Origin of the sequence: Aquabacterium sp. NJ1 (assembly GCF_000768065.1) — a bacterium.
Taxonomy (GTDB): domain Bacteria; phylum Pseudomonadota; class Gammaproteobacteria; order Burkholderiales; family Burkholderiaceae_C; genus Aquabacterium.
In genome coordinates, this window is record NZ_JRKM01000001.1 from 169,973 (window position 1) to 285,315 (window position 115,343).

The following is a 115,343-nucleotide window of genomic DNA, read 5'->3' on the forward strand; positions in this document are numbered from 1 at the left end:
CTTGCCTTCAGCCAGGTTGAACTTGGCGATCAGTTGCTTGCCCAGGTGGCCACGCGCGCCTTCAGCGAAGATGGTGTACTTGCCCAGCAGCTCCATGCCCAGCTGGAAGTCAGCCGTGGGCTCGCCGGTCTTGTCGATGCCCATGTTGCCGGTGGCCACACCCTTGACGGCGCCGTTGTCGTCGTACAGCACTTCAGCTGCAGCGAAGCCAGGGAAAATTTCCACGCCCAGGCCTTCAGCCTGTTGGGCCAGCCAACGGGTCACGTCGCTCAGGCTGATGACGTAGTTACCCTCGTTGTGCATGCAGTTGGGCACCAGGGCGTCGGGCGTCTTGATCTGACCGCTTTCGGTCAGCACATAGACTTCGTCGCCGGTCACGGGCTGGTTCAGCGGGGCGCCCAGTTCCTTCCAGTTGGGGAACAGCTCGTTGATGGAGCGTGGGTCCATCACGGCGCCCGACAGGATGTGCGCGCCGGGCTCGGAACCCTTTTCCAGCACGACAACGCTGATTTCCTTGCCAGCCTTTTCGGCCAGTTGCTTCAGGCGGATGGCAGTGGACAGGCCTGCGGGACCGGCGCCGACGATCACGACGTCGTATTCCATCGACTCGCGGGGGCCAAACTGCTCAAGGATTTCCTGGGGCGTCATCGTGATTCCTTCTGTTCGGACAAAACAGGGTTCAGTTGTTTTTAATGAAGTGCGCGATTCTATGTCGGGGCCGACCCCATATTCTGACAAAAAATAGCACGATCGTTCGAAAATTCCCCCGTCAATGCGGGGGATGGAGATTGGCTGTGGTCTGCCATGCAACAAAGAGGATCCGGATGAGGCCGTCGTGCTAAGGTCACAGCCGTTTCTGACAGCGAAAAATGCCATCGCACTGTTCAGGCGTAGAAACCAGCCGCCATACGCGCATAGGAGCACATTGCATGAGTTACAACATCGACCTGTCCGGCCGCGTGGCCTTGATCACCGGCGCCTCCAGCGGCCTGGGCACCCAGTTTGCGCATACCCTGGCCAAGGCCGGTGCGGCGGTGGTGCTGGCCGGCCGCCGCGTCGAGCGACTCAAGACCCTGCGCTCGGAGATCGAGGCCTACGGCGGTGACGCGCACGCGGTGGGGCTGGACGTGACCGATGTGGCTTCCATCAAGTCTGCCGTGGCCCACGCCGAAACCGAGGTCGGGGCCATCGACATCCTGATCAACAACTCCGGGGTCAGCACCACCGAGCGCCTGATCGATGTCAGCGAAGACAGCTACGACTTCATCTTCAACACCAACACCCGCGGCGCCTTCTTCGTGGCGCAGGAAGTGGCCAAGCGCATGCTGGCACGCGCTAACGGCGCTGCCCCGGGCACCTTCACGGGCGGCCGCATTGTGAACATCGCGTCGGCCGCTGGCTTGCGCACCATGCCGCAGATCGGTGTGTACTGCATGAGCAAGGCCGCCGTGGTGCACATGACCAAGGTGATGGCCGCCGAATGGGGCCGTTTCGGCATCACGACAAACGCCATCTGCCCCGGCTATATCGACACCGAGATCAACCACCACCACTGGAACACGGAAGCCGGCAAGAAGCTCATCAGCATGCTGCCGCGCAAACGTGTTGGCCAGCCGAAGGACCTTGACGCGATGCTGGTGAGCCTGTGCGCGGCTCAGAGCGACTTCATCAACGGCGCCATCATCTCGGCCGACGACGGGATGCTGGCCGCCTGACACGGGCTTGAATTCACGCACCCAGCCCGCATCTGGCGACACAGACCTTTTGTGTGGCCCTTGCGGGCTTTTTATTGCCTTTGACAACCATGCGTCTAGACATCCCCGAACACAAGATCCTCGTCCATGAGCTGTCCCTGCCCATCATGTGGGGCGACATGGATGCCCTTGGCCACGTCAACAACACCGTCTACTTCAAGTACATGGAGCAGGCGCGGGTGTCCTGGATCGAAGCCATCAATGGCTCAGTCGGGGATGGCAAGGACGGCCCCGTGATCGCCAATGCCTTCTTCAACTTCTACCGCCCGCTGGTCTTCCCAGGCAACCTGATCGCCAAGCTGTATGTGGCCGACCCTGGCCGCACCAGCATTGACACCTTCGTGACCATCGAACGCGAAGACGAGCCGGGCTCGCCGTATGCGGCCGGTGGTGCGACCCTGGTGTGGGTGAGCAGCACGGATGGTCGCCCTGTGCCTTTGCCTGAGCCCATCCGCGCCTTGAAAGGTACGCCAGCGCTGCCGGGCTCAGATGCCCCACGCGCCTTGCCGGGCAAGTAAGCGGCTCTGTCATCCCCTCCCTGGTGCATCAGGCTGCCCATGGTGGCAGGCCAGGTCATCAACGAAACCACACGCTGCGCCATCCAGGCGTCACCAAGACACGTCAAGCACCTGCTGACGTGTCTTTTTCATTGAAATCACTGGATTTTTGGCGATGACCCGGTGTACGCTTTCCATGTTGCAGTGCAGCGAAAGCGGCGCTGGTGAACCCCTGTAGCCAAGGAGTGATTGGATGAACAAGGTCTATCCCGACGCCGCCAGCGCGCTGGCAGGGATTGTGAAAGACGGGCAACTGCTCGCGGTCGGGGGCTTTGGCCTCTGTGGCATCCCTGAAGCGCTGATCGATGCCTTGCAGGCAACGGGCGTGAAGAACCTGACGGTGATCTCGAACAACGCCGGGGTCGATGGTTTCGGCCTGGGCAAGTTGCTCAACACGCGCCAGATCAAGAAGATGATCTCCAGCTATGTGGGCGAGAACAAGGAGTTCGAGCGCCAGTACCTGGCAGGCGAACTGGAGCTGGAATTCACGCCGCAAGGCACGCTGGCCGAGAAGCTGCGTGCCGGTGGCGCCGGCATCCCGGCCTTCTTCACCAAGACGGGCGTGGGCACAATCGTGGCCGAAGGCAAGGAGACCCGCGAGTTCGACGGCGAGGTCTATGTGATGGAGCGGGCCCTGCTGCCCGAGGTGGCACTGGTCAAGGCCTACAAGGCAGACAAGTCCGGCAACCTGATCTTCCGCCGCACGGCGCGCAACTTCAACCCGGCAGCGGCCATGGCCGGCAAGATCACGGTGGTTGAAGTGGAAGAGATCGTCGAGACCGGAACATTCGATCCTGACTCGGTTCACCTGCCTGGCATCTATGTGCACCGCATCGTGCTCAATGCGACGCCGGAAAAGCGCATCGAGAAGCGCACCATCACTGAAAAGGCAGGAGCCTAAATGATGACCCCCACTATCACTTCGTTTCTGCCCCCCGAGGGGGCGCAAGCCTCCCTTGAGGCGGCTCGGCGGGAGGCTTGAACATGCCCTGGACACATGACGAAATGGCGGCCCGTGCCGCGCGCGAGTTGCAGGACGGTTTCTACGTGAACCTGGGCATTGGCCTGCCCACATTGGTGGCCAACTTCGTGAGCCCCGACATTGATGTGTGGCTGCAGTCCGAGAACGGCATGCTGGGCATCGGCCCCTTCCCGACGGAAGACCAGGTGGACGCTGACCTGATCAACGCCGGCAAGCAGACCGTGACCGTGCTGCCGGGCTCCTCGATCTTTGGCTCGCACGAGAGCTTTGCCATGATCCGCGGCGGCAAGATCAACCTGTCCATCCTGGGCGCCATGCAGGTGTCCGAGAAAGGTGACCTGGCCAACTGGATGATCCCCGGCAAGATGGTCAAGGGCATGGGCGGTGCCATGGATCTGGTGGCCGGCGTGGGCCGCGTTGTGGTGCTGATGGAGCACGCCGCCAAGAACGGCGAGCACAAGCTGCTTCAGAAATGCACCCTGCCGCTGACTGGCCTGGGCGTGGTGGACCGCATCATCACCGAGCTGTGCGTGATCGACGTGACGCCCGATGGCTTCAAGTGCGTCGAGCTGGCGCCCGGCGTGACGCTTGACGAGGTCCGCTTGAAGACCGGCGCGCACGTGCACCTGTCGCACCTCGAAGCCTGAGTGCGTTGCACCTGAACAGCAAGGCCACCCATGCGGTGGCTTTGTGCTTTTTAAGGGCCTGCTGCGCTCTGAGACAATGCCGCCCATGAACTGGATCACACCGCTGCTGCTCGTCGTCAATCTTCTGCTGCTCGTCTGGCTGCTGCTGCGGCCCGCCAGGCAGAACGACGAGGCCGTGAACCAGCTCGGCGCCAGCTTGGGGCAGGCCATTCGCGAGCGCAGCGACCAGCTCGAACGCAATCTGCGCGATGAAGTGGCCCGCAGTGCCACCGGCACGAGGCAGGAGCTGGGTGCCACCCTGGGCACCTTCCAGCAGACCTTGACGGCCTTGCAGGGTGATGCGACCCGCACCCAGAACGAGCAACTGGACAGCTTTCGCACGCAGCTGGCCAGCATGCAGCAAGGGCTGGCGGACAGCCTGCGCGACACCACCCATCAACAGAGCCTTCAGGCCGCAGGCTTGCGTGAGGCCCAGGCTCAGGCACTCGCCCGATTCAACGAGGCCCAGGAAGCCGCGCTACGTCGCCTGGGCGAGGGCGTGGCCGAGCAACTGCGCGTGCTGTCCGAGGCCAATGAGCGCCGCCTGAACGACGTGCGCACCACGGTCGAGACCCGCTTGCAAGCCCTGCAGGCCGACAACGAGAAGAAGCTGGAGCAGATGCGCCAGACCGTGGATGAAAAGCTCCACGCCACGCTGGAAGCCCGCCTGGGTGAAAGCTTCAAGCAAGTGGCCGAGCGGCTGGAGCTGGTTCACCGCGGCCTGGGCGAGATGCAACGGCTGGCCAGCGATGTGGGCTCGCTCAACCGCGTGCTCAACAACGTCAAGACACGCGGCATTTTTGGCGAGGTGCAACTGGCTGGCCTGCTGGAGCAGGTGTTCACGCCCGAGCAGTACGCCGTCAACGTCGAAACGGTGCCCGGCAGCGGCGCCCGCGTGGAGTTCGCGATCAAGTTGCCAGGGCAGGGCGGCAACGATGGGGCGCCGCTGTGGCTGCCTGTGGACGCCAAGTTCCCCCGCGAAGATTACGAGCGCCTACTCGAAGCCCAGGACCGGGCCGATGCCCCTGCCGTGGAAGCCGCAGCCAAGGCCGTGGAGCAACGCCTGCGCCTGGAAGCCCGCAGCATCCGGGACAAATACCTGGCGCCGCCGCACACCTCGGATTTCGCCATCCTGTTCGTGCCGACCGAAGGCCTGTATGCCGAGGCCTTGCGCCGCCCTGGCCTGGTCGAATCCCTGCAACGCGAATGCCGCGTGATGCTGGCCGGCCCCACGACCTTGCTGGCCACGCTCAACAGCCTGCAGATGGGCTTCCGCACGCTGGCGCTGGAAAAGCGCTCCAGCGAGGTCTGGCAAGTGCTGGGTGCCGTCAAGACCGAGTTCGGCAAGTTCGGTGACGTGCTGGCCAAGACCCGCAAGAAGCTGGAAGAAGCCAGCAACACGATTTCGTCTGTCGAAACGCGCACCCGCGTCATGGGCCGCGCACTCAAGCAGGTCGAGGCCATGCCCGATGCGCAGGCCCAGGCCTTGTTGCCGGGCGAGGCGGGTTTGGAGCCGGGTTTGCCCTTGGAAGACGAGGCCTGACTCAAGTCAGCCGCACCAGCAACCGATAGACAGAGGCCGAGTGTCCTGTTTGCCGTGTTGGGGCCATGAGCGCTCCTGGTTGCTGAGTGAAATCACTGCTGAACCTCTTTCTGCTGCTGATCCAATTGCTGCTCCTGGCGCCGGCCTGGGCAGGCGAGCCCTATGACGTCGCGCACGCCAAAGGAGAGGGCGAATGGTTGAGCATGGAGACCGTGGTTTCCGACCAGCCGCCGTCAGCGTTGGGGCCTTCACATCCCCCCGCTGACAAGGCCGCCTGGCAAGTCCGCCGTCCCGGCGTGCGCACGATCGGGTTCGAGTACAAGGGCGTGTGGGCACGCACCACACTCCAAAACAGCTCGGATGCCCCCGTCCAGGGCTGGGTATTGGTGACCGAACCCTACACCGACTATGTGGACTGCTTTGTCGACTCCGACGGCAGCGAGGTCAACATCTACCGCATGGGGGACAAGCGCCCCTTCGAGGCCCGCCCGATCAAGTACCCGGCCATGGCCGTGCCGGTGAACCTGTACCCCGGCAGCACCGTGACGCTGCAATGCCTGTTGCGCAACGATGGCTCGACGGCGGCCACCTTCCAGTATTGGGAGCCTGAAAACTACGCCATCCAGGAGCGCGAGACGGCCTTCTCGCGTGCGCTTTGTTATGGCGCCCTGGTCTTCACACTGCTGGTGTCCATCGTGCTGGCGCTCATCAACGGCAACCCGCTTTCCTTCCTGATGGTGGCCGAGATCCTGCCCGTTCTGGCGGCCACGGCCAGCCGTGAGGGTGACGCGTTCCAGCTGCTCTGGCCCAAGCATCCGCAATTCAACGTGCCGCCTTACATGTGGATCCTGATCGGCATCGCCGCGGCCACTCTGGTGTTTCGCTGGATCATTCAACCCAGCCGGCGCGAGGATCAGGTCATCAAGACCCTGACCTTGTCTGCCGTGCTGATCCTGGCGTTCGCCGTGATCTTCCCGCAGCAGGCCCCCAAAATCAGCGCACTGGTTCAAGGCATCTCGGTGGCCTACCCGATCGCATTGATCTGGATCTGCGCGCGGCACTGGCATGAAGGCGCCGTGGCACGCCTGCTGTGCATCGGCATGTTCGTGCAGATGCTCGCGCTGGTGATCAACGCCGTTGGCGTACTGGGCATCTACCACGGCCAGTTTGGCGTGGCCAGCATGTATGCCTGCGTCATCAAGGCCCTGACGCTTGCTGCGGCCCTGTTCTACCGCATGAAGGAGGACAGACGCGAGCGGGCCAGGGCGCAGGCCGAACACACGATGGAACTGGAGCGCCGCCTGGCCTATGAGGCGCAACTGCGGGATGTGGTCTCGCATCACCCGCGCTACGGCATGCCCAACCAGGCCATGCTGGAAGAGGCAGTGCGCAGCCGGCTGGAGCAGGCCAACGAAGCCCTGTCGATCTGGATCGTCAAGCTCAACCGATTCGGCTTTCTGGAGTCCATCCTGCCGCCGGACACTTTGACCCAGGTGGTCAAGATCTACGCGGAAGAACTGCGCCACTGGTTCACGACACGCGCGCAGACGCCGTTGATGAGCATTGAAGGTGATCACCTGTTGGCGGCGCTGGATGACAGCACCTTGGCCTTCGTGACCATCGGCGAACCGCCTGAATCGCTGATGAGCGACCTGGAAAGCTTCCTGGTGCGCCGCTTCGAATGGCAAGGCCTGTTTGTCGCCTGGGACCCACATGTCGGCGTCTCACCGGTTGGACGCGCGCACCTGACGCAGCCGGTGGGCGTGAGCGACGAGGCCCGCATCGCCTTGCAATGGTGCAGCGCGCACCGACGCGTGGTGCCGTTCGACGCCGAACGCATGAAGCGCGAGCAACTGGCCTATGGCCTGACGCTGGATCTGGAAGGCGCGATCGACCGCGGCGAGCTGTTGCTGCACTACCAACCCAAGGTCACGCTGGAGACGCGCCGCACCGAGTCGCTGGAGGCCCTGGTGCGCTGGCGCCACCCCGAGCGCGGCATGATCCCGCCGGGTGCCTTCATCGCCGAGGCCGAGGCCACAGGGGCCATCAACCGATTGACCATGTGGGCCATCGCAGAGGCCGCTCGTTTCCTGTTGACGCTGCCTGATTCGCAGGTGCGGGTGTCGGTCAACATCACCGCCTTCGATCTGGCCACGCCACGTTTTGTCGACAAGGTGCTGGAAACCTTGCGCCATGTTGGCTGCCCACCCTGCCGCCTGATCCTGGAAGTGACCGAGTCGGCTGCCTTGAGCGACCGCGAACGTGCTACGCAGATCCTGTCGCGGTTGCGCGGCGAGGGCGTCAAGATCGCGCTGGATGACTTTGGCACGGGCTACTCGTCGCTGGGCATCCTGCAGGAGATGCCGCTGGACGAGATGAAGGTGGACCGCAGCTTCGTCACCGACATCGAGGACTTCGGGCGCAAACAAGCCGTGTTGCAAGCCATGATCGAGGTGGGCCATCGCCTGGGCTTGACCGTGACCATCGAAGGCGTCGAGCATGGCACCAGCGTGGACTGGTTGGCCGACCATGGCTGCGACGTGGTGCAAGGCTACTTCTTCAGCCGACCGCTGGAGGCCGAAGCCGCACGCAACTGGCTGGCGCGGCCGGTCGAGTCGGAGTCAGTGGCGGCAGCCTGCGGCTGAGGCTCGCGCACGTTGCTGTTCAAGCGTATCGGCGCGAGCTTGCTCCGAGGTCCTGGTGGGCCAGCCTTGCAGATGCTGCAGCGTCAACTCGCTCAAGGCGCGAATCCAGCGCCTGTCGTCGTTGAGGCAAGGGATGTAGTTGAATTCCTTGCCACCACTTTCCAGAAACGCCTGCCGCCCCTCCATGGCGATTTCTTCCAGGGTTTCGATGCAGTCTGCGACAAAGCCTGGGCAGACCACGTCCACACGCTGCTCGCCTTTTTGAGCCAGGGCGCGCAAGGTGGGCTCGGTATACGGTTCCAGCCATTTGGCCTTGCCAAAGCGGCTCTGGAAGGTCACGACGTACTCGTCAGAACCCAGGCCCAATCGCTCGGCCAGCAGGCGGCCCGTTTTCAGGCACTGGCAGTGATAAGGGTCGCCCAGCAACAGGGTGCGATGGGGCATGCCGTGAAAGCTCATGACCAGCTTGCCACCGCGGCCATGGCGTTGCCAGTGGGCCTTCACGGATTCCGCCAGGGCAGTCAGGTAGCCAGGGTCATCATGAAACTGGTTGATGTGGCGCAGCTCGGGCAGCCAGCGGGTCTGCCGCCCCCAGGCAAAGACCTCGTCCATCACGCTGGCCGTGGTCGCCCCCGAGTACTGCGGGTAGAGCGGCACCACGAGCACACGCTGCACGCCCTGGGCCTTGAGCGCATCCAGCTGGCCCGCGATGCTGGGCTGCCCATACCGCATGGCGTGTTCGACCACCACCTGGTGGCCTTGTTCGCCCAGAAAGCCTTGCAGCAGCGTGGTCTGCTTCTGCGTCCAGACGCGCAGGGGCGAGCCTTCCTTGGTCCAGATGCTGGCGTATTTGGCAGCTGATTTGGCCGGGCGCACGCGCAGGATGATGCCGTGCAGGATGGGCAGCCACAGCAGGCGCGGGATCTCGACCACACGAGGGTCGGCAAGGAACTGCCCCAGGTATCGGCGCAGGGCGCCAGCGGTGGGGGCGTCAGGGGTACCCAGGTTGACCAGCAGGACGCCGGTTCGGGGGGCTTGGCCGTGTTGGTATGGGGGTTCTTTGGCTACGCTCATGGCGCAGCATTGTCGCCTCTGGCGGCCAACCTGCACAGCTCTGTGGTCACTGCCACGATGTCGATGGGCTTGGTCCAGTAACCCGTGAAACCGGCAGCCTGGGCGCGGGCCACGTCATCGGGCATGGCGTCCGCCGAGCACATGAAGGCCGGGGCATTGACCAGATCGGGCAGGGTGCGCAGGGCCTCCAGCACCTCGAAGCCCGACATGCCCGGCAAGTGGGCGTCCAGCACCAGCACATCGGGGGCACGCTCGCGGGCCATGGACAAGGCCATCTGGCCGTCTTCGGCAATGGCCAGGTCGATTTGCGAATAAGGGCGCAGGGCCTCTTCGAACAGCATCGCGTTGATGCGGTTGTCTTCTACGTACAGCACATGCAAAGGGCGCAGGCCCTTCGCACCGTCTGAATTCAAGTCAGTCGGGGACATGGTCGGTTCGAGCGGGCTGCCCGGGTCCGACAAAGGCGGATAGGCAGAATCTGGTGCGGGATCAATGAGAGAAGGCGTGCGAGCCGCCAGCGGGAGGATGATGTTGACCCGGGTTCCAGCACCGGGCTGGCTGCGAATATCCATGCGACCTCCCATGGCTTCGAGCAATGAGCGCGTGATGATAAGGCCTAGACCGGTCCCCTCGATACTGGATGTCTCACGCCCAAGACGCTCGAATGGTTGAAACAGCTTCGTCAGCTGCTGGGGACTCATGCCGGGACCAGCGTCCTCGATTGTGAGCATAAGTTCAGCTTCAGGCAAGACTTCTGCGTACAAACGCACGGTGCCACCGGTCTGGTTGTACTTGATGGCGTTCGAGCCGATGTTCATGATCACCTGCCGCAAGCGCTGGCGGTCGGCGACGATGGGCCAGGCCTCGTCCAGCATGTTGAGCAGGGTGATGCCACGCTTGTCCGCCAGAGGCGCCAACATGGCCAGGCATTGTTTGACCTCATTGGCCAGCGCCAGGCGCTCCGGCTTGAAGCTCAGCACACCGGCCTCGACCTGCTGGAGGTCCAGCACATCGTTGACCAGGCCCATCAGGTGCCGGCTGGCGTGCAGGATCTGCTCCACGTAATTCAGCGGCCCGCTCTCAGCGCCCAACTGGGTCAATTGCAGTTGCAGCAGCTGCGCAAAACCGTTGACGGCGTTGAGCGGTGTGCGAATCTCATGGCTCATGCGCGACAGGAACTCGGATTTGGCCGCGCTGGCGGCTTCGGCGGTCTGCTTCTCCCGCAAGGCTCGTTCGGCCTGCTTGACGGGGGTGATGTCCGAATGCGTGCCCACCACGCGCAAGGGCTTGCCATCGCGCTGGCGACTGACCACCTTGCCGCGCGACAGGATGGACAGGTAGTGCCCATTCTTGTGCTGCAGGCGGAACTCGGTCTGGTTGACGCCTTCGCCATCCCGGAAGTAGCGGTTCAGGCTGCGCGCCATCAGGTCACGGTCGGCCGGGTGGATGCGGTTGAGGAACTCCTCGGCCGTGTTGAGCACCTCGTCGTCTGCATAACCCAGCATGGTCTTCCAACGCTGGGAGTAGAAAACGCGGCCGGTCTGGATGTCCCAGTCCCACACGCCATCACCGGCGCCTTCCAGGGCAAACTTCCAGCGCTCTTCGCTGAGTTGCAGCTCCTGCTGCGCATGGCGCTCCTGGGTGATGTCACGCAAGGTGGCCATCACGGCAAACGGGGGCGCGTCGGGCGCCACACGCAGCAGATGGCAGGACACCTGCACCCACAGCAGCTCACCATCGGCTCGCCGCAAGGGGTGCACACGGTTGTCCACGCGCTGGCTGGTGGCCAGTACCTGGTTGATGGGCCATTGCTCAAACGGCAAGGGCGTGACGAGGTCATCCTCCAGCAGGGTCAAGCCGGGCAGGGCGGGCGAGTTCAGGTTGATCAACTGCTCGGGCGTGACGCCCAGGATGCGACTGGCGGCCGGGTTGAGCGCCACGATGCGGCCACTGAGCTCGACGATGACCAGGCCATCGCTGATGGTGGCGGCCACCGACCTGTACAGCTCCTCACTGACCCGCAGCTTCTCGGCAGCCAGTTGCCGCTCGGTGATGTCGCGCGTCAGAAACAGCGTTTGCCCCTCCGGCATGGGGGTCATGCGGGCCTCGAAGTGCCGCGTGGCACTGCCGGGCATCGTCAGTTCGTATTCAAAGCGCTGCGGCTGGCCGGTTTCCTGAAGCCGGTGCAAGGCCTGCCGCTGCTGATGCGCTGTTTCTGCTGGCAAATGGCTGCCCAAGGGGGTCTTCCTGAGTTCGACCATGGGCCGCAGCAACAAGGGGTGATCGGCATGGCCATCGATGTAGCGCCCCTTGTTGTCGATCACGAACCACAGGTCCGGCAGGGCGTGCAGCACGGCACGCAGGCGGGCCTTGGTTTCGGTCAGCGCCTTCTGCTTCTCCTTGAGCCTCTCGGCATCACGCTTGCTCTGCGTGATGTCCATGGCGAAGTGCACCACGCTGTGGTCAGGCAACTGGTGGTCCTTGACCAGGATCCAGCGGTTGCGGAACTGCACCTCGATGGGCTCGGTATGCGTGTGCAGGTTCAGCCGCCAGGCCACATACTCGTCTTCACGCCCAGCCGCTTGCGGGTAGTCACCCTGGCGGATCATGCGCCGCAAGGTGTCTGCCCAGTAGGGGTTGGCTTCGTCATACGCCTCACCCGCATGCATCCGCCAATGCTGGTTGGACAGCACCACACGGCCCTCTGAGTCCGAGATCATCACGCTGATGTGGAAGGACTCGATGGCTTGCCGCAGCAGCTGGTCTGCACGCCGGGCTTCGTGTTCTGCGTCGATCTGCCGGGTCACGTTGCGGCTGGCGCCCCGGTAGCCCATGAACTGGCCACGGCTGTCAAACACCGGGGTGCCGCTGATGCTGACGGTGATGGGGCCACGCGGTGTCATCCGCACACCGATGGCGTCACTGAAGGGTTCGCGGCGGGCGCGGGCCTGAACAAACCGGTCCCAGCTTTCGCGGGTATCGCCTTCGCGTGGCACGTACAGATCGGCCCCTTTCAACCCGATTTCGGTTGAGGGGTCCAGCCCAGTGTGCTGCTTCAGGCCCGCGGACACCCATTGCAGGATGCCGTTCTTGTCGGTTTCCCATAACCAGTCGCTGCCTGCCAGGCTGGCTGTGCGCACCCGCGCCTCCATCTTGCGCAGGCGTTGTGTGTCCAGCCGGGATTGAACCAGTGCGGCCACGGCGATGGCCATATCCTGCAACGCGGCGGCTTCTGCCGAGGTCCAGGCACGGGCTTGCCGATCCATGGCGCAGACGGTGCCCAGGGCGTGCCCTTCAACGAGCACCGGCATGCCAAGGTAGGCGCGTACCTGAGCAGGCCCCGCCACCATGGACAGGTCCTTGAAACGCGGGTCGAGGCTTGCATCCGTCACCTGAAGGCCGGCCTTGCGCTGAACCACGGTGTGGCAGAAAGAATCCGCCAGCGAGGTCTGCCGCACATCCAGGCCTTGCCTGGCCATGCTCCAGACACGGTGCGCATCGACGAGGTTGATGGCCGCAACAGGGCAGTGCAGGCTGCTGCTGATCAGGCGTTGGATGGCTTCAAATGCAGGCAAGACCTCTGCATCAAGCAGTTTGCTCGCGTGCAGCAAGGCAATGCGCTCGTTGTCATCTTGCGGAACAGCGTTCAGGGTCATGCCTGCGTCATCTGAAGACGGTCATGACCAGACTCTAGCCTATATGGGCGCCGGCACGCCTACACGTCAATACTGAGGGAGAGTGTCTGAAAAGCTCAACACTTCGAAGTGGATCTGGGTGCTGGTGGCATCGGCGGGCGGTGCGCCCAGGCTGATGACCCCGCTGCCGTGCAGCGTGCAAGTACCTCGGCGCAATGTCAGCACCTGGTCGTCATGGTCGAACTTGACGTGGGTGCCGTTGTAGCTGAGGTCGGTCAGGTAGAAATGTCCGCTATGTGACTCGATGCGGGCATGCGAACGCGACACGCGCGAATCGCTGACGCAGAACGAGGCCTGCGGGCTGCGCCCCAGCACCAGCGGCATGCTGGCCGGAGAGAAGACGCGCTCGGTGCCCAGCCAGGTCAGCCGCACGCCATCGGGCATGTCGCTCGGGGCTGGCTCGTCCATGATCATGGTGGACATGGTGTCGCCGAAACGGCGCGCGTCCATGCGCAGCACGGCCACCGGCTCCTTGCGGCCACGCAGGTGCAGTTTGTCGATGCTGCGAAAGCGTTCGTGCTGGTCCGTGGGCAATTCGCGCAGCAGTTGGGCCGTGGTCAGCGTTTCGTTGTCGCCAGCCAGATCCAGCAGGCGCGCAGCCACGTTGACTGCATCACCAAAACAATCGCCATCCACCTCGACCATTTCGCCCCAGGCGATGGCCACTTTCAGCTTGATGGCCGCAGCCTTGACCGGCATGCCTTCGCCAACGGGGGCGATGCGCTCCAGGGAGTCGTGCAGGCTCACGGCGGACTCGACAGCGCGCTCGGCGTCATCAAACACCGCCATGAGGCCGTCGCCCAGCGTCTTGATGACGCGGCCGCCCGCCCGGGCGATGATCTGCCCGAGCATGGCCAGGCTGTGCGTGACGACGGTGGCCGCCTGCGTGTTGCCCAGCTTGAGGTAAAGCGCCGTGCTGCCGCGGAGGTCCGCAAACAGGATGGCGCGTTCTTTGGTCGTGCCCATATCTCAGTATGTTCGCGCGCTTTGCAAAATGCCAGCGTGACGAAATGCACGGTTTTTGGGCGCGATTTTTCAGGTGGGAGCTGCGCTCTGAGCTGACACCAAGAAAAAACCCGGCGCATGGCCGGGTTTCGCACACGAGGCTGGCCGCTTGGGCCCAACGCATCAAAGATTGTCCAGATACGTGCGCAGCTTGTCCGAACGGCTCGGGTGCTTGAGCTTGCGGATGGCCTTGGCCTCGATCTGGCGGATGCGCTCGCGGGTGACGTCGAACTGCTTGCCGACTTCTTCCAGCGTGTGGTCCGTCGACATCTCGATACCGAAGCGCATGCGCAGCACCTTGGCTTCCCGGGGCGTGAGCGAATCGAGGATGTCCTTGACCACATCGCGCAGACCGGCCTGCATGGCAGCCTCGATCGGGGCGGTGTTGTTGGTGTCCTCGATGAAGTCGCCCAGGTGGCTATCGTCATCGTCACCGATCGGCGTTTCCATGGAGATCGGCTCTTTGGCGATCTTCATGATCTTGCGGACCTTGTCTTCCGGCATTTCCATCTTGGCGGCCAGCGTGGGGGCATCGGGCTCGAAGCCGAATTCCTGCAGGTGCTGACGCGAGATGCGGTTCATCTTGTTGATCGTTTCGATCATGTGAACCGGGATGCGGATGGTGCGGGCCTGGTCGGCGATCGAACGCGTGATGGCCTGGCGGATCCACCACGTGGCGTAGGTCGAGAACTTGTAGCCGCGGCGGTATTCGAACTTGTCCACCGCCTTCATCAGGCCGATGTTGCCTTCCTGGATCAGATCCAGGAACTGCAGACCGCGGTTGGTGTACTTCTTCGCGATCGAGATCACCAGACGCAGGTTGGCCTCGATCATTTCCTTCTTGGCGTCGCGCGAGGCCTTTTCGCCCTCGTTCATGCGCTTGTTGATCGACTTCAGGTCTTCAATGGGCACGACGGCCTTGGCCTGCAGGTCGATCAGCTTTTGCTGCAGTTCCTGGATCGCAGGCAGGCTGCGGCCCATGACGGCGCTGTAGTTCTTGCCGGCATTCGATTCCTTGACGGCCCAGTCCAGGTTCAGGATGTTGGGCGGGAAGGACTTGATGAACTGCTCTTGGGCCATGCCGCACTTGTCGACCACGATCTTGCGCAGTTCGCGCTCGTAGCGACGCACGTCGTCCACCTGCGAGCGCAGCACATCGCACAGGCGCTCGATGGTCTTGACGGTGAAGCGGATGGTCATCAGCTCCTGGCTGATGGCTTCCTGGGCCTTGTTGTACGGGTTGGACTTGTAGCCATCCTTCTCGAAGGACTTGGCCATCTTGTCGAAGTTGGCGCGCAGGGCGTCGAACTTCGTCATGGCCTGGTTTTTCATCTCTTCGAGCTTCTTGGTCAGCGCCTTGGAGCCGCCGTTGCCATCGTCGTCCTCGTCTTCGTCGAACTCGTCGAAGTCTTCTTCGGCCACGTAGTCATCGGCCTCGTCAGCGGCCACAAAGCCGTCCACGACATCGGAGATGGGCAGCTCACCAGCACGGATCTTGTCGGACAGCGACAGGATTTCGGCGATGGTGGTGGGCGAGGCCGAGATGGCCAGCATCATGGCCTGCAGGCCGCCTTCGATGCGCTTGGCGATTTCGATTTCGCCTTCGCGCGTCAGCAGCTCGACCGTGCCCATTTCGCGCATGTACATGCGCACGGGGTCGGTCGTGCGGCCGAATTCCGAGTCCACGGTGGACAGGGCGGCTTCAGCGGCTTCTTCGGCTTCTTCTTCCGTGGCGGTGGACTGCGCGCTGTTGGAGATCAGCAGCGTGGCCGCATCAGGCGCCTGTTCGTAGACCGCCACACCCATGTCGTTCAACATGGAAATGATGGCCTCGAGGATTTCGTTTTCGACCAGCTTTTCGGGCAGGTGGTCGTTGATTTCCTGGTGGGTCAGGAAGCCGCGGGTCTTGCCCAGCTTGATCAGGGTCTTCAAGTCCTGACGGCGCTTGTTGACTTCGTCTTCCGTCAGCGTGGTGTCGTCGATGCCGAACTCACGCATCAGGGCGCGCTCCTTGGCGCGCGACACCTTCATGCGCAGGGGCTTGGCCTTGGGCTTGTCTTCGCCAGCCTCGGCCTCACCAGCCTCGGCTTCACCCAGCTCCAGATCGGCTTCGACATCCGCCTCGATGTCACCCACATCGTCTTCGTCGAAGCTGCCCTTCTTGGTGGCCTCTTTCTTGGCAGCAGGTGCCGCTTCAGCGGCGGCCTTGGGCTTGCGACCGCGCTTCTTGGGCTCGGCAGGTGCAGCGACTTCAGCCGTATCAGCGCCCTTGGCCTTGGCGGCACGGGTCTTGACCTTCTTGTCGGTCTCGTCGGCTTGCGTCGCCGCTGTATCAGCTTTTTTCGCGGTTTTTTTCGCGGTCATGCGCTTCCTCGAAAGAGAATTCTGGGTGCTTATCGAACCTTCCATTATCGCGCAATGGAAGGGGGTCGTCAAAAATCTTGTCCAAATGGGCTGTTTAAATCCTCAGCCCCGCACAAAACCTCATCCGGAGATGGGTCGGTTCTGGCTGATTTCAAGTTTCATGGCCAGGGTCAGCCTGACCAGCTCCATCTTTCGAGCCTCGGCCGCCTCGGAGAGTTCACCGGACTGCGTGAGCAGGTCGAGCTCCTCGCGCAGGGCCACCAGCTCGATGGGGCGGATCAGGTTCATCAGCTGGGCGACCGTGTCCTTGTTGTCGGGCACATCCACAAACTGGGTGATGCGCTGGGCCAAGGGCTTGAAGTGGCCGGCTTCCTCCGGGTGCTCGGGGTCCGGCGCGTCGCCGCGCATGAGCGGGAGCAGGGTCTCGGCAGGCAGCAGGCCCTGCGCCAGCAGCATGCGGTCCAGCCAGCGGAAGAACTCGCCGTATGGGGCAGGCTGATCGCACAGCAGGTCGTGCGTGGCGCTGGGCAATTGCTCCCAGAACTCGCTGTGGCACACGAGCACCCAGACGATGCGATCCAGCGGCGTGGCAGCCTGGGGCAGGGGGCGTTGCTCGACCGGGCTGCCCCGGCTTTGCCAGCGTGAACCACCGCCGCCTTTCCAGGGCTTCCAGGGTTTGCCGTCGCGGCGCTGGCCGCCTTGTTTGTAGCCGCCTTGGCCTTGCCAACCGCCCTGGTTGGGCGAGGCCGAGTGCGCCTGTTCGCCGTATGACGTGTCACCGGCACCGCCATGCCCCCAATCGTCGCTACCACCGCCATCAGGCTCGAAAGCCGGAATGTCACCGAAATCGCCATCCCAGCCTGAACCCGCGTCAGCAGAGCGGGAGGCTGAGCCGCCCGAGGCGCCGCCCCCAGGCGCTCGTCGATCGCGCCCCGCGCTTTGCTGCCGGGCCTTTTGCTGATGCTCGGCCAGCCTGCGGCGCACTTCATCAGGCGAGGTGCGGGCCATCTGGGCCAGGTCGTCGGCCACCAGACCTTGCAGGGCGCCTTCAGGGAACTGCGCAATCAAGGGGATGGCCTGGACAAGCAGGCGCGCACGGCCTTCGGCACTTTCCATGTCGCAATCGGCCGCAGCGTGCTCCAGCACCTGGCGTGACAGCGGCACGGCCTGTTTGACGCACTGTTCGAAGGCCTCTGCACCGAACTCGCGGATGTAGCTGTCCGGATCGTGCTCCTTGGGCAGAAACAGGAAGCTGATGCGGCGCGTGTCCGTGGCGTAGGGCAGGGCAGCCTCCAGCGCGCGGCCAGCGGCGCGGCGCCCGGCTGCGTCACCGTCGAAGCTGAACACCACCTGGTCCGTGAAGCGAAACAGCTTCTGGGCGTGATCGGCCGTACACGCGGTGCCAAGGGTCGCCACCGCGTTGCCAAAGCCCCATTGGGCCAGCGCCACCACGTCCATGTACCCTTCGGTGACGATGGCGTAGCCCTTGTTGCGCAAGGCGGCACGCCCTTCATACAGCCCGTAAAGCTCGCGGCCCTTGATGAACACGGGCGTTTCAGGCGAGTTCAGGTACTTGGGCTCGCCCTTATCGAGCACGCGCCCACCAAAACCGATGACCTCGCCCTGCGGGTTGCGGATCGGGAACATGATCCTGTCTCGGAAGCGGTCGTAGCGCTTGCCTTCGGTCTCGCCCGGTTCGGGGTCATGCGCGATGACCAGGCCGGACTCCACCAGCAGCGGGTCGTCGTACTTGGGGAAGGCGCTGGCCAGCCCACGCCAGCTGTCAGGCGCATAACCCAGCGCAAAGCGGGCCGCAACTTCACCCGTGAGCCCACGGCCCTTGAGGTAGTTGACGGCGCGCGGCGTCTTCTTGAGTTGCTGCTTCCAGTGCTGTGCGGCCTTGGCCATCACATCGGTCAGCGAGACCTGCTTTTCCTTGATCTGCTTCTGGCGCTCGCGCTCTTCAGGCCGGATGTTGTCATCGGGCACCTGCATGCCCTGCATCTGGGCCAGGTCCTTGACGGCGTCAACAAAACCCATGCCGCCGTACTCCATCAGGAAGCCGACAGCATTGCCGTGCACGCCACACCCGAAGCAGTGGTAGGTCTGGCGCGAGGGCGAGACGATGAAGCTGGGGGATTTCTCGCCGTGGAAGGGGCACAGGCCCTTGAAGTTGATCCCGGCTTTCTTCAGGGTGACATAGCGCCCGACCAGGTCGGCGATGTCAGTGCGGGCCAGCAGGTCCTGAATGAATGACGGAGGGATCACGGCAGCAACACGAACAGATGGGGCGCTTCAAGTGCAACGGCCCCGACGCGGCTTGGCGACGGGGCCGTTGTCGTCAGCCTGGGGCCGACAGATGGCTTACTTGGACAGGGCTTCCAGCGCGCGGCCGGTGATGTCGTCCACCGAGCCCACGCCGCTGATCTTGCGGTACTGGGGCGCCACGGTGTCGCCAGTGGCGGCCCATTGGCCATAGTAATCCACCAGCGGACGGGTCTGCTGGTGATACACGTCCAGGCGCTTGCGCACGGTTTCTTCCTTGTCGTCTTCGCGCTGGATCAGGTCCTCACCAGTCACGTCGTCCTTGCCGGCCACCTTGGGCGGATTGAACACGACGTGGTAAGTGCGGCCCGAGGCCACGTGCACACGGCGGCCGCTCATGCGCTCGATGATCGACGAGTCGGGCACGTCGATTTCCAGGACGAAATCGATCTTCACGCCAGCCTGCTTCATGGCCTCAGCCTGAGGAATGGTGCGGGGGAAGCCGTCGAACAGGAAGCCGTTGGCGCAATCTGCCTGGGTGATGCGGTCCTTGACCAGGCCGATGATGATGTCATCGCTGACCAGGCCGCCTGCGTCCATGATCTTCTTGGCAGCCAGGCCCAGTTCAGTGCCGGCCTTGACGGCAGCGCGCAGCATGTCGCCGGTCGAGATCTGGGGGATGCCAAACTTCTGGCACAGGAACGCCGCTTGCGTGCCCTTACCGGCGCCGGGTGCGCCCAACAGGATGAGTCTCATGTATCTCCTCGGTATCCAGTCTCACTGACGGCCATGGGCCGATCAGTCCTTCAAGGGCGGGAGGATAGCATGGGTACCCCCTCCTTGGGCGGGGGGATTCACCGCATGCAGGCACCTGCCGCCAGCAATTCGCATACCTGCACGCCAGCGGGCGTCAGGCAAACAGGGCACGAACCCTTTCCAGGTCTTCGGGGGTGTCCACGCCCGCGCCAGGCGCCTGCTGCGTCACGTGCACGGCGATACGCTCACCGTGCCACAACACCCGCAACTGCTCCAGCGACTCGGCCGCTTCCAGCGGGCTGGGCGGCAGCTGGGGGAAGCGCCGCAGAAAACCTGCACGGTAGCCGTAGATGCCAATGTGCCGCAAGGGCCTGGCATCCCCGCTGGCGGGCTGGCCAGCTTGCGGTGCGTCACGCCACCACGGAATCGGTGCACGCGAAAAATACAGCGCCCGACCTTGGGCATCCAGCACCACTTTGACCACATTGGGGTTGCCAAAGTGAGCGTCATCCTCGATCGGATGCGCCGCCGTGCTGACCACGCAGTCAGGGCGCTGATCCAGTTGCGCGGCGCAGGCGTTGATCAGGGCAGGGTCGATCAAGGGCTCATCACCCTGCACATTGACCACGGCGTCCAGCCCATCGAGGCCCAGGATGGTGCACGCCTCGGCCAGGCGATCGCTGCCGGTAGGGTGATCAGCCCGGGTCATGACACAGCGCACGCCGTGCTGCTCACATGCCTGCTGGATGCGCGGGTCATCCGTGGCCACAACCACCTGGCTGGCCGCACTCTGGGCCGCACGCTGGGCCACGCGCACCACCATGGGCAGGCCAGCGATGTCGGCCAGGGGCTTGTCCGGCAGGCGGGTGGATGCCAGCCGCGCAGGGATCAGAACGGTGAACCCCATGCTCAAGACCCCATGGGGGCGGAGGGCACGGGCGCGACAGGCATGTCGTTGTCGTCCAGAGGTACCGCCTCGTTTTCCAGCATCACAGGGATACCGTCGCGAATGGGAAAGCCCAGGCGATCAGCGTGGCAGATCAGGTGCTGGCCCTGGAGCCGGCGCTGCAGCGGCCCTTTGCAGACAGGGCAGACCAGCAGTTCAATGAGTCGAGTATCCATAGCGGTTCTTCAGCCAGGTTGGTGGCGATTCGGGAGCTTTTCCAGCGCCGAGTCAAGCTCGCGCCAGAAAGAGGCCTGAGGGTGGAAGTCTAGTGCCGCAACCCACACGCGACAGCCCGGGCGCTCGCGGGCCAGTCGATCAGGGTCAAGTTTGACGGCATCTTTTTCGGTCACGATGACCTCCCGGGCGTGTTCAGGCCAGGGGATGTCGGCCATTTCGGCATGATCAGGCAAAGCCACCGGCGTGATCCGCAAGCCCTGGCTGCGCAGCGCATCAAAAAAGCGTTGCGGATGCGCGATGCCGGCCACCGCCCAGACACCATCTGCGCTGTTGGCAAGAGAGGCCGTCGCACTGTTGGCCAAGCCACCGACCCACCAGTCGTCCAGCAAGCGCAGCGGCGCCATGGCACTGAGGGCAAGGTGGCCGGGCAGGGTGGTGCTGGCTTGCGGTGCGTTGTAGAGCACCAGGGGCGGCGCACACAGCCCAGGTGTTGGCGGCGTGTGGATGGGTTCGCGCAAAGGGCCCGCGGGCAACAGCCAGCCATTGCCTGCGCCCCGACCATCGAACACGATGACCTCGACATCGCGCTGCAGGCGCAGGTGCTGCAAGCCATCGTCACAGACCAGGATGTTGATGTCGGGATGAGCCTGCAGCAGCGCCAGGCCACCCGATGCGCGGTCACGGTTGACCATGATCGGCACGCCCGTGCGTCGCCAGATCAGAAGTGGTTCGTCCCCGCACTGCCGGGCGGTCAATCGTGAAGCCGAATTCACATCGATCAGCAGCCCCTGCTGGCCTTGCGGCAACTGGGCCTTGTAGCCGCGCGTCAGGACACCGGGGCGCCAGCCGCACGCCTTGAGGTGCGCCAGCAAGGCGATCGTGGTGGGCGTCTTGCCTGCCCCGCCGACGATCCGGTTGCCCACCACCACCACGGGCACCGGCATCTTGCGGGATGCCAGCCAGCCCATGCGGTAGCCCTGGCGCCTGCACGCCACCACCGCCCCCATCAGCCAGGCGAGAGGCAGCAATGCCATGGCCAGAGGCCCCTTGCGGAGCCAGGCCTGGTTGAGTCGGGCTTCGATGAGGCTCATGCGGCTTGTGTATCCAGGCGTGGCCAGGCCATCAGGCCAAGGGCCAGCGCTTGGGCGTCAAGGTTGGGGGCCTGCAGCAGCACCAGGCTCGGTCTGGCCTTGGGTGGCAAAGGTGAGCTGGCTGAGCCCGGCGCGGCGGGCCGCATCCATCACATTGATCACGCTCTGGTGCGTGGCCGACGCATCGGCCGTGACCACCACCACCGTGTCCTTGACACCGCCTGTGGCGGCGGCCAGGCCAGCAGCCAGCACATCCACGCTGCGGCCTTCAATCAGGCGCTGGTTGATGGTGTAGCGCCCATCAGCCGTGACCACCACCACCAGCTCGTGCGGGCGAGGCTTGGACGCTTGCGCATTGGCCGTGGGCAGGTTGATCTTGAGTTCCGTGAGCTTGGAATAAGTGGTCGTCAGCATCAGGAAAATCAGGACCACCAGCAGCACGTCGATGAAGGGGATGAGGTTGATCTCAGGCTCTTCTTCGCGCAGGTGGTGCTTGCGAAAGTTCATCGACATGGGTGTGCCCCTTGTCGCTCAGCGGCGGCTGGAAGTCAGGCGCAGCAGGTGCGGCACCATGCGCTCGGCGGCCTGCTCCATGGCCACGGTGTAGGCGTCGATGCGGGCCCGGAAATGGCGGTAGAACATCAACGAGGGAATGGCCACGATCAGGCCAAATGCGGTGTTGTACAGCGCCACAGAAATACCGTGCGCCAGTTCCATGGGGTTGGCGCCGGCCGAACCGGTGGCGGCGCCCGAGGCGCCAAAGATCTCGATCATGCCGATCACCGTGCCGAGCAGGCCCATGAGCGGCGCTGCGCTGGCAATGGTGCCCAAGGCATTGAGGTTGCGCTCCATCTGGTGGACCGCATCACGCCCGGCGGACTCGAAAGCCGCACGGAGGTTGGCATCGCTGATGCGGGGCTCGGCCAGCGCGGCGCGCAGCCCCTGTGCGAGCAACAGCCCGAGGACGGAGTTTTCGGCCAGCTTGTTGACCGTGTCGGCCGAAGGCAGGCCGGAGCGTGTGACCGAGATCACCTCGTCAACCAGGCGGCTGGGGGCGACACGCGCCTCACGCAGGCTGAGAAAGCGCTCGATGACCAGGGCCAGGGCCACAATGGAGCACAGCACGAGGGGAATGATGGGCCAACCGGCGGCTTGAAGGATCGACAGCAACAGAGGACTCCCGAGGGGCAGGGCACCATGAACGCCTGTGATGTGGCGCGCTCTGACAAGGTGCGAAACAAGCCCTTGATTATGGGGCTGAATTCGCGCGCTTCCGCATGGTGGCGCGTTGTCAGGCTGGCTCAGGACTTACCCCCAATCAGCCTGAAACGCTCGTTTCAGGCACGCCTGTTGCGGTGCGGCAAAATCATCCACCGAAGCTGTGGATAACTTTGTGGGTAAATGCCCCGGACCGCGCCCAAACCCGCGCAAATCCACGCCATTCGACAGAATGCCTCATTTTTAAGCAGCAAAAACATCATATAAATCATATGCTTAGGACATTATTAAGGCGCCGTGACAGGCATTCACGCCTGGTGGCACACGCTACGGCAAGGTGTGGACTTGTCCTCCAATGCCAGGGGTGTGGCGACACCTGTCAAGAACGGCCTGGCGCCCTTTTGCGCTGCGCCAGCACGGGGGCAACAGCATGAGCGGCTGGATGCCCGAGCGCGCCTCAGGGCAAGTGCGGGTGTGGGGCGTGGCCGCGCTGGTCCAGGCCGTGGGCGACACCTTGGCGGCCAGGTTTTCGTCATGCGTCGTCAAGGGCGAAATCAGTGGTTTCACCCGCGCAGCCAGCGGGCACGGCTACTTCACGCTCAAGGACGAGCATGGCAATGCCTCCCTGCGCTGCGCGATCTTCCGGCGCGCCTTGTCACAGGTGGATTTCACGCCGGCCGAAGGGATGCTCGTGGAGGCGCGGGGCAACCTGGCCGTCTACGAGGCCCGCGGCGAATTGCAGCTGGTGGTGGAGGGCTTGCAACGCGCCGGCGCAGGCGCCCTGTACGAGCAGTTCCTGCGCCTGAAAGCGCGACTGGAGGCCGAAGGGCTGTTTGACGCAAGCCGCAAGCGCGCCATCCCGCGCTTCCCGTCCCGCGTGGCGGTGGTCACGTCGACTGCCGCCGCTGCCTTGCGTGATGTGCTGACCGCCATGCGCCGGCGCAGCCCGCACGTTGAAGTCGTGCTCTCGCCTTGTGCCGTGCAAGGTTCGGAGGCCCCCGCCCAGATCGTGCAGGCCCTCGCCAACGTGGTCCTGGCGCACCGCGCCGGCACGCAGATCGATGCGGTCATCGTTTGCCGAGGCGGCGGCTCGCTGGAGGACTTGTGGTCTTTCAACGACGAACGCGTGGTGCGCGCCATCGCTGCCTGCCCGATCCCGGTGATTTGCGGCGTGGGCCACGAAACGGACTTCACCCTGGCCGAATTCGCCGCAGACCTGCGTGCCCCCACCCCGACGGCTGCCGCAGAACTGGTCGCACAGGACCAGGACACGTCCTGGGTGCAACTGGATGCCCTGGCCCGACACATGGCCCACCGCGTTCATCAACGCCTTGACGGCCTGGCGCAGCGACTGGACCAAGCCGCCGTGCGCATGGCGCGCCCCGCCCAGTTGCTGAGCAGGCAAGGGCAGACCTTGAGCCTGCTGGAGCACCGCATGCTGTCGGCGTGTCAGGCTCGCACCCGGCGCGCCCGCCAGCAACTGCCGCATGTGCAGGATCGCATGATGCGCGCGGTGTCTGTTCAGCAAAGCAGGCAAGCACAAGCCCTGCAAGCCTGGGACGCCCGTTTGTCTGCACTCAACCCCCACAGGGTGCTGGAGCGTGGCTTCGCCTGGTTGACAGACGAGGCCGGCCACCCCGTCACCCGCGCCAGCCAGGCACATGCTGGCGGCAAGGTCACGGGCGTCCTGGCTGACGGGCTGTTGCGCATGAACATCACCGAGATCACGCTGGATACGGCGCCAACGCCCGATCTCGGCCCTTTATCCGACGCCAGCGATCGCTAAAACCCCCAGGCTCGCAAGCGCAAGCCTGGCATGCCTACAATCGCGCGTCGATTTTCTTCACATCCATCAGGAACAAGCACCATGGCACACACGCTTCCTCCTCTGCCTTACGCGCAAGACGCACTGGCTCCCCACCTGTCGAAGGAAACCTTCGAATACCACTACGGCAAGCACCATCAGGCTTACGTCACCAACCTGAACAACCTGATCCCGGGCACCGAGTTCGAAAGCCTGTCGCTGGAAGACATCGTGAAGAAGTCCAGCGGTGGCATCTATAACAACGCCGCCCAGATCTGGAACCACACCTTCTTCTGGAGCTGCATGAAGCCCCAAGGCGGCGGCGCCCCCACTGGCAAGCTGGCTGACGCCATCAACGCCAAGTTCGGCAGCTACGACGCCTTCAAGGAAGCCTTCACCAAGTCGGCCGTGGGCAACTTCGGTTCGGGCTGGACCTTCCTGGTCAAGAAGGCCGATGGTTCGGTCGACATCGTCAACATGGGCCCGGCCGGCACCCCGCTGACCACCGGCGACACCGCGCTGCTGACCATCGACGTGTGGGAACACGCCTACTACATCGACTACCGCAATGCCCGTCCCAAGTTCGTTGAGACCTTCCTCAACAGCCTAGTGAACTGGGACTTCGCTGCCAAGAACTTTGGCTGATCCTTCGGCTGACACATTCAGCCTTTGCCTTTTCAGGCAACACCAAAAGCCGGGCCATGTGCCCGGTTTTTTGTTGGATCGCCGTTTTGCTGCGCCGCATCCAATATCCGAGGTCTTTTTGTGTTTTCCGCGATACACCGTGGTGGCGAGTCACTTCGGTGGTACATTTGATCTCGGTTTTTTACGGCCCTTCCCGTCGCCCTTGCTGGATTTTGTTTTCCAAGCAGTCAGCAAGGCGGGTCGCAATCCGCCAACCGGTCAAGCCGTGTCGCGGAAGGTTTTTCAACCAGCCAATGTCCAGGCAAACCCTGGAGCGAGGTGAGCGAAATGATGCAGCAGTTCAGGTCGAACTCGTACCTGTTCGGGGGCAACGCCCCATATGTCGAAGAGTTGTACGAGGCTTACCTCGACAATCCCGGGTCCGTGCCAGATAACTGGCGTTCCTACTTCGACGCCCTCCAGAACGTCCCAGCCTCTGATGGCACCGATCACCGCGATGTGGCCCATGCGCCCGTGGTTGAATCGTTTGCCCAGCGTGCCAAGGCCAATGCCTTCATGGTCAAGACCAGCTCCGCTGATCTGGCTGTCGCACGCAAGCAGGTTCACGTTCAATCGTTGATTGCTGCCTATCGCTTCCTCGGTTCCCGCTGGGCGGATCTTGATCCCCTCAAGCGCCAGGAACGCCTCAAGATCCCCGAACTCGAACCGTCCTTCTACGACTTCACCGAGTCGGACATGGACATCACGTTCAGCGCCACCAACACGTATTTCACCAAGGCCGAGCACATGACCTTGCGCGAAATCGTGCAGGCCCTGCGTGAAACCTACTGCGGCAGCATCGGCGCCGAGTACATGCACATCACCGACCCCGGTGAAAAGCGCTGGTGGCAGGAAAAGCTGGAGTCCATTCGCTCCAAGCCCACCTTCACCGCCGAGAAGAAGAAGCACATCCTGGAGCGCCTGACGGCTGCCGAAGGCCTGGAGCGCTTCCTGCACACCAAGTACGTCGGCCAGAAGCGTTTCTCACTGGAAGGCGGCGAAAGCTTCATCGCCTCGATGGACGAATTGATCCAGCGCGCCGGTGAAAAGGGCGTGCAGGAAATCGTCATCGGCATGGCCCACCGCGGCCGCTTGAACGTGCTGGTCAACACGCTGGGCAAACAACCTGGCGAGCTGTTCTCCGAGTTCGAACACACCGCGCCCGAGAACCTGCCGTCCGGCGACGTGAAGTACCACCAGGGCTTCTCCAGCGACGTGACCACGCCTGGCGGCCCCGTCCACCTGTCCTTGTCCTTCAACCCGTCGCACCTGGAAATCGTCAACCCGGTGATCGAAGGTTCGGTCAAGGCCCGTATGGACCGCCGCGGCGACGTCAAGGGCTCGCAAGTGCTGCCCGTGCAGGTGCACGGCGACGCGGCCTTTGCCGGCCAGGGTGTGGTGATGGAAACGCTGGCACTGGCGCAGACCCGTGGTTACTACACGGGCGGCACGGTGCACATCGTGATCAACAACCAGATCGGTTTCACCACCTCCGACCCGCGTGACAGCCGCTCGACGCTGTACTGCTCGGACGTGGTCAAGATGATCGAAGCGCCCGTGCTGCACGTGAATGGCGACGACCCTGAAGCGGTCGTGCTGGCCACGCAGCTGGCGCTGGACTATCGCCAGGAATTCAGCAAGGACGTGGTGGTGGACATCGTCTGCTTCCGCAAACTGGGCCACAACGAGCAGGACACGCCTGCCATGACCCAGCCGCTGATGTACAAGAAGATCGGCCAGCACCCCGGCACCCGCAAGGTGTACGGCGACAAGCTGGTGGGTGGCGGCACCTTGCCCGCCACCGGCCCGGACGACATGGTCAAGGAATACCGTGGCGCCATGGAAGCCGGCAAGCACACGGTTGACCCGGTGCTGACCAACTTCAAGAGCAAGTATGCCGTCGACTGGACGCCTTACCTGGGCAAGAAGTGGACGGACAGCGCCGACACGGCCTTGCCTTTGGCCGAGTTTCGCCGCCTGGCCGAGCGCATCACGACCGTCCCCAAGGACTTCAAGCCTCACCCGCTGGTGCAGAAGGTCATCGATGACCGTGCTGCCATGGGCCGTGGCGAGGTCAATGTGGACTGGGGCATGGGCGAGCACATGGCCTTCGCTTCGCTGGTGGCTTCCGGTTACCCGGTGCGCCTGTCTGGCGAAGACTGCGGCCGCGGCACCTTCACCCACCGCCACGCCGTGCTGCACGACCAGAACCGCGAAAAGTGGGACATCGGCACCTATGTGCCGCTGCAACACGTGGCCGAGAATCAGGCCCCGTTCGTTGTCATCGACTCCATCCTGTCTGAAGAAGCGGTGCTGGGCTTCGAGTATGGCTACGCCGGCTCCGACCCCAACAGCCTGGTCATCTGGGAAGCCCAGTTTGGCGACTTCGCCAACGGCGCCCAGGTGGTGATCGACCAGTTCATCGCATCCGGTGAAGTGAAGTGGGGCCGCGCCAACGGCCTGACGATGATGCTGCCGCACGGTTATGAAGGTCAGGGCCCCGAGCACAGCTCGGCCCGCCTGGAGCGCTTCATGCAGCTGGCTGCCGACAACAACATGCAGATCGTGCAGCCGACCTCGGCCTCGCAGATCTTCCATGTGCTGCGTCGCCAGATGGTGCGCATGTTCCGCAAGCCGCTGGTCATCATGACGCCCAAGTCGCTGCTGCGTAACAAGGACGCGACCTCGCCCCTGACCGAGTTCACACGCGGCGAATTCCGCACCGTGATCGGCGAGGTGGACGAGACCATCGACAACAGCAAGGTCAAGCGCATGATCTGCTGCTCTGGCAAGGTCTATTACGACCTGGTCAAGAAGCGTGCAGAGAAGAAGGCCACCGACACGGTCATCGTCCGCGTCGAGCAGCTGTATCCCTTCCCGCACAAAGCCTTCGCCGCCGAGGTCAAGAAGTATCCCAACCTCACGGATCTGGTGTGGTGCCAGGACGAGCCGCAGAACCAGGGGGCCTGGTTCTTCGTTCAGCACTACATCCACGAGAACATGGCAGACGGCCAGAAGCTGGGATATGCAGGTCGCCCTGCATCGGCTTCGCCCGCAGTGGGTTACGCCCACCTGCACCAGGAACAGCAAAAAGCTTTGCTGGACCAGGCCTTCGCCAAGCTCAAGGGCTTCGTTCTCACCAAGTAAAGGTTCAGGCGCCGTTGCGTGGCGCTCGATCCTGGCTGCCTGCAAACGCATCGAGCGAACAGGCCAGCCGGTGAGCGCGAACGCAGGGCCCACAGGAGATACACATCATGGCAATCATTGAAGTCAAGGTTCCCCAGTTGTCCGAGTCGGTGGCCGAAGCCACCCTGCTGCAGTGGAAGAAGAAGCCCGGCGAAGCGGTCGCCGCCGACGAAATCCTGATCGAGATCGAGACGGACAAGGTCGTGCTTGAAGTGCCGGCCCCCGCTGCAGGCGTGCTGTCGGCCCTGGTGGTGGGTGATGGCGGCACCGTGGTGTCCGACCAGGTCATCGCACAGATCGACACTGAAGCCTCTGCGGGCGCTGTGGCAGCACCCGCAGCTGCGCCTGCCGCTGCGGCACCTGCACCCGTGGCAGCTGCGCCTGCCGCCGCCACCGGTGGCAGCAAGGCCGATGTGGCCATGCCTGCAGCGGCCAAGCTGCTGGCTGACAACGGCTTGAGCACCGGCCAGGTGGCTGGCTCCGGCAAGGATGGCCGCGTGACCAAGGGCGACGTGCTGCAAGCCGTGGCCAGTGGCGCCACCAGGCCCGCCGCTGCTGCGCCTGCCGCACCGGCGATCCCTACCGGTGTACCAACCAACGCCTTGCCCGCCGTCCAGGCCCCCAACGTGCCTAACTCGCTGGGCGAGCGCCCCGAGCAGCGCGTGCCGATGAGCCGCCTGCGTGCCCGCGTGGCCGAGCGCCTGCTGCAATCGCAAGCCACCAACGCCATCCTGACCACGTTCAACGAAGTGAACATGGCCCCAGTGATGGAGATCCGCAAGAAGTTCCAGGAGAAGTTCGAGAAGGAACACGGCGTCAAGCTGGGCTTCATGAGCTTCTTCGTCAAGGCCGCCGTGCACGCCTTGAAGAAGTACCCAGTGATCAACGCGTCGGTGGACGGCAATGACATCGTCTACCACGGCTACTTTGACATCGGCGTGGCGGTGGGTTCGCCCCGCGGCCTGGTGGTGCCGGTGCTGCGCAACGCCGACCAGATGACCTTCGCCGAGATCGAAAAGAAGATTGCCGAATTCGGTGCCAAGGCCCGTGACGGCAAGCTGGGCCTGGACGACCTCACCGGCGGCACCTTCTCGATCTCCAACGGTGGCACTTTCGGCTCGATGTTGTCGACCCCCATCATCAACCCGCCGCAATCGGCCATCCTGGGCGTGCACGCCACCAAGGACCGCCCGGTTGTGGAGAACGGCCAGATCGTGATCCGCCCGATCAACTACCTGGCCATGTCGTACGACCACCGCATCATCGACGGCCGCGAAGCCGTGCTGGGCCTGGTCGCCATGAAGGAAGCGCTGGAAGAACCCGCGCGCCTGCTGTTCGACATCTGAACGACCTTTGATTTTGCGGCCGGGCGGGCCTCAAAAGGGCCCGCTCCGGACTTGCAAGCCCCCTGACAGGATCCACACACATGTCTCTGGCTGATGAACTCGAACGCATCGCGGCGCTGCATGAACGCGGCGTGCTCAGCGATGAGGAGTTCCAGCAGATCAAGACCCGGCTTATCCAAAAATTGCCCCAGTCGGGCGACGGCTTACCGGCCGACGTTCCCGGCAGCCTGGAGGTCAGCCAACTGCGCCGTTCACGAGACGACCGTTGGCTGGGTGGCGTTTGCGGTGGCATCGCGCGCTTGACGAACATGGAGTCGTGGATCTGGCGGCTGATCTTCGCTGCCATGTTCCTGCTCTGGGGTACAGGTCTCTTGCTTTACATCCTGCTGTGGATCTTCGTTCCTGACGAGTGAAACCCACGACTGATCACACGGCGCAACAAGCGGATCACATCATGTCCAATCAATTCGACGTCATCGTCATCGGCGGGGGCCCTGGTGGCTACATCGCGGCCATCCGTGCTGCGCAACTGGGCTTCAAGGTCGCGTGTGTCGACGAATGGAAGAACAGCAAGGGCGGCCCCGCACCTGGTGGCACCTGCACCAACGTGGGCTGCATCCCGTCGAAGGCCTTGCTGCAATCGTCCGAGCACTATGAACAGGCGGCGCACCACTTCGTGGACCACGGCATCACCGTGGAAGGCCTGAAGATGGATGTGGCCAAGATGATCGGCCGCAAGGACACGGTCGTCAAACAGAACAACGACGGCATCCTCTACCTGTTCAAGAAGAACAAGGTATCGTTCTTCCACGGACGTGGCTCGTTCGTGAAGGCTGCTGACGGTGGTTATGAAATCGCGGTGGCGGGTGACAAGCCCGATACGCTGACCGGCAAGCACGTCATCGTGGCCACGGGCTCGAATGCCCGCCAGCTGCCAGGTGCCGAGTTCGATGAAAAGCTGATCCTGTCCAACGACGGCGCGCTGGCCATCGGCGAAGTGCCCAAGAAGCTGGGTGTGATCGGCTCCGGCGTGATCGGCCTGGAGATGGGCTCGGTGTGGCGCCGCCTGGGTGCGGAAGTCACCGTGCTGGAAGCGCTGCCGACCTTCCTGGCTGCCGTGGACGAGCAAGTCGCCAAGGAAGCGCAGAAGATCTTTGTCAAGCAAGGCATCAAGCTGGAGCTGGGCGTGAAGATCAGCGAAGTGAAGGCCGGCAAGAAAGGCGTGAGCGTGAGCTACGCCAACGCCAAGGGCGAAGAACAGAAGCTGGACGTGGACAAGCTGATCGTGTCCATCGGCCGCGTGCCCAATACCAATGGCCTGAACACCGAGGCCGTAGGCCTCAAGCTCGACGAGCGTGGCGCCATCATCGTGGACGACGACTGCAAGACCAACCTGCCCAATGTCTGGGCGGTGGGTGACGTGGTGCGCGGCCCCATGCTGGCGCACAAAGCTGAAGAAGAAGGTGTGGCAGTGGCCGAGCGCATTGCCGGTCAACATGGCCACGTCGATTTCAACCTCATTCCCTGGGTGATCTACACCAGCCCGGAGATCGCCTGGGTCGGCAAAACCGAACAGGCGCTGAAAGCGGAGGGCCGGCCCTACAAGGCCGGTTCCTTCCCCTTCATTGCCAATGGTCGCGCCCGTGCCTTGGGTGACACGACCGGTTTCGTCAAGTTTCTGGCCGACGCCGCGACCGACGAAATCCTGGGTGTGCACATCATCGGGCCGTTTGCCAGCGAGTTGATCTCGGAAGCGGTTGTGGCCATGGCTTTCAAGGCCAGCGCCGAAGACATCGCGCGCATCTGCCACGCTCACCCCAGTTTGAGTGAGGCGACCAAGGAAGCAGCGCTCGCAGTGGACAAGCGCACCTTAAACTTCTGAGTTCAGCGCAAGCTACTCGCATCAGGGGCGGCTGGGCTGCCCCTTTTTCTTGGTCTTTCCACATTGTCAAATGCCAGCGTCCGCGATCTCCGTTACCAAGCTGTATGAGCAGAGCCTGGCCGAGCGAGGCTACAAAGCCGACCCGGCACAGCTCAAGGGCATCGCGGCACTGCAACGCTGCCAGGACGAGTGGGCTGGCTACAAGCGCCAGCGCTCCAATGCGCTGACCAAGATGCTGCGTTACCCGGACCTGCCCAAGGGCGTCTACATGTACGGCGGGGTGGGGCGGGGCAAGAGCTTCATCATGGACTGCTTCTACAACGCGGTCCCGCTGCAGCGCAAGACACGCCTGCACTTTCACGAGTTCATGCGAGAGGTGCACCGGCAGTTGCACGAGCTCAAGGGCGTGCAGGACCCGCTGGAGGTGCTGGCCAAGCGCATGTCGCGCAAGCACCGCCTGATCTGCTTTGACGAGTTCCACGTGGCCGATGTGACTGACGCCATGATCCTCTACCGTTTGCTGGACGCCATGTTCCGCAACCGGATGAGCATCATCACCACGTCGAACTTCCACCCGGACGGCCTGTATCCCAATGGCCTGCACCGCGACCGCATCCTGCCGGCCATCGAGCTGCTCAAGAGCCAGTTGGAGGTGATCAATGTGGACAGCGGCAACGACTACCGCCGCCGCACCCTGGAGCTGGCCAATCTCTACCTGACGCCGCTGAACGACGAGACGGCCAAGGAGATGAGCGAGATCTTCGGCAAGCTGGCGGAAACCGCTGACGAAGACCCGGAGCTGCACATCGAGCACCGCGTGCTCAAGGCCAAACGCCGTGCGGGCGGTGTCGTGTGGTTCGACTTCCAGACCCTGTGCGGTGGCCCGCGCTCGCAGAATGACTACCTGGAGCTGGCCTCACGTTTTCACGCGGTGATGCTGTCTGACGTGCCGCACATGCCGGTGCGCATGGCCTCGGAGGCCCGGCGCTTCACCTGGCTGATCGACGTGCTGTATGACCGCAAGTGCAAGCTGGTGATCTCGGCCGAGGTGCCGCCCGAGCAGCTCTACACCGAGGGGCCGATGTCGCACGAGTTCCCGCGCACGGTGTCCCGCCTCACCGAGATGCAGTCCAAGGAATACCTGAGCGAAGAGCGGCGCGTGGTGGACACCTCGCTGACCTGAGCGACCAGCAGTCTGGCGTCAGGCTCAGGCGAAGTGGCGCTTCAGGCGCAGAAAGTGCACTTCGTACAGGTGGTAGGTGAGCCAGGCGGCGGCATAGCTGATCAAGGTAACCGCCAGCACATGCAGGCAGGCGTTGAGGATGTGCCCCTCGGTCTGCACCCCCATTCTGGCCAGCACATCGGCGCTGAACAGATCATGCAAGGGTTTGTGGATCACGTACATCCCGTAGCTGTACTTGCCCACGCTTTGCAGAACAGGGTTACGGAGCGCGCGGTGCCATGCAGGCGTCCGCACGCCTCCGGTGGCCGCCAGCGCATCGTGGTTTGCCGCCAGATAGAGCCAGGCCGCGAACCCGATGGCCAGCACCGTATAGCCCTCAGTCATGCTCCTGAATGTTGCGCGAGGGAAAGCATGCGTCCACAGGAAGGAGCTTGTCAGCAAGAGCAGCAAGGCCCAAGCCAGTTGACGACGATGCGCCGCAATCCAGTTCCGCCATGTCTCCACACGCCAGCAAGTCGCAGCCAGCCCCCCCAGTGCCAGTGCGTCCATCCGGCAGATGGTCCACTCGTACACAATCCGATGGTTGGCGTCAGCGTTGTACAAGGCCATGCGGCACAGCAGCGAAATGATGCTGACCAGGGCGCACATGACGGCCACGCGCTGGGGTGTGCGCAAGGAGAAGACCAGCAAGGGCCACAGCAGGTAGAACTGCTCCTCGACGGCCAGCGACCAGAAATGCGGCAAGCTCCCGGGGCCGATGCCCATCGCATCCGTCCAGTTGGAGAGGTAGACCCATAGCCAGATCTGATAAGGCGCCTGGGCCTTGTACATCTCGGGTTGCGCGCCCAGCAGCGGCAGCAGCACGAAGATCAGCACCAGCGCGCCGTAGTACAGCGGAAAGATCCGCAAGGCGCGCCGGGCGATGAAGTTGCGCAGGCCATGGGGCTGCCCGACCGAGTCCAGCAAGATGCCGGTGATCAGGAAGCCGCTGAGCACAAAGAACAGCTGAACACCGATCCAGCCGATGTTGAGGGCAAGCTGGGCCAGGGCGACTGCCCCGTGCATCTCGGGCACGTCCAGCAGTTGGACGTTGTGTGCAATGACCATCAGGATGGCCAGGCCACGGATGCCATCCAGTGATGGCAGGTGGGAGGGGCGCGTCAACGGCAGCTCCAGCAATCGATCAGTTAGGGGCTTCGACGCGTACCAGGGCCAGGGAAAGGTTGTCGCCGCCAGCGCGGGCGCGGTGGCGCGCCTTGCCGATCAGCATCTCGGCGGCCTCGCGTGGGGGCAGCGTGTGCACGATGGCGCCCAGCTCCTTGGGCGTGAAGTAGTGCCACAGGCCATCAGAACACACCAGCAGGCTGTCGCCGATCTCCAGTTGATGGATGCGGTGCGTGGCAACGGGCGGGTCCTGCTGCGTGCCCAGGCAACCCGTCAGCAGGTTGGCCTGCGGGTGCACATTGGCCTCGTCTTCCGTGATCTGGCCTTCGTCGACCAGGCGCTGCACGAAGGAGTGGTCCAGGGTGCGGTGCGCCAGTTCCGGCCCCCGGAAGTGGTAGACGCGGGTGTCGCCGGCATGCACGATGTCGGCAGATAGATCCGGGTTGACGATGAAGGCGCCGATGGTGGAGTGCGGCTCCTCCTCGAAGGCGAGCGCCGTCAGCTTGATCATGAGGTGGGCCTCATTGACCAGTTGCGCCAGCGTCTGGGCGGATTCGTCCTTGCTGGGCACGTAACGGTCAAATACCTGCCGGGCAGTCATGATGACCTGGTCGGCCGCCTTGCGACCGCCGCTCTTGCCCCCCATGCCATCGGCGACCACGGCAAGCAGGCACCCCTGCACCCGGGGGTGAGGGATGACTTCCACTTGGTCTTGCTGATACGGCCGGTCTCCCCGATGGATACCTGTGGCGGCCACCAGTCGAAAACTGGACGGTGCATTCATCATGGGAAAACTATAATCGCTAATCAGTAGGATCCGGGGGGTGGCGATGCCCCGGGGCATCCCTTGTTCAAGCGCCTAATCATGGAGCTTTGTGGCGTCCAAGATGCAAGAAAACCTGCACTCTCCCCATCGCCAGCTCATCGAGTTGAGGATGGAGCATGCTGATCTGGACAATTTGATTGACCGTGCAGCCGAGCAGACGCCGGTGGACGAGCTGTCGTTGCGCCGCCTCAAGAAGCGTCGTTTGCTGCTGCGCGACCTGATCGCGCGGCTGGAATTGATGCTTGACCCGAAAGAGCCGGCCTGAATTTCCGGCTTGGCCATCCCAGCCCGGGAGCGCTCAGGCGGCCAGCGCTTCAAGCAGTTCGGTTTCCAGCGTCAGCTGCAGCTTGTCCTGGCGCAAGGCGTCGCCGGTGACCAGGAAGGTGTCTTCCACCCGCTCGCCCAAGGTGCTGACTTTTGCCAGTTGGACGTTGACGTGATGGCGGGCCAAGGTGCGTGCGATCACGTAAAGCAGGCCTGAACGGTCGCTGGCCGACACGCTCAGCAGCCAACGCTGGGCGCGCTCGTCCGGGCGCAGGCTCACGCGCGGCTTGACCGGGAAAGACTTCACACGGCGCGACAGGCGGCCCCGGCTGGGCTCATGCAGGGGCTTGTCAGACGCCACGGCCTCGGCCAACTGGTTTTCAACCAGGGCGATGAGATCACGGTAGTGCACCCCTTCGAAGGCCATGTTGTCGGCCGCCAGGATCTGGAAGGTGTCCAGCGCGTAGCCGGATTTGGAGGTGTGGATGCGCGCATCCTGGATGCTGAAGCCGGCCTTGTCGAAGTAACCGCATATGCGGGCGAACAGATCGGGCCGATCAGGCGAGTAGACCAGCACCTGCAGGCCTTCGCCCACGGATGAGAGGCGGGCGGCCACAACCGGTTTTTCTGTCTGGACATGGCGCCACAGCATGCGGGTGTGCCAGGCAATATCCGCCGAGTCGTGCCGCGCGAAGTAGCTCATGTCCAGCGTCTTCCACAATGGCTCTTCGATGCCGGTGGGCATGTAGTAAAGCGCCAGGGTGTGGCGGGTCTGCTGCTTGCGCGCTTCGATCTCGGCGTCCATGTGGGGCCGTGCACCGCCCAGCGCACGCAAGGTGAGCTTGTAGAGGTCTTCCAGCAGCTTGCCCTTCCAGGCGTTCCAGACCTTGGGGCTGGTGCCGCGGATGTCGGCCACGGTCAGCAAATACAGGCCGGTGAGGGCACGCTCGTTGCCCACGCGCTTGGCAAAGGCCTGGATCACATCCGGGTCGGACAAGTCCTCCTTCTGGGCCACGCGGGACATGGTCAGGTGCTCGGCCACCAGGAACTCGATGAGTTTGGCGTCATCACCGGTGATGTTGTGGTCGCGGCAGAAGCGCCGAACCTCGGTGCCGCCCAGCACGGAGTGGTCGCCACCACGGCCCTTGGCCACGTCGTGGAAAAGGGCGGCCACGTACAGCAGCCAGGGCTTGTCCCACTCAGCGGCCAGTTGCGTGCAGAAGGGGTACTCGTGCGCGTGCTCGGGAATGAAGTAGCGGCGCACATTGCGCACCACCATCAGGATGTGCTGGTCCACCGTGTAGACGTGGAACAGGTCATGCTGCATCTGCCCGACGATGCGGCGGAACACCCACAGGTAGCGGCCCAGCACCGAGGTCTGGTTGAGCAGGCGCATGACGCGGGTCTGCCCCTGGGGCTGGCGCAGGATCGCCATGAAGGCTTCGCGGTTGACCGGGTCCTTGCGGAAGGCACCGTCCATCACGTTGCGGGCGTTGTACAGCGCGCGCAGGGTGCGGGCGGACAGGCCTTTGAGCGTGTTGTCCTGCTGCAGGGTCAGGAAGGTGGCCAGGATGGCATGCGGGTCACGCTGATACAGGTCGTCGCTGGTCACTTCCAGGAAACCGCCGCGGTCCATGAAGCGCTCGTTGATCGGGCGCATGGGGGCGTCCTGAGAGCCATGCACGCGCTCTTCGATGTTGAGGATCAGGATCTGGTTGAGCTGTGTGACCGCCTTGGCTGCCCAGTAGTAACGGCGCATCAGCGCTTCGCTGGCACGCAGTTCCGGCGTGTTGGTGTAGCCGAAGGACTCGGCCACGGCGGTCTGCAGGTCGAACACCAGGCGGTCTTCGCGGCGGCCCGCGATCTGGTGCAGGCGGGTGCGGATCAGCTTGAGCGTGCCTTCGTTGCGCTGCAGCTGGCGGGCCTCGAACGCGGTCAGCAGGCCGTTCTTGGCCAGCTCGTGCCAGTTCTTGCCCAGGCGCGCGGCGCGGGCCAGCCACAGCACCACCTGCAGGTCGCGCAGGCCACCAGGGCTTTCCTTGCAGTTGGGCTCCAGCGAGTAGGGCGTGTCTTCGTACTTGGTGTGCCGCTGGCGCATCTCCAGCATCTTGGCGGTCACGAAGGCGGCCACGTCCAGGTGATCGAAGGTGGAGTGCTGCAGCTCGTCAAAGCGCGCCTTGGAGCCGCAGATGAAGCGAGCTTCCAGCAAGGCCGTCTGCACGGTGACGTCGCGCTGGGCCTCTTCGCCACATTCTTCAACGCTGCGCACGCTGGAGCCGATCTCCAGGCCGATGTCCCAGCAGGCGCTGATGAAGCTCTCGACGCTGGGCGCCAGGCTCTCGTCACCGCCGATGGAGGGCGACACCGGCAGCAGCATCAGCACGTCCACATCCGAGTGGGGAAACAGCTCGCCGCGCCCGTAGCCGCCCACGGCCACCAGGGCAGCCCCCTTGGGCAACGCATGCGCCTCCCAGATCTGGATCAGGGTGCGGTCCACCAGCTTGGCCAGCTGGGTGAGCAGCCGGCTGGCCGTGACGGTCGATGCCCGGCTTTGCTGGAACTGGGTGAGCAGCTCGGTCTTGGCGGTTTTGAACTGCGTGCGCAGCGCGGCGACGTCCAGGGGCATGTTGTGTGAGGCGGTACTGCAATGACAAAGGCCCTGTCCAGTTTGCGGCAGGGCCTTGCGCTGTTTGCGGGTCAGGTCTTGGTCGACGTGATGAAGTCGGGCAGGGGCGGGCTGCCAGCCGACAGGGTCAACACCTCGTAGCCGGTTTCGGTCACCAGCACGGTGTGCTCCCACTGGGCGGACAAGGAGCGGTCCTTGGTGACGATGGTCCAGCCATCACCCAGCGACTTGATGTCCTTCTTGCCCGCGTTGATCATGGGCTCGATGGTGAAGATCATGCCGGGCTTGAGTTCTTCCAGCGTGCCGGGGCGGCCGTAGTGCAGCACTTGCGGCTCTTCGTGGAACTTCTCGCCGATGCCGTGGCCGCAGAATTCGCGCACCACCGAGAAGCCCTGGTTTTCGGCGAAGGTCTGGATGGCGTGGCCGATGTCGCCCAGGCGGATGCCAGGCTTGACCTTGGCGATGCCGCGCCACATGGCTTCGTAGGTGATGGCGCACAGGCGCTTGGCCGCGATGGAGCCATTGCCCACGATGAACATGCGGCTGGTGTCACCGTGCCAGCCGTTCTTGATGACGGTGATGTCCAGGTTGACGATGTCGCCATCTTTCAGCTGCTTGTCACTGGGGATACCGTGGCAGACCTGCTGGTTGATCGAGGTGCAGATGGACTTGGGGTAGGGCTTGTGGCCGCCCGGGGCATAGTTCAGCGGGGCGGGCACGCAACCCTGCTCGTTGACCATGTAGTCATGGCAGAGCTTGTCCAGCTCTTCGGTGGTGACACCGGGTTTGACGAAGGGGGTGATGTAGTCCAGCACCTCGGACGCCAATCGACCGGCCAGACGCATGGCGTCGATGTCGGCGCCTGTTTTGATGGTGATGCTCATGGACGCGAATTATCCGTATTTCGCGCGTGCTATGACGCAGGCAGGGGCATGAGAAAGGCATTGAATTTCAGGCGCGGGAGGCCCGAGCCCGGTAAAATGCGCGTTTTTCCTCACGACAAGCCCACCCGCGCACCTCGCGGGTGTAGCAAAAAGGCCCACCCCGCCGTGACCGAACGCACCCCCCAAGCGATGTCCAACCTGATGCACTTCGAGGGCGGCAACGCCCTGGCTCCCCACCAAGTCCAGGCTCTGCTGCCCAAGCTGCAGGCCATCAACCCTCGCATCAGTGGCGTGCATGCCCGCTTTGTGCACTGGGTGGCCCTGGACCAGGCCCTGCCGCAAGGTGAGCTGGACAAGCTGTCGGCGCTGCTGACGTATGGCGATGCCTACGAAGGCCCGTCTGACGGCGACCTGATCGTGGTGGCGCCTCGCCTGGGCACCGTGTCGCCCTGGGCCTCCAAGGCCACGGACATCGCGCACAACTGCGGCCTGGGCATCCGCCGCGTCGAGCGCGTGACCGAATTCCGCATCACGGTCAAGGCCGGCGTGATCGGCGCCTTGATGGGCGGCGCCAAGGGCCTGGCCGTGCAGGACCTGAAAGCCTGCGCCGCGCTGCTGCACGACCGCATGACCGAGAGCGTGCTGCTGGCCCGTGACGAAGCCCGCCACCTGTTCGACGAGCAACAAGGCGCACCCATGGCCCACGTGGACGTGCTGGGCGAGGGCCGCAAGGCGCTGGAAGCCGCCAACGTGACCTTCGGCCTGGCCTTGTCGGATGATGAAATCGACTACCTGGTCAGCGCCTTCAAGGGGCTGAAGCGCAACCCGACGGACGTCGAGCTGATGATGTTCGCGCAGGCCAACAGCGAGCACTGCCGGCACAAAATTTTCAACGCGCAGTTCACCATTGATGGCCAGGCACAGGACCTGTCCATGTTCGGCATGATCCGCAACACGGAAAAGCTGAACCCGCAACACACCGTGGTGGCCTACAGCGACAACGCCTCGGTGATGGAAGGCCACCAGATCGAGCGCTGGATGCCAGCCGGCTACACCAACGCCCCGCAGTACCAGGCCCGCGAAGAGCTGGCCCATGTGCTGATGAAGGTGGAGACCCACAACCACCCGACCGCGATTTCGCCTTACCCTGGCGCGTCGACGGGTGCGGGTGGCGAGATCCGTGACGAAGGCGCCACGGGCCGTGGTTCGCGCCCCAAGTCGGGCCTGACCGGCTTCTCGGTATCCAACCTGAACCTGCCTGGCACCAACGAGCCCTGGGAAGCCGTGAAGTTCGGCAAGCCCGAGCACATCGCCAGCCCGCTGCAGATCATGATCGAAGGCCCGCTGGGTGGCGCCGCGTTCAACAACGAATTCGGCCGCGCCAACCTGGGCGGCTACTTCCGCGTGTTCGAGCAGTCAGTGGGCGAGGGCGCTGCAGCGATTCGCCGCGGTTACCACAAGCCCATCATGATCGCGGGTGGCATCGGCACCATCAGCAGCGAACAGACGAAGAAGATCCAGTTCGCCGCTGGCACGCTGTTGATCCAGCTGGGCGGCCCCGGCATGCGCATCGGCATGGCGGGTGCGGCGGCGTCGTCTATGGCGGCAGGTACCAACTCCGCGGCACTGGATTTCGATTCCGTGCAGCGCGGCAACCCCGAGATCGAGCGCCGTGCGCAGGAAGTCATCAACCACTGCTGGGGGCTGGGCGCCAACAACCCCATCCTGGCCATCCATGACGTGGGCGCGGGCGGCATCTCCAACGCCTTCCCGGAACTGGTGGACGGCGCCGGCAAGGGCGCCCGCTTCGATCTGAGCAAAGTGCCACTGGAAGAAACCGGCATGGCCCCCAAGGAAATCTGGTGCAACGAAAGCCAGGAGCGTTACGTGCTGGCCATTGCGCCGGAGTCGCTGCCCATCTTCACCGAGATGGCCAACCGCGAGCGTTGCCCGTTTGGCGTGATCGGCGTGGCCACCGAGGCCTGTGAGCTGATCCTCGAAGACAGCACCAAGCCTGGCTCTGACAAGCCGGTCGACATGCCCATGGAAGTGCTGCTGGGCAAGCCGCCCAAGATGCACCGCGACGTCAAGCGCGTGGTGTGGGATGGCGGCCAGCTGGACCTGACCGGCGTGGCGCTGGACAAGGTCGCCTTCGACGTGCTGCGTCACCCCACTGTGGCCAGCAAGCGCTTTTTGATCACCATCGGTGACCGCACCGTGGGTGGCCTGAACTCGCGCGACCAGATGGTCGGCCCCTGGCAGGTGCCCGTGGCCGACGTGGCCGTGACCCTGGCGGACTTCAAGGGTTTTGCTGGTGAAGCCATGGCCATGGGCGAGCGCACGCCGCTGGCCTCGGTGAACGCGCCCGCATCCGGCCGCATGGCCGTGGCCGAGTCCATCACCAACTTGCTGGCCGCGCCGATCGAGCTGAGCAAGGTGAAGCTGTCTGCCAACTGGATGGCTGCTTGCGGTGAAGCCGGTGAAGACGCCGCCTTGTACGACACGGTCAAGGCCGTGGGCATGGACCTGTGCCCGGCGCTGGGCGTGTCCATCCCAGTGGGCAAGGACTCGCTGTCCATGCGTACAAAATGGGCCGACAAGGGCGAGAGCAAGTCGGTGACCGCGCCTGTGTCCCTGATCGTGACGGCCTTCGCGTCGATCGACGACGTTCGCCCCACGCTGACCCCGCAACTGATCACCGCCGAGAACGGCCAGCCGCTGGACACCAGCCTGATCCTGATCGACCTGGGCGAGGGCAAGAAGCGCATGGCCGGCTCGATGCTGGCGCAGGTGCTGGGCCAGTTCGGCAACAAGGTACCTGACTGCGACAACCCCGAGATGCTCAAGGCCACCGTGGCCGCCGTGAACGCACTGCGCGCCCAAGGCAAGCTGCTGGCTTATCACGACCGTGGTGACGGCGGCCTGTGGGCCACCGTGTGTGAGATGGCCTTTGCCGGCCACACCGGTGTGAGCCTCAATGTGGACATGCTGGTCACCGAAGGCGACGGCATCACCGACAGCCGCGCTGACACCGGCGACTCCAAGAACTGGGCTGGCCAGGTGGGCGAGCGTCGCAACGAACTGACGCTCAAGGCCTTGTTCAACGAAGAGCTGGGCGTGGTGCTGCAAGTGCGCACGGCTGACCGCGATGCCGTGATTCAGACCTTGCGCGAGCACGGCCTGAGCAAGCACAGCCACGTGATCGGCAAGCCCATCCTGACGGGCGCTGCCAAGGACGAGGTGCAGGTCTGGCGCGATGCCAAGCCCGTGTTCAGCGCCCCGCTGGAACAGCTGCACAAGACCTGGGATGACGTGAGCTGGCGCATTGCCCAGCTGCGCGACAACCCCGTCTGCGCCAACAGCGAGCACGCTGCCATCGGCCTGCCCACCGACCCCGGCATGCACGTGCACCTGAGCTTCGACCCGCTGGACAACGTCGCCGCGCCCTTCATCAACAAGGCCCGCCCCAAGGTCGCGATCCTGCGTGAGCAGGGTGTGAACTCGCATGTGGAGATGTCGTACGCCGTGGCGCAAGGCGGCTTCGACACGTTTGACGTGCACATGAGCGACCTGCAGAACGGCCGTGCTCGCCTGGACCAGTTCCAGGGCTTCATCGCCTGCGGCGGTTTCAGCTACGGCGACACGCTGGGCGCCGGCGAAGGCTGGGCCCGCTCGATCATGTTCAACCCCAAGCTGGCCGAGCAGTTCGCCGCCTTCTTCGGCCGCAACGACACCTTCGCACTGGGCGTGTGCAATGGCTGCCAGATGCTGGCCGCGCTGAGCCCCATCATCCCGGGCGCGCAGGACTGGCCCAAGTTCACGCACAACCAGAGCACCCGCTTTGAAGCCCGCCTGAGCCTGGTCGAAGTACTGGAAAGCCCCTCGATCTTCTTCGAAGGCATGGCCGGCAGCCGCATGCCGATCGCCGTGTCGCACGGTGAAGGCTTTGCCAACTTCTCGCAGCGCGGCAACGCGGCCAAGGTGCACAAGGCCATGCGCTTTGTGGACAACACCGGCGCGGCCACCGAGGTCTACCCGTTCAACCCGAACGGCTCGCCCGGCGGCCTGACCAGCGTGACCACGGCAGACGGCCGCTTCACGGCCATGATGCCGCACCCCGAGCGCGTGTTCCGCAACATCCAGATGAGCTGGACCAGCGGTGACAAGAGCGATGCGAGCCCCTGGCTTCGCATGTTCCGCAACGCGCGCAAGTGGGTGGGTTGATCACCTGTGCCAGCAAGGTGCTGGGTGAATGTGCAAGGGGCCTTTCGGGGCCCCTTTTTCATGACGCTCTCCCAGCGGGAAGGCCGGCGGCGTTGTCAGGTGCCAGGAAAAGCCTCTTGCTCAAATGCCATCTCACGGACAAGCACCGCATGCTGCGGGAACTTGCCCAGCAGCACGGCGCGGTCATCCAGCGAGAAGTCCTCAAAGTCGAACCCGGGTGCCACAGTGCAGCCGATCAGGCTGAAGCTCCCTGCCATCTCACAGCGCAAGACGAACCAACTGTCGCCCGGGATCACCAGAGAGAACAGCTCAACACTGTCCAGATCGCGCCCTATTGATGCGGCCTCATAAAGCCTGAACCCAATGCGAGATTTGGTGTCGAAGAGCCAAAGACAAAGAAGACGCCCGCTATCAAAAATTGGAGCAACTGCACGAGAGGCGCAAGCAAGTCGTGCGGTTGCATAAGAAGGCCCAAGGGATCATGACGATCGTCGAGATGGCGGGACTGAGTTACCTGGCGTGATCGGTCATTGTCGGCTTTGCAACATCATGGCATTGGCCTCGGGCTGCTTCATATAGCGCTTGATCAGGCGCAAGATGGTGCCGTCGCGACGCATGTTGTCGAGCAGCGCCTGCCATTTTCGAGCCTCGGCTTCGGTGAAGCTTTGTTTGCTAAGCCCAAGACCGCGGGGGCTGGCGGCGCTGGGACCACCCCAGTCAAGAATCGTTACCTGATCGACCATGCCGTTCCTTGTTAGCGCGGAAAGATAGTTCAATGGGGTGGCGATCATTGCGGAAATGCGCCCGGCTTTCAACATGCGGAAGAGTTGATCGGATCTCACCACCTCGTCCACACGCCCGTTTGCAGCGAGCTTCTTCAGCATGGCGTCGTACTCCAGTCCGTACTTGTAGCCACGCACCACCCCAATTCGCAAGGCGTTGCCAGGCTTGTCAAAGTCCTGAAGTGCAGCGAGTCTGTTGGCATCGGACTTACGCACCAACAGGTAGTTTCGCAGTTGCAGGTAGTCAAGCACCCACAGCGTCTTCTCGCGTTCAGGTGTACGCAAGACGGTCGTCGTCATGTCGAGATGACCGGCTTCGAATTCATTCCAGATTCGCACCCTGGGCATGACTATCGTTTCAAATCGGCAGCCGCTACGGGCCCGAATTTCATCGAAAAGGTCTTTCTCCAGCCCCTTGCCGGCCTCGAACAGCACAGGTGATTCAAAAAACGCATAGCGAATTGGGCGATCCGGGCAGCGGATGGCATCATCGGCCGCTTTCGCTGCACTCACCGGCCCGACCAGCGTCAGACTGAGCGTAACGAGCAGCACCAACATCACCCGACAAAACCAGGGCACCGCTTCGCCACGAGAGGTCGGGCGATTCGCTTCGCCCATTCTCGTGACCACTTGCGCTTCGGTGACTCGATGTTTCTTCATGGTGACTAGGGAGATGGGGAAAGAAAGTTAACTGCCGTGCTCAGATATGCCGCTGTCGACGAGCCCATGGATCCGAGCGGTGCATGCGCTCCAAATGTGCCGATGCGCCTCTCCGGCCGTTGTGGCCAATCGTGCCGACTAGGCTGCACTGTTCGTCTTCGAGCATCAGCACGTTCAACTCGTCGCCTGGGCTGAAGCCGCACTTCGCACAACGTTCGGAGGCAAGGCCGGATCAACAGCTTGTGAACATGCATGGCGCAGCAGGAAGTAAATGCCGGGCTGGCGATCTCTTTTGATGTCCGAGTGTCGCAGGGAATGTCCTTGTCGTACCAGGCCTCAAACCATGGGTGTTCAGGCAGCGCAGCAGACCTGCTTTGAAAAGCCCGCAAATGGGTGGGTGAAAAGTTGCGTTTGGCCAGGTTCATGCGCCCCAGCGGGGGAATACACCACAGCTGATCGCATGGCGCGCAACGGACAATATCCAGGCTTTCCGTGCGTGCTCGCGTTCGCACCCGTTTTGCGTCAGTCAGTCAACAAGATGTCCCATATCCGTTACGAGGTGACTTTCACCGGCGATGCCGAGACCTACCGGCCCATCTGGCGCAGGAACATGCTGCTGATGTTGCTGACGGCCGGGATCGCCTTGCCCTGGGCCCTGGTGGGCCGGCTGCGCTATTTCTACCAGCACACCTATGTGGCGGGCGCCAACCTCGACTACCACGTCAACCCCTGGAAGATGTTCGCCGGCAACATGGTGGCCACGGTGATCCTCAACGCAATCTATTACGGCATCTCCTTGACCGGGCCATATCGCCTGATGGGCGTGGCGGCCATGCAGTTGCTCACCGCCTCGATGCTGCCCATTGGCCTGCACGGCTACCTGGAGTTCCAGCTTCAGCACACGAGCTGGCGCGGGCAGCGCCTGAGGCTGGCCGCCACGCCGGTGGACGCCATCAAGGCCATGGGCTTGCCCACGCTGCTGTACATCACAGGCGGCGTGACCGCCGTGTGGGCCGTGATCGCCGGCATGGATGGGCAGCGTAGCTTGTCTTATGGCCTGGGCGCCGTGGCTGCCGTGGCCCTGTGTATCGCCTTGCCTTGGGTGTATGTGCAATTCAAGCGCTACCAGCATCGCCATGCCGTGCTGGGCAACTGGGGCAATGAGCGAAGCTCGGGCATGCCCCGCGGGCAAGCCTGGGGGATCACACTGGTCACGGGCACGCTGGCGCTGCTGGCCCTGCTGGCGGTGGTGTTGCCTTTGACTTGGGGCTTGTCCGAACTGGTCGGGTTGGACTGGGCCACCGTGGCCCGCATGAAGCAGACCGAGCACACCGCCGAAAGCATCCGGCTGGCCCTGGTGTGGGTGCCTGGCGTGCTGCTGCTGATTGTGGCGATGATGGCCTTGCCTTATCCCTATCTCAGCGCGCAACTGCAAAACCGCCTGTGGTCTGACACCGCGCACGAACTCATCCGGTTCGAGAGCGCGGTGCCCTTGGCGGAACTGCTCAAGCTGACCAGCCGCAACTGGGCCTTGATCGCCTGCACCCTGGGCTGGTACTACCCGAAGGCGGCCATCACCGAGGCCCGGCTGCGCATGCAGTCGGTCTCGGTGTGGATCAGGCCAGAAGCACTGGCCGAGCCTCCGCAAGAGCCGTTGCCCGTCACGACGACATCACCCGATCAGCAAGGCACCCAGCTGCAGGCGCGCCATGTGGGGCTGGTGATGTCAGGACCGACGGAGCCCACGCCCCAGAGGTGATCGTTGCCGGTCGACCCACTGGCGTTGCCGATGTAGTAGGCCCCCACCCAGATGCCCGATCCCTGGATTTCCTGCCCCGTTCTGAACCAGGACTGGATGATGCTGGAGCCGCTCTTGGCGTACTGCGCCAGGCGCTTGCCTTCTTCCTCGGTGTCGTAAGTGACCTGGGCGTAGCCCATCAGGATGTGCATGCCGTCGAAGGCATCGCGCCAGCGTTCCAGCACATCGCCACCGCTCTCCACCACCTCGTCCTGCAAGGGGCCGCAAGCGGCAATGACCGCCCATTCCAGGTTGTTGGCGCCCCAGAGATCGCGGGCACCAGCCGTTTCGGTGAAGTGCAGGAAGGTGTCGTCCGGCGTGGCCAGCACCCAACCATCGCTGTTGGCATGGCCCGTGTAGAACACGAAGTCCACGGCATCCACCCAGCTGTCGTCGTTCCTGCGCCAGTCGGATTCCCAGGCAGCGGCATCCCCCCAGTTGAAGCGGATGTTCCAGCCAATGGCAGATAACTCGTCCACAAAGCCCTTGGCGTTGTTCTGACTGCCGCTGAGCCCGCCTGACAAGCCGATCCACGAGGTACCGGCCGAGTAGTAGCCCAGCAGGTTGGCCAGCTCCTTGATCTGCACCTGCGTCAGGTTGGGGTTGACGATCAAGGGCGTGTTAGCAGGCCCCGGCACGAAGTAGTCCGTGAACTGGAGCTTGCGGCTGAGCATCGTCCGCTTGTTGAGCGCGATGCCGGGTGGCAGGGCCTTGCCCGGCACAGGCATGAAGTCGGCCGGCAAGGGGCGAACGTGAGGCTCACTCTTGCTGCTTCGCGGTGGGGCCATGGCGGCAGCTTGCGCGGCTGGCCCGACATCCGTGGCAGGGATCATGACCTTGCGCAGGGGTACCCGGTTGCCCTTGAAGTCGGCCACGGCGCTGTAGACATAGACGGGGTAGAGCATGTCCTGCTCTGCAAACGCCGGCGCGGCGTAATAGGCCAGCTCGGACGTGAATTCGCTGACAGGGGTGTTGCCCATCCGCGCCTTGAATTGCTCGTCTGCCTTCTTCTGCGGGATCACGTCATGCAGGACGGGCTTGCCGATGCTGGGCCGCCAGACGCCACCCGCAGCAAGCAGGCTACCGCCATCGCCGTGCACCGTGGTGAAGCGGCCTCCACCACCAACCACGGACAGAGCCTTTTGCTTGAGGCCGTAATCGCTGACATCCACCTCGACATCGGTGATCACGGTGTTGTCCTCGTGAATGACCTGGCGAGGCGCGCCCTTCTTGGCGGAGAAGGCCGTGACCGCACCAGTGGCCCGGGGCGTCTTGAGCCGAAACGGGCCAGACAGCTCAGGCGTGATGTGGTGGGTCTTGAGGATGTCGAGGCTGAGCTTTCTGGCCTCTGGCGTGCCCAGCAGGCGGGGCTTCTTGCCCGAAGCGGGATCGAATCGCCAAAGCCGAGTGGTGTCAGCGGCCCAGACCCCGCCCTTGCCGGTGTCCACTTCGATCTGCCCGAGCGGGCAGCGCAACTCCAGCTTGGTGCCACGCTCCACGATCTGGTGGTCCTGGCGAGGAAAGAGGCGTTGCCCAAGTTCTCTGATGTGATCGGCCGGCGCAATGGTGCTGGCGACCTTGTAGACAGGTAGTTTCATGATGGCGCTCCATGTTGGTGAATCACTGCCACTCAATCGAACTGCTTGCTGTCGGCTTATTCGCCTTCGCCGACCGGCTCGGTGGTACCGGTGCCGAAGAAGCCCCGGCCTTGTGCGAAATAGATCTGGATCGGTTTCTCGTTGCGCAGGATGTCCAGCACGCTCTGGAACATGGTGCTGGGCAGGTGCATGGTGATGACGCCGTTGTTGTAGGCATCGTTTTCAAACACCATGCCGGGGTCGTTGAAACGAACGTAGGCAATGGTGTTGCCCGCGCTGCCGTACAAGGCAATTTGCGAGCGGTTGGTCTGGTAGCCCTCCGGGCCGCCGTAGACGAGCACGTGGTATTTGGTGACTTCGGCCATCATCTTTCTCCGTATCTGGTTTGACGATGAAGGGCGGGGCGGGCTGCCACCTGCATCACGGAGCCTGTCGCCGCCGGAAATGCCTTGCGGCAACGCTGTGCCGGCATGGGCAAGCGAAGGATACGCGCCGCACTTGCTGCGGCCATCCCTAGAAAATTTCACATGACGGAGATCAAGGCAGGCGCTTTTCAGCGCACCTCGGCGATGCCCCAGTAGTGGTACGACACGAACCTGGGCCCCGGCAGGTAGCTGGACTGCACGTCGGACTGGAAACCCGCGTCGCGCAGCAAGAAGGGCACATCGCGGTCGAGCATGCAACCGCCGGCCAGCTTGCTCCAGTAGGGTTGCAGGCGCGTCTGCCATTTGCTGACGTTCGCGTCCGGTGCGCGGCCGTGTTCGGAGAACAGCAGCTTGCCGCCAGGTTTGAGCACGCGGCGCATTTCAGCCAGGGCCGCCGCCGGGTCCGGAATGGTGCACAAGGTGTAGGTGCAGACCACGGTGTCGAAACTGGCATCCTCAACGGGCAGGCGCTCGGCCGACAGCCCGATGAGGTCGACGTCCAGGCCTGCCTGTGCGATGCGCTTTTGCGCCAGCCCATGCATGCGCAGTGCAGGGTCCACGCCGGTGATGCGGGCGACGCGGGCCTTGTCGTAGAAGGGGATGTTCAGGCCCGTGCCGATACCGATCTCCAGCACCCGGCCTTGCGCCAGCGGGACGACCTTTTCACGTTGACGCGCCACGGGGCGAATGCCGCACGCCATGTCGATGAGATAGGGCAGCACATGCCGGTCGTACCAGCTTTCATCGCTCATGGGGGCTCACTTCAAAAGAGGCGTCAAGGCTTGCGCAAGCGCGGGCGCCATCTCGATGGCATTGCTGGGGTGGGCGATGCAGTCCGTGCTCCAGACATGCGCCACGCCGGCGGACTGGATCACGTCCAAGGCATCACCGGCAAACAAGGCATGCGTCACGGCCACATCGACCGACGCGGCGCCCGCATCGCGAAGCAGTCGCGCGGCCACAGCCAGGGTGCGGCCCGAGCTGGCGACATCGTCCAGCAGCACCACGGCTCGCCCATGCACAGGCACGGCGGGCAAGGTGATCTCGACCTGCTTGTCGCCATGGCGCTGCTTGGTGCAGACGCCGTAGTCAAAACCATGCACGCGCGCAGCGGCCTCGATCCATTGCGCTGACTCGGCATCCGGGCCGATCAGCAAAGGCTTGTCATGGTGCCGGGCGATCAATTGCGCCAACATCGGCGCGCCGGACAGGCTGATGGCATGGGGCAGGGCAATGGCTTCGTCGAGCGTGCGGATGCGGTGCAGATGTGGGTCCACCGTTATCACGGCATCAAACAGGTCGGCCAGGAAACGGCCCACCACCTTCTGGCTGACGATCTCGCCCGGGTGAAAGGCCATGTCCTGCCGCATGTAGGCCAGATACGGTGCGACCAGGGTGAGGCTGCGCGCGCCCAGTTCACGGGCCTGGCGCGCCACCAGCATCAGCTCGATCAGCTTGTCATTGGGTCGATCCAGGCTGCGGTAGATCACCAGTTGCCCGGGCAGCTTGCCTTGCGCATTCACAGGCAGGCGCAGGCGCAACTCCTCGTCGGGGAAGCGGTGCGACTCGATGCTGGCAGCCGGGATACCGCAAGCCTGAGCCAGCCGCTGCGCTGCGGCGCGCTCGTCTTCAAAATGGAGCAACAAGGCGGCCATCGGTCAGAACTCCACGTACAGAGGGGGGATGTCTTGTGCGTGCCCGAGGGTGAAGCCGGTGCTACGCTCGCTGGCCTGGCGCGCGAACGCCAGATCGGCCGGAAAGGCCGCGTAGACGCGGTAAAGCGGCTCACCGGCCTTGACCGGCTCGCCCATCTTGCGCAGCAGGTCCACGCCGGAGCCTTGCACTTTCGGTGCGCCTGCCAGGCGCGCGATGCGAGCCAGTTGCAGGTTGTCGATGCTGGTGACCACGGCATCCTGATCGGCCAGCACATCGAAGCTCAAGGGCGCCAGCTCGGGGTGATCGGGGTCGAAGGGCTTGGCACCTTGTGCCTCGATGATGGCCATCATCTTCTTGAACGCCCGGCCGGAGTCCAGAATGTCACGGGCAATGGCAAAGCCATCACCGCCACGCACGTCGGGGTCGAACTCCAGCATGCGGCCGGCCAGCCGCAAGGACTTCTGACGCAGATCCTGCGGCGCGTCCGGGTCATTGCGCAGCACGCGCATCACGTCACGGGCCTCCAGCACGGGGCCAATGCCCCTGCCCACGGGTTGCCGCCCATCGGTGATGACCACGTCCAGCGTCAGGCCCAGGCGGTTGGCCACGAACTCGAACAGCTTGCGCAGGCGTTGGGCCTCGGGCATGGCGCGCACCTTGGCGGTCGGGCCCACGGGGATGTCCAGCAGCAGGTGGGTGGAGCCGGCAGCGACCTTCTTGGACAGGATGGAGGCGACCATCTGCCCAGGCGAGTCGATCGACAAAGGCCGCTCCACGGCGATCAGCACGTCATCGGCGGGAGACAGATCGCTGGTGCCGCCCCAGGCCAGGCAGGCGTGGTGCTCGCGCACGATGTCCCACAGCTTGTTGAATGGCGGCTCGACATTGGCCAGCACCTCCATGGTGTCGGCCGTGCCGGCCGGCGAGGTGATGGCGCGCGAGGAGGTCTTGGGGCAGACCATGCCGTGTGCGGCCACGATGGGCACCACCAGCATGGATGTGCGGTTGCCGGGGATGCCTCCGATGCAGTGCTTGTCCACCACCGGGTGCTCGCGCCAGTCCAGCTTGCGGCCGACCGAGGCCATGGCGTCCGTCAGGTAGTAAACCTCTTCACGGTCCAGCTCGCCCTGATTGGAGGCGACCACAAAGGCCGTCAGCTCGATCTTGGAATAGCGGTGCTCGGCGATGTCCCGCACGATGGCGCGGAAGTCATCCCCATTGAGGCGCTCACCGGCGATCTTGCGGTGCAGGGCGGGAATAGAAGAGGGTGGCTCGGCCTGATTGATGAAGGCGGGGTGGCCGTTTTCAACGCCGAGCTGCGTGAACGCATCCTCGGACACCCCCAGCTCGTCCACGCCCACGATGCAGGTGTCGTCCACCACATTGAGGCTGGCCAGGATGCGCCGGCCATTGGCGCGGATCTCGACTTTGGAGAGCGCCTGGAAGCCTTCGGCCCGGTAGATGGCGCAGTCGCGGTGCAGATAGGCGACGTTTTCCCGGTATGTGTCAATGGCAACGCGCTTGAGCTTGAGTTGCGGTGCGACCGCGTCCGAGGGTGATGCGTGTTCAGTGGCCATGGAGAGTACGGTTGTTTGTTTCAATCGTACTCCCGCCACGGGGGAACAATCAGGCCGGGATCAGCTTGGCCGTGAAACCCTCACCAGTCTCGACGACCTTGAGCAGGCGATCGATATTGGGGTGCTTGCCGGGGTTGGCGCGCGAATCGACGGTGTGCTCGGCGTAAATCTCCAGGCCTTCCTGGGCGGCAGCGGCGTTGATGCCACCGTGCTTGGCGGCCAGTGCGGCATACACGGCCAGAGAGCCAGCCTGACCGGGCTTGTTCTCGATGGTGGCGGCCACCTGACCTGCGGCGTCGATCAGTTGCAGGGCAGCCAGATGGGCCACGGGCGGGAGTTGTTTGAGGTTGTCGGCGAAGGCCATGAAAGCTCCTTGGGGCAAGGGGCGCTATTTTGCCGCAGGCCAGGGCCGGCTACGTGCCAGCTCAGGCGGTCTGCATCTGGGTAAGGGGTCGGCTTCGCTGGGCCATGACCTCAGCCCAATCCAGGATCTCCAGTTGCCCATCCGGGTGCTCGACCAGCGCGGTGAGGCTCTCCACCCAGTCGCCGTCGTTGCAATACAGGATGCCGTCGATGTCGCGCATCTCGGCGTGGTGGATGTGGCCGCACACCAGCCCTTCGACACCGCGTTTGCGTGCTTCGCGGGCCAGTGCCTGCTCGAAGTCACCCACATAACTCACGGCCCGCTTGACCTTGAGCTTGAGGTATTTGGATAGCGACCAGTAGGGCAGCCCAACGCGTGCGCGCCAGGAATTGAGGTGGCGATTGAGCTTGAGCGTGAACTCGTACAACGAGTCGCCCAGCAAGGCCAGCCAGCGCGCGCACTGGATCACGCCATCGTACAGATCACCGTGTGTGACCCACAGCTTGCGGCCATCGGCCGTGGTGTGGATCCACTCTTCGGCCACCTCGACACCGCCAAAAGAATGCTCCAGGAACTTGCGCGCAAACTCGTCGTGGTTGCCAGGAATGAAGATCACGCGCGTGCCTTTGCGCGCCTTGCGCAGGAGCTTTTGCACCACGTCGTTGTGCGCTTGCGGCCAGTACCAGTTGCGGCGCAACTGCCAGCCGTCGATGATGTCGCCCACGAGGTAGAGCGTGTCGCACTCGACATGCTTGAGGAAATCCAGCAGGGCGTGGGCCTGGCAGCCTGGCGTGCCCAGGTGCACATCCGAGATCCACACGGCTCGGACTTGATGGCTGGGCGCCTTGTCGTCATCCTGAGGGGAAGTGGTGCCCCGTCCCAGGCCGGCCAGATGGCCAGCGGGCGATGTCAAGGCTCTCAGCAAAGGGGCATTGATCCAGGGCCGCATGTCGCCATGGTGATCAGCCCGTGTGACAGCCTCGCGACGGCCCGGTGACGGTTTGATTCACCACAAGCCTGCGCCCGTGCCGTCTTGGATTCCAGATGCAATCGGAGTACGCTGGCAGCCTCAATTGACCATGGAGGATGCGACATGTCCCACTATCACGCTGTTGTCTGGGTAGACCACGCCCAAGCCCGCGTCATGCACGTCAGCCCGGACGATGTCGAGAAGGCGGTCGTCAAGCCAGAGCACCCGCACAAGCACCTGCACCACAAGCGGGGCACGATCGAAAACGGCGATGTGGGTACCGGGCGCTCGCCGGAAGACCAGCACTACTACCACGCCATCATCGAGGCGCTGGCCGGTGCGCAGGAGATCCTGATCGTGGGTCCCGGGCAGGCCAAGCTGGCCTTGCTCAAGCATGCCCACGCGCATGACCCCAAGGTGGCCGAGAAAATCGTGGGCATCGAAACCGTTGATCACCCGACCGATGGGCAACTGGTGGCCTACACCCGCAAGTACTTTGTGGCCAAGGACAGGATGCTTTGAGCGCCCAGCCAGCCGCTTGAAGGCCAGCGCCTATCAGGCGCTCGGCCGGGCCTTGTAGAACTGGATGGGTGCCGCCGGCACCTGGTTGAGCACCGACTTCTTCATCTTGCCGACCACGTGCATTTCGCAGGGTTTGCAGTCAAAGCGCAGGGTGAGCTTTTCCTTGCCGTTGACCAGTTGCAGCGGCTCGGCCTTGACCTGGCCCTGCACGCCGGTCACGCCCTTGGCCTGCTTGGGGCACAGGCTCAATGAGAAGCGCACGCAGTGCTTGGTGATCATCAGGCTGACTTCACCCAGTTCTTCGTGGCTTTCGTAAGCTGCTTCGATCACTTTCACGCCATGCTTGGCGTAGAAGTCGCGCGCCTTGTGGTTGAACACATTGGCCAGGTAGCTGAGCGTGTCTTCGGGGTAAGGCACAGGCGGCTCGACCGCAGGCGTGCGCTGGGGCCGGATATAGGCCGCCGCACGCGCCGCTTCCAGCGCGTTGATGGCATCGCGGCGCAAGGTATTGACCGCCGATGCCGGCACGAACCAGGGCTGGGCGATGGCCAGTGAAATGTCGTTGGCCGAGAAGATGGTGGCGCCCAGCTTGCCCAGGTTCTCGCGCAGGCTGGTTTCGGACTTCTCGGCGTTCTGCGGCGCCTGCCTGTCGCAGACCACGCTGGCTTCGCCCACGTTGCCGTTTTCATCGGTCACGCTCAAGCGCAGGCCATCAGGTGTGTCGCTCAAGCTCATCCACACGCCAATGCGGCGTTCGGCGGACTTTTTCGCCAGCGCGTTTTCCCACGAGCGGTCGCCATTGCGGTTCACGGCCACGCCGGGCTTGAGGTCCTTGAGCGCGGCCATGTCCTCGTTGGGGTACACACGCCAGAGTCGCTCCGACTTGCCCACCGGCTCGGCCACGTTGACCTTCATGCCGATGATGTCGCGCGTCAGCGTCTGGTAGTTGATGCCATCACCATTGGCCATGCCCGTTGGCTGCTGTTCGGCATTCAGTGCGATGTCAAACCACTTGTCACCCACCTTGGCCACTTCACCCAGCGGCAGGCCCAGGAACTTCGGCGATTCGAAGGCACCGATGTCTTCCTTGCGCCCGTTGACGAAGTAGTCCGTGCTACCGCGATTGAAGTTGCGATCGGGATCCGGCTGGAAGTAGAAGGTGCAGTCACCTGACGATGCCGGCTGCAGCTCGGGGCGAGCCTCCAGGATCTCGTCCAGCAGGAGCCGATAGTGGGCGGTGATGTTCTTCACATAGCCCATGTCCTTGTAGCGGCCCTCGATCTTGAACGAGCTCACGCCCGCATCGATCAAGGCATTGAGGTTGGCGCTCTGGTCGTTGTCCTTCATCGAGAGCACGTGCTGCTCGAAGGCCACGACCTGGCCGGCACCGTCCATCACGTTGTAGGGCAGGCGGCAGGCCTGCGAACAATCACCCCGGTTGGCGCTGCGGCCCGTGTGCGCATGGCTGATGAAGCACTGGCCGCTGTAGGCCACGCACAGCGCGCCGTGGATGAAGAACTCGATGGCGCAATGCGTGTTGGCCGAGATGTCACGGATCTGCTTGAGCGTGAGCTCGCGCGCCAGCACGATCTGGCTGAAACCCGCGTCCTGCAGGAACTTGGCCTTCTCGACCGTGCGGATGTCGGTTTGCGTGCTGGCGTGCAGCTGGATGGGGGGCAGATCCAGCTCCAGGATGCCCATGTCCTGCACGATGAGCGCGTCCACCCCGGCGTCATACAGCTGCCAGATCAGCTTGCGCGCGGGCTCCAGTTCGTCGTCGCGCAAGATGGTGTTGAGCGTGGTGAAGATCTTGCTGTTGTAGCGGTGCGCGTGCTGCACCAACCGGGCAATGTCGGACACCTCGTTGCTGGCGTTGCTGCGTGCGCCAAACGAAGGCCCGCCGATGTAGACCGCATCCGCCCCGTGGTTGATGGCCTCGATGCCGATCTCGACGGTTCGGGCAGGGGCAAGCAGTTCAATTTCGTGGCGGGCGAGGGACATGGGACGACGGTCGAAAGCGCAAACCGCCGATACTATCGCCATGCGCTCCGGAAAAGGCAAAACCCCACGGATAACACCCCAAGTAGACGCCCAAAATGGCACGGGCGGCGGAGCGCAGGGCGCCCCAGGCAAAGCGCATCATGCGCCCCATTCGCCCAGTTCGCCCCATGCACGCTACGACCGCCTCGACGCCCTGCGCGGTTTCGCGCTGATCTGGATGGCGTGTTTCCACTTCTGCTTCGACCTCAGCAACTACCGCCTGCTGGACGCCAATTTCTACACCGATGCGCTGTGGACCAACCAGCGCACCTGCATCCTGTCGCTGTTCCTGCTGTGCGCCGGGGCGGGGCAGGCCGTGGCGACCAGCCAGGGGCAGAGCTGGGCCCGGTTCTGGCGCCGCTGGGCCCAGATCGTGGGCTGCGCTGCCCTGGTCAGCCTGGGCAGCTGGTTCATGTTCCCCAACAGCTTCATCTACTTTGGCGTGCTGCACGGCATGGCCGTGATGCTGATCATCGCGCGGCTCATGGCGCCACTGGGCAACTGGCTGTGGCCGCTGGGTGTGCTGGCGGTGAGCCTGCCCCAGTTCGTGTCCCACCCCTTCTTTGACGGCCGCCTGACGAACTGGGTGGGCCTGGTCACGCACAAGCCCATCACGGAAGACTACGTGCCGCTGCTGCCATGGATCGGGGTGATGTGGTGGGGGCTGGCCGGTACGCAATGGCTGCTGCGGCATCGTGCTCATTGGCTAGCATGGGCCACAGATGCACATGCGGGTGAACCCGCAGTTTCAGGCGACAATGCCGGGCCGGCGCGTGTGCGGCAGGGCGTCCGCAAGGGCCTGGCCACGCTGGGCCGCTGGAGCCTGACTTTTTACATGGTGCATCAACCTGTGCTGATCGGCGGCCTGCTGGCGTGGATGGCGCTGACCGGCCGCCCGGTGCCGTGAGCCCCGCTGATTCGCGCTCGATGCAGCCAGATCCCGTTTCTTCCGCCTTATCGACCTGATTGAACCCGACTGCCATGACCCAAGACGAACTCAAGACCCTGGTGGGCCGCGCGGCCCTTGACTACGTGCAAGCTGGCAGCATCGTTGGCGTAGGCACAGGCTCGACGGTCGACAAGTTCATTGATGCCCTGGGCGAGGCCGTGAAGGCCGATCCGGCCCGCGTCGCCGGCGCCGTGTCCAGCTCGGTTCGCAGCACGGAGCGCCTGCAAGCGCTGGGCATCAAGGTGCTGCCCTCCGAGTCCGTGACCGCGCTGGGCGTCTACATCGACGGTGCCGATGAAATCGACCACCAGGGCAACATGATCAAGGGCGGCGGCGCGGCCCTGACCCGTGAAAAGATCGTGGCCGACCTGGCCGAGAAGTTCGTCTGCATTGCCGATGAGTCCAAGCTGGTGGACGTGCTGGGCAAGTTCCCGCTGCCCGTCGAGGTGATCCCCATGGCTGCTGCGCAGGTGATCCGTGCGTTCGCCAAGCTCGGCGGTACCGGCAAGGTTCGCGAAGGCGTGACCACCGACAACGGCAATGTGATCGTAGACGTGACCGGCCTTCAGATCACCCAGCCCGCACAGTTCGAGTCGGACATCAACCAGTGGCCTGGTGTGGTGACGGTTGGCGTGTTCGCCCGCAACAAGGCTTCGGTGTGCCTGCTGGGCACCTCACAAGGCGTCAAGACGCTGAGCTTCTGATTCGGTTTGCTTGGGCGGAGGGGCTTTCGGCCTCGCACCGCCCCCCCGGCCTGATCGCGGCCACTCAAGCTATCAGCGGCCACGCACGCTTTACTCGAGCGCGTTCAGATACGCCGACACGCCCGCGCCCGCAGCCTTGCCCGAGGCCATGCTGGCCGTCAGCAGATAGCCGCCGGTGGGCGCTTCCCAGTCCAGCATTTCGCCGCAGCAGAACACGCCCGGCCGGGCCTTGAGCATGCTGCGGGCGTCCAGCGATTCGAAGGTCACGCCGCCCGCCGTGCTGATGGCCTCGTCCACAGGTCGGGGGCGTGCCAAGGTGATCGGCAGTGCCTTGATCTTGCCAGCCAGCGCTTGTGCGTCATTCAACTCGGCCGGCGTCAGGCACTCGTGCAGCAGGGCCATCTTGATGCCCTGGATGCCCAGCCGGCTCTTGAGGTGGGTGGACAAGCTGCGTGGGCCGCGCGGCCTGGCGGTTTCCGCCTGCACCTGAGCCAAGGTGTGCTGCGGCAGCAGATCAAGGTGGATGGTGGCCTGGCCCGTGCGCTCGATTTCGTCGCGGATGCGTGCCGAGAAGGCATAGATCAGGCTGCCTTCCACGCCGGTATCGGTCAGGACGAACTCGCCTTGCTGGTAGTGGATTTGCCCATCTTGCCCGACGAAGGACACGGCCACGGGCTTGATCGGCTGGCCCGCAAAGCGCTGGCGCAGGTGATCGCTCCAGCCCGATCGATCCGGCCCGGTAGGCTGCACATCAAAGCCGCAGTTGGCCGGGCGCAGCGGCGCCACGCTGGCCCCGGCGGCTTCCAGCGGCGCAACCCAGGCGCCATCGGAGCCCAGCCGAGCCCAACTGGCGCCACCAAGCGCCAGCACGGTGGCATCAGCGCTCACCAGCACCTCGCCTTGCGGCGCGTTGAAGCGCAATTCGCCGGTATCGGCCCAACCCGCCCAGCGGTGGCGCATGTGAAAGCGCACGCCGGCCTGGCGCAAACGGTGCAGCCAGGCACGCAACAGCGGCGCGGCTTTCATGTCCGTCGGGAAGACACGGCCAGACGTGCCCACGAAGGTGTCGATGCCCAACCCCTTTGCCCAGGCACGCAGATCATCTGGCGTGAACTGGTGAATCTGCGGCGCCAGATCGGCCTGCCGGCTGCCAAAGCGTGTCAGGAAAGCAGGCAGCGGTTCGGAGTGCGTGAGGTTCAGGCCGCCTCGCCCCGCCAGCAGGAACTTGCGCCCCACCGAAGGCATGGCGTCGAACAGGTCCACGCTCACGCCCTGCCGGGACAGCACTTCTGCCGCCATCAGGCCCGCCGGCCCGCCACCCACGATCGCCACGCGCGGGCCGGTTGACGCGCGTTCGGGCGTCTTGTCTTGCAGAGAATCAGTCAAAGTCAGAAGCGGATACCGGCGGGCGAAGAGCCCGCAGGCGGTGCAGGCGAGTCAGCAGGCGCCGGCGCCGCGTTGCGGTTGGAGGCGGGCGATGCAGGCTTGCTTTCGGCAGGTGGCGCCAAAGGGGTCGCATCCGGCCAACGGTAGTTCAAGGGCAGGGCGGACTTGGCCGGATACCCTGCCGCATCGATGTAGCTGGCCCACTCGGTCTGGCTGTAGCCCAGCAGCTGCTTCTGGCCGATGCGGGCAGTCGGCAACTGGTCGGTGGCCTCCTGCTTGGTATAGGCCTTGACGTCATCCGGGGTTGAAACGGTTTTCTCGACGAAAGGCACACCGCGCTCTTTCAGGAACTGGCGTGCTGCATCGCAGGAAGCGCACTTGGGCCCGGTGAACAGGCTGACCGGGTAGCGGCTCACCACGCGCTGCAACTCGTAGGGCAAGCCCTCCGTGGATGCGGTGGCACCATTGGTTTGAATGGTTTGCGCAGGGCGGTCACTGGGCGGGCGATCGGTATAGGTGATCCGGCCGTCGGGGCCCACCACCTTGTAGAGCGCCCACGCGGACGAGCCGGACATCAAAGCCAGGACAGCCAACAACGACGACAGTACAGCACGATGCATATTCTTCAAACCCTGTAGATCAGCTCATGCCCTGGTGGCGCAACAAGGCGTCGATCCGGGGCTCGCGGCCACGGAAGGCCTTGAAGTTCTCCATGGCCGAGCGGCTGCCGCCCGCCTCCAGAATGGCCTCGCGGTAGCGACGGCCCACCTCGGGGTTGAGCACGCCGGTTGCCGGTGTGGCAGCCTCTTCAAAAGCGGCATAAGCATCTGCCGAGAGTACCTCAGCCCACTTGTAGCTGTAGTAGCCCGCAGCGTATCCGCCTGCAAAGATGTGTGAAAAGCTGTGCTGGAAGCGATTAAACGCGGGGGGGATGTTGACCGCCACTTCCTGACGAACCTCGTCAATGACCGACTGCACATTGGCTTCGCGGCCCGGTTCGGCGTGCAGGCGCATGTCGAACAGCGAGAACTCGATCTGGCGCAGGGTCTGCATGCCGCTCTGGAAGTTCTTGGCGGCGATCATCTTGTCGAACAGCTCGCGGGGCAGGTGCGCACCGGTATCCACATGGCTGGTGAGCTTCTGGACCACGTCCCACTCCCAACAAAAGTTCTCCATGAACTGGCTGGGCAACTCGACGGCATCCCACTCAACACCGCTGATGCCGGACACGCCCAGGTCTTCAACCTGGGTCAGCATGTGGTGCAGACCGTGGCCGAACTCGTGGAACAGGGTGGTGACGTCGTCGTGCGTCAGCAGGGCAGGCTTGTCGCCCACACCCTTGGCAAAGTTGCACACCAGATGGGCCACGGGGGTCTGGGTGGCGCCGTTGTCAGGACGCTTCCAGCGGCCACGCACATCGTCCATCCAGGCGCCAGGGCGCTTGCCGGTGCGGGCATAGGGGTCGAGGTAGAACTGGCCGACCAGCTTGCCAGCGCGCTCGATGCGGAAGAAGCGCACCGATTCGTGCCAGACGGGGGCCGTATCAGGCAGGATCTTCACGTCGAACAAGGATTCGATCAGGCCAAACAGGCCCTTGAGCACGGTCGGCTCGGTGAAGTACTGTTTGACTTCCTGATCGCTGAAGGCATAGCGTGCTTCCTTGAGCTTCTCGCTCACGAAGGCCACGTCCCAGGCTTGCAGGTCATCGATGCCGCATTCGGTCCTGGCGAACTCACGCAGCTCGGCCATGTCCTTCTCGGCGAAGGGGCGGGCACGCTTGGCCAGGTCACGCAGGAAGTCCATCACCTGCTGCGGGCTGTTGGCCATCTTGGGCACCAGCGAGACCTCGGCAAAGGTCTTGTAGCCCAGCAGCTGCGCCTCTTCCTGGCGCAGGGCCACGATCTCGGTCATCAGGGGCGTGTTGTCACGCTCCGATGGGCCGAACTCGCTGGCACGCGTGCTGTAGGCACGGTACATGGTTTCGCGCAGGTGGCGGTTGTTCGCGTACTGCATGACGGGCAGGTAGACCGGCATGTGCAGGGTCAGCTTGTGGCCCTCTTTGGACTCGCCCTCGGCCATCGCCTTGGTGGCCTGGATGATGTCATCGGGCACGCCGTCGAGCTCTTCCGTGCGGACGTAATGCGCGTAGGCATCGGTTTCGTCCATCACGTGCTCGGAGAAGGCTTGCGAACGCGCCGCCTGCAGCTCCTGGATTTCGGCAAAACGTACCTTGGCCTGGCCTTGCAGCTCGGCGCCACCCAGCACGAAGGCGCGCAGGGCGTTGTCCAGCGCGCGCTGGCGGGCAGGGCTCAGGCGCAGTTCAGGATCGACGGTCTTTTGCGCTTCGTTGAGGGCCTTGTACTTGGCATACAGGCGTTCATCGGCACCCAGGCGCGTGTAGAACTCGGTGATGCGCGGCAGGTTGTCGTTGAAGGCGGCGCGCAGCTCGGGCGTGTCCGCCACGGCGTTGAGGTGGCCCACGGCGCCCCAGGCTCGGCCCAGGCGCTCGGTGCTCACGTCCAGCAAGAGGGACAGCGCATCGTAGTCAGCAGGGACATCGGGGCCGACCACCTTGGCCAGCGCGGCTTCGGCATCCGCCAGCAGGGTGTCCAGTGCAGGGGTGACATGCTCCGGCTTGATCTGGTCAAACAGGGGCAGGCCGGTGGTGTCTAGCAATGGGTTGGTGCTCATGGTGTCCTGTTGGCGGTGACGATGCGTGTGAACCTCGGATACTCAGGTGGGGCCCTCAGCCACGGACGGCGGCAACGCGCTCCGCCGCTTCCATGGTGTTGACCAACAACATGGTAATCGTCATCGGGCCCACACCGCCGGGCACAGGGGTAATCCAGCCCGCCACTTCCTTCACGCCAGCGAAGTCCACGTCTCCGCAGAGCTTGCCTTCTTCGTCTCGGTTCATGCCCACGTCGATCACCACGGCGCCGGGCTTGACCATGTCGGCCGTCAGCACATTGCGCTTGCCCACGGCGGCCACCACGATGTCGGCCTGACGGGTCATGGCGCCCAGATCGGCGGTACCGCTGTGGGTGATGGTGACGGTGGCGTTGGCCGCCAGCAGCATCATGGCCATGGGCTTGCCGACGATGTTGGAGCGGCCGATCACCACGGCGTGCTTGCCGCGCAGGTCCTTCATGCCGATGGATTCGAGCATCTTCATGCAGCCGTAGGGCGTGCAAGCCTTGAAGCCTTGCTCACCCACCATCAACGCACCGGCGCTGGCCACATGGAAGCCGTCCACGTCCTTGGCGGGCGAAATGGCTTCGATGACCTTGTGGTCGTCGATGTGCTTGGGCAGGGGCAGTTGCACCAGGATGCCGTGGATGGACGGGTCGTTGTTGAGCGCCTCGACCCGCGCCAGCAATTCGGCTTCGGTCATGGTGGCCTCGTACTTTTCCAGCACGGAGTTCAGGCCGGCGTCTTCACAGGCCTTGACCTTGTTGCGCACGTACACCTGGCTCGCGGGGTTGTCACCCACAAGGATGACGGCCAGACCGGGTTTGACACCTTGGGCAGTCAGTTTCGCGGCGCGGGCGGCGACTTCACCGCGGAGTTGTTTGGACAGGGCGTTGCCGTCGATGAGTTGGGCTGTCATGGGCTGCTCCGAAGGAATGCTGGAAAGGCGAAAAAATCAATAGAAAAAGGCCGCCACGGTGGGGTGAGGCGGCCTTCTGGAGGTCCGGCGGACGATTCGGTGTGGGCAGCCCCGGGGCCACCCACCGCTCGTCACTTGGTCTGGGCGGCACCAGGTGCGTTGGCACCCAGGGCAATCTTGAGCAAGTCGGCCACGGTGTTGGCGTTGAGCTTTTCCATCACGTTGGCTCGGTGGGCTTCCACGGTCTTGATGCTGATGCCCAGATCGTCGGCGATCTGCTTGTTCAGGCGACCGGCGACGATGCGCTCCAGCACCTGGGCCTCACGCGTGGTCAGGCGCGACAGCAGGGCCTCGCGGCTGGCAGCTTCCTGAGACTGCGAGAAGGCGGTGCGGGCCTGTTCGAGCATGCGCTCCACCAGGGCCACCAGGGCGTCTTCCTTGAAGGGCTTCTCGATGAAGTCCATGGCACCCTTTTTCATGGTGTTCACAGCCATGGGCACGTCGCCGTGGCCGGTGATGAACACGATGGGCAGGGGGGACTTGCGCTCCAGCAGCTTGTCCTGCAGCTCCAGACCGCTCATGCCATCCATGCGGATGTCGGCGATCAGGCAAGCGACTTCACGGGGGTCGAAACGGGCCAGGAAGGATTCGGCGGAATCGAAGCAACGGACACGGTAGTCCTTGCCTTCCAGCAGCCACTGCAACGAGTCGCGAACGGCCTCGTCGTCATCAACCACATACACAGTGCCTTTTTTGGGGATCAAGCTCATGGGTTATCGGCAAGTAAGTCGTTGGAAGGGGGCGTGACGGTATCTGCGAAATCCGTGGCACTCCCACTGTCAATCGGCAGGGTGAACGTGAAACGACAACCTACCACCATGTCCTCATTGTAGATGTTCTCGGCCTTGATACGGCCATGATGTGACTCAATGATGGATCTGCACAGACTAAGGCCTATCCCCAGGCCCTCGGCCTTGGTGGAGTGGAAGGCCTCGAACAGCCGCGCCAGCATCTCTTCTTTCATGCCGGGGCCGCCGTCGCTGACCGAGAACTCCACCACCGGCCCCTGTTCTTCGGTTTTGCGCTGGGCGACGCGCAGATCGATGATCCGACGCGACTGTGGCATCTGCGCCGAATCGATGGCTTCTGCCGCATTTTTCAGCAGGTTCAGCAGCACCTGCTCGATCAGGATCGGGTCCGCCATGAGGACGGGCAGGCGGTTGGCGACCGTGGTGTTGAGCGTCACCCGGCGGCGTTTCATCTCGAACACGGCCAATTCGAGCACGGCGTCGGTGATGTCGCGCACCTTGGCGGGCTGGCGTTGCGGCTCGCTGCGTTTCACGAACTGGCGGATGCGGTGGATGATCTGGCCAGCCCGTTGCGCCTGGCGGGAGGTCTTTTCCAACGCACCGACGAGCTGCTCGGTGTCGATGCTGCCGGACTGCACCCGGCTGATCATGCCGCTGCAGTAGTTGGAGATGGCCGCCAGTGGCTGGTTGAGCTCGTGGGCCACGGTCGAGGCCATCTCGCCCATGGTGATCAGGCGGCTGGTGAACTGCGACTTTTCGGCCTGGCGGGCGGCGGCCTCTTCGGCGTGCTTGCGGGCGGTGATGTCGGTGGCGATCAGCATCTGAGCCAGGTGGCCGTCGGTCCACTGCACGTAGCGGGCGCGCACGTCGAACCATTTCTGGACGCCGTCCATGAAGACTTCGCGGGTGTCGCTGCCAGCATTGGTCAGGGCCTGGGTGGGCAGGCCGCCGAAGTGGTCCACGGACTCGTCGCCGTCCAGCACCTCGTCGGGCATGATTTCGCCGCCGGTGAGTTGCGCGTGGGCGTCCGGGTTGGCGCCGAACCACAGGCGGTAGGAGCGGTTGGCAAACAGCAACTCGCCGCGCTGAACGGACACCACGGACACGGCCGCATCCAGCCCTTCCAGCACGGTGGTGAAACGCTCGTGGGCCGCGGTGAGCTGGTCGCGCACGCGCTTGGCTTCGGTGATGTTGGTCACCGAGGTCATCCAGCCGGTCTGGTCGCCCTGGGCGTCGATCAGGGGCGACACGTACATGCGGGCGTCAAACTGGCTGCCGTCGCGGCGCTGCATCACCACCTCGATGCCGCCCATGGGGCTGCGGCCGAGCAGTTCCTGCTGGAACATGCGGTTGAACTCGTCGAGCCGGTCCTTGGGCCAGTAGGGGTAGGGCGGCACACAGCCGATCAGCTCTTCTTCCGAGAAGCCGGTCATGGCGCAGAAAGCCGGGTTCACGTAGGTGATGCGGCCTTCCAGGTCGATGGTGCGCATGCCAGTGAGCATGGAGTTCTCCATCGCCCGGCGGAAATTGGTTTCCTGCACCAGCGTCTTCTGGATCTGGGAGCGCCGGCGCATGTGGCGCAAGGTGCCCATCAGTGTCCAGACCGTGAGTGCGGACAAGGCCACCACCATCCAGAACAGGGTGTTGCCGATCAGGTTGGACGAGGTCTTGAAACCCATGCCGCGCAACATCAGCCCGTTGCCCACCGGGGTGACGATGACGTCATACATGAAGGTGGGCCTGGCCGAGTTGCTGCTTTCGCCCCCCACCGTGCTGGTCAGCATCTCGCCATCCGCCTGGATCAGGCCCATGGCGTGCCGCGCGGCCACCTCGCGCGGGACGAGGTAGCGCATCAGTGATTCGAGCGAGTACTCGGTCACCACCGTGCCGATGAAGCCGCTGCGGTCGATCAGCGGGATGTGGACCTGGATGACCTTGCCGCCCATCTGGTTGGCGTAAGGTTTGGAATAGATCGGCTGGTTGCGTTCACGGGCCAGTCGGAAGGCGCTTTGCTGCTCCTTGCTGACGTGCAATGGGTCGTATTGCTCGGGCCGCGTCCCCAGAGGGTCCAGGTCCATGGCCTGGCCAGGGTCCAGCGGCAGGCTCAGGGTGGTGCGTGCGGCCTTGACGCTTTCGTCGGCCTGCACCCACGAGACGCTGATGACCTCGGGGCGCGCGCGCACGAAATCGCCCGCCTGGCGCATGAACTGCTCGGGCGAGACGGCCTTGATGCTGATTTCGCGCCCCAGCCGAAGCAATTGCTCCTGGTTTTCAATCAGGCGCAGGCGAATTTGTTGCTGAACCACCTCAGTGTCGCGTTTGACCGACTCCTGCTCGCGCTCCAGTTCCTCATTCCGCAAATACCAGAACGCGGCAATGATCGCCGCCAGAAACAGCAGCACGGAAACCAGCGGCCCCAGGGTCGCATACCGGTCTTGCTGAGAGGGAGACTGCTTGCGCCACCAGCGCCAGAACAAACGGTTGGTCTGGCCGGGGTTTGCCATGGGCAAGGTCGCCGGGTTGTTGGTGGATGCAGAAAATGCCATGACGGAATTATCGGTGTGGGCTTCCACAATTTGAGAGCGGCCCGCAAATCGTATATTTTGTGCACCGCGCCATGCGTTGCTTCGATCGCACGTTTGGCAGTGTGTCCAGGTTTGCGGCGTTTATCCACGTTCGCAGACTCTTGGCTTATGTCCATACTGTGAAATAAGCCTCACCAACCGGAGACTGAACCCATGTCTGCACTTGATCCAATTCCGTCCGCATCCATGGACATGGATCCCCAAGAGACCCGCGAATGGCTGGATGCCTTGAGCGGCGTGATCGAAACCGAGGGCCGAGCCCGCGCGCACGATCTGCTGGAAACACTGTTGGACCACGCCCGTCAGGCCGGCATCGACATGCCGTTTTCGGCGACCACGGCCTACGTGAACACCATTGCCGTGGAAGACGAGGCCCATTGCCCGGGCAACCTGGAGATGGAAGAGCGCCTGCGCGCCTTCATGCGCTGGAACGCCATGGCCATGGTGGTGCGTGCCAACCGCCACAACCCCGCCGACGGCGGCGACCTGGGCGGGCACATCTCCTCGTTTGCCTCGCTGGCGACCATGCTGGGCTGCGGCTTCAACCACTTCTGGCACGCTGACACGCCGGATCACGGCGGCGACCTGCTGTACGTGCAGGGGCATTCGGCACCCGGCATTTATGCGCGCGCCTTCATGGAAGGGCGCATTTCCGAGGAGCAGTTGCTCAACTTCCGGCAGGAGGTGGGTGGCAAGGGGCTGTCGAGCTACCCGCACCCCAAGCTGATGCCCGAGTTCTGGCAGTTCCCGACCGTGTCCATGGGCCTGGGGCCCATCATGGCGATCTACCAGGCCCGCTTCCTGAAATACCTGCATGCCCGCGGCATTGCCGATACGTCCAAACGCAAGGTCTGGGTGTTCTGCGGCGACGGCGAGATGGACGAACCCGAATCGCTGGGCGCCATCGGCCTGGCCGCGCGCGAAAAACTCGACAACCTGATCTTCGTCGTCAACTGCAACCTGCAGCGTCTGGACGGCCCGGTGCGAGGCAACGGCAAGATCGTGCAGGAGCTGGAGGGCGAATTCCGTGGCTCGGGCTGGAACGTCATCAAGCTCTTGTGGGGCTCGTACTGGGACCCGCTGCTGGCGCGCGACAAGGACGGCACGCTGCGCCGCATCATGATGGAGATGGTCGACGGCGACTACCAGGCGTGCAAGGCCAACGACGGCGCCTTTGTTCGCCAGCACTTCTTCGGGCGTGACCCCAAGACCCTGGAAATGGTGGCGCGCCTGTCGGACGACGACATCTGGCGCCTCAACCGTGGTGGCCATGATCCGCAAAAGGTGTACGCGGCCTACCACGCGGCGGTGAACCACACCGGCCAGCCCTCCGTGCTGCTGATCAAGACCGTCAAGGGCTTTGGCATGGGCAAGAGCGGTGAAGGCAAGAACACCGCGCACCAGACCAAGAAGCTCACGGATGAAGACATCAAGGTCTTCCGTGACCGCTTCAACATCCCCGTGACCGACGAGGATCTGCCCAAGCTGCCTTTCATCAAGCCGGCCGAAAACACGCCGGAGATGCAGTACCTGCATGCCCGCCGGCAAGCCCTGGGTGGCTACCTGCCCAAGCGCCGCACGAAGGCTGAAGAGTCGCTGCAGGTGCCCGAGTTGTCGGCCTTCCAGAGCATCCTGGAACCCACAGCCGAAGGCCGCGAGATTTCAACCACGCAGGCCTTCGTGCGTTGCCTGACACCGCTGCTGCGCGACCCGGCGCTGGGGCCCCGCGTGGTGCCCATCCTGGTGGACGAAGCCCGCACCTTCGGCATGGAGGGCTTGTTCCGCCAGATCGGCATCTATGCGCCTGAGGGCCAGAAGTACACGCCGGTCGACCGCGATCAGGTCATGTACTACCGCGAAGACAAGGCTGGCCAGATCCTGCAGGAAGGCATCAACGAAGCGGGCGGCATGTGCTCGTGGATTGCCGCGGCCACGTCGTACTCGACGAACAACCGCGTGATGATCCCGTTCTACGTGTATTACTCGATGTTCGGCCTGCAGCGCGTGGGCGACCTGGCCTGGGCGGCTGGCGACATGCAGGCACGCGGCTTCCTGCTGGGCGGCACCTCGGGGCGCACGACGCTCAATGGCGAGGGCCTGCAGCACGAAGACGGTCACAGCCAGCTGGTGGCCGGCACCATCCCCAACTGCATGAGCTATGACCCCAGCTTCGCGCATGAAGTGGCGGTCATCATCCAGGACGGCCTCAAGCGCATGGTCGAGAAGCAGGAGAACGTCTTCTACTACCTGACGCTGCTCAACGAGAACTATGCGCAACCCGGCCTGAAGAGCGGCACCGAAGCCGAAATCGTCCAGGGCATGTACCTGCTGCAGGAAGCGGATGCGAAGCACAAGCTGAGCGTCAACCTGCTAGGTGCAGGCTCGATCCTGCGGGAATCCATGGCGGCCAAGGAGTTGCTGGAAGCCGAGTGGGGCGTGGGCGCCAATGTGTGGAGCTGCCCCAGCTTCAACCTGCTGGCCCGAGAAGGCCTGGACGCCGAGCGCCACAACCTGCTGCACCCCACCGAGACGCCTCGCGTGCCTTTCGTGACAGCGCAACTGAACCGCACGGCTGGCCCCGTGGTGGCTTCGACCGACTATGTGAAGGCCCTGCCTGAGCAGATCCGCGCCTTCATCCCCAAGGGCCGTTCGTACAGGGTGCTGGGCACCGATGGCTTCGGGCGCAGTGATTTCCGCTACCGCCTGCGCGAGCACTTCGAGATCAACCGCCATTACATCGTGGTGGCAGCGCTCAAGGGCCTGGCTGATGACGGGCAGTTGCCACTGGCCAAGGTGGCCGAGGCGATTGCCAAGTACGGCATCGACACCAACAAGATCAACCCGCTGTACGCCTGAGGCAGGAAGGTAGACATCTCATGGCTGTGATTGAACTGACCGTACCCGATATCGGGGACGTGAAAGATGCTGCGGTGATCGAGTTGCTCGTCAAACCGGGCGACACCATCAAACCTGAACAAAGCCTGATCACGATTGAATCGGACAAGGCTTCCATGGAAGTGCCCAGCGCCGTAGGCGGTGTGCTCAAGGAGCTGCGCGTCAAGCTGGGCGACAAAGTGAGCCAGGGCTCGCTGGTGGCCTTGCTGGAAACGGCGGAGGGTGCCTCTGCGGCACCGGCGTCGGCACCTGCTGCCGCGCCCGCGCCAACACCAGCGCCCGCGGCTGCCCCCGTTCCTGCAGCGGCCCCGATCGCCGCTGCATCTATGGCCGCGGCGGCTTCCCACGAGCGCACGCCGCCCACAGCGGCCTTGGCCGACCTGGAGGTGCCCGTGCTGGGTGCGGTCTCCCACGCATCGCCCTCGGTGCGCCGGTTCGCGCGTGAGCTCGGCGTGGTCCTGAGCAAGGTGCCCGGCACAGGCCCCAAAGGCCGCATCACCCATGTCGACGTGCAGAACTTCGTCAAGGGCGTGATGGTGCGTGCGGATCAAACGCAAGCTGGCGCCACGGGCGCTGGTGTTGGCTCTGCCGACCTGGGTGGCATGACCTTGCTGCCCTGGCCTTCAGTGGACTTCACCAAGTTCGGCCCGATCGAGCGCCAGCCGCTGTCGCGCATCAAGAAGATCTCGGGCGCCAATCTGCACCGCAACTGGGTGCGCATCCCCCACGTCACCAACAACGACGAGGCCGACATCACCGAGCTGGAAGCCTTGCGCGTCAAGCTCAATGAAGAGCATGCCAAGGCCGGCACCAAGTTCACCTTGCTGGCCTTCCTGCTCAAGGCCTGTGCGGTGGCGCTCAAGAAGTTCCCGCAGTTCAATGCTTCGCTGGATGGCGATGATCTGGTGCTCAAGCAGTACGTGCACATCGGCTTTGCCGCGGATACCCCCAATGGCCTGGTGGTACCCGTGATCCGGGACGTTGATCAAAAGAGCTTGAGCCAGCTCGCGCTGGAGACCGCTGCGCTGGCCGCCAAGGCCCGCGAGGGCAAGCTGTCACCTGTCGAGATGCAGGGTGGCTGCTTCTCCATTTCGTCCCTGGGCGGGTTTGGCGGGACCACGTTCACGCCCATCATCAACGCGCCGGAAGTGGCCATTCTGGGCGTGTGCCGCTCGGCGATGAAGCCCGTGTGGAATGGCAAGGAATTCGTACCAAGACTGATCCTGCCGTTGAGCCTGAGCTACGACCACCGCGTCATCGACGGCGCATCGGCGGCGAAGTTCAACACCTACCTGGCCAGCCTGCTGGCCGACTTCCGCCGCGCGCTGGTGTGAGCAAGGGAACCATCACATGGCATTGATCAACATTCCCGTTCCCGACATCGGGGACATCGCGGACGCGGCTGTCATCGAAATCCTGGTCAAACCGGGGCAGGCGATCACGGCCGAGCAAAGCCTCATCACGCTGGAGTCGGACAAGGCTTCCATGGAAGTGCCCTCGCCGCAAGCCGGCGTGGTGGGCGAGATCAAGGTGAAGATCGGCGACCGGGTGGGGCAGGGGCAGGTCATCCTGACCCTGGACGTGGCTGGGGCCGATGCCGGCGCATCAGCGGCACCTGCTGCACCTGCACCCGCTGCCGCGCCTGCGTCGTCGGCCAGTAGCGCGCCCTCATCGTCAAGCGGTGCGGCCTCCGCAGCAGCTTCGGCTGCCAACGCTGCTGCACCATTGGCGGCTGCGCCCGTCGCGGCGGCGGTCAACGCGCCCGCTGACACCGATTGCGACGTGCTCGTGCTCGGCGGTGGCCCCGGTGGCTACAGCGCTGCCTTCCGTGCGGCCGATCTGGGCCTCAAGGTGATCCTGGTCGAGCGCTACGCCGAATTGGGCGGCGTGTGCCTGAACGTGGGCTGCATCCCCTCGAAGGCTTTGCTGCATGTGGCCGCTGTCATGGACGAGGTCAAGCACTTCGATGCATTGGGCGTGAGCTTTGCCGCGCCCACGCTGGATCTGGACAAACTGCGCGCGCACAAGAGTGGCGTCACGCGCAAGCTCACCACTGGCCTGGCCGGCATGGCCAAGGCCCGCAAGGTCGAGATCGTGCGCGGTTATGGCTCGCTGGTCGATGCCCACCACCTGCAGGTGGAGCTCACCAGCGGCAGCAGCCAGGACAAGACCGGCGAGCGCCGCAGCATCAGCTTCAAGCGCGCCATCATCGCGGCAGGCTCGCAGGCCGTGCGCCTGCCTTTCCTGCCTGATGACCCACGCGTGGTGGATTCAACCGGCGCCCTGACGCTGCCGGCCATCCCCAAGAAGATGCTGGTGATCGGCGGCGGCATCATCGGCCTGGAGATGGGTACGGTGTACTCGTCATTGGGTGCGCAAAGCGGCACGCGAATCGACGTGGTCGAAATGAGCGACACCCTCATGCCCGGCGCAGACCGCGATCTGGTCAACGTCTGGCAGAAGTTCAATGCCGGGCGCTTTGACCGCATCATGCTGGGCACCAAGACGGTGGCGGCGCAAGCCACGCCGGAGGGCATCCGCGTGAGCTTCGAGTCGGCCAAGCCCGGTGTCGATGCGCCTGCACCCGAGACCTATGACCTGGTGTTGCAAGCCGTCGGCCGCAGCCCCAATGGCCGCAAGATCGGTGCTGACAAGGCCGGACTGACGGTCAACGAGCGCGGCTTCATCCCCGTGGACGCACAGATGCGCAGCAATGTACCCAGCCTGTTTGCCATCGGCGACATCGTCGGGCAACCCATGCTGGCGCACAAGGCCGTGCATGAAGGGCATGTGGCCGCTGAAGTGATCGCCGGTGAGCTGCAAGGCAACCATGAGCTCGCCAGCGCCGCGTTTGACCCGCTGGTGATCCCCAGCGTGGCCTACACCGACCCCGAGATCGCCTGGGTGGGCCTCACCGAAGAGCAAGCCAAGGCGCAAGGCAAGGCCATCAAGAAGGGCCTGTTCCCTTGGGGCGCCTCCGGGCGGGCGTTGGCCAATGGCCGCGCAGAGGGCTTCACCAAGCTGCTGTTCGACGCCGAGACCGGCCGCATTGTGGGCGGTGGCATCGTGGGCACGCATGCGGGTGATCTCATCAGCGAGGTGGCCCTGGCCATCGAGATGGGCGCCGACGAGGTCGACATCGGCAAGACCATCCACCCGCACCCGACCCTGGGCGAAAGCGTGGGCCTGGCGGCCGAGGCCGCACACGGCTCATGCACCGACCTGATGCCGGTGCGCAAGCGCTGATCAAGGCGCGGCCATGGCCCCCAGGGCCGTGCGCCCGGGCTTGCTGGACGCAGGCCTGGGCACGATGCCCACACCTGTCTTGTACTGGTGCTCGACCCGCAGGTTCTCGGCAATGGCGCCTGGCGGCGTGAAGCTCGGCCCGGCGTCGGGCTGATTGAGCACGGGAGAGCCGGGCAGCGGCAGGCCATTTGCATCCAGCTTCGGGTTGCTGCCGGCCAGCATGATGGCGGCCTTTTTCTGTACATCGGCGGGGCTGCCTGGCTTGCTGGGATACCAGATCGGTGGCACATAGTTCGTGCCGACGAACTTCAAGGTGCCGGCCTGGCTCAGGAAGCGCCATTCGTTGTCCGACTGCTGCCAGAACACATTGGCTGCGGCCTCCACCGTGGCACCTTGCGGGGCCAGGCCATCTCGGCCGATCTGGAAGGCGACCACGTAAGGAAAGGCCTGAGGCTCGATGCGGCTGACAACCGTGTTGTGATAAAAAAACAGCACCCCGTTGCGACCACGCTCAACGGCATTGTCAAAGCCCCAGTGCACCATGTTGACAGCCATGCCAGCCGGAGCCTGACTGTCGTTGATGATGATGTTGCCGTAGACCCAGGCGTAAGGGTAGAGCGGGTCCACCCTGAGGATTTTGACGTCTTCTTCGCTTTCGACAAGATCCATGGCATGCCCACGGGCCAGGATCTTGTTGTAGCGGATCACGGTGCCGCTGCTGCGGTCTTTCAACGGGCCGCCGCCATAGGCCTGCCCGATGAAGTTGCCCTCGTACAGTGCGCGGCGCGCCTGAATGTACAGGTTGTGCTCGTAGTAGCTGCCGGGGTTGCCGTTGTAGTAGATCAGGTTGCCGCGGATGATGATGTTGGCGCTGTATTCGTCAGGGGCATCACCCTTGGTGTCGACGAAGATGCCCATGCTGTTGCCGGTGATCTCGCAGTTCTGCACCGTCAGGTTGTGAACGCGCAAGGCATAGATGGCCGCTGAGAAGTTCGCGTAGTTTTGAACCTTGCCTGCCTCGTTGAAAAAGCCTTTGCCGCCCCTCACACCCGTGAGCTTGAGGTTCTGGATGATGATGTGGCGCGGCGTGAAGGTTTCACTGGCGCCCTCAGGTGGCCGATGGATCAGGATGAGGCCGGCCCCTTCGGGGCTGCGGTTGAAATCGGCCATGCGGGCGTCGCGCGCGGTGACAGCCTGCTCGCCAGAGATCACGGGCCGAGCGCAGGTGTTGCTGGTCACGCCGTTGATGATGACGGGGGCGTCGGCGGTGCCTTGTGCACGCAGGCCGAACTTGGTGCGATAGGGCGCAGGGCGATAGTGGATGTTGACGACATCACCGGCTTGCAGGGCCAGCCAGGGCACATCCGTGAGTTCGGTCAAGGCCTGGCCCGGGCCCACGTCATAGGTGGCGTGGCGGCCAATCAGGCGTGGAGAACAGTGGTCTGGCGGCGAGGTCTGTGCGGGCGGGGGCCAACGCTCAGGCAAGGCTGCATGGTCATTCGCCGCTGCTACGCTGGCATGCAGGCCAACAAGGCAGGCAACCAAAACAGGCAGCCAGATGTGAAAAGACTTGAGAGAAGCCATGGCGGGTGCAGATCAGTGTCGGCAATGTAGCAGCTGCCCTGACCAGGCACGCCCGGCATGAGGCACTCAATGAAAATCGCGGCTGGTGGTGGCCAGGCTGCCCAGCAGGGGCGTGAGATCACGCAGGTAATGGGCAATCAGGTGGCGCACCTCGCCCTCACGTTGCCACACGCCGTAGACCGCCAGCAAGCGGGACTGCAGCAGGGCCTGCCTGAAGCGGTCACGCACGTGCGTCCAGACCACCACATTGACCGTGCCGGTTTCGTCCTCCAGCGTCACGAAGATCACGCCCGAGGCCGTGGCCGGTTGCTGCCGCACGGTGACGATGCCACAGGCACGCGCCAGCCGGCCGCCCGGGAAGTCGCGCATCTCCTGCGCGGTAGACAGCCGCTGTGCCGCCAACTGGGGGCGCAACAAAGCCAAGGGGTGGCGCCGAAGGGTCAACCCCAAGGAGGCATAGTCGAACACGATCTCCTCGCCTTCAGGGGCCTGCGGCAGGGTCAGCCAGTCTTCTTCGACCGGGGCCTCGCGCAAGAGCAGGGGGGCGCGGTGCAAGGCCGAAGCCTCCCAGACCTGCTGCCTGCGGTGCCCGGACAGGCTCATCAATGCATCGCCTGCGGCCAGGGCACGCATGTCGCCCTGATCGAGGTCCGCGCGGCGAGCCAGGTCATCCACGTCGGTGAAGAGCATCTGCTCGCGTGCCCGCACGATGCGCTCAGCCGCCTGACGGGACAAGCCCGCCACCAGGCGCAGGCCCAGGCGCACCACTGCTTGATCATCCCTTTTGATGAGCACCCGACGGTCTGCAGGGGCCTTGCGAGTCGTGCCAGTTGAGGTGGCAAGGCGAGCTTCCAGCGTGCAATCCCACTGGCTGTCCATCACATCGGGTGGGCGCACCTCCACGTCATGGCGGCGCGCATCCTGCACGAGCTGGCTGGGTGAATAAAAGCCCAGGGGTTGTGCGTTGAGCAAGCCGGCCAGAAACGCGGCAGGCTCGTGGCACTTGACCCAGGCGCTCGCATAAACCAGCAGGGCAAAGCTGGCCGCGTGCGACTCCGGGAAACCGTACTCACCAAAGCCCTGGATCTGATTGAAGATCTGCTCGGCAAAGGCCTGCTCGTACTTGTTTACCACCATGCCGTTGATGACCTTGTCCTTGAACTTGTGCACGCCACCTTTGCGCCGCCAGGCGGCCATGGAGCGGCGCAACTCATCGGCCTCACCCGGCGAGAAACCGGCGGCCAGCACCACGATCTGCATCACCTGCTCCTGGAAGATGGGGATGCCCAGGGTGCGCTTGAGTGCGGCCTCCAGGCCGTGCGGATAGGTGATGGCAGAAGGGTCACGCCGGTAGATCTCGCGCCGCTCCAGATAGGGGTGGACCATGCCGCCCTGGATCGGCCCCGGGCGCACCAGGGCCACCTCCACCACGAGGTCATAGAACTGCCGAGGCCGCAGGCGCGGCAGCATGCTCATCTGCGCGCGGCTTTCGATCTGGAAGACGCCGATGGTGTCAGCCTGGCAGATCATGTCGTAGGTGGCCTTGTCCTCCTTGGGAATGTCCTGCAGATCGAAGGCGTGACCGCGTTGCTGGCCGATGAAATCCAGGGCCTTGCGCAAGGCCGTGAGCATGCCCAGCGCCAGCACGTCCACCTTGAGCAGGCCCAGCGCATCCAGGTCGTCCTTGTCCCACTGGATGACGCTGCGATCGGGCATGCTGGCGTTCTCGATGGGCACCATGCGGCACAAGGCGCCCTTGGCGATGACGAAGCCACCGGTGTGCTGGCTGAGGTGGCGTGGGAAACCGATGAGCGTGCGTGACAGATCCTGCCATTGGCGCAGGCGAAGCTCGTTCGGGTCCAGCCCCAGCTCCTGCAAGCGCTCCGGCAGGAGGCCTTTGCCATCCCACCACTGGTGGTTGTTGGCGACTTGCTCGATCAAGCTCGCGTCAAAGCCCAAGGCCTTGCCCACATCGCGCAAGGCGCTGCGCGTGCGGTAGCTGATGACGGTGGCCGTCAATGCCGCACGATCCCGGCCATAACGCTGGTAGAGGTACTGGATGACCTCTTCTCGGCGCTCGTGCTCGAAGTCCACATCGATATCGGGCGGTTCGTTGCGCTCTTTGGAGATGAAGCGCTCGAACAAGAGGGTGGACTGATCGGGATCGACCTCGGTCACGCCCAGGCAGTAGCACACGGCGGAATTGGCCGCACTGCCTCGGCCCTGGCAGAGGATGTGCCTGGAGCGAGCGAAGCGCACGATGTCGTACACCGTGAGGAAGTACTTTTCGTAGCCCAGTTCGGCAATGAGGGCCAACTCTTTGTCGATCTGTTGCTGGACGCGGGCGGGTACCCCCTTGGGGTAGCGCCAGTTGCTGCCCTCGTAGGCGAGGCGTCGCAGGTAACTGGATGGCGTTTCGCCAGCCGGCACCACTTCTTCCGGGTACTCGTAGCGCAGTTCATCCAGGCTGAAGTCGCAACACGCGGCCACATCCCATGTGGCGGCCAAGGTGTCCGCGGGATAGCGTTGTGCCAGTTGCACGCGGCTGCGCAAGTGGCGCTCGGCATGGCGCTCCAGTTCCAACCCGCATTCGGGCAAGGGTTTGCCGATGCGGATGGCGGTGAGCACATCCTGCAAGGGCTTGCGGGAACGGGCATGCATGTGCACATCACCCGATGCCACCAGGGGCACGCGACAGGCCTCGCTGACATCGCGCAGCGTGCGCAACCACACGGCATCGTCCAGCTGGTTGTGCAGCTCCAGGGCCAGCCAGCAACGACCGGCAAAGTGCTGCCTGAGCCAGCGTGCCTGTGCTTCGATGACATCAGCAGGTGCATGACGATGGGGGGCCATGAGCACCACGCAGTCCCCCAAGGCTTCTTGCCGTATCTGGGGGCGTTCCAGCCTTGCATGGCCCTTGCCCTCGGCCGCACCACGCAAGCGCGTGATGAACTCGCTCAGCAAGCCGTATCCCCAGCGATGGCAGGCCAGCACGATCAGGCGAAACGGAGCCTCATCTTGCGCATCCTCGAACACCTGGAACTCGCTGCCGATCAGCAGCTTGAACGTGTCTGCGCCAGCTTGCCTGGCCTGCCGGGCCTCGCGCAGTGCCAGGTGGGCCCGCACCACGCCGGCCAGGCTGCATTCATCCGTGATCGCCAGCCCGCCATAACCGAGCGCCAAGGCGCGCTGCACCAACTCCTCCGCATGCGAGGCGCCGCGCAGGAAGGAGAAGTTCGAGACGGCATGCAGCTCGACATAATCCGGCAAGGCAAAGGGCGAAAAGGCCATGGGGGCTGTCGACATGCGGGCCTCCAATCAGGCAAAGAAGCCGTGCAGGTACCAGGGGCTACCAGGCTCGTCTGCGGCCTGCTGACTTCTGAAGACCCACAACAGCCCCGCATGGGCACTGCTGGCCAGGTAGTAGTCGCGTGTGAAGCGGGCATGACCGGTGTTGGCATCCCACCAGCCTGCTTCGATGCGGTGCGGGCCGGCCAGCAGCGTCAAGCGCCCCTGGTAGACCGGGTGCTGGCCCAATTCGTGGTCCAGCGCCAAGGGCAGGGGCTCGGGCAGCACCCAGCCAGGCTGCGGCATGTCGGCAACCCGCTGGGCCTGCTCGGGCTGTCGGCGCTTGTCTGACAAGGCTTGCACGGCAGACAGCCACCGCTGCGCGCACTCCAGCCGGTGGTCGGCCTGGATGCGGGCCTGCAACACGCGCTCGGGCCCCAGGCGCACGCTGAGCTTTTCCAGCAAGGCCAGCAAGGCATCGCGCTGAGCACGCTGCGCGGCCGGCGTGAGCAAGGCATCGGGCCGAGCGCTCAGTTGATCTTCGCGGTGCTCCTGAAACAGTTGCTGGTTGCCCACGGGCAGCGCCTCGATGGCGTCGGCATGCAGGCTGATGTCACCCACGGGCGCATGCAGCTGGATGCGTTGCAGGTGCTCGGCCAGCAGGCGGCTCAGGCGTGGGTAGTCACGCGTGGGGCTGGCCAGGCGCACGGTCCATTCGCCTTCGCGGCTGCTGTCTCGCCGGTGCCAATCGTGCAGCCAGCGCAGGGTGAAGGCCGTGACGCCCGCTTGCCGGCCGGCGAGCCAGGCGCACAGTTGCTGCAACAGCCGGCTGGCGGCGAACAGCAGGGCAGGGGCCGATTCAACCCGGCCAGGCAACTCCAGCCGGGCGTCGAACACAGGCGGCAGCACCAGCCAGTCAAAGGCCTCGGGGCTGCGGCCATAGGCCCGGTCCAGCGTCTGCAGCAAACCTGCACCGAACCGCCGGCTCAAGCCACCTCGGGGCAGGGCACGCACATCGGCCAGGGTGCGGCAACCCAATCTGGCCAGCGTGTGGCTGTGCATGGCGACGCCCGGCAGCACATCCAGCGGCAAGGCATCCAGAGCGGCTGCCAGTCTGGCAAGGCCTTCGGTGTCACCCTTGCTGTCGCCTTCGTTGTCGCCTTCACTGCCGTCACCTTCATCGGCAGCATGCAAAGCCGCATGCACCCGCGGTGACACCACGCGGGCAGGCTCAGATGAGGACGCCGCCGCTTGCCCATGGCGAGCCAGCGCCACAGCCGCCAAGGCCGTGGCGGCATGGGCATGGGCTGATGCGCCATGGGCATGGGCTTCAGCCACGATGCGTTCACGCAATACCGAGGCGCCACCAAACAGGCGCTCGCTGGCTTGCACCTCCAGCACCACGGCATCTTCCAGCAAGGCCACCCGAGGCGTGAACTGCAGAGCCCACCAGCCCAGGTGCAATGCGCTCAGCACGGTGGGTGCAACGCTGACTGGCACCTCAGGATCAGGACAGAACGCGGGGCTCCCGGGCAGCAGTGCGATCCAGTGCAGCATGGTGTGGCCTGCGGTGTGTGTCGAGATCAGGATGGGGCAGGGAGTCGGCGGCGGTAATGGGCAAAGGCGTGGGGAAGGGGGGAGAAAGGAGCGGAACGGAGCGCGAAGAAACTGGCAGCTGGCTTGGCAAAGAGGCCGGCGGCAGCAGCGGCATCAGGCCAGTTGGCCAATGCGGCAGGCTCAAGACCTGATCCAGCATCGGCCCTCGCCGTTTGATGATCTGTACTTGCAAGGGATGCGGGCATGGCCCCAGCCCCAGCAGCACACGCAAGGGCGCTGCGGATGAATCGGCCTGGGCCTTGGCAGGCCGAAACACGAACAGAGACCCTGGGTGCTGCGCCGCGCAGGCATGCAGACGCCGGATCTGCTCCGGGCGCACCTGGGGCAACCAGCTCAGGACAGCGCTGACGCACCCGGCCTTCAGTGCCTGCTCGGTGGCCCACAGCCGCTCGGCGGGTGTCTGGGCATCCACGCGGATCAGGCGTTCTTCATGCAGCCCTTCGCGAAACAAACCGGGCAGGTGGGGTGAATGCGGCGGCGCAATCAACAAGATGCTGCCACCTTGCCGCACGACCTGCGCCAGCGCCGGGCTCAGCAAGCGCCACTCGGCCTGGGCCGATTGGGCCAGCAACACCTCGGTCATGGCCTGACACGGCCAGCCCCCGCCCGGCAATTCGGCATCCAGCGTCGGGTGCCCACTGGGGATGACCGTGCTGGCCACCCGCCCCATGGCATCCCCACGCCACACAGCCTGCGCCACGTGCTCAGGCAAGGCAGACGCGCCGCAGGACGGATCGTGAGCGTGTGAGAGGCGGGCGGAAGGCAGGTTCATATCAAGCGACGCAATACTGTATACGCATACAGTATGTTAGCGAGAATGAACGCTGCCGTCCAGTGCGATCACTCAGCTCGTACTGCCCCAGGTTCGCACGGTTTTTTCGTCCACCCCGCACCAGCGCGCCACGGCCCGTGCACTCTGGCCAGCCTGCAAGGCCTGTCGGACCCAGGCATCCAGCGCCCGGGTCAGGCGCTTGCCCGGCAAGGCCCAATCCGGCTGGCAAGAATGGGTCTGGCTGCAGGCGGGGCAACGCCAGCGCACGATGTCTCCGCGACGAACCTGCGGCCGGCCGTCTTGCGGCACATCACGCCACCAACTGGGCCGCACGGCGTGGCGCAGCAAGGGGCCGACATGATGGCAACTGGGGCAGACCCCGGACATGTGGGATGCGCGCCTCATGCTGCCCGCTCCTTGTCTGGGTCCATCTCGGCGTCAGCAGACCAGCCGGCCTTGACCGCCAGGCGGTTGAGCGCCTGCATCATGGCCAGCACGGACGCACTCACGATATGCGGGTGCCGCCCTGCGCCATACACGCTGCCCGCCACACCCGGTGCGCCCACCTCCACCCAGGCCAGCGCGGTGGCGTCGGAGCCCTCTCGGGTGGCGTGCTCTTCAAAGCCATGCCACTGTGCGCCCTCGGGCAAGCCCAAGTCCTGCACGGCTTGCCATGCTGCATCCAAGGGCCCGTTGCCATGTCCTTGCAGACGGCGCGTGCCATGCGGGGTCTGCACGAGCAACTCCACGCGGCATTGGCCCAAGTCGTCGCTCACATGGTGGTGCAACAGGGCCCAGGGGCCAGGGGCCGCCAGGTACTCGGACTGGAACAGGGCCCACAAGGCACCAGCCGTCAGCTCACGCCCGGTGTCATCGGCCACCGCCTGCACGCTGGCGCTGAACTCCACCTGCGCCCGGCGCGGGATCACCAGGCCATACGCCGACTCAAGCAGGTAGGTGATGCCCCCCTTGCCGGACTGGCTGTTCACCCGGATCACGGCCTCGTAACTGGCCCCGACATCGCGCGGGTCGATGGGGAGGTAGGGCACCGTCCAGGGCGCATCGGGCTGCTGCGCGGCCAGCCCCTTGCGAATGGCGTCCTGATGCGAGCCCGAAAACGCGGTGAAGACCAGATCGCCCGCATACGGATGGCGCGGGTGCACCGGCAAGGCGATGCAGTGCTCCACCGCACGCGCAATCGCCGGCAGGTTGGAGAAGTCCAAGCCGGGGCTGACACCCTGGCTGTAGAGGTTCAAGGCCAGGGTCACCAGGTCCACATTGCCGGTGCGCTCGCCATTGCCGAACAAGCAGCCCTCGACACGCTGGGCACCCGCCATCACGGCCAGCTCGGCGGCGGCCACCGCGGTGCCCCTGTCATTGTGCGGGTGCACGCTGAGGATGACAGCCTCACGCTTTATGAGCCGTCGGTGCATCCACTCGATCTGGTCCGCGTACACATTGGGCGTGCTGGCCTCCACGGTCGCGGGCAGGTTGATGATCATGGGCTGGTCCACCGTGGGCTGCCAGGCCTCGATCACCGCATTGCACACGTCCAGCGCGAAGTCCGGCTCGGTCGTGCTGAAGGTCTCGGGGCTGTACTGAAAAGTCCAACGCGTGCCTGTCTGGGCCTGGGCCAGCTGGCGGATCAACTTCGTGCTGCGCACCGCCAGTTGCTTGACCTCGTCACGACTCATGCCGAACACGGTGCGACGCCAGGCTGGTGCGGTGGCGTTGTACAGGTGCACGATGGCCTTGGGTGCGCCGCGCAAGGCCTCGAAGGTCTCGCGGATGAGGTCCTCGCGCGCTTGCGTGATCACCTCGATGGTGACGTCATCCGGAATGTGCCCGCCTTCGATCAAGGTCCGCACGAAATCGAAGTCCGTGCGCGAAGCCGCCGGGAAGGCCACTTCGATTTCCTTGAAACCGATCTCCACCAGCAGCTGGAACATGCGCAACTTGGTGGCGCCGTTCATGGGTTCGAACAAGGCCTGGTTGCCATCGCGCAGATCCGTGCTCATCCAGATGGGCGCGCGGGTGATCTGCTGATTGGGCCAGGTGCGGTCTGGCAAGGCCGATACGAGTGATGCGGGGGCGGCTGCGTACTTCGTAGCGGGGGTGGTGAGCATGCTCATGACAGTGACTTTCCTCAAGATTGAAAGAAAGCCGACTGGCGTGGGGCCCAAATCCGGTTGACCTACTGCTTGTCAACGACCCCGTAATGCAAAACGCCAGCGGCTGGGCTGGCGTTGTCGGGGTAGGGAAGGAGTATGAACTCGATCAGATGCGCGAAACCCGAACACACCAGCTGTTGTCAGCTAGCGCTAGCCAAATTCGGCGGGTTCGGGAGACGAAGATGCAGTTCATGTCTGCCAGTGTCCACGTAAAAGACGACCCTGGTCAAGAACTTCACCACTTTTTCCGCACACAGGTCTTTTTGGCACCCAGAATGCCGGGAGCAGCGGCTTTTGGCAAAATACGGGCCCCTGAGGAAATTGAATGTCCACCCCTGATTCCGCCAGCAAGCCCCCTGTCGATGCCTTGACGCCTGTGACCACCGCCCTGGTCGAGTTCCTGGCCGAGGCACGTGTGCCCACCGAGCACGGCAGCTTCACCATGAAGCTGTTTCGTGAAAAAGCCACGGGCCTGGAGCACGTGGCCATGGTCATGGGCGACGTCGCCGGCAGCGCCCTGGTGCGCGTGCACTCCGAATGCATGACGGGTGACGTTTTCGGCTCCCTGCGCTGCGACTGCGGCCCTCAACTGCATTTCGCCATGAGCGAAATCGGCAAGAAGGGCAGCGGCGTGGTCGTTTACCTGCGCCAGGAAGGCCGTGGCATTGGCCTGGCCAACAAGCTGCGCGCCTACCAGTTGCAGGACCAGGGCATGGACACCGTGGAAGCCAACCAGCATCTGGGCTTTGCGCCCGACCTGCGTACCTTCGACGCGGCGGCCGAGATCCTGTCTTACCTGGGTATCAACTCGGTCCGGCTGATGACCAACAACCCGCGCAAGGTCGACACCCTGACCCAGCACGGCGTCAAGATCGAAGAACGTGTGCCAGTGCGCAGTGACGTCCAGGCCGAAAACGAACGCTATCTGGGCACCAAGGCCCGCAAGCTCGGCCACCACATCGACTGGCTGGGCTGATCAGGCTCGCGCATGAACATGGCTTTGGACCTGACACCTCAGGACGACCCGGAACAGGACACCCCCGAACGGCACGCGGTGGCCAAGCGCAGCACGCTGGTCAGTGTGGCGGTCAACCTTGTGCTGACCACCGTGCAGGTGCTGGTGGGTGTGTTCGCGCATTCGCAAGCCTTGATTGCCGACGGCATCCATTCGCTGTCTGATCTGATCGCCGACTTTGTCGTGCTGCTGGCCAACCAGCACAGCCGCAAGGAGGCCGACGAAGACCACCATTACGGCCACCACCGTTATGAAACCGCCGCCTCGCTCGTGCTGGGGGTGCTGTTGCTGAGTGTGGGCATCGGCATGCTGTGGAGCGCCGTGCACAAGCTGGGTGACCCTGAGCTGATTCCCAAGGTCAAGCCCGTGGCCCTGTATGTGGCCCTGGTGGCGCTGGTCTCCAAGGAGCTGCTGTTCCGCTACATGCTGGCCGCCGCCGAGCGTGTGCGCTCCAGCATGCTGGTGGCCAACGCCTGGCATGCCCGTTCCGACGCAGCCTCATCCCTGGTTGTGGCGCTGGGCATCATCGGCAACCTCGCGGGCTACCCTTTGCTGGACCCTGTTGCCGCCCTGATCGTCGGCTTCATGGTGACCAAGATGGGCTGGGAATTCGGCTGGGATGCGCTCAATGATCTGATGGACCGATCCGTTTCAGAAGATCAGATCGAACAGATCCGCGAGATCCTCACCGACACACCCGGCGTGCAAGGCGTGCACGATCTGCGCACCCGCAAGATGGGCGACATGATCATGGTCGACGCCCACATCGAAGTCGATGGCGACTTGTCGGTCAGGGAAGGGCACGACATCGCGGCCACGGCGCGCGAACGCGTGATGCGCAAGCTGCCCGTGCTGGACGTGATGACCCACCTGGACCCTGTATCAGGGCGTTGAAACCGGCTTGGTCAACTCCTGCACGCACACACGGTTGCGGCCTTCGTGCTTGGCCTGATACAGCGCCAGATCAGCCGCCGCAATGAGCTGAGAGGCCTTCAGCAGGAAGTCCGCCTTGCATGACGACACCCCGATGCTGACCGTCACGAAATGCGATGAGGTCGAGCTTTCGTGCCGCATCTGCAAGGCCTCGACTGCTTCGCGCACCCGCTCGGCCACCCCCACGGCATAGGCCGATGCAGTCTGGGGCAGCACGACAATGAACTCCTCGCCACCATAACGAGCAATCAGGTCCTCCGGGCGGCGTACGGCGCCTTGGAGCACTTTGGCGATCTGGGTCAGGCACTCGTCCCCCGCGGGGTGGCCATAACGGTCGTTGTACTTCTTGAAGTGGTCGACATCGACCATCATGATGCTGACGTCATCACCATCAAACTGGCTGCGCTCCCAGACGCGCTCGACGTATTCCTGAAAATGCCGGCGGTTGTACAAGCCGGTCAAGCCATCCACGCGGGACAATTCCTGCAGGCGCTCATGCGCGCGCGTCAACTCGCGCACCACGCCACGCTCGCGCATGGTCAGCAAGTAACGCTTGCGCTCATCGCGCTCCATCACGTAATTGGCCGTCAAGGAAAACGCCACGGCCGACAACACCAGCGAGAGAATGGGCCACAACAAGCGGTGAGGAAAACTGCCCAGCAGCAATATACCCGCCAGGTGGATACCCAGCAGGGCCGTTGAAAACACCACCGCATACCAGAAGCGCAAGCGCTGCACGATATTGCCGTACAGCACGATGATGGTGAAACCAACGTGATAGTAGGGTGAGAACGGGCTTTTGGTTTCCGACAGGATGAAGGCCAGGCTCGCCGCGGCAATCAAACCACTGCTCACCACGATGACCTCAAGCGAAGCGGGTGGCAAACTGTGGATGAATATGCCTTTTTTCCGCCAGATCAGGTAGATGAAGGCAATCGACAGCGGCGTGAAAAACAGAATCCGCAACTGCACGGCCAACCAGAATACGTCTCTGGTCATCAGGTAATCCACAACCAGGAAGCCGTTGTAGATCAACAGGGAAATCAGGCTGCTGATCAGGAAATGGCGCCGGCGCGGCTCAGCCAGGTCCAGCAGAAACTGCTGCTCCAGCGCCCCCGGGAACTTCATCCAGGGGAAGCCTTTTTCGAGCAGGCGGTTGATCCGCGCCATCATGGGGTCGTCCAGCCCCAGGGTCAGGCGTTCGGTGGCCACAGGCTGACTCAAGCTCGGGGACGGTGTCATCTCGGGCTGGCTTCAGTCGTGGGTGCCAAAGGCGAAGACGCGGTTGCGACCGCGAGATTTCGCCTGGTAGAGCGCCTCATCAGCGGCGGAGATCAACTGCGCAGGGCTGGCGTGCGGCGAATTCGGGCGCAAACACGCCACGCCGATGCTCACCGTCACCACGGGTTGCGTGGGGGAGGCGGCATGCGCCCGATTGAGACTTTCAACCCCTTTGCGCACGCGCTCGGCCGCGCTGGCGGCGGTGCTCAAGGGCGTGCCGGCCAGCACGGCGATGAACTCCTCACCCCCAAAACGGGCTATGAGATCACCGGGGCGGCGCAAGCGGCGCTTGAGCATCGTGGCCACATCTTTCAAGCAGGCGTCGCCCTCGGGGTGGCCGTAGCGGTCGTTGTAGGACTTGAAGTGGTCCACATCGATCATCATCAGCGAGATCTCACTGCCATCGCGGCAGGCGCGATCCCAGACATGCTGCAAGTATTCGTCGAAGTGACGGCGGTTGGCCACTTCGGTCAGGATGTCGCAGCGTGAAACCTCGTCCAGGTGCTTGTTGGCCCGCTCCAGCTCACGCAAGAGCACGCGCTCGCGCAGGTGAAGCAGCCAGTTCTGGCGCTCGTCACGCTCCAGCATGTAGCAGCCATAGAGCGTGAACACGATGGCCGACGTCAGCGTCAGGCCGGCCGGGATCATGATCGCCATGGACGACTGCTCGGACAGGCTGTAGACACCGTAGCCGAACATGCCCAGGATGGCCGTGTCCATCACCAGCGCAGGGAAAAAGCGCATCTGCGCCACCGAGTTGCTGAACATCACGATGGGCACCAGGCTGATCAGGTAGGGCCCGGCCATGGCATCCGTGCTGGACAGGCAGATATACAGGTTGACGGCAGAAGCCGCCAGGCCAGTCCCGGTGGCCAACCACTCCCTGGCCAGCGGCGGCGGCAGCTTCGCGATCAGGAAAAAACCAATGATCGTGCAGGGCGTGAACACAAACAGGCGCAACTTGAGCGCCTGCTCGAACATGTCGGGCACCATCAACCAGTCGGACAGCAGCAACCAGTTGAAGAGCACGGTGACCAGCATGCCGCTGACCAGCAGCAACTTGAGCCGCTGCTCGGCATGATCCAGGGAAAAGCGCGCCTCAAGCACTGCCGGGAAGCGCAGCCATGGAAAGCCTTGCTCCAGCAGACGATCGATCTGACGTGACTCTTCAGCCTGAACCGGCGCCTGGTCCAGTTCCGTCGGCTCGGTCAGGTCAAAACCTGGTCGCCTCAGATCCTGGAGGGGATTCGGGATGGAGGGCACTTCGATCAATCCAACCGTGAGGTGCTTGAGACCGTTCAGCATGACTACCGGTGTCTTTCGGTTGACTGGCGAAGTACTTGAAGCGCGGGCCTTGCCCTGAATGCAAGGCCCGTTCTTTGTTGTGATAAATCGTAAATGATCCACCACGAGGAGGGGCGCGCTTCTTCATGTGGGTTTCCCTAGGGAAACGCCGCTTTTACACCGTGCAACGCCCTCCAGCGCCGCCCATTTCGGTATATGGACATGCCCTTGCGCACGTTTTGGGCAAGGATACGAACCCAGTATCACCCAGACCAACGCAATACCTACCCGCCTGCTTGAGGGGGACTGTGCCAGAACGGGCCCATCTTTTTCAGGGGGAAGGGCAGGGCTAACGCTCAAGGTGGCACACCGCATGCCGCAAAAACTAATACGAACGGGTTATGGCAAACCATCTCATGCATTTAAGTTATTTATTACTGGTGCAGCGGATATTCAGCATTTTCTGCCCCATCCGGATTCACTTGCCAACCCAATTCAACATTGGCATGTCGACTGAAATTCTGAAACCCGATGGCGACACCTTGAAGTGAGGGGGGCGCCCCGGCGATGGGTGCCAGGCAGCGGCTAAGATGCCCCGGTGATCGAACTCTTTCATTGCATCAGCGCACGGTCGTTTCGCCCCCTCTGGCTTCTGGAAGAGTTGGGCATGCCCTATGCCTTGCGCATGCTTCCATTCCCGCCGCGTGTGCATCAACGCGAGTTCCTGGCGCTCAACCCCTTGGGCACGGTACCGTTGATGCTTGATGGCGCCACGCGCATGACCGAATCGGCCGCCATGTGCCAGTACCTGGCCGCCCGCTACAGCCCAGGCCAACTGGACGTTGCCGTACACGAGCCGGCTTATGGCGATTACCTGAACCTGCTCCACTTTGGCGAAGCCACGCTGACCTTCCCGCAAACGCTGGTGCTGCGCTACACGCACTTCGAGCCCGAGGGCAAGAAACAGCCGCAGGTGGCGCAGGACTACGCCAGATGGTTCCTCGCCAGGCTGCGTACCCTGGAGCCGCGCCTGGCCGAGTCGGCCTTCCTGTGCGCTGGGCGCTTCACCGCGGCAGATGTGTCCGTCGGGTATGCCTTGTTGCTGGCGCAGCACCTGGGGTTGTCAGAACAGTTCACACCCAAGGTGGCCGCGTATTGGGCCAGCCTGCAGCAGCGGCCTGGTTACCAACGTGCACAAGACGCTCAATGGCAGGCCGCCCGGGATCAAGGCCTGCCAGCCCTTGCCGCACCGGATGTGCGCCCCTGAAAACGACTGAACAGGAAACCTGCAGTGCGACTTCAAGAACAAGCCCCCTTGAAACTACTGGGGCTGCTGTTTGTCCTGGTCATTTCGTATTTCCAGTTCAAGAACTGGGTGCTGATCCACGAAGAAAACATGCAGGCCGTCATCGGGGCGGCTTATGGCGTCTTTGATGGCACGCCGCACTGGCGCGCTTTCCAGAACCGCGTCTTTTCACCCGGGCTGGTCTATGCCCTGGGCTACGTCTCCGACAAGCCATTCATCCTGTTCATGGCGGCGGGCATTTTTGCGCTCAACGCAGTGCTCTATGGCCTTGTTCTTCACTTGACCGGCAACATCGCGCGCGCCCTTCTGGCAGTACAAGGAGCCGTGCTGATGTGGATCTTCCAGCATCACTACTGGTTCTACTCATGGGATTTGACGGAAGCACTTTGCCTGCTGCTGTTCACCTACGCAGCCCTGACCGAGAAGATGAACCGCGGCGCGCTGGCCGTGCTGATTCTGGTGTCGATGCTGAACAAGGAAACCGCCGTGCTGATCGGCGTGTACTTCATGGTGCGTGGTGCGGCAGAGCAGTGGGCAGGGCGCCCCATCAACCACAAGATGATCGGGCAGGGCGCGGCACTGGCCGTGGCATCTGTGATCGTGACGGAAGCCCTGCGCCACTACCTGTTCAAGTTTTCATCGTTGGACGGGGTGGGGCGCGACGTCGAGCACGCGGCTTTCGGCAACCACTTCAACTACGCCAAGAACTGGGAAACGCTGATGCACTTCGTGCAGCGCCCATCGGCGTTCTTCCTGATCATCGTGTTCTATGTCACCGCGTTGATCAGCCTGCTTGCACAGGCCATCAAGGCCCGTAATGCCAGCCTCATCGGCCTGAGCGCTGCGCTGACCGGGTACGCGTTGGCGCTGTGGGTGTTTGGTGTGATCGACGAATACCGGATCTACCAGCCCTTGATGTGGTGCGTGGCCTTGCTACTGGTGAGCGTCAACCGTAGTACAACGGCTCGCTCGTGATCTGGCCAACGTCATTGCCTGTGGTTTCAAAAACCCACCCTGTGCTGTTGTGATCCTTGAAGTTGGGCAGCTTGGGGAACGCTTTCAACGCCATGGGCATCCAGCGAGAGTTGCCCAGCCCCTCAGCCAGACCTTCAACACCATTTTTCCACTCGTCGAGACTTCCGCCGAAATAGTAAATGGGCCGATTCACGTCAAAACCGGCAAACGCCATGGCGCGATCAAAGCTCACCCGATCAACCATCTGGCCACTGGCGTACTCGGAGCAGTGAATACCACGCAGCGAGTTCCTGCCGGTCAACTGGATGGCCCCCAGGCAAGAGAGCAATTTGGAAAACACAAGCACGGGGCCTTCTGCGTACTCCCATTCGCGGATGATGGGTGCGCCTTTGGGCGTTGACAAAACCGCAGGATTCCCACTTTCCGCACATCGGCTGGCAGCCCTGAGGTCCTGAATATTGGATGCCCGCGTCAGGCCAGCCAGCGCATCCTCAACGTGATCAATCGCAGCCATATCAGTCTCCGGTTCTTCCTGCGCATCCAGTCTCAACTCATTTCATCACGTGGATGGACCACGGAGCGTTGACGTGGAGCAAGGACGCCTTGTCAAGTCGGTACGCTGGCCGCCCTTAATCTTCCCAATCCTGCAGGTTGTCCTCTGCGTACTTCAGCGAAGGCGAGAAATCGTTGTAGTTACCCCAAGTCTTGCTGCCGGCGACGATGGCTTTGAGCCAGGGGTACAACTCAAGGTCCAGGCTGGACGCATAGCCTCTGCCCACTTCAGCAAGGTGCGTGATGATGGCCAGATCCTGCAATTGAACAGGCAGGTCTTTCAGCATGACCTTGTCGCCCGTGGCCCAGTCTAAAAACAACTGTGCCAAGGCCTTGCCTTTGTCGTCCTTCGAGTTGGCCCAGGTTGCGATTTGCAGATAGGAACTGGGCTTGCCTTTGCGGCGGATCACGGGGTCGTAGTTCTGCCAGCCTTTGCCGAGCTTGAACCCGATGGCGTTGAGGTTCTTGTTCACGTGCCCGATCAGCTCGTCACGTTTGGCCGTGTTGTCTTGAATCCAAACATAGCCATTCCAGAATCGGCCCCAGGTGATGAGCGCCTCAGCTTCTTGCTTTGACATGGTGGCGTCCCTTTTTCATAGATGAGATGGGCGCATCCTCTTATTAAAAGTCTTGTTGAACAATTGACCATCGCCACTCTGCATCGAGCGAGAAGAGAGTCGCTACGTTTGAGGGCCCAGGTGCGGGTCATTTTTGCCTCTCTTTTAGTTTACATAATATACATCGTAGCAACTTTGACATGTTGCTCGTAGCCACTGCAACTCGCAAACCCTCTCTACACAACTTTACAAAGCAATAGAATCCGTGCGGCAGCGCGAACCGCGTCTGCCCAAATGCAGCGCACACCCGCCCTCCGCATCGACGCGTCAGCCAACGCCCCGGAGGCCTCCCGTGCGCGAACAAAAACGCAGGTACGACGACAAGAGCATCAACATGGACTTCACACATCCAGACGGAGCTGACTCCGTTATCCAGCGCCTGATCGAACGCAAGGCTGAGGGCCGTACAGAGTCCACAGCGAGACTGGCCGCCATCGAGAAGGACATGACGCCCCAATGGAAGGCAGCCATGCAAGCCAGGATCGTGAAACTGCACCACGAGGCCGCCGCGCCCCGAACCAAGTTGCCCAAGCTCTACGCCATGATGGAAGAAGTCGCAGCAGTCAGGGCGCCTCATCTGGCCTGCTCGGCGGGCTGCAACGCTTGCTGCCGCACGATTCCCGTCGAAATCTCCGATCTGGAGGCACGTCACATTGCCAACATGACCGGCCGGGCCATGGCCTCTCTGCCGCCGGGCAGGCATATCGTTAGCGGCCAATCCGGCAAGCACGTGAACACGCCTTGCCCGTTCCTGGTCGACAACCTTTGCTCGATCTATGAGTACCGCCCCTACAACTGCCGATCCCTGGCCGTCGTTGACCGGGACGCGCTGACTTGCAGCGAAGAGAACACCGCCTTGACCCGCGCCAAGGACCCTCGCGCCGTGCCGGTCCCCATGACCAAGATGCAGGCCTTCGACCCCAGCTACGCGGCGCTGACAGACCGCGCCGGTACAGCCTGGGCGGACATCCGGCAATTCTTCCCGACACAGTCGAAACCGGCTTGACGGGGCTGAAGGGCTACAGCGGCACCGCGTTGCGCACCTCGGTCAAACGCCAGCACCCCTGGGTCTGGCGGAACACGAACGTTCTGTCGTAGCCAACGTCCTTGCTCAAAGTCACGGTGTAGGTGCCGCTGGCCGTGGCCGTGATGTGCCGTTCGAGTTGCATCGTGGCCTGCTCGTTGTCGGACGGAAAACTGGCTCCTGGGTAGTGGGCTTTGACGGCGGGCACGACGCGCATCGTCTCCATCTTGCGGCCACGCGGTCGCAAGTAGGTCAAGGGGTATTCGGTGTGCTGCGCTCGAAAGCCTTGGTCCGCTGCAAACCTCTCGAGAAAACCATTGAAGCTGCCCGGGCAAGCGCTAACGTGCGCAACCGGTACCTCGGCGCCGCGTACCGGCGAGCTGGACAACAACGCCACAAAGGATGCGACAACGATCAGAGCATACGAACAACGGCAATTCATGCGCCGTATTTTGATCTGGTTCAAGTGCATGAGCTGGCGGGCATTGCAGGCCGCAGTTGCAAATCCTAGACTCCGACCTTCGCTGGCCAACTCCTGGTCGAAGGCGCCATGGCCGCCCGTTCCTGCACATGAATACACCCCGAGGTACCCTGATCCCTTGGTAAGCTCCACGCTTTGATTGCGCTTGGAGTACCTGGATGAGTGAATTCACCCCCGTCGCCGGTTTGATGGGCGGGGCCTTGATCGGCACCTCTGCCGTGTTCCTGCTGGCCTTCACGGGCCGGCTGGCCGGCATCAGCAACATCGCCCATGGGCTGATCACGAGCCTGCGCCAGGGCAAGACCCTGGACTCAGCCTGGCGTTTCGTGTTTCTGTTGGGCATGGTGGCTGCCACATGGGCTTACTTCCAGACCACGGGCGCCACCGTCAACCCTCGCCAGCACTACCCAGCTGGCTTGCTGGTCCTGGGCGGGCTGCTGGTCGGCTATGGCACCTCCATGGGCAACGGCTGCACCAGTGGGCATGGCGTCTGCGGGCTGGGTCGCTTGTCCGTGCGTTCCCTGGCCGCCACCCTCACCTTCATGGCCACGGGCGGCCTCACGGTATTCGTGTTGCGCCATGTCGCGCACATCTGAGGGGGCCGGCATGATCCGTCTGCTGACCTGCCTGATCGCTGGCGCCCTGTTCGGCCTGGGCCTTGCCGTGGCACAGATGACCAACCCGCTGAAGGTCCAGAACTTTCTGGATGTGGCTGGCGACTGGGACCCAAGCCTGGCCTTTGTCATGGGCTCGGCCGTCCTGATCACGCTGGTGATGTTCCGTGTGGTGCTCAAACGCACCAGCCCTTTGCTGGGTGATCGATTCCACCTGCCGACCTTGCTCAAGGTGGATCGCCAGTTGCTCATCGGGGCCGCCCTGTTTGGCATGGGCTGGGGCATGACAGGCTATTGCCCAGCCCCCGCGCTGGCCACCTTGTTGTCAGGCAATGGCGAGGTACTGCTCTTCGTGCCGGCCATGCTGCTGGGTGGGTTTTTGCATCGAACTTTCGGGCGCACAGCCTGAGCGCGCATCCTCACGTATGCTTGCTGCTGTCTTGATTGCCTGATCCAGAGGTCTCATGCAAGTTCGCTCTCTTCCGGGCCTGGCGCTGGCCTTGGCCTGCGCAGCCTTGGCACCCCATGCCTGGGCTGGCAAAACGCTCGATGCCGTCAAGCAACGCGGGCAATTGCAATGCGGGGTCAGCACCGGGGTCGCCGGCTTTTCCGCGCCTGATGCCAAGGGCCGATGGGCTGGCTTTGACGTGGATTTCTGCCGCGCCGTGGCAGCCGCCGTGTTGGGTGACCCGCAGAAAGTCGCCTTCACGCCGCTCAATGCGCAGCAGCGCTTCACGGCCTTGCAATCCGGCCAGGTGGACATGCTGTCACGCAACACCTCCTGGACGCTGACGCGCGACGCGTCCCTGGGCCTGAGCTTTACCGCCATCACCTACCTGGATGGCCAGGGCTTCCTGGTGCCCAAAAAGCTCAAGGTCGACAGCGCCAAGAAGCTGAAGAACGCACAGGTCTGCGTGCAAGCCGGCACCACCACCGAGAAGAACCTGGCGGACTTCTCCCGCGCCAACAAGCTGGCCATCAAGCCCGTGGTGTTCGACACCTACGAGGCAGGCTTCAAGGCCTTGTTTGCGGGGCGCTGCCAGGCCTACACGGCCGATGCCTCCGCGCTGGCCAGCATCCGCAACAAGGAGGCGCCCAACCCGGACGACTACCTGGTGCTGCCCGAGCTGATCTCGAAAGAGCCGCTGGGCCCGGCCGTTCGCCGCGGTGACGACGAGTGGTTTGCCATCGTCAAGTGGACGGTGTTTGGCCTGCAGGAGGCCGAGGAATTGGGGCTCACGCGGGCCAATGTCGACCAACTGTTGAAGACCTCAAGCGACCCGGCCATTCAGCGCCTGATCGGTTCAGGCGAAGACACCGGCAAGCTACTTGGGCTGGACAAGGCCTGGCTCTACCGCGCGATCAAGGCGGTGGGCAACTACGGTGAGATCTTCGATCGCAATGTGGGGGCGCAATCACCCTTGAAGCTGCCGCGTGGCGCCAACAAGCTGTGGAACAAGGGGGGCCTGATCTACCCGCCTCCGATTCGCTGACCCTGCCCCAAGATGCTGGGTTTTCTGAATCAGCCTGCGGGCTTTGACATTGGCGAAACCGGCCTGCTGGTGTTCGACGCGGCACAGCCTCTTTGGCGCGCACTGCTGGTTGGGCTGGGCAACACGCTGCGCGTGTCACTGCCCGCGCTGCTGATGGCCTGCCTCATCGGCTTGTTGGTGGCGCTGGGGCGCACGTCGGGCTCACGCACCTGGCGCGCCTTGGGCGGCGTTTACGTTGACACCGTCCGCAACACGCCGCTGCTGCTGCAGTTGCTGATGTGGTACTTCCTGCTGATCGAGTGGCTGCCTGATTCGACGCAGGCGATCTCGCTGTTGCCAGGTGTGTGGCTGAGCAAGGGCGGTCTGGCTTTTCCCTGGTACGGGCCAGTCGAAGCGGGTGCAGGCTGGGCCTGGAGCTGGCCGCAGCAGGACACCTTCAACGTTGTGGGTGGCGCGGCCGTCAGCCCTGAATACCTGTCGCTGGCCTTGGCGCTGAGCATCTACACCGGTGCGTTTCTGGCCGAGGTCATCCGGGGCGGTATCGAATCGGTGCCATCCAGCCTGATGGAGGCGGCCGAGACCCTGGGCGCCACGCGCTTGCAGCAGATCAGCCGGGTGCTGCTGCCCCAAGCCTTGCGCACCATCGTGCCGGCGGCCACCAACCAGTTCCTCAACCTGATCAAGAACTCCTCGCTGGCCGTGGCCGTGGGCTATCCCGATCTGGTGTCCGTGGGCAACACCGCCCTGAACCAGACGGGCCGCGTGGTCGAGTGCGTGCTGGTGATGATGTCGGTGTACCTGGCCTTGTCGTTGAGCACGGCGGCGCTCATGAACTGGTTCAACGCGCGGCATGCGCTCAAGGGGCCGGCATGATCCACGCCTTGCGGCCCACACAAGGCAGCAACTGGCTCGGCCGGGCCGCATCGGCCCTGGGCCTGATGCTGTGCGCCTGGGTGGCCTGGCTGATCCTGGACTGGGCCGTGTGGCATGCGGTGTTCAAGCCCGATGTCATGGCCTGTCAGGCCCTCCAGCACCAGGGCGCATGCTGGGGTGTCGTCGTCGAGAAGATGCGCCCCATCTTGCTTGGGCACTATCCGTACGAGCAGCAATGGCGGCCCGTCGTCGTGCTGGTGGCGAGCGCCCTGCTCTGCCTGAGCGCCTGGCTGGCAGGCTGGCGGCGCGCGGTGTCCGTGCAAGGGCTAGGGATGCTGCTAGGCCATGTGATGGCGGCCACGGCCCTGATGCGCGGCGGCTTCGGTGGCCTGGAGCTGGTGCCGTTCGACGCCTGGGGTGGCCTGCCCCTGACGCTGTGGCTGTTCCTGGTGAGCTTGCTGGCCTCCACCCCCTTGGCCATCGGCCTGGCCCTTGCGCGCCGGTCAGCACGCATCTGGCTCAGCATGCCGGCCACAGCCTGCATCGAGGTGATACGGGGTGTGCCGCTGGTCACGCTGCTGTTCATGGCCGCCTTCATGCTGCCGGTGCTGATTCCGCAGGAGCACCCCATGCCGCTGGTGTGGCGGGCCACGCTGGCGCTGACGCTGTTCTCGGCGGTCTACATGGCCGAGGTGATCCGCGGGGGCTTGCAGACGGTGGCGCAAGAACAAAGCGAGGCCGCCGCCATCCTGGGGCTGAGCTGGTGGCAAACGCAGCGCATGGTGGTCTTGCCACAGGCGTTGCGTGCCGTGCTGCCGGCGCTGGTCGGGCACGGCATCGGCTTGCTGAAAGACAGCTCGCTGGTGCTGGTGGTGGGCTTGCACGAGTTCACGGGCGGCCTGTCCCTGAGCCTGGGTGGCGACCCGGTGTGGCGCCCCTACTACTTCGAGGCCTATCTGGCCGTGGGCATGGTCTACGCGCTGATGTGCCTGGGCTTGTCGCGTACAGGGCGCATGCTGGAGCAGCGATGGGCCAAGGGGACGCATTGAGTCCAGCCGTATCACCGGGCCCAAAATGAAAATGGCCCGTCACCAGGACGGGCCACTTCACGCTGCAAGAGCGCCGCAAGTATTCGGTGGGTCGACTTCGGTGAGTCGACAAGATTCAGCAGGTTTCGTCCTGAATCTCTTCGGCGATATCGGGGGAGGCATCCACCTCGCGGTCAAAGTCCTGGCCTTCGCTGCTCACATGAGGAATCAGCGGCTTGTCCAGCGGGCGGCAAACACGGCTTTGCAAACGGTTGAGGCGCTCGGAGCGTTCCATCGCCTCCAGCACAGCCTGCGGGTCCATCATCAGGGCAAACGGGTTGGCGTACAGACTTTGCTTTTGCATAAAGGCCTCCGGGGTGAGAGATGTCGTCGTGATGTGTTCACTGTAGGCATCCGGGTCTGGAGGCGGTAGTCGCCGAACAACCAAACCTCCTGTCAGAAATTGTCTGACAAGGGTTTTACTGGTGTGCTGGGCTAACCCTCGGTGAGGTACGCACGAGCGAGAACAATTCCTCGAAGTTGTTGGATGTGATGCGGCCCAACTCGTCGGCGTCCATGCCCTTGAGCTCGGCCAGTTGCCTGGCCACCAGGGAAACGTAGGCTGGCGAGTTGAGCTTGCCGCGGTGCGGTGCGGGCGCCAGATACGGGCTGTCGGTCTCGATCAGGCAGCGCTCGATGGGCACCATGCGGGCCACGTCACGCAGGTCGCCCGCATTCTTGAAGGTGAGGATGCCCGAGAAGGAAATGTGGAAACCCAGGTCGAGCGCGGCGCGCGCCACGGCCTCGTTTTCGGTGAAGCAATGGAAGACACCGCGCACCTTGCCCTGCCCCACTTCCCTGAGGATGGCCAGGGTGTCTTCGCTGGCTTCGCGGGTATGGATCACCAAGGGCAAGCCTGTTTGCAGCGCAGCACGGATGTGCACGCGAAAGCGCTCGCGTTGCCATTCCATGTCGGCCACGCTGCGCTCGCCCAGGCGGTAGTAGTCCAGCCCGGTTTCGCCGATGCCGACCACGCGGGGCAAGGTGGCGCGCTCCAGCAGATCACCCAGCGTGGGCTCCTGCACACCTTCGTTGTCGGGGTGCACGCCCACCGTGGCCCACATGTTGTCGTAGCGCATGGCCAGGGCATGCACCTGCGGGAACTCTTCCAGGGTCGTGCTGATGCACAGGGCGCGGTCCACACCGGCGGCGCTCATGTCGGCGCGAACCTGATCGAGCGTTTCGGCGTATTGCGGGAAATTGAGGTGGCAGTGCGAATCGACAAACATGGCGGCAGCGGCGAGCAAACAAAAAAGCGGGTTGGACTGATGTCAACCCGCTATTGTTGCCGCAAAGGGCCCCACTCTGCTTTACAGGGTCTGGGTCGGCTTGCTGGAGGAAATGTTGGTACCCAGGATCTGCTCGATCTTCACGCGCAGCAGACGGGTCTTGTCGTCACCGGGGAAGCGCACGCCCACACCTTGTGTGCGGCCACCGGAGGCGTTGGCGGGGGTGATCCAGGCGATCTTGCCGGCCACGGGGTAGCGCTGGTTGTCTTCAGGCAGGGAGAGCAAGAGGTAAATGTCGTCACCCAGCGTGTACTCGCGGGTGGTCGGCACGAACAGGCCACCTTCGGTGAACGCGGGGATGTAGGCGGCATACAGCGCCCCCTTTTCGCGGAACACCAACTGGATCACGCTGGGGCGAGCAGCAGCCGAGGCCATCGCTGCGCCGGGCACGCCCAGGGCTGGACCCATCCGCCCGGGCCCGGAAGGGGCAAAGGCAGAAGGCAGGGCTGTGGTCTGGTACTCACTCATCGTGGGCAAAGTGTAATGCCTGAGGCCTGGCAAAGACTGTGAAATTGCGCTCACCTTGGCTTTGCTTTACTTCTGGAAACACCCTCATCCTGATTCGGGCGCCCTTACCCCTCGATCAGGCGGTCGGGTTGCCCCTTGGGGGCCTGGGGCGCATCACGGCTCGCGCCTGTACCAACAGCGCTTCCACCTTCAGATTCTGGTTCCAGGGGTGCTCGGCATGGCGGCTGGTCTTGCGCAGCTCCTGGGCCCAGGTCGTCAGCAAATTCAGGTCGGGCGCGGCGGGCAGGCTGGCTGCGGGGAAATAACGCGGCGAAGCGCCGGCTGCCACGCAGGCCAGGTCATGGCAAACCTTCTGCAAGGTCTCCACCACCAGCGTCAAAGGCCACTGGGTCAAGGCGGTGGCCGCACCATTGAGCAAATCTTTCGGGATTTGAGGCCAATAGCGTGCATCCAACCCCAATTGATGGCGATCACGCGCCGTCAAAGGCTGGCCACCGGCTGCATCCAGCAACACCCGGGCATCGGCCAGCGAAACACCATCCAGCTGGGTCTGCAGCCACTCGGTGGCCACCTCGGGCGTGGGCATGGGCAGGCGCCAGGCCTGGCAGCGGCTGCGCACGGTGGGCAGCAGTTGGTCCAGTGCCGCGCCGCTCAGCACGAAGCGCACCTGGCCGGGCGGCTCTTCCAGGGTCTTGAGCAAGGTGTTGGATGCGATCAGGTTCATGCGCTCGGCCGGGTGCACCAGCACCACCTTGGCTCTGCCACGCGAGGCCGTGTGCTGGGAGAACTGCACCACAGAGCGGATGGCGTCCACCTTGATTTCCTGGCTCAGCTTCTTGGTCTTGCTGCTTGATTTGTCGCTGGCGCCCTCCTCCTCGGCGGACGACTGCCAGCCCAGGCTGGCCTGCAAGGCTTCGGGCAGCACCACCATGAGGTCGGGGTGAGAGCCGGCGTCGATCAGGTGGCAGCTGGCACAACGGCCACAGGCGGGCGCAAAGCCCTGCCCCATGGGCCTGGCCTCACACAGCCAGGCACGCGCCAGTGCCAGCGCAAACTCGAACTGGCCCACCCCCTCAGGGCCATGCAGCAGCACGGCATGGCTGTTGAGTTGGGCCAGGGCGGCGTCCAGCGGCTTGGGCAGCCAGGGCCAGAGTTCCGGGCGCGCGTCGCTCACAGCAAACCTCGGCTGCGCAAGGCGGATTGGATCTGCTGGGCCACATCGGCCTGAGCCTGGTCAGCCCGGATCAGCTCAAAGCGCGCCGGTTGAGCTTGCTGGCGGGCCAGGTAGGCGCCACGCACGCGTTCGAAAAAGGCCTGGTCCTGTGCTTCGAAACGATCAGGCTGGCGTGCCGCGCTCAGGCGCTCGGCCGCCACCGCGGGGGGCAAGTCGAACAACATCGTCAGATCAGGTTGCAGGCCCTCCTGCACCCAGGCCTCCAGCGTGCCCAGCACCTGCAGGTCAAAGCCACGGCCGCCGCCCTGGTAGGCGAAGGTGGCATCGGTGAAACGGTCGCACAGCACCCAGGCACCACGTGCCAGCGCGGGCTTGATCACGGTCTGGATGTGGTCACGGCGGGCACCGAACACCAGCAGCGCTTCGGTCAAAGGATCCATGGCATCGTGCAGGAACAGGCCGCGCAGCTTTTCAGCCAGGGGCGTGCCGCCTGGCTCGCGGGTTCGGACCACCTCGTGCCCGGCCTGCTTCCAGGCTTGCTCGAGGGCATCCAGGTGCGTGGTCTTGCCCGCGCCGTCGATGCCCTCGAAGGTGATGAATCGGCCCTTGTTGCTCATGGCGTCTTTCCGGGGTTGCGTGTGGCACGCTGGTATTGGTTGACCGCCCGATTATGCTCAGCCAGTGTGGCGCTGAACGCACTGCTGCCGTCACCTCGCGCCACGAAGTACAAGGCTTTGGTCTCGGCGGGTTTGACGGCCGCCAGCAAGGCAGCCTTGCCTGGCATGGCAATCGGTGTCGGCGGCAGGCCGGCTCGTGTGTAGGTGTTGTAGGGCGTGTCGGTTTGCAGGTGGACCTTGCGCAGGTTGCCGTCGAACTGTTCACCCAGGCCGTAGATCACCGAAGGGTCGGTCTGCAAGGGCATGCCCACGCGCAGGCGGTTGTTGAACACGCCTGCGATCATGGGCCGGTCAGCCTCCCTGCCCGTCTCTTTCTCGACGATGGAGGCCAGGATCAAGGCCTCTCGGGGTGTCTTGACCACCACATTGCTCTGGCGCTGCGCCCAGGCCGCATCCAGCTGCTTTTGCATGGCGCTCACCGCCCGCTTCATCACCGCCAGGTCGGTGCTGCCCTTGGCGTAGGAATAGGTATCCGGGAAGAACTGCCCCTCGGGCGCCTCGCCGGGCATCCCCAACTGGGCCATGATTTCACTGTCGGACAGGCCTGCCGTGGTTTGCTTGAGCCCATCGGCCTGGGCCAGCTCGGCCCGAAAACGCTTGAACGTCCACCCGTCAATCAGCTTGACGACGGACAGCCGCTCGTCCCCGCGCACCATCATGCGCAACAGGTCACGCGGCGTGGCGCCCTGTGCCAGTTCGTAGCTGCCAGCCCGGATCTGGCGAGACTGCCCGGAGAACCTGAACCATTGATAGAGCAGCCAGGGTGAGGCGTCGACACCAGCATCCACCCAGCCCTTGGCGATCTCGCGGGGCGTGCTGCCCGCCTCAATGGACAGATCGACGGTGGGGCTGGCCAGTTGCAGGGGCTGGCTCAACCACCAGGCGCCGCCACCGGCCATGGCCAGGCACGCGGCCAGGACAAGCAGCAGCAGGCTGCGCATGAAGCCACCGCGCTGGTGGACACGTGGTCGGGCGCTTTGCCGCACGGAGGAAGTGGGATACACCCGGTTGGATTTCTGATGCATGACGGGCGTGATGATAATGAGCCCCATGAGCTCGATCCAACTTCCTGATCCAACTTCCTGGGGCGGTGCCCTGCTTTTGTCCGATCTGGGCATCATTCAGGCCGAAGGCGCCGATGCGGCCAGCTTTCTGCATGGCCAGTTCAGCCAGGATGTCAACGGTCAACCTGCTGACGAAGCACGCCTGGCGGCCTACTGCTCGGCCAAGGGGCGCATGCTGGCCAGCTTGCTGAGCCTGCGGCCTCAGCCGGAACAATTCTGGCTGCTGACGGATGCGCAGGTGCTGCCTGGCCTGCTCAAGCGCCTGTCCATGTTCGTGTTGCGCGCCAAAGCCAAGTTGGCGGACGCCGGTGCTTCGCTGAGTGTGGTCGGTTTGCTGGGCGCACCAGCCGGTGCCTCCCTGGGTGAGGCCGCTCAAGCCACGCAAGAGGCCGCGTGGAAGGTGCAGGCACATGGCCAGGGGCTGCTGGTGAGCCTGCCTGCCGTGCTGGGCACCCAGCGTTGGTATTGGGTGGGCCCCAAGGCCGAAGCACAGGCGCTGGTGTCAAGCCTGCCCGCTGTCGAACCCGGTGCCTGGGCCTGGCTGGACGTGATGAGCGGCGTCCCCCGCATCGAGGCGAGCACCGTTGACCAGTTCGTCCCCCAGATGGTGAACTACGAGCTGATCGGCGGCGTGAATTTCAAGAAGGGCTGCTACCCCGGGCAGGAGGTGGTGGCACGCAGCCAGTACCGAGGCACCACCAAGCGCCGCGCCTTTGTGGTCCATGCCGAGCAGGTCTTGTCACCAGGGCAGGAAGTGTTCAGCCTGGCCGACCCTGGCCAGCCTGCCGGCCTGGTCATCAACAGCGCGTCCGTGGGTGGTGTGCACAGCGCTTTGGTCGAACTCAAGCTCAGCGCCATTGGCACGGACTTGCGGGCAGGCTCCGCCGACGGCGCCAGGGTGGTGTTGGGCGACCTGCCCTACCCCTTGCCCTCTGCCGAAGAAGCTGCTTGACGCGATATCGTCAATTCCTTAACGCAACAAGGCCTCGTTTACATGGTCTTGTTGCCCTTGGTGACTTTGCGGCACTGCGTCATGGGTTACGCTGCCCGCAGATGAGTTTGGAATGTCTGACGACTTCGCCGCTTTGACTGCGACACTGCCCCGGTCCCTGTTCGTGTACTACCGCGTGCCCCTGGCCCATCAGGCCGCCGCACGCGAGGCCATCAACGAGATCCAGCAACGCCTGCACGAGGAGCACCCTGGTCTGACGACGCGCCTGATGCAACGCGCTGACACCCTTGAAGGCAGCCCGGAGGCCACCTGGATGGAGGTCTACGAGCACCCGAATGGTGTCAACGCCGCGTGTGAAGCGCGCCTGCGTGATCTGGCCGATGCCTTGCCTCAAGGGCTGATCGGTGCGCGGCACGTCGAGACGTTTTGCCCCATGGCAAGCGGCCTTTGAGGCCCTGCCAGCGTAGTTAAAGAGGTTTTGCCATGTGCCTGGTCGCTCTGGCTCTCGATCAAAGCAGCCGCTTTCCGTTTGTGCTGGCTGCCAACCGTGACGAGTTCTATGACCGCCCCGCGGCCCGCCTGGGCTGGTGGGAGCCCACTGACGGTGGCCCGCCCATCCTCGGTGGCCGTGATCTGCAGGCCGGCGGCACCTGGCTGGGTTTGACGGCACACGGCCGCCTGGGCCTGGTGACCAATGTGCGCGACCCGTCCAACATGGACCCGCAGGCCCCATCGCGCGGCCAGATCGTGCCGCAGTGGCTCAAGGGCGATTTGTCCATGCCCATGCTGTGGCCGCGTCTGGCCATCTCGGGCTACAACGGCTTCAACATGCTGGCGCTGGACTTCGCGGACGGCGAATGCTTCTGGCTCAACAACCGCAAGCTGTTCCCCGAACGACTTCAAAAAGGCGTGTTTGGTTTGTCCAACGCGATCTTGAACACCCCCTGGCCCAAGGTGCAGCAGCTCAAGGCGCGCACCCGCCAGGCCATCGCTCAGTCACAGGACATCGACGTACTGGCCAACCGGCTGTTTGAAGCGCTGGCCGACCCGACCGTCGCACCCGATGAGCAACTGCCTCACACCGGGATATCGATGGAATGGGAACGCCTGCTGTCATCGGCCTTCATCAAGTCTCCCAATGGCCTGTACGGCACGCGCTGCTCGACGCTGGTCATCACCGAGCGCGTGCACAAGCGGCTGGTCACGCACGTGCTCGAGCGCACGTTCACGGCCACATCCAACATGGCCTTGCTGCGCCGGGTCACCTTGCGCAACTGGCCGCCGCGGCACACCATGGCCGCCACGGAAGTGGCCAAGCTCGATGCCACCTTGCCACCGGTCGAATTGCGTCAGGAAGAAGCGTTCGAGAGCAGCGAGGTGTCCGAGCAGGCCAACCACGCGTTGACCGATGTCGAGCCGGTGCGCAAGACGCGCGCGCGCAGCCTGATCAAGAACAGCAGGACGCGCCCACTCAAAGTGTGAGCACCATGCGCTGGTGAGGGATGCCGACTTCGTCGAACTCATCCCCCTGCGGCATGAACCCATGCCTTGCATAGAAAGCCTGGGCGCTGACCTGCGCATTCAGGCTCAAATGCTTGATGCCCATCTGCCTGGCCTGCCCCATCAGCGCGAGCAGCACCAGATCACCCAAGCCCACGCCGCGGGCGCTGCGCAATACCGCCATGCGACCGATCTTGGCGTGGCCAGGCTCCAGGCCCGCATGGATCAGGCGCCCCGTGGCCAAAGGCAAGCCCGCCAGATTGCTGGCCACCGCGTGGATGGCGGCCGCGTCGTCGTCATCCCACTCGTCGGACTCATCAATGGCCTGTTCTTGCACGAACACGGCGGTTCGCACCGCGCGGGCACCGGTCTTCATGTCTGACCAGGCCCCGCACAGCACCTGGTGCACGGGCTGCCCCTGGGCATGTGCCGATATCTGATCACGAACCGTTTGAGGCACTGGCGCCGACTTGCCCGTGGCCAGGCTGGTGTGCACATACACCGTCTCGCCGGTGGCCAGCAAGCGCCCTTGCGCCCAGACGGCCCAGGCGATCGTGATGGACGAGTTGCCGATGCGGTCGCAGCGCACACCGATGTCCAGCCAGTCATCCAGCCGGGCTGGTGCGTGGTACTCCAGGGTGTTGCGGCGAACGAAGATGTCGCCTTGCTCATGCCTGACACCTTCGGGATACGGCAGGCCTACCGCGCGCCAATACTCGGAGATGGCCACGTCGAGGTAGGTCAGGTAGTGGCCGTTGAAGACCACCTGCTGGGCATCGACCTCCATCCAGCGCACACGCAGGCGATGGGTGAAGCTGTAATCGGCGGGACGGGTCATGGTGCTTGGCAATCCATCTGGCTGAAGTGACAAACTGCATCGTGCATGAAAAAACCCGCGCGGCGAACCGGGCGGGTTTTTTGTGGCTCAGCTGAAACTGAGTCCGCGAGGATCAGCGCAGTTCGCGGCGCAGGATCTTGCCCACTGGCGTTTTCGGCAACTCTTCGTTGCGGAACTCGACGATGCGGGGGATCTTGTAGCCCGTCAGGTTCTTGCGGCAGTGTTCGATGACGGCTTCCTTGGTCAGGCCAGGGTTGCGGGGCACGATGATGATCTTCACACGTTCACCGGCGACTTCGTCGGGCACGCCCACGGCTGCGCATTCCTTGACGTCAGGGTGCATGGCCACAACGTCTTCGATTTCGTTGGGGTACACGTTGAAGCCAGAGACCAGGATCATGTCCTTCTTGCGGTCCACGATCTTGAGGAAGCCCTTCTCGTCCATCACGGCGATGTCGCCCGTGGCCAGCCAGCCTTCGCTGTCGATGACCTTGGCGGTTTCGTCCGGACGCTGCCAGTAGCCCTTCATGACCTGAGGGCCGCGCACGCACAGCTCACCAGGCTCGCCGATGTTGGCCCAGGTGTTGTCGTCGCGGCGGCAACGCACTTCGGTCGACGGCACGGGCACGCCGATCGAGCCAGTGAAGGCGGGGCCGGGCTTGCTGATGTCCACCGGGGCTTGCGTCACGATGGGCGAGCACTCGGTCAGGCCATAACCTTCGACGATGGAGTTGCCGGTGACTTCCTTCCAGCGCTCGGCGATGGAGCGTTGCAGCGCCATGCCGCCAGCCACGGCCAGCTTGAGGTTGGAGAAGTCGCGCTTGCGGAAATCGGGGTCATCCAGGAAGGACGAGTACAGCGTGTTCACGCAGGTGATGCCGCTGAAGTTCTCGTTCTTGAGGATCATCATCACGCGCTTGGTGTCGCGCGGGTTGGCGATCAGGATGTTGCGACCGCCGAGTGCCATGAAGATCAGGCAGTTCACAGTCAGCGAGAAGATGTGATACAGCGGCAGCGGCGTGACCACGGTTTCGGTGTCGCCGGTCAGCTGGCCTTCGGCAAAAGCGAGCGCCTGCTGGCAGTTGGCCAGCACGTTGCGGTGGGTCAGCATCGCGCCCTTGGCCACACCGGTGGTGCCACCGGTGTACTGCAGGAAGGCCAGGTCTTCAGGCTTGACTTCAGCGAGCTTGACCTTGGCCTTGGCCCCGGCCTTGATCACATCACGCATCCACACAGCGCCGGGCAAGCTGTACTCGGGCACCATCTTCTGGACCTTGCGCAGCACGAAGTTCAGCAGGCGGCCCTTGGCGTTGATGAAACCGTCAGACAGCAGGTCGCCAATCTGGGTCAGCACGATGCGCTTGACCTTGGTGCCAGCCAGCGCGTCTTGCAGCGTCTTGGCGAAGGTCTCCATCACGATGATGGTTTCTGCGCCACTGTCCTTGAGCTGGTGATTGAGTTCACGCGCTGTGTACAGCGGGTTCACGTTGACCACCACGGCACCAATCTTGAGCACAGCGAAAAGGCAGATCGGATACTGGAAGGTGTTGGGCAGCATGATCGACACGCGATCACCCTTCTTCACACCCTGGCTCTGCAGCCAGCCGGCAAAGGCATTGACCAGGCGGTCCAGACGGTCGTACGACATCTCCGTACCGATGCTGACGAAGCCAGGACGGTTGCGGTATTTGTTGATGCACTCGTCAAAGTACTGGCCCAGGGAGCTGTACTTGTTCGGGTCGATGTCGTGGGGGACACCCTTCACGTACGACGACAACCAGATACGGTTGGTCGAACCATCGGGGTTGACAATGGACTGCGCGGGCGAAGCCGACGCTGCGGCTGCTGATTGGGTCATCCGGATCTCCTCATGTGCCTGCCTGAATTACTGACTGGACTACGGCAGGGTGGCTTTGTACCTGCAGGGGCGCGGAGGCCCGCTGCAGGTCGCCTGGTCAAGTTACGGAGTGTATCAACCCGGGGCCCTCTTTAAGGGTTTGCCTACCCCGGGTGACAAGGAAAAAATCAACGCTCCAGGATGGCCACCACGCCCTGGCCACCGGCCGCGCAGATGGAGATCAGCCCGCGGCCGGAACCCTTCTGGGACAGCATCTTGGCCAGCGTGGCAACGAGACGGCCACCGGTGGCCGCAAACGGGTGACCCGCTGCCAGCGAGCTGCCGTTGATGTTGAGCTTGCTGCGGTCGATCTTGCCCAGCGGCTTGTCCAGGCCCAGCTTTTCCTTGCAGTACTTGGGATCTTCCCAGGCCTTCAGCGTGCACAGCACCTGGGCAGCAAAGGCTTCGTGGATTTCATAGAAATCGAAGTCCTGCAGGCTGATGCCGGCGCGGGCCAGCATGCGGGGCACGGCGTAGGCCGGGGCCATCAGCAGGCCTTCCTTCTTGGGGCCGAAGAAATCGACAGCGGCCACTTCGCTGAAGGTGATGTAGGCCAGCACGGGCAGGTTGTTGGCCTTGGCCCATTCCTCGCTGCCCAGCAGCACGGCAGACGCGCCGTCGGTCAGGGGCGTCGAGTTGGCAGGCGTCAGCGTGCCCTGGCCCGGGGCAATCTTCTTGTCGAAGCAAGGCTTGAGCGTGCGCAGCTTCTCGATGGTGATGCCTTCACGCAGGTTGTTGTCCTTGGTCACGCCCTTGAACGGGGTCATCAGGTCGGCGAAGAAGCCTTCCTTGTAGGCGCGAGCCAGGTTGGTGTGGCTGGCCACGGCCAGTTGGTCCTGCTCTTCGCGGGGGATGGACCATTCACGGGCCATCAGCTCGGCGTGCTCGCCCATCGAGAAACCCGTGCGAGGCTCACCGTTCTTGGGGATGGCGGGCTTGACCAGCATGCTGGGGCGGATCTTGGAGATCACCTTGAGCTGGGCAACCGTACCCTTGGCGCGGTTGGCTTCCATCAGGATCTTGCGCATCTTTTCGTTGACACCGATGGGGGCGTCAGACGTGGTGTCCACACCGCCGCCAATGCCGCACTCGATGTGGCCCAGGGCGATCTTGTTGGCCACCAGCATGATGGCTTCCAGGCCGGTACCGCAAGCCTGTTGCAGGTCGTAGGCGGGCGTCTCGGGCGACAGGGTGGTGGACAGCACGCTCTCACGCACCAGGTTGAAGTCACGCGAGTGCTTCATCACGGCGCCAGCGGCGACGTCGCCCAGGCGCTTGCCGTGCAGGTTGAAGCGGTCGACCAGGCCTTGCAGGGTGGCGGTCAGCATCTCCTGGTTGGAGGCATGCGAGTACACCGTGTTGGAACGGGCGAAGGGAATGCGGTTACCGCCAATGATGGCGACGCGACGAATGGTGCTCATGAGAGGTTGTCCTTCTCGATTTTGAATTGAATGAATCTGGTTGCGAGGCAGGTCAGTAAGTGACCCGGCCACGCAGGTGAGGCTTGTCGCCCTTGGCATTGCGCACTTCGAACAAGGCGCCCTGCTCCTGACGCACGGCCCACAGGGAAGCGCGTGCTGGCAGGAACAGGGGTGTCTTGAACTCGACGATGACCTCGGCGTGATCAACGGCTTCGCGCGGCATCAATGTGGCCAGGGCGCGGGCCTTGGTCCACATGCCGTGGGCAATGGCCTTGCGAAAGCCCAGGAACTTGGCGGTGATGGCAGACAGGTGGATGGGGTTGATGTCACCCGACACGCGGCCATAAGCCCGGCCAATGCCCGCACCAGCGTAGAAATCTGCCTGGTGCGACAGCGGCGAATCATCGACCAGCGCACTGGTGTATGGCGCCCCCTTGGGGTTGCGCACGCCCAGGCGCAGCAAGGTCCAGGTGCTTTCCCACACCACCTCACCTGCGCGCAAGGCACGGGCATGCAGCGTGAACACCTGCCCCTTGTCATGTGCATACAGCTCGCCCGTGCGCATTTCGATGCGGAGTTCATCACCCACATTGATGCGCTTGAGCAGCTTGGCGCTGTTGCCCAGGTGAACCAGGCCCATGGCAGGCCACGGGAAGGCCTTGGTGCCGAACAGCATCATGGCCAGCGGGAAGGCCTCCATGTGCGGGAACAGCATGGGCACGCCGTGCGCCTTGCTGAAGCCGCACACCTTGGCATAGGCCGCCACTTTTTTGCCATCCACCACCACGCGCGGGCGCACATAGGTGATCTCGGGCAAGGCCTCGACCACACCTGGGCGCTTGCTGCTGGAGCGCAAGGCACCCAGGTTCAGCGAGATGGCGCTGGGCAGCTTGTTGACTTCGATGATCTTCATGGGATCTTGCCGCGATCGTTGATCAAGCGCCAATCAAGCTCTGACCGCAAACACGGATCACGTTGTTCGTGACACCAGCGGAGGCGGGGCTCGCGTACCAGGCAATGGCTTCAGCCACGTCCACTGGCTGGCCGCCCTGGCTCATGGAGTTCATGCGGCGACCGGCTTCGCGAATGGCGAAGGGGATGGCGGCGGTCATCTGGGTTTCGATGAAACCTGGCGCCACGGCGTTGATGGTGATGCCACGCTCGGCAAAGATCGGGGCGGTGCTGTTGACCATGCCGATCACACCCGCCTTGGAGACGGCGTAGTTGGTCTGGCCCATGTTGCCGGCGATACCCGAGATCGACGACACACAGACGATGCGGCCGCCGGACTTCAGGGCGCCCGAGCTGACCAGCTCATCATTGATGCGCTCCTGGGTCGACAGGTTCACGTTGACCACCAGCTGCCACAGGTGTTCCTTCATGTTGGCGATGGTCTTGTCACGCGTGATGCCGGCGTTGTGCACGACCACGTCCCAACCACCTTGGGCCTTGGCGGCCTCAGCCAGCTTCTGCGGTGCGTCAGCGGCGCCGATGTCCATGGCCAGGGCGGTGCCGCCCAGCTTCTTGGCCACTTCATTGAGGCCTTCTTGCGCTTGAGGCACGTCCAGGCAGATCACCTGGGCGCCGTCGCGGGCCATCACTTCGGCGATGGCCGCACCAATACCGCGCGAGGCACCGGTGACCAGCACCTTCTTGCCAGCCAGAGGCAGGTTCCAGTCCTTGGGCACCACCAGCTCGCCGACAGGCTTGCCAACGTGCATGACCTGGGCCGACACATAGGCCGACTTGGGCGACAGCAGGAAGCGCAGCGTGGACTCGATGTTGCCTTCGGCGCCTTCGGACACGTACACCAGGTTGGCGTTGATGCCCTTCTTCAGCTCCTTGCCCAGCGAACGGCTCAGGCCCTCCAGCGAACGCTGGATGGTGGCCTTGCGCGGCGACTTGCACTCTGCGGGCGGACGGCCCAGGATCACCACGCGACCACAAGGCAACACCGAACGGGCCACATCGTGGAAGAACCAGTACAGAGCGTCAGACTGGGTGCTATCTTCCAGACCGGTGGCGTCGAACACCAGGCATTTGACCTTTTCGCCCGGCTGGCCGTTGCCACCCCAGCGACCGGTGGTCAGGCCAGACTTGTTGGCCACGGCCACCCACTGGGGCAGCTTTTCATGGGCCAGGCTTTGCACGCCCATGTTCTTGAATGCACCAGCCAGGGCCTCCAGCAGTTGAGGCTCGCCACCACCACCGATCAGAACCGTGCCTTGAACGACGGGTTGGCCGGCCTTGTAACGCTCCAGGGGCAGCGGCTTGGGCAGACCCAGGGCATTGATGAGCTTGGCGCCCATGGGCGAGTTGGCAAAGTCGAGGTAACCGTCTTTCATGCGAGACACTCTTCGGTGGTGGAGCCTGCGGACGTGAACAGTCCTGACAAGGCTGGTTGAGACAGCGGCTTGCCCAAACGGCAAGCCTGCGGGTTGCGCCCACCCTGTTGAGGGGCGAGCTGTCTTGTCAGACCGGGGGAGGACAGACAAGGAATGGGTTTCATGGCCTTGGGGAATGTGGCGTCAGGAGTGCGCAGGCGCGGCGTCAGCGTCCGCCGTCGCACCCGGACCGATCAAAGCAACGCCAGGCAGATTGGCCATGGCGCCAAACTGCAGCGCTTCATTGGGGCCAGGTAGCGGCGCCTTGAGCGCGGCCACCATCAGGGAGGCCAGGCGCGACAGGATCACGGCTTCGTGGTCGCCCTGCTGCTGCGTGAATTCACGGATCAGGCGCTGCGTGTTGCCACCGGCCAGGATGCCCGACAAGGCGCCCATGGCAAAGTTCAAACGAAAGCCCAGGTCCTCGCGGCTCAGCTCAGGCAAGGCACGCTGGAAGGCGAAGAAGAAGCGGCCCAGCGTCTGGATGTAGTGGGTGTTGATGAAGTCGCGCACCACGGGCGACGGGTCGGTGTACGAGCGCCCCAGGAAGTGCAAGTAGCGATCGGCCATGGGGGCGTCGCTTCGGAAGATCCGCACGGCGGGCAGGAAGAGCGCCACGAGGATGTGCTCGCAGGTGAGCTTGTCACCCAGGTTGGACTCGAAGGCGTCCAGCATGGCAACGCGTTGCTCGTTGAGCGGGTCCAGCCGGCGCGAAAGCACGGCCTGGATCAGGGCATCCTTGCTGCCGAAGTGGTAGTTCACCGCAGCCAGGTTCACATTGGCCGCGCTGGTGATCTGGCGCATGGACATGGACTCGAACCCGCCAGTCACGAACAGGGTTTCGGCCGCATCCAGAATGCGCGTCTTCGTATCGGCAGGCGACAGACGTGTCGAGGCCTGAGGCATGGTCAACGGGTCTCCAGGGTACACACAGTACGAACGTTTCAAACGTCCGTTTTATCGTTGGGTGCGTATGGTATGCCAGACCGAGGCCTTTGAAACACAATGGCCCTCAGAAAATTGCCGATTCCCCCAATATCCGGGGTGGACACCCTGCCTGTGTCGTGAAGGATTCCTCAGTCTGTCACTTGCTGCCCCGCGCGGGCGAGCATTCTCCCTTGGGCAGGCGGATACCCCAGACGACCGGCACCACGCCTTTGACCTGCCTGGGCGGGATCAGCACCATGTCGGGCGAGTGGATGACATCCGGCGGCAACTCCTGGGCCAGATGGCGCATGACCACGCTGCCCCGGGCTTGTATGTCGTCGGCGTTGATCCAGGGGCTGTCGCGGTAGTTGCCCTCCTGCAGCACGGCTGGAAAGCCTTGCCCGAAGGCCGAGACCTGCCCACCTTCGAAAAATGGGGCATCCAGATAACGCAAGGCGCAGCCGGGTGCAGCGTGCTGCCAATCCGCCGCAACGCGGTCAGCCAACTCACGCGCCGGATAGCCCTGCACCGCGCCGGGTGCGTGTAGCCGCGCACCGGCGGGCGAGGCGGCTACCAGGAACGAAATGCACTGGATGGCGACGACCGTCAGCACCAGGCCGCGCAGAGGCGCCTTCTCAACATAGGCCCCGAACCAGGCGACCAATGCAAACGACGCGAACTGGAAGGTCTGGACGCCCCACTGCGCGTGCAATTTGGAGCCGCCGAAGATGCCCACGGCCAGCACAAAAGCCAGGGGCACGAGGAGCAGGCCTTCGACCCAGGCCCGCACGGGCGTGGCGCTGGCCGTTGACCCACTGGCGCTCGCCTGCGTGGCGTCTCGCCCATATGCTCGCGCCACCCAGACCAGCAAGGCCACCAGCGCCGGGGCCAGCATGCGCAACTCGGAAACCACGAACTGCCCCAAGCGCATGGACTCACCTTCGCCCGCACCGCTGCCCAGTTGATGGGTGGCGTATTCAAGCGCGTTGGTGTGGCCGGTTGCCATCCACCACAAGGGCGGCGCACACACCACCGCGCCCAGCACGATGGCCATGGCCAGGCCCTTGCGCGAAGCCAGCGATTCCAGGCTGCCACTGCGCCACAGCGCCCACAACACCCCGACCAGCGGGACCACGGCCTGCAATTTGGTGGACATGGCCAGGCCAGCCGCCAGACCTGCGGCAGCCCAACTGCCCTGCTCGTTGCGCCGAGCCGCACGGGCGGCGAAGTACACCGCCATCGCCACGGTCATCACCAGCACGGTGTTGTGGTTGTAGATCCATGCGCGCCAGCCAAACGGTTGCTGCAAGCCCCACAAGCCGGCCACGCACAAAGCCAGGCTTGGCGACATCAACTCGCGGGCAGCCAGGTACGTGAACACACCCGTGAGGCCGATGCACACGGCAGACAAGCCATACAGCGTGGCGGGCTTGGCGGGCAACACCGTTTGGGCCAGCAGGAACAACCAGGTCGGCAGCGGCGGGTGCTTGGGGTAGCCCAGCTGCCAGGCGTGAGCCCAGACGAACTGCTCGGCCATGTCGTGGTGCAAGGCCGTGTGCAAATGCGCCGACAGTGCCACCCAGGCCGCAACGAGCGCGAAGATGCACAAGGACACCAGCCAAGGACGGCCCCAGGCGGAATCGAAGGGGTCGGTTACGGAGGGGCTAACCGCGCCAGGGGAATGGAATGTACTTGGCATGGGCGGGAGTCTAAACGCGCTAAAGTCCGCCCATCTGAGTTAAACGAACAGCGAGCGAGACACCTCCCCATGGCCACCATCCTGTACCTCACCCAGATCCAGTTCGAGTTTGGCGCGATCAAGCTGCTGGCGTCGGAATGCGAGCGCGTCGGCATGCGCCGCCCCATGATCGTGACCGATGCCGGTGTGCGTGCCGCGGGCGTCCTGCAAAAGGCGCTGGACGCGGTCAAGGACCTGCCGGTGACCGTGTTCGACCAGACCCCCCCCAACCCGACGGAAGCCGCCGTGCGCGCAGCGCATGAGGTCTGGCAGGCCAACCAGTGTGATGGCCTGATCGCCGTGGGCGGCGGCTCCAGCATCGACCTGGCCAAGGGCCTGGCCATCATGGCCACGCACCCAGGCCCGTTGAAGACTTACGCCACCATCGAAGGTGGCTCGCCCAAGATCACGGCGCAGGCCGCACCGCTGATTGCCGTGCCCACCACCGCCGGCACCGGCAGCGAAGTGGCGCGTGGCGCCATCGTGATCGTGGACGACGGCCGCAAGCTGGGCTTCCACTCGTGGAACCTGATGCCCAAGGCAGCGATTTGCGACCCCGAGCTGACGCTGGGCCTGCCCCCTTCGCTCACGGCGGCCACCGGCATGGACGCCATCGCGCACTGCATGGAAACCTTCATGGCGCCCGCCTTCAACCCGCCCGCTGACGGCATCGCGCTGGACGGCCTGGAGCGCGCCTGGCACCACATCGAGCGCGCCACAAAAGACGGCAGCGACCGCGAGGCACGCCTGAACATGATGAGCGCCTCCATGCAAGGCGCCATGGCCTTCCAGAAAGGCCTGGGCGCCGTACACAGCCTGAGCCACAGCCTGGGTGGCGTGAACCCCAAGCTGCACCACGGCACGCTCAACGCGATGTTCCTGCCCGAGGTGATCAAGTTCAACGCGGCAGCCGAGTCCATCCAGAAGGAACGCCGCCTGGAACGCATGGCGCATGCCATGGGCCTCAAGGGCGCGGCCGACATCCCTGAAGCCATTCGCGACATGAACGCGCGCCTGGGCTTGCCAACGGGCCTGGCCGAACTGGGTGTGCAGCGTGAGTGGTTCGAGAAGATCGTGACCGGCGCGATGGCCGATCACTGCCACAAGACCAACCCGCGCATCGCCACGGCGGACGATTACATGGACTTGCTGTCGGCCTCGATGTGACCGTGCTGGGCGCCTTGATCGGTGGCCGTGCCAGGCATTGAATCACCCGGCTGCAAACGGGTCACCATGACCTGGTCGATCTTGTAGCTGTCCACGTCCAGCACCTCGAAGCGCAAGCCGCCCCAGAACACGGTGTCCGTGCGCCTGGGGATGCGCCGCAGCATCACCATCAGGAAACCGGCCAGGGTCTCGTAGTCTTCCTGGTGCGGCAGGCTGTCCAGGTCGAGCGCGCGCAGCACGTCTTCGATGGGCGTGACGCCGTCGATCAGCCAGGAGTTGGCGTCTCGCTGCACGATCTGCTCTTCGTCCAGCGGCGCCATCAGGCTGCCCATCACCGTGCTCATCACATCGTTGATGGTGATGATGCCCACGACCAGGCTGTATTCGTTGACGATGACGGCAAAGTCTTCATAGGCCTGGCGGAACTGGGCCAGCATCTCCGACAAGGTGAGGCGGTCGGGCACCATCAGCACCTTCTTGATCAGCCCCTCCGAATTGAGCGCGATCGACTGGTTTTTCAGCACCCGGCTGAGCAGATCCTTGGAGTCCACATAGCCCACCACATGGTCGATGTCGCCGTCGCAGACCAGGTAGGTGGAGTGCGGGTACTGGTCGATGCGCGCACGGATCAGGGCTTCGCTGTCGTCCAGCAGGAAGTGGATGATGCTGTCTCGAGCGGTCATGGAGCTGGTGACCAGGCGGGTGTCCAGCTCGATCACGTTTTCGATCACGCGGTGCTCGGCGCCAGCCAGCACACCGGCGTCGGCACCGGCCTGGGCCATGGCGAGGATGTCATCGGGGGTGACGGCGTCGTCGCGCCGGTCAGGCAAACCAAGCAGCTTGAACAGGCCATCGGTGAGGCGCTTGAACAGCCATACCACGGGCTTGAGCAGCGTCAGCACAGCGTGCATGGGCCCCACCACGCGCACGGCCACCTGCTCGGGCGCACTCATGCCCAGGCGCTTGGGAAACAGGTCGGCCAACAGGATGAACAGGCTGGTGACCAGCACGAAGGACGCCACCGCACTCAAGGTCTCGGCGTGAGACTGTGGCAATTGCAGGCGCAGCAGCAGGGGCTGGATCAAGGGGGCGAAGGCGCCCTCGCCCACCACACCGCCCAGGATGGCCACCGTGTTCATGCCAATCTGGATCGCCGTGAAGAAATCGCCGGGTTCTTCCTGCACGTTCAGCACGCGCTGGGCACGCGCATCACCCAGGTCGGCCATCTGGCGCAGACGCAGGCGGCGCGCCGCGGCCACGGCAAGCTCGGAGATGGAGAAGAACGCGCTGGCTGCGATCAAGCCGGCGATCAGCAGGAGGCTGGCAATCGGGTCCATGGGCACAGTGTAGCGAGGTGGCTCACAGTGGTTTGAGCTGATCCGCGGGGCAGCCTTGCTGCAGCCAGGCTTGCCATTCGTCGGCCAGTACGGCGGCGCGGGCCACGGCTTCGGTCCAGGCCTGGACGCGCTGCTCGTAGTTCAGGCGCTTGAAGTCATTGCGATCAGGCAGCTTGCCGCCGGGCAGCGTGGCCACCCATTGCGGGTTGGGCGCCAGCAGCACCATGTTGTCCAGCCAGGGGCTGGCGCGGTGGCGCCACTTCAGGGCCTTGTCGAGCCAGCCGGGCACAACCTGGCGCTGAAAGTGCGGATACAGCACCAGCCCTTTGTCCATGGCCGAGTAGTGCCAGTGGAAGTGGTAGTCCACGATGCCGCCGTCCCAATGGGACCCACGCACGGCGCCGGGGATGTCGTTGACCGCCTCCAGCATGAAGGGGATGCTGCAGGAGGCCAGCATGGCGGGCATGAAGTTGGCCTGATCCAGCTCCACACGGCCTGTGGGCAGGTCGTTCAAAGGCACGGGCAAAGGCTCGCCGCGCGTTGAAAAAACCGTGCGCTCCAGAAACAGGCCAACTGCCTTTCTGGTCAGGGCATTGCCCAGCGCCAGGCCGGTGAAACCCAGTGCCGTGCGCGATGGCGAACCGCGTCGCAACACCTGCCGACCGCGCGAGGTCAGGATGTGCAACTGGTAGCGCGGGTGGTGCAACATGCCCTCCACGCTGTCGCCAAAGAAGGACTTGAGCGTATCGGTGAAGCCCGCCGTGATGCGCTGCGCAGAAGGCATCTTGCGCCCCACCTCGGGCTCGATGTTCTGCTGGATGTAGCCATAGGCCAGATCCTTGAAGGCCTGCAAGGGGTCGGCCATCGCCGCGGTAGCCATGCGCCAGGCGCCGATGGAAGCGCCCACCAGGTGCACGGTGTGCCCGCCCTGAGGCAGCCATTGCCCGAACAGGTGCTGATCCAGGTGGTTGAGGATCAGGCCCTTGGGGCCGCCTGCGGCAGCCGGGACCAGACGCACGTCTTGCGGGCTCAGGCCGTTGGCCTCGATGTGCCGGCGCGCGCGCTCGCCAGCATGGATGTGCAATGCCTTCATGGACACAGAGAATAGCCCAGCCTCCATGGCCTTGGCGCATGGGATGAGCAAGCCATGAGGTGTCAGGCGGTGCCGATGCCAAGCCATGCACGCGCCGCGTGCGACATGTAGCGATCAGGCACCCAGATGTGGCCAACACGCCAGGCAAGATCGCGGGCGTGCAAGGGCTTGACCACCACCGCACTCGGCAGGCGCTGCCGCGTCAGCAGAGGCTCGGGCAACAAGGCCGTGCCCATACCTGCCATGGCCATGGACAGCAGGAAATCCCACTGGCCGCTCTGGGCGATGACCTCGGGCTGCACGCCGGCCTCATCAAACGCATCACGCAAACGGCGCGTCAGAGCGTAGTCGTCGCCCAGCATGACCACGGGCTGCTGGTGCAAGGCGGCCAGGCCGGGGCGCTTGAGCCTAGCCCAAGGCGCGTCAGGCGAACCCACCAGGCAGATCTGGTAACGCCCCATTTCATGGGAGGCGAGGCCCTCGCCTGGCTCGGTGGGCAGCACGGTCACGCCGAGTTCCAGCTCACCGCTGCGCACACGTTGCTCGATGACTTGCCCACCCGCTTCCACGATGTTCAGCTTCACATGCGGATAGCGTGCCTTGTAGCGCTGGATGAGCGGCGGGAAGAAGATGTTCACCATGGGCGGGATGCCGATCGTCAACTCGCCCCGGGCGATATCAGACAGATCCGCCACGTCGCGGTTCAAACGCTGCACGACGGCCAGCGCTTCTTGAGCGCGCTCGAACACGATCTGGCCGGCATCGGTCAGCCGCACCGTGCGGCCCTCCCGGATCAGCAGCGCCTGCCCGACTTCATCTTCCAGCTGGCGCACCATCTTGCTCACGGTGGACTGCGTGACGTACAGGTGCGATGCCGCCGTCGTGAAGCTGCGTTGGCGGGCGGTTTCCACGAAATAGCGCAAGGCCCTCAGGTCCATGGTCGGGCTCCTTAACGTATGAATTTTATGAATGCAAAGCATGAATATAAGTCGCAGCACGAATGCATGCCGATTTCTATACTTGTCCGCGAATAACGCCCCTC

General features: G+C 63.8%; 95 protein-coding genes (1 of these 95 cut by a window edge). 36 read left to right on the plus strand and 59 right to left on the minus strand.

Annotation, left to right across the window (positions count from 1 at the left end; genetic code table 11):
• Nucleotides 1-648 carry the start of an electron transfer flavoprotein-ubiquinone oxidoreductase gene (locus JY96_RS00770; RefSeq protein WP_035034110.1) on the minus strand. 1,038 nt of this gene lie to the left of the window's left edge, so only the first 648 of its 1,686 coding nucleotides appear in the window; its start codon is at nt 646-648; its stop codon lies beyond the left edge, outside the window.
• Nucleotides 649-929: 281 nt separating this feature from the next.
• On the opposite strand from JY96_RS00770, the gene JY96_RS00775 reads away from it, so the two are divergent.
• From JY96_RS00775 to JY96_RS21840, 6 genes are all read left to right on the plus strand, one after another.
• Nucleotides 930-1,715, plus strand: a complete 786-nt coding sequence (locus JY96_RS00775) for an SDR family oxidoreductase (protein ID WP_035034113.1) — start codon at nt 930-932, stop codon at nt 1,713-1,715.
• An 89-nt stretch (nt 1,716-1,804) separates the two neighbouring features.
• Entirely contained in the window at nt 1,805-2,272 is a 468-nt protein-coding gene (locus tag JY96_RS00780; protein ID WP_052162004.1) for a thioesterase family protein, read from the plus strand.
• 232 nt (nt 2,273-2,504) lie between these two features.
• Complete coding sequence (locus tag JY96_RS00785; RefSeq protein WP_035034115.1) at nt 2,505-3,212, plus strand: CoA transferase subunit A; 708 nt, start codon at nt 2,505-2,507, stop codon at nt 3,210-3,212.
• Nucleotides 3,213-3,295: 83 nt separating this feature from the next.
• Nucleotides 3,296-3,940 carry a CoA transferase subunit B gene (locus JY96_RS00790; RefSeq protein ID WP_035034117.1) on the plus strand — a complete coding sequence of 215 codons (645 nt, stop codon included), beginning with the start codon at nt 3,296-3,298 and terminating at the stop codon, nt 3,938-3,940.
• Between the two features lie 85 nt (nt 3,941-4,025).
• Nucleotides 4,026-5,522, plus strand: a complete 1,497-nt coding sequence (gene rmuC / locus JY96_RS00795; protein ID WP_081960934.1) for a DNA recombination protein RmuC — start codon at nt 4,026-4,028, stop codon at nt 5,520-5,522.
• Nucleotides 5,523-5,608: 86 nt separating this feature from the next.
• Nucleotides 5,609-8,167, plus strand: coding sequence for an EAL domain-containing protein (locus JY96_RS21840; RefSeq protein ID WP_052162005.1), 2,559 nt, complete (start codon nt 5,609-5,611; stop codon nt 8,165-8,167).
• Here JY96_RS21840 and hemH read toward each other — a convergent pair.
• From hemH to JY96_RS00855, 11 genes are all read right to left on the minus strand, one after another.
• Nucleotides 8,144-9,241: a ferrochelatase gene (gene hemH, locus JY96_RS00805; RefSeq protein WP_035034122.1), complete on the minus strand. Its 1,098-nt coding sequence runs from the start codon at nt 9,239-9,241 to the stop codon at nt 8,144-8,146. The genes JY96_RS21840 and hemH overlap by 24 nt on opposite strands.
• On the minus strand, nt 9,238-12,897 hold the full coding sequence (locus JY96_RS00810; RefSeq protein WP_035034126.1) for a PAS domain S-box protein: 3,660 nt from the start codon (nt 12,895-12,897) through the stop codon (nt 9,238-9,240). The genes hemH and JY96_RS00810 overlap by 4 nt, the downstream gene beginning before the upstream one ends.
• Nucleotides 12,898-12,963: 66 nt before the next feature.
• Complete coding sequence (locus tag JY96_RS00815) at nt 12,964-13,902, minus strand: adenylate/guanylate cyclase domain-containing protein (RefSeq protein ID WP_035034129.1); 939 nt, start codon at nt 13,900-13,902, stop codon at nt 12,964-12,966.
• Nucleotides 13,903-14,064: 162 nt separating this feature from the next.
• Entirely contained in the window at nt 14,065-16,305 is a 2,241-nt protein-coding gene (gene rpoD / locus JY96_RS00820) for an RNA polymerase sigma factor RpoD (protein ID WP_035034132.1), read from the minus strand.
• Nucleotides 16,306-16,425: 120 nt separating this feature from the next.
• Complete coding sequence (gene dnaG / locus JY96_RS22730; protein ID WP_035034135.1) at nt 16,426-18,573, minus strand: DNA primase; 2,148 nt, start codon at nt 18,571-18,573, stop codon at nt 16,426-16,428.
• Nucleotides 18,574-18,669: 96 nt separating this feature from the next.
• Nucleotides 18,670-19,326, minus strand: a complete 657-nt coding sequence (gene adk, locus JY96_RS00830; RefSeq protein WP_035034137.1) for an adenylate kinase — start codon at nt 19,324-19,326, stop codon at nt 18,670-18,672.
• Between the two features lie 154 nt (nt 19,327-19,480).
• On the minus strand, nt 19,481-20,233 hold the full coding sequence (gene kdsB / locus JY96_RS00835; protein WP_035034138.1) for a 3-deoxy-manno-octulosonate cytidylyltransferase: 753 nt from the start codon (nt 20,231-20,233) through the stop codon (nt 19,481-19,483).
• 2 nt (nt 20,234-20,235) lie between these two features.
• Nucleotides 20,236-20,448 (minus strand): Trm112 family protein, encoded by a 213-nt coding sequence (locus JY96_RS00840; RefSeq protein WP_035034140.1) that lies wholly within the window; start codon nt 20,446-20,448, stop codon nt 20,236-20,238.
• Between the two features lie 9 nt (nt 20,449-20,457).
• Entirely contained in the window at nt 20,458-21,540 is a 1,083-nt protein-coding gene (gene lpxK / locus JY96_RS00845) for a tetraacyldisaccharide 4'-kinase (RefSeq protein ID WP_035034142.1), read from the minus strand.
• 57 nt (nt 21,541-21,597) lie between these two features.
• Complete coding sequence (locus JY96_RS00850) at nt 21,598-22,047, minus strand: biopolymer transporter ExbD (protein WP_035040627.1); 450 nt, start codon at nt 22,045-22,047, stop codon at nt 21,598-21,600.
• 24 nt (nt 22,048-22,071) lie between these two features.
• The gene (locus JY96_RS00855; RefSeq protein ID WP_035034145.1) at nt 22,072-22,710 is read right to left on the minus strand and encodes a MotA/TolQ/ExbB proton channel family protein; all 639 of its coding nucleotides are present in this window, start codon (nt 22,708-22,710) and stop codon (nt 22,072-22,074) included.
• Between the two features lie 478 nt (nt 22,711-23,188).
• Between JY96_RS00855 and xseA the strand changes: the two genes are divergently transcribed.
• From xseA to zapE, 7 genes are all read left to right on the plus strand, one after another.
• Nucleotides 23,189-24,544 (plus strand): exodeoxyribonuclease VII large subunit, encoded by a 1,356-nt coding sequence (gene xseA / locus JY96_RS00860; RefSeq protein ID WP_235333815.1) that lies wholly within the window; start codon nt 23,189-23,191, stop codon nt 24,542-24,544.
• Between the two features lie 81 nt (nt 24,545-24,625).
• Nucleotides 24,626-25,207 carry a superoxide dismutase gene (locus JY96_RS00865; RefSeq protein ID WP_035034147.1) on the plus strand — a complete coding sequence of 194 codons (582 nt, stop codon included), beginning with the start codon at nt 24,626-24,628 and terminating at the stop codon, nt 25,205-25,207.
• A gap of 327 nt (nt 25,208-25,534) precedes the next feature.
• A complete protein-coding gene (locus tag JY96_RS00870) occupies nt 25,535-28,393 on the plus strand; it encodes a 2-oxoglutarate dehydrogenase E1 component (RefSeq protein WP_035040631.1) in 2,859 nt (952 codons plus the stop codon).
• Between the two features lie 107 nt (nt 28,394-28,500).
• Complete coding sequence (odhB, locus tag JY96_RS00875; protein ID WP_035034149.1) at nt 28,501-29,778, plus strand: 2-oxoglutarate dehydrogenase complex dihydrolipoyllysine-residue succinyltransferase; 1,278 nt, start codon at nt 28,501-28,503, stop codon at nt 29,776-29,778.
• An 80-nt stretch (nt 29,779-29,858) separates the two neighbouring features.
• Nucleotides 29,859-30,191, plus strand: coding sequence for a PspC domain-containing protein (locus JY96_RS00880; protein WP_035034150.1), 333 nt, complete (start codon nt 29,859-29,861; stop codon nt 30,189-30,191).
• Between the two features lie 41 nt (nt 30,192-30,232).
• A complete protein-coding gene (gene lpdA, locus JY96_RS00885) occupies nt 30,233-31,660 on the plus strand; it encodes a dihydrolipoyl dehydrogenase (RefSeq protein ID WP_035040632.1) in 1,428 nt (475 codons plus the stop codon).
• A 70-nt stretch (nt 31,661-31,730) separates the two neighbouring features.
• Nucleotides 31,731-32,843, plus strand: a complete 1,113-nt coding sequence (gene zapE / locus JY96_RS00890; RefSeq protein WP_035034152.1) for a cell division protein ZapE — start codon at nt 31,731-31,733, stop codon at nt 32,841-32,843.
• A gap of 24 nt (nt 32,844-32,867) precedes the next feature.
• Here the strand turns inward: zapE and JY96_RS00895 are convergent, their stop codons facing one another.
• Both JY96_RS00895 and JY96_RS00900 read right to left on the minus strand, forming a co-directional pair.
• A complete protein-coding gene (locus JY96_RS00895; protein ID WP_152606324.1) occupies nt 32,868-34,007 on the minus strand; it encodes an acyltransferase in 1,140 nt (379 codons plus the stop codon).
• Between the two features lie 19 nt (nt 34,008-34,026).
• Nucleotides 34,027-34,794, minus strand: a complete 768-nt coding sequence (locus JY96_RS00900; protein WP_369796111.1) for a PP2C family serine/threonine-protein phosphatase — start codon at nt 34,792-34,794, stop codon at nt 34,027-34,029.
• A 100-nt stretch (nt 34,795-34,894) separates the two neighbouring features.
• Here JY96_RS00900 and JY96_RS00905 point away from each other — a divergent pair, with 100 nt between their 5' ends.
• On the plus strand, nt 34,895-35,098 hold the full coding sequence (locus JY96_RS00905) for a DUF465 domain-containing protein (protein ID WP_035034155.1): 204 nt from the start codon (nt 34,895-34,897) through the stop codon (nt 35,096-35,098).
• A 33-nt stretch (nt 35,099-35,131) separates the two neighbouring features.
• Here JY96_RS00905 and JY96_RS00910 read toward each other — a convergent pair whose 3' ends face one another.
• Nucleotides 35,132-37,723, minus strand: coding sequence for a [protein-PII] uridylyltransferase (locus tag JY96_RS00910; protein WP_035034157.1), 2,592 nt, complete (start codon nt 37,721-37,723; stop codon nt 35,132-35,134).
• A 71-nt stretch (nt 37,724-37,794) separates the two neighbouring features.
• Nucleotides 37,795-38,607 carry a type I methionyl aminopeptidase gene (gene map, locus JY96_RS00915; protein ID WP_035034158.1) on the minus strand — a complete coding sequence of 271 codons (813 nt, stop codon included), beginning with the start codon at nt 38,605-38,607 and terminating at the stop codon, nt 37,795-37,797.
• 189 nt (nt 38,608-38,796) lie between these two features.
• On the opposite strand from map, the gene purL reads away from it, so the two are divergent.
• Nucleotides 38,797-42,831: a phosphoribosylformylglycinamidine synthase gene (purL, locus tag JY96_RS00920; RefSeq protein ID WP_035040640.1), complete on the plus strand. Its 4,035-nt coding sequence runs from the start codon at nt 38,797-38,799 to the stop codon at nt 42,829-42,831.
• A 95-nt stretch (nt 42,832-42,926) separates the two neighbouring features.
• Here purL and JY96_RS22735 read toward each other — a convergent pair whose 3' ends face one another.
• Both JY96_RS22735 and JY96_RS00930 read right to left on the minus strand, forming a co-directional pair.
• Nucleotides 42,927-43,250: a cupin domain-containing protein gene (locus tag JY96_RS22735; RefSeq protein ID WP_081960936.1), complete on the minus strand. Its 324-nt coding sequence runs from the start codon at nt 43,248-43,250 to the stop codon at nt 42,927-42,929.
• 108 nt (nt 43,251-43,358) lie between these two features.
• Nucleotides 43,359-44,273: an ABC transporter substrate-binding protein gene (locus tag JY96_RS00930; RefSeq protein WP_081960937.1), complete on the minus strand. Its 915-nt coding sequence runs from the start codon at nt 44,271-44,273 to the stop codon at nt 43,359-43,361.
• Nucleotides 44,274-44,811: 538 nt separating this feature from the next.
• On the opposite strand from JY96_RS00930, the gene JY96_RS00935 reads away from it, so the two are divergent.
• Nucleotides 44,812-46,032, plus strand: a complete 1,221-nt coding sequence (locus tag JY96_RS00935) for a DUF898 family protein (protein WP_161784225.1) — start codon at nt 44,812-44,814, stop codon at nt 46,030-46,032.
• Here the strand turns inward: JY96_RS00935 and JY96_RS00940 are convergent.
• From JY96_RS00940 to JY96_RS00970, 7 genes are all read right to left on the minus strand, one after another.
• Nucleotides 45,954-47,669, minus strand: a complete 1,716-nt coding sequence (locus JY96_RS00940; RefSeq protein ID WP_035034164.1) for a DUF6345 domain-containing protein — start codon at nt 47,667-47,669, stop codon at nt 45,954-45,956. The two genes, JY96_RS00935 and JY96_RS00940, sit on opposite strands and share 79 nt — an antisense overlap.
• Nucleotides 47,670-47,725: 56 nt before the next feature.
• Nucleotides 47,726-48,034, minus strand: coding sequence for a hypothetical protein (locus tag JY96_RS00945; protein WP_035040645.1), 309 nt, complete (start codon nt 48,032-48,034; stop codon nt 47,726-47,728).
• Between the two features lie 188 nt (nt 48,035-48,222).
• On the minus strand, nt 48,223-48,846 hold the full coding sequence (locus JY96_RS00950) for a class I SAM-dependent methyltransferase (RefSeq protein WP_035034167.1): 624 nt from the start codon (nt 48,844-48,846) through the stop codon (nt 48,223-48,225).
• A 6-nt stretch (nt 48,847-48,852) separates the two neighbouring features.
• Complete coding sequence (locus tag JY96_RS00955; protein ID WP_035034170.1) at nt 48,853-49,749, minus strand: ribose-phosphate diphosphokinase; 897 nt, start codon at nt 49,747-49,749, stop codon at nt 48,853-48,855.
• Nucleotides 49,750-49,752: 3 nt separating this feature from the next.
• The gene (locus JY96_RS00960) at nt 49,753-51,327 is read right to left on the minus strand and encodes a thymidine phosphorylase family protein (RefSeq protein ID WP_035034180.1); all 1,575 of its coding nucleotides are present in this window, start codon (nt 51,325-51,327) and stop codon (nt 49,753-49,755) included.
• 49 nt (nt 51,328-51,376) lie between these two features.
• Complete coding sequence (locus JY96_RS00965) at nt 51,377-51,691, minus strand: DUF2322 family protein (RefSeq protein ID WP_035034182.1); 315 nt, start codon at nt 51,689-51,691, stop codon at nt 51,377-51,379.
• Nucleotides 51,692-51,752: 61 nt separating this feature from the next.
• Nucleotides 51,753-52,640 carry a UDP-2,3-diacylglucosamine diphosphatase gene (locus JY96_RS00970; RefSeq protein ID WP_081960939.1) on the minus strand — a complete coding sequence of 296 codons (888 nt, stop codon included), beginning with the start codon at nt 52,638-52,640 and terminating at the stop codon, nt 51,753-51,755.
• 144 nt (nt 52,641-52,784) lie between these two features.
• Between JY96_RS00970 and JY96_RS00975 the strand changes: the two genes are divergently transcribed.
• Nucleotides 52,785-53,183, plus strand: coding sequence for a hypothetical protein (locus tag JY96_RS00975; RefSeq protein ID WP_035034184.1), 399 nt, complete (start codon nt 52,785-52,787; stop codon nt 53,181-53,183).
• A 33-nt stretch (nt 53,184-53,216) separates the two neighbouring features.
• On the opposite strand, the gene JY96_RS00980 is transcribed toward JY96_RS00975, so the two are convergent.
• Entirely contained in the window at nt 53,217-55,184 is a 1,968-nt protein-coding gene (locus JY96_RS00980; RefSeq protein ID WP_035034185.1) for a U32 family peptidase, read from the minus strand.
• 217 nt (nt 55,185-55,401) lie between these two features.
• On the opposite strand from JY96_RS00980, the gene JY96_RS00985 reads away from it, so the two are divergent.
• Together JY96_RS00985 and rpiA are read left to right on the plus strand one after the other, a co-directional pair.
• The gene (locus JY96_RS00985; protein ID WP_235333816.1) at nt 55,402-56,130 is read left to right on the plus strand and encodes a heparan-alpha-glucosaminide N-acetyltransferase; all 729 of its coding nucleotides are present in this window, start codon (nt 55,402-55,404) and stop codon (nt 56,128-56,130) included.
• A gap of 74 nt (nt 56,131-56,204) precedes the next feature.
• Complete coding sequence (gene rpiA, locus JY96_RS00990) at nt 56,205-56,876, plus strand: ribose-5-phosphate isomerase RpiA (RefSeq protein ID WP_035034186.1); 672 nt, start codon at nt 56,205-56,207, stop codon at nt 56,874-56,876.
• A gap of 90 nt (nt 56,877-56,966) precedes the next feature.
• Here the strand turns inward: rpiA and JY96_RS00995 are convergent, their stop codons facing one another.
• From JY96_RS00995 to JY96_RS01020, 6 genes are all read right to left on the minus strand, one after another.
• A complete protein-coding gene (locus JY96_RS00995) occupies nt 56,967-58,262 on the minus strand; it encodes a TIGR03862 family flavoprotein (RefSeq protein ID WP_255352647.1) in 1,296 nt (431 codons plus the stop codon).
• Nucleotides 58,263-58,264: 2 nt separating this feature from the next.
• Nucleotides 58,265-58,837 carry a glutaredoxin family protein gene (locus JY96_RS01000; RefSeq protein ID WP_235333817.1) on the minus strand — a complete coding sequence of 191 codons (573 nt, stop codon included), beginning with the start codon at nt 58,835-58,837 and terminating at the stop codon, nt 58,265-58,267.
• Nucleotides 58,838-58,901: 64 nt separating this feature from the next.
• The gene (locus JY96_RS01005; RefSeq protein WP_035034189.1) at nt 58,902-60,953 is read right to left on the minus strand and encodes a M3 family metallopeptidase; all 2,052 of its coding nucleotides are present in this window, start codon (nt 60,951-60,953) and stop codon (nt 58,902-58,904) included.
• Between the two features lie 55 nt (nt 60,954-61,008).
• Nucleotides 61,009-61,872 carry a bifunctional methylenetetrahydrofolate dehydrogenase/methenyltetrahydrofolate cyclohydrolase FolD gene (folD, locus tag JY96_RS01010; RefSeq protein ID WP_035034190.1) on the minus strand — a complete coding sequence of 288 codons (864 nt, stop codon included), beginning with the start codon at nt 61,870-61,872 and terminating at the stop codon, nt 61,009-61,011.
• Between the two features lie 131 nt (nt 61,873-62,003).
• A complete protein-coding gene (locus tag JY96_RS01015; RefSeq protein ID WP_035034192.1) occupies nt 62,004-62,642 on the minus strand; it encodes a response regulator transcription factor in 639 nt (212 codons plus the stop codon).
• Nucleotides 62,639-65,227: a PAS domain S-box protein gene (locus JY96_RS01020; RefSeq protein WP_369796112.1), complete on the minus strand. Its 2,589-nt coding sequence runs from the start codon at nt 65,225-65,227 to the stop codon at nt 62,639-62,641. Before JY96_RS01020 ends, JY96_RS01015 begins: the two co-directional genes overlap by 4 nt.
• 192 nt (nt 65,228-65,419) lie before the next feature.
• Between JY96_RS01020 and aceE the strand changes: the two genes are divergently transcribed.
• Genes aceE through lpdA (JY96_RS01035) form a run of 3 tightly spaced genes read left to right on the plus strand, consistent with a single transcriptional unit; the run spans nt 65,420 to nt 71,407 of the window.
• Complete coding sequence (aceE, locus tag JY96_RS01025; protein ID WP_035034193.1) at nt 65,420-68,122, plus strand: pyruvate dehydrogenase (acetyl-transferring), homodimeric type; 2,703 nt, start codon at nt 65,420-65,422, stop codon at nt 68,120-68,122.
• Between the two features lie 20 nt (nt 68,123-68,142).
• The gene (gene aceF, locus JY96_RS01030; RefSeq protein WP_052162009.1) at nt 68,143-69,495 is read left to right on the plus strand and encodes a dihydrolipoyllysine-residue acetyltransferase; all 1,353 of its coding nucleotides are present in this window, start codon (nt 68,143-68,145) and stop codon (nt 69,493-69,495) included.
• 16 nt (nt 69,496-69,511) lie between these two features.
• On the plus strand, nt 69,512-71,407 hold the full coding sequence (gene lpdA / locus JY96_RS01035) for a dihydrolipoyl dehydrogenase (RefSeq protein ID WP_035034194.1): 1,896 nt from the start codon (nt 69,512-69,514) through the stop codon (nt 71,405-71,407).
• Here lpdA (JY96_RS01035) and JY96_RS01040 read toward each other — a convergent pair whose 3' ends face one another.
• The 6 genes from JY96_RS01040 to leuA form a co-directional block, all read right to left on the minus strand.
• On the minus strand, nt 71,408-72,892 hold the full coding sequence (locus JY96_RS01040) for a right-handed parallel beta-helix repeat-containing protein (protein WP_161784226.1): 1,485 nt from the start codon (nt 72,890-72,892) through the stop codon (nt 71,408-71,410).
• A 165-nt stretch (nt 72,893-73,057) separates the two neighbouring features.
• Nucleotides 73,058-76,297 carry an error-prone DNA polymerase gene (locus JY96_RS01045; RefSeq protein ID WP_081961537.1) on the minus strand — a complete coding sequence of 1,080 codons (3,240 nt, stop codon included), beginning with the start codon at nt 76,295-76,297 and terminating at the stop codon, nt 73,058-73,060.
• Nucleotides 76,298-76,309: 12 nt separating this feature from the next.
• Nucleotides 76,310-77,836, minus strand: a complete 1,527-nt coding sequence (locus JY96_RS01050; protein WP_052162010.1) for a DNA polymerase Y family protein — start codon at nt 77,834-77,836, stop codon at nt 76,310-76,312.
• Nucleotides 77,787-78,668 carry a translesion DNA synthesis-associated protein ImuA gene (gene imuA, locus JY96_RS01055; protein ID WP_052162011.1) on the minus strand — a complete coding sequence of 294 codons (882 nt, stop codon included), beginning with the start codon at nt 78,666-78,668 and terminating at the stop codon, nt 77,787-77,789. The genes JY96_RS01050 and imuA overlap by 50 nt, the downstream gene beginning before the upstream one ends.
• Before the next feature lie 72 nt (nt 78,669-78,740).
• Complete coding sequence (locus JY96_RS01060; RefSeq protein WP_081960942.1) at nt 78,741-79,073, minus strand: helix-turn-helix domain-containing protein; 333 nt, start codon at nt 79,071-79,073, stop codon at nt 78,741-78,743.
• Nucleotides 79,070-80,794, minus strand: a complete 1,725-nt coding sequence (gene leuA / locus JY96_RS01065) for a 2-isopropylmalate synthase (RefSeq protein ID WP_035040668.1) — start codon at nt 80,792-80,794, stop codon at nt 79,070-79,072. Before leuA ends, JY96_RS01060 begins: the two co-directional genes overlap by 4 nt.
• Nucleotides 80,795-81,164: 370 nt before the next feature.
• Between leuA and ribA the strand changes: the two genes are divergently transcribed.
• Nucleotides 81,165-81,815, plus strand: a complete 651-nt coding sequence (gene ribA, locus JY96_RS01070) for a GTP cyclohydrolase II (protein ID WP_081960943.1) — start codon at nt 81,165-81,167, stop codon at nt 81,813-81,815.
• 18 nt (nt 81,816-81,833) lie between these two features.
• The gene (locus JY96_RS01075) at nt 81,834-82,748 is read left to right on the plus strand and encodes a cation diffusion facilitator family transporter (RefSeq protein WP_035040673.1); all 915 of its coding nucleotides are present in this window, start codon (nt 81,834-81,836) and stop codon (nt 82,746-82,748) included.
• On the opposite strand, the gene JY96_RS01080 is transcribed toward JY96_RS01075, so the two are convergent.
• Nucleotides 82,737-83,999 carry a GGDEF domain-containing protein gene (locus tag JY96_RS01080; RefSeq protein ID WP_035034201.1) on the minus strand — a complete coding sequence of 421 codons (1,263 nt, stop codon included), beginning with the start codon at nt 83,997-83,999 and terminating at the stop codon, nt 82,737-82,739. The two genes, JY96_RS01075 and JY96_RS01080, sit on opposite strands and share 12 nt — an antisense overlap.
• A gap of 42 nt (nt 84,000-84,041) precedes the next feature.
• Entirely contained in the window at nt 84,042-85,373 is a 1,332-nt protein-coding gene (locus tag JY96_RS21850; protein ID WP_052162013.1) for a diguanylate cyclase, read from the minus strand.
• Nucleotides 85,374-85,950: 577 nt separating this feature from the next.
• On the opposite strand from JY96_RS21850, the gene JY96_RS01090 reads away from it, so the two are divergent.
• Nucleotides 85,951-86,619 (plus strand): glutathione S-transferase family protein, encoded by a 669-nt coding sequence (locus JY96_RS01090; RefSeq protein WP_035034203.1) that lies wholly within the window; start codon nt 85,951-85,953, stop codon nt 86,617-86,619.
• Nucleotides 86,620-86,667: 48 nt separating this feature from the next.
• On the plus strand, nt 86,668-87,633 hold the full coding sequence (locus tag JY96_RS01095; protein WP_035034205.1) for a hypothetical protein: 966 nt from the start codon (nt 86,668-86,670) through the stop codon (nt 87,631-87,633).
• On the opposite strand, the gene JY96_RS01100 is transcribed toward JY96_RS01095, so the two are convergent.
• Both JY96_RS01100 and JY96_RS01105 read right to left on the minus strand, forming a co-directional pair.
• Nucleotides 87,605-88,147 (minus strand): hypothetical protein, encoded by a 543-nt coding sequence (locus JY96_RS01100; protein ID WP_152606325.1) that lies wholly within the window; start codon nt 88,145-88,147, stop codon nt 87,605-87,607. The two genes, JY96_RS01095 and JY96_RS01100, sit on opposite strands and share 29 nt — an antisense overlap.
• A gap of 115 nt (nt 88,148-88,262) precedes the next feature.
• Nucleotides 88,263-88,763 (minus strand): hypothetical protein, encoded by a 501-nt coding sequence (locus JY96_RS01105; protein WP_035034223.1) that lies wholly within the window; start codon nt 88,761-88,763, stop codon nt 88,263-88,265.
• Nucleotides 88,764-89,136: 373 nt separating this feature from the next.
• Between JY96_RS01105 and JY96_RS01110 the strand changes: the two genes are divergently transcribed.
• A complete protein-coding gene (locus JY96_RS01110; protein ID WP_035034226.1) occupies nt 89,137-89,808 on the plus strand; it encodes a YkgJ family cysteine cluster protein in 672 nt (223 codons plus the stop codon).
• A gap of 13 nt (nt 89,809-89,821) precedes the next feature.
• Here the strand turns inward: JY96_RS01110 and JY96_RS01115 are convergent, their stop codons facing one another.
• Nucleotides 89,822-90,082, minus strand: coding sequence for a hypothetical protein (locus JY96_RS01115; RefSeq protein WP_152606326.1), 261 nt, complete (start codon nt 90,080-90,082; stop codon nt 89,822-89,824).
• Between the two features lie 383 nt (nt 90,083-90,465).
• Here JY96_RS01115 and JY96_RS01120 point away from each other — a divergent pair, with 383 nt between their 5' ends.
• Genes JY96_RS01120 through JY96_RS01140 form a run of 5 tightly spaced genes read left to right on the plus strand, consistent with a single transcriptional unit; the run spans nt 90,466 to nt 94,336 of the window.
• Entirely contained in the window at nt 90,466-90,903 is a 438-nt protein-coding gene (locus JY96_RS01120) for a YeeE/YedE family protein (protein WP_035034232.1), read from the plus strand.
• Entirely contained in the window at nt 90,887-91,330 is a 444-nt protein-coding gene (locus JY96_RS01125) for a DUF6691 family protein (RefSeq protein WP_235333818.1), read from the plus strand. The genes JY96_RS01120 and JY96_RS01125 overlap by 17 nt, the downstream gene beginning before the upstream one ends.
• 55 nt (nt 91,331-91,385) lie before the next feature.
• The gene (locus JY96_RS01130; protein ID WP_035034235.1) at nt 91,386-92,414 is read left to right on the plus strand and encodes an amino acid ABC transporter substrate-binding protein; all 1,029 of its coding nucleotides are present in this window, start codon (nt 91,386-91,388) and stop codon (nt 92,412-92,414) included.
• A 12-nt stretch (nt 92,415-92,426) separates the two neighbouring features.
• On the plus strand, nt 92,427-93,287 hold the full coding sequence (locus JY96_RS01135; RefSeq protein WP_052162014.1) for an ABC transporter permease subunit: 861 nt from the start codon (nt 92,427-92,429) through the stop codon (nt 93,285-93,287).
• Entirely contained in the window at nt 93,284-94,336 is a 1,053-nt protein-coding gene (locus JY96_RS01140) for an amino acid ABC transporter permease (protein WP_052162015.1), read from the plus strand. Before JY96_RS01135 ends, JY96_RS01140 begins: the two co-directional genes overlap by 4 nt.
• A 115-nt stretch (nt 94,337-94,451) precedes the next feature.
• Here the strand turns inward: JY96_RS01140 and JY96_RS01145 are convergent, their stop codons facing one another.
• The 6 genes from JY96_RS01145 to mltG all read right to left on the minus strand — a co-directional run bounded on the left by JY96_RS01145 (nt 94,452) and on the right by mltG (nt 98,924).
• Nucleotides 94,452-94,679, minus strand: a complete 228-nt coding sequence (locus tag JY96_RS01145) for a hypothetical protein (protein ID WP_035034238.1) — start codon at nt 94,677-94,679, stop codon at nt 94,452-94,454.
• 115 nt (nt 94,680-94,794) lie between these two features.
• Nucleotides 94,795-95,604 (minus strand): TatD family hydrolase, encoded by an 810-nt coding sequence (locus JY96_RS01150; protein ID WP_035040680.1) that lies wholly within the window; start codon nt 95,602-95,604, stop codon nt 94,795-94,797.
• 81 nt (nt 95,605-95,685) lie between these two features.
• Entirely contained in the window at nt 95,686-96,072 is a 387-nt protein-coding gene (locus tag JY96_RS01155) for a PilZ domain-containing protein (RefSeq protein WP_052162016.1), read from the minus strand.
• A gap of 175 nt (nt 96,073-96,247) precedes the next feature.
• A complete protein-coding gene (holB, locus tag JY96_RS01160; RefSeq protein WP_035034241.1) occupies nt 96,248-97,306 on the minus strand; it encodes a DNA polymerase III subunit delta' in 1,059 nt (352 codons plus the stop codon).
• Entirely contained in the window at nt 97,303-97,923 is a 621-nt protein-coding gene (gene tmk, locus JY96_RS01165; RefSeq protein ID WP_035034243.1) for a dTMP kinase, read from the minus strand. Before tmk ends, holB begins: the two co-directional genes overlap by 4 nt.
• The gene (gene mltG, locus JY96_RS01170; RefSeq protein WP_152606613.1) at nt 97,920-98,924 is read right to left on the minus strand and encodes an endolytic transglycosylase MltG; all 1,005 of its coding nucleotides are present in this window, start codon (nt 98,922-98,924) and stop codon (nt 97,920-97,922) included. Before mltG ends, tmk begins: the two co-directional genes overlap by 4 nt.
• 109 nt (nt 98,925-99,033) lie before the next feature.
• Between mltG and JY96_RS01175 the strand changes: the two genes are divergently transcribed.
• The 3 genes from JY96_RS01175 (at nt 99,034) to JY96_RS01185 (ending at nt 101,481) form a co-directional block, all read left to right on the plus strand.
• A complete protein-coding gene (locus JY96_RS01175; RefSeq protein ID WP_052162017.1) occupies nt 99,034-99,999 on the plus strand; it encodes a folate-binding protein YgfZ in 966 nt (321 codons plus the stop codon).
• A gap of 112 nt (nt 100,000-100,111) precedes the next feature.
• Nucleotides 100,112-100,450 carry a DUF4936 family protein gene (locus JY96_RS01180; RefSeq protein ID WP_035034245.1) on the plus strand — a complete coding sequence of 113 codons (339 nt, stop codon included), beginning with the start codon at nt 100,112-100,114 and terminating at the stop codon, nt 100,448-100,450.
• A 32-nt stretch (nt 100,451-100,482) separates the two neighbouring features.
• On the plus strand, nt 100,483-101,481 hold the full coding sequence (locus tag JY96_RS01185; protein WP_052162018.1) for an NRDE family protein: 999 nt from the start codon (nt 100,483-100,485) through the stop codon (nt 101,479-101,481).
• On the opposite strand, the gene JY96_RS01190 is transcribed toward JY96_RS01185, so the two are convergent.
• The 7 genes from JY96_RS01190 to JY96_RS01220 all read right to left on the minus strand — a co-directional run bounded on the left by JY96_RS01190 (nt 101,471) and on the right by JY96_RS01220 (nt 110,575).
• The gene (locus JY96_RS01190) at nt 101,471-102,337 is read right to left on the minus strand and encodes a YbgC/FadM family acyl-CoA thioesterase (RefSeq protein WP_035034246.1); all 867 of its coding nucleotides are present in this window, start codon (nt 102,335-102,337) and stop codon (nt 101,471-101,473) included. The two genes, JY96_RS01185 and JY96_RS01190, sit on opposite strands and share 11 nt — an antisense overlap.
• Nucleotides 102,338-102,449: 112 nt before the next feature.
• Nucleotides 102,450-104,195 (minus strand): AMP-binding protein, encoded by a 1,746-nt coding sequence (locus JY96_RS01195; RefSeq protein ID WP_035034248.1) that lies wholly within the window; start codon nt 104,193-104,195, stop codon nt 102,450-102,452.
• Between the two features lie 167 nt (nt 104,196-104,362).
• On the minus strand, nt 104,363-105,655 hold the full coding sequence (locus JY96_RS01200) for an acetyl-CoA C-acetyltransferase (protein WP_035034250.1): 1,293 nt from the start codon (nt 105,653-105,655) through the stop codon (nt 104,363-104,365).
• A gap of 52 nt (nt 105,656-105,707) precedes the next feature.
• The gene (locus JY96_RS01205) at nt 105,708-106,568 is read right to left on the minus strand and encodes a MaoC/PaaZ C-terminal domain-containing protein (RefSeq protein WP_035034252.1); all 861 of its coding nucleotides are present in this window, start codon (nt 106,566-106,568) and stop codon (nt 105,708-105,710) included.
• A gap of 22 nt (nt 106,569-106,590) precedes the next feature.
• Nucleotides 106,591-108,000 carry a 3-oxoacyl-ACP reductase gene (locus JY96_RS01210; protein WP_035034255.1) on the minus strand — a complete coding sequence of 470 codons (1,410 nt, stop codon included), beginning with the start codon at nt 107,998-108,000 and terminating at the stop codon, nt 106,591-106,593.
• Nucleotides 108,001-108,183: 183 nt separating this feature from the next.
• Nucleotides 108,184-108,945, minus strand: a complete 762-nt coding sequence (locus JY96_RS01215; RefSeq protein WP_052162853.1) for a TetR/AcrR family transcriptional regulator — start codon at nt 108,943-108,945, stop codon at nt 108,184-108,186.
• Between the two features lie 178 nt (nt 108,946-109,123).
• Nucleotides 109,124-110,575 (minus strand): glycosyltransferase family 39 protein, encoded by a 1,452-nt coding sequence (locus tag JY96_RS01220; RefSeq protein ID WP_035034258.1) that lies wholly within the window; start codon nt 110,573-110,575, stop codon nt 109,124-109,126.
• Between the two features lie 159 nt (nt 110,576-110,734).
• On the opposite strand from JY96_RS01220, the gene JY96_RS01225 reads away from it, so the two are divergent.
• On the plus strand, nt 110,735-111,871 hold the full coding sequence (locus JY96_RS01225; protein WP_035034261.1) for an iron-containing alcohol dehydrogenase: 1,137 nt from the start codon (nt 110,735-110,737) through the stop codon (nt 111,869-111,871).
• Here the strand turns inward: JY96_RS01225 and JY96_RS01230 are convergent.
• The 3 genes from JY96_RS01230 to JY96_RS01240 all read right to left on the minus strand — a co-directional run bounded on the left by JY96_RS01230 (nt 111,841) and on the right by JY96_RS01240 (nt 115,239).
• Entirely contained in the window at nt 111,841-113,208 is a 1,368-nt protein-coding gene (locus JY96_RS01230; protein ID WP_052162019.1) for a hemolysin family protein, read from the minus strand. The genes JY96_RS01225 and JY96_RS01230 overlap by 31 nt on opposite strands.
• A 22-nt stretch (nt 113,209-113,230) precedes the next feature.
• Nucleotides 113,231-114,301 (minus strand): phospholipase, encoded by a 1,071-nt coding sequence (locus JY96_RS01235; RefSeq protein ID WP_152606327.1) that lies wholly within the window; start codon nt 114,299-114,301, stop codon nt 113,231-113,233.
• A gap of 62 nt (nt 114,302-114,363) precedes the next feature.
• Nucleotides 114,364-115,239 carry a LysR substrate-binding domain-containing protein gene (locus tag JY96_RS01240; RefSeq protein ID WP_035034265.1) on the minus strand — a complete coding sequence of 292 codons (876 nt, stop codon included), beginning with the start codon at nt 115,237-115,239 and terminating at the stop codon, nt 114,364-114,366.
• Between the last annotated feature and the right edge of the window lie 104 nt (nt 115,240-115,343).

Coding starts and splice junctions, on each gene's coding strand:
- JY96_RS01100 (WP_152606325.1), bottom strand. CDS start 88,147: ATGGCTGCGATTGATCACGTTGAGGATGCGCTGGCTGGCCTGACGCGG.
- aceF (WP_052162009.1), top strand. CDS start 68,143: ATGGCTGTGATTGAACTGACCGTACCCGATATCGGGGACGTGAAAGAT.
- JY96_RS01015 (WP_035034192.1), bottom strand. CDS start 62,642: ATGAGCTTGATCCCCAAAAAAGGCACTGTGTATGTGGTTGATGACGAC.
- map (WP_035034158.1), bottom strand. CDS start 38,607: ATGAGCATCACCATCAAAACAGGCGCCGACATCGACGCCATGCGTCTG.
- JY96_RS01215 (WP_052162853.1), bottom strand. CDS start 108,945: ATGCCTCAGGCCTCGACACGTCTGTCGCCTGCCGATACGAAGACGCGC.
- JY96_RS01205 (WP_035034252.1), bottom strand. CDS start 106,568: ATGAAGATCATCGAAGTCAACAAGCTGCCCAGCGCCATCTCGCTGAAC.
- JY96_RS21850 (WP_052162013.1), bottom strand. CDS start 85,373: ATGCTGAACGGTCTCAAGCACCTCACGGTTGGATTGATCGAAGTGCCC.
- JY96_RS01120 (WP_035034232.1), top strand. CDS start 90,466: ATGAGTGAATTCACCCCCGTCGCCGGTTTGATGGGCGGGGCCTTGATC.
- JY96_RS01155 (WP_052162016.1), bottom strand. CDS start 96,072: ATGGGTCCAGCCCTGGGCGTGCCCGGCGCAGCGATGGCCTCGGCTGCT.
- purL (WP_035040640.1), top strand. CDS start 38,797: ATGTCCAACCTGATGCACTTCGAGGGCGGCAACGCCCTGGCTCCCCAC.
- JY96_RS01225 (WP_035034261.1), top strand. CDS start 110,735: ATGGCCACCATCCTGTACCTCACCCAGATCCAGTTCGAGTTTGGCGCG.
- JY96_RS01185 (WP_052162018.1), top strand. CDS start 100,483: ATGTGCCTGGTCGCTCTGGCTCTCGATCAAAGCAGCCGCTTTCCGTTT.
- JY96_RS01075 (WP_035040673.1), top strand. CDS start 81,834: ATGGCTTTGGACCTGACACCTCAGGACGACCCGGAACAGGACACCCCC.
- JY96_RS01125 (WP_235333818.1), top strand. CDS start 90,887: ATGTCGCGCACATCTGAGGGGGCCGGCATGATCCGTCTGCTGACCTGC.
- JY96_RS00975 (WP_035034184.1), top strand. CDS start 52,785: ATGTCCCACTATCACGCTGTTGTCTGGGTAGACCACGCCCAAGCCCGC.
- imuA (WP_052162011.1), bottom strand. CDS start 78,668: ATGAACCTGCCTTCCGCCCGCCTCTCACACGCTCACGATCCGTCCTGC.
- JY96_RS00775 (WP_035034113.1), top strand. CDS start 930: ATGAGTTACAACATCGACCTGTCCGGCCGCGTGGCCTTGATCACCGGC.
- adk (WP_035034137.1), bottom strand. CDS start 19,326: ATGAGACTCATCCTGTTGGGCGCACCCGGCGCCGGTAAGGGCACGCAA.
- JY96_RS00815 (WP_035034129.1), bottom strand. CDS start 13,902: ATGGGCACGACCAAAGAACGCGCCATCCTGTTTGCGGACCTCCGCGGC.
- JY96_RS01050 (WP_052162010.1), bottom strand. CDS start 77,836: ATGCTGCACTGGATCGCACTGCTGCCCGGGAGCCCCGCGTTCTGTCCT.
- lpxK (WP_035034142.1), bottom strand. CDS start 21,540: ATGAGCCTCATCGAAGCCCGACTCAACCAGGCCTGGCTCCGCAAGGGG.
- JY96_RS00880 (WP_035034150.1), top strand. CDS start 29,859: ATGTCTCTGGCTGATGAACTCGAACGCATCGCGGCGCTGCATGAACGC.
- JY96_RS01105 (WP_035034223.1), bottom strand. CDS start 88,763: ATGTCAAAGCAAGAAGCTGAGGCGCTCATCACCTGGGGCCGATTCTGG.
- JY96_RS00965 (WP_035034182.1), bottom strand. CDS start 51,691: ATGGCCTTCGCCGACAACCTCAAACAACTCCCGCCCGTGGCCCATCTG.
- JY96_RS01045 (WP_081961537.1), bottom strand. CDS start 76,297: ATGTCGACAGCCCCCATGGCCTTTTCGCCCTTTGCCTTGCCGGATTAT.
- JY96_RS00870 (WP_035040631.1), top strand. CDS start 25,535: ATGATGCAGCAGTTCAGGTCGAACTCGTACCTGTTCGGGGGCAACGCC.
- rpoD (WP_035034132.1), bottom strand. CDS start 16,305: ATGACCGCGAAAAAAACCGCGAAAAAAGCTGATACAGCGGCGACGCAA.
- JY96_RS01130 (WP_035034235.1), top strand. CDS start 91,386: ATGCAAGTTCGCTCTCTTCCGGGCCTGGCGCTGGCCTTGGCCTGCGCA.
- aceE (WP_035034193.1), top strand. CDS start 65,420: ATGTCTGCACTTGATCCAATTCCGTCCGCATCCATGGACATGGATCCC.
- zapE (WP_035034152.1), top strand. CDS start 31,731: ATGCCAGCGTCCGCGATCTCCGTTACCAAGCTGTATGAGCAGAGCCTG.
- JY96_RS00785 (WP_035034115.1), top strand. CDS start 2,505: ATGAACAAGGTCTATCCCGACGCCGCCAGCGCGCTGGCAGGGATTGTG.
- JY96_RS01235 (WP_152606327.1), bottom strand. CDS start 114,301: ATGAAGGCATTGCACATCCATGCTGGCGAGCGCGCGCGCCGGCACATC.
- JY96_RS00930 (WP_081960937.1), bottom strand. CDS start 44,273: ATGAAGAAACATCGAGTCACCGAAGCGCAAGTGGTCACGAGAATGGGC.
- JY96_RS00945 (WP_035040645.1), bottom strand. CDS start 48,034: ATGGCCGAAGTCACCAAATACCACGTGCTCGTCTACGGCGGCCCGGAG.
- JY96_RS01230 (WP_052162019.1), bottom strand. CDS start 113,208: ATGGACCCGATTGCCAGCCTCCTGCTGATCGCCGGCTTGATCGCAGCC.
- JY96_RS00850 (WP_035040627.1), bottom strand. CDS start 22,047: ATGAACTTTCGCAAGCACCACCTGCGCGAAGAAGAGCCTGAGATCAAC.
- JY96_RS00780 (WP_052162004.1), top strand. CDS start 1,805: ATGCGTCTAGACATCCCCGAACACAAGATCCTCGTCCATGAGCTGTCC.
- folD (WP_035034190.1), bottom strand. CDS start 61,872: ATGACAGCCCAACTCATCGACGGCAACGCCCTGTCCAAACAACTCCGC.
- JY96_RS01000 (WP_235333817.1), bottom strand. CDS start 58,837: ATGTCCGGCTCGTCCGCGTGGGCGCTCTACAAGGTGGTGGGCCCCGAC.
- JY96_RS01140 (WP_052162015.1), top strand. CDS start 93,284: ATGATCCACGCCTTGCGGCCCACACAAGGCAGCAACTGGCTCGGCCGG.
- JY96_RS00910 (WP_035034157.1), bottom strand. CDS start 37,723: ATGCCCCTGGACGTCGCCGCGCTGCGCACGCAGTTCAAAACCGCCAAG.
- JY96_RS00940 (WP_035034164.1), bottom strand. CDS start 47,669: ATGAAACTACCTGTCTACAAGGTCGCCAGCACCATTGCGCCGGCCGAT.
- rpiA (WP_035034186.1), top strand. CDS start 56,205: ATGACCCAAGACGAACTCAAGACCCTGGTGGGCCGCGCGGCCCTTGAC.
- JY96_RS01175 (WP_052162017.1), top strand. CDS start 99,034: ATGAGCTCGATCCAACTTCCTGATCCAACTTCCTGGGGCGGTGCCCTG.
- JY96_RS01195 (WP_035034248.1), bottom strand. CDS start 104,195: ATGACCCAATCAGCAGCCGCAGCGTCGGCTTCGCCCGCGCAGTCCATT.
- JY96_RS00955 (WP_035034170.1), bottom strand. CDS start 49,749: ATGGCCGCCTTGTTGCTCCATTTTGAAGACGAGCGCGCCGCAGCGCAG.
- JY96_RS01190 (WP_035034246.1), bottom strand. CDS start 102,337: ATGACCCGTCCCGCCGATTACAGCTTCACCCATCGCCTGCGTGTGCGC.
- JY96_RS00980 (WP_035034185.1), bottom strand. CDS start 55,184: ATGTCCCTCGCCCGCCACGAAATTGAACTGCTTGCCCCTGCCCGAACC.
- JY96_RS00985 (WP_235333816.1), top strand. CDS start 55,402: ATGGCGTGTTTCCACTTCTGCTTCGACCTCAGCAACTACCGCCTGCTG.
- JY96_RS01110 (WP_035034226.1), top strand. CDS start 89,137: ATGGACTTCACACATCCAGACGGAGCTGACTCCGTTATCCAGCGCCTG.
- kdsB (WP_035034138.1), bottom strand. CDS start 20,233: ATGGGGTTCACCGTTCTGATCCCTGCGCGGCTGGCATCCACCCGCCTG.
- lpdA (WP_035034194.1), top strand. CDS start 69,512: ATGGCATTGATCAACATTCCCGTTCCCGACATCGGGGACATCGCGGAC.
- JY96_RS00970 (WP_081960939.1), bottom strand. CDS start 52,640: ATGCGGCCCTGGATCAATGCCCCTTTGCTGAGAGCCTTGACATCGCCC.
- JY96_RS01135 (WP_052162014.1), top strand. CDS start 92,427: ATGCTGGGTTTTCTGAATCAGCCTGCGGGCTTTGACATTGGCGAAACC.
- JY96_RS00790 (WP_035034117.1), top strand. CDS start 3,296: ATGCCCTGGACACATGACGAAATGGCGGCCCGTGCCGCGCGCGAGTTG.
- JY96_RS01200 (WP_035034250.1), bottom strand. CDS start 105,655: ATGAGCACCATTCGTCGCGTCGCCATCATTGGCGGTAACCGCATTCCC.
- JY96_RS00960 (WP_035034180.1), bottom strand. CDS start 51,327: ATGGCCACTGAACACGCATCACCCTCGGACGCGGTCGCACCGCAACTC.
- ribA (WP_081960943.1), top strand. CDS start 81,165: ATGTCCACCCCTGATTCCGCCAGCAAGCCCCCTGTCGATGCCTTGACG.
- tmk (WP_035034243.1), bottom strand. CDS start 97,923: ATGAGCAACAAGGGCCGATTCATCACCTTCGAGGGCATCGACGGCGCG.
- JY96_RS00950 (WP_035034167.1), bottom strand. CDS start 48,846: ATGAGCGATGAAAGCTGGTACGACCGGCATGTGCTGCCCTATCTCATC.
- JY96_RS01240 (WP_035034265.1), bottom strand. CDS start 115,239: ATGGACCTGAGGGCCTTGCGCTATTTCGTGGAAACCGCCCGCCAACGC.
- JY96_RS01210 (WP_035034255.1), bottom strand. CDS start 108,000: ATGAAAGACGGTTACCTCGACTTTGCCAACTCGCCCATGGGCGCCAAG.
- JY96_RS00865 (WP_035034147.1), top strand. CDS start 24,626: ATGGCACACACGCTTCCTCCTCTGCCTTACGCGCAAGACGCACTGGCT.
- JY96_RS00900 (WP_369796111.1), bottom strand. CDS start 34,794: ATGATGAATGCACCGTCCAGTTTTCGACTGGTGGCCGCCACAGGTATC.
- rmuC (WP_081960934.1), top strand. CDS start 4,026: ATGAACTGGATCACACCGCTGCTGCTCGTCGTCAATCTTCTGCTGCTC.
- JY96_RS00935 (WP_161784225.1), top strand. CDS start 44,812: ATGTCCCATATCCGTTACGAGGTGACTTTCACCGGCGATGCCGAGACC.
- lpdA (WP_035040632.1), top strand. CDS start 30,233: ATGTCCAATCAATTCGACGTCATCGTCATCGGCGGGGGCCCTGGTGGC.
- leuA (WP_035040668.1), bottom strand. CDS start 80,794: ATGCTCACCACCCCCGCTACGAAGTACGCAGCCGCCCCCGCATCACTC.
- mltG (WP_152606613.1), bottom strand. CDS start 98,924: ATGCGCAGCCTGCTGCTGCTTGTCCTGGCCGCGTGCCTGGCCATGGCC.
- JY96_RS01180 (WP_035034245.1), top strand. CDS start 100,112: ATGTCTGACGACTTCGCCGCTTTGACTGCGACACTGCCCCGGTCCCTG.
- odhB (WP_035034149.1), top strand. CDS start 28,501: ATGGCAATCATTGAAGTCAAGGTTCCCCAGTTGTCCGAGTCGGTGGCC.
- JY96_RS01145 (WP_035034238.1), bottom strand. CDS start 94,679: ATGCAAAAGCAAAGTCTGTACGCCAACCCGTTTGCCCTGATGATGGAC.
- JY96_RS01020 (WP_369796112.1), bottom strand. CDS start 65,227: ATGGCATTTTCTGCATCCACCAACAACCCGGCGACCTTGCCCATGGCA.
- JY96_RS00905 (WP_035034155.1), top strand. CDS start 34,895: ATGCAAGAAAACCTGCACTCTCCCCATCGCCAGCTCATCGAGTTGAGG.
- JY96_RS01150 (WP_035040680.1), bottom strand. CDS start 95,604: ATGTTTGTCGATTCGCACTGCCACCTCAATTTCCCGCAATACGCCGAA.
- xseA (WP_235333815.1), top strand. CDS start 23,189: ATGAGCGGCTGGATGCCCGAGCGCGCCTCAGGGCAAGTGCGGGTGTGG.
- JY96_RS01060 (WP_081960942.1), bottom strand. CDS start 79,073: ATGAGGCGCGCATCCCACATGTCCGGGGTCTGCCCCAGTTGCCATCAT.
- JY96_RS00840 (WP_035034140.1), bottom strand. CDS start 20,448: ATGGATACTCGACTCATTGAACTGCTGGTCTGCCCTGTCTGCAAAGGG.
- JY96_RS01005 (WP_035034189.1), bottom strand. CDS start 60,953: ATGAGCACCAACCCATTGCTAGACACCACCGGCCTGCCCCTGTTTGAC.
- hemH (WP_035034122.1), bottom strand. CDS start 9,241: ATGAGCGTAGCCAAAGAACCCCCATACCAACACGGCCAAGCCCCCCGA.
- JY96_RS00810 (WP_035034126.1), bottom strand. CDS start 12,897: ATGACCCTGAACGCTGTTCCGCAAGATGACAACGAGCGCATTGCCTTG.